Source organism: Flavobacterium luminosum, assembly GCF_023635005.1.
GTDB classification, from domain to species: Bacteria; Bacteroidota; Bacteroidia; order Flavobacteriales; family Flavobacteriaceae; genus Flavobacterium; species Flavobacterium luminosum.
In genome coordinates this window covers 1-113325 of the sequence record NZ_JAMLJM010000008.1, presented here as the reverse complement: position 1 = coordinate 113325, position 113325 = coordinate 1, and the positions used below count along the sequence as shown (strand labels likewise).

Here is a 113325-nt window from a genome sequence, read left to right as displayed (position 1 = left end):
TTCTCGAAATTTTTAAAATATCAATCTAAAGATGTTTTTAAAATTTTGGGAAATAAAGAACAAAAAATCTAATATTTATCTTACTTTTGAAAATAACTAACCGTTGCGTTAGAAACTTGAAACCGCCTATGAAACCTAATTATTGAACTATAAATTAAAATGAAAAAAATCGGCGTATTATTATTAGTTATCATTGGACTTACTTTGATTGGATGTAGTGGATCTGATACTTATCGAGGGAATTGGAAAGGGATGACACCAAATGGCGAAAAAGTAGAAATTGTATTCGAAGCGAAAAAATTGACATTGAGTGATGATTCAAAAAAAAGTGTAACTCATAATTACAGTCAGAATTCCGTGAATATTGTGAACTCGATAGAAACCTATGGAATTAAATTAGACGATGGAAGAGGTTATCAAATAAACTTTCCGATTGCAAATGATGAAAGTATAGGTCTGATCAAAGACGAAAATAATAATGTACTCTATTCGATTAGTCGAAAAGAATATATAAATCCTAAAGATATTTATAAGTTAAAATAAAAAACTAAACCTAACAAGAGTTTGTCACCATTGCGAATTTTACGCCTATTTGGAGAATTAATGGTTAAAGAAAAATTTGTCTATATTTGTCATATTCTGTGAGTAACTAACTACAAAAACTAGCCATGCCAACATCACATAGTCTTTTAATACTATAAAACTATCTTTATCTCTAACATAAAAAATGAAAAAGCTAATTACAATTTTATTATTTGGATTTTTGACAATTTCTTGCTCAAGTGATCAAGATAATCCTCTGACGAATGAACCATTGATAACAGAAATGTGTGTGTCTGTCTTTCATTCTGGTTCCCTTTTTCCAAGTCAAGCAGAATCAAAATTTAATTTTGAATATAACGAAAATAAAAAACTTACAAAAAAAATAGGCGGATTCATGACTCTTTCCGGTTCTACTGGCTTTGGCGAATCATTTACAGACAAAATATATACTTCATTAACATACAAAAATAATACTGTTACTGTTGAGGATTATTATTCTTCTACAGAGTTTACCATTTCAAAAAACACTAAATATTTCACCTTAAATTCTTTAAATCAAATTGACATCAAAGAAATTCCAACTAGCACTAATAATAATTACTTATATAGAAAACAATTCTATTTTTATACAAATGGAAAACTCACCGAAATAAAAACCACTTTTCCTAATATGCCGTATGATGCAAATGATCCAACTGATTATATTTGGACATTTTCAGAAAAATTTTATTACGATACAAATGGAAATTTATCTAAAACAGAATATTTCGAACAAGAAAACGGGATAAATAAGGGAGAGAAAATTGTCAGAACATTTGAAGATTATGATAATTCAACTAATCCTTGCAAAAGATTATTTTTAATAGATGATTTTTTCTACCGTTCACTTTCTAAAAATAATTTTAGAAAATATACAGAAGCCCATTATAACAACAACACTCTAGAATATACTAAATCATCAACTTGGGCATTCTCGTATGATACAAATGGGCAAATAATTATAAATTAAAATCACTAGTAACAAGAGTTGACTGACATTATTGCTGGTTTTACGAATATTAAAAAAGTTTTAATCGCTAAATTAAAATTAGTTTATGTTGTTGAGTATGGTGAGTAAATACCCTATTGGAAAGCTAAGCTGGAAGGACGTTACAAATAATTTTACCTAATAAATTGCATATAATGACATTCCAGAAAAATATTGAATCTGTTTTATAGCAAATGTCTGACAATAATGAATATTATAAATTGAATATCAATAATAATCAAATGAGAAAAATAATAACAATACTTTTTACTTCTTTAATTTTCACTTCATGTCTTCCTGACAAATTTAAGGAGGAAGCAGGTAAAAAGTTTGGTGATCAACACTTCAAAACCGCCATTGCGCTGATTGAATTACACAAAGTTCGCGAAGGTGTCTATCCTAGTTCTTTAAAAGAATTAAAATATACTGGTGATTGGGACAATTTTATTTATCAAGCTGTAGAATACAAAAAACTTGATGATGGTTATGAATTAAACTTAGTCAATAATCCTTTAGTAGAAAATGAAAATTTAGATTATCCTGACGATTTTTGGAAAGGTTTAGGGATAAAAAAATCAAATATTAAAAATAAGCTGTAAATAATAAACGTTTTCTGCAAGTGAGCTTAGTGTTTAATGTTATGGTGTTTTCATATTTGACTTCAATTCTTACGGAACTATTTAAATTTATCATAATCACCACAAACTAACAGAGCGTTAGAATCTATACTATTAAAAACCTATTTTAAAATGCAAAAAAAAATCTATCTGGCTTTTATTCTAATATTTCCCTTTTATTTGATGGCACAAAATATAAATACCACTGAATACAAGATTTCAATGATTGGGAATTCACAGGAAATTTATCTAATCAAAGAAAATGATAATTATAGTGGTTTCATAATTAGTTCGTTCTACAAACCATCGAAACGATTTTTGGGTTTGACTTTAAGAAAACATGAAGCTCTAAATATAAAAACGGATTTAGATTCTGATTTAGTAAAAAAAACTATGTCGGAATTAAAAAACATGGGGATTGACAATCTTCAAAATTGTGAAGAAAACATTGATTGTAATAAAATAAATTTTCTAGATCCCGATTTTCTTGTTTTTGATATTAAGAATGGAGACTCAATTTCCTCTTATAAATTCAAGGAAGTATATCCAGAAAATAATTCAAAAGATATTATTGAGAAAAATGCCATAAGAAGAACTGCTCAAATTTTGATAACTGTTATTAATGAAAATTTAGATTTAAAAACACAATTCAAATTTGCATTAAGAAAAATGAAAAAACCTTATTGCTACGATTGTGGCGGCATATCTTCTTGCTGTGTAAAATAATACTGATACTTATAATCGTCTGTTATCATTACAGGTTTTACCGCTAGTTATTGCATTTATTTTATTTTATCTGGAATTGTAAATTATATTAATATTGAAAATGCTATTACAGAAAACCTAAATAGAATTTTCTTTGTTTATAGCAAAACGAATATTCAAATTTTTGATTCTTTAAAATTTGGCGTTTTATGTTGAATAACTCCAATTGCCTTGAACGTTTTATGGGATAAGACTAAAACTGAAAAGTCTAGTCAAAAATTATTATCGATTTTAGTTTTCTTAACTGTAATTGTAATTTATATCCTAATTAAAATCTTATTATTAAAATCCGAAATTGAAATTCTAAAAGTTGATGAATTTAAAAATTCAATAAGTCTGGAATCATCAAATTTCCCTTTACACTTCTTTTTAGCACAACTACTTGGATTATTGATAATAAACCTAATGTTAAAAAGAAAATAAAACACATACTGCTAATAGTAGTTTACTACAGTGACCAGTTAAAACACATCTTGAAAAATCCTACAGTTTTCAATTCGTTTATCTATATTTGCAATCCTAATAGCAAATGTGCTTTAGGCAAGTCGATTAGACGTTTAGTAATAGACTAAGACTACTAATCTAAACACTATTATTCACATAAAAATGGTGAATTTGAAACAGAATATATGGTAAGACCAATAATGTATGAAAATAAATCGATCTAAATGCGATTTCAAAAAAGTCTAGAATAGAGATAAATTGATGTTTTTTTCTCTCGCAAAATCTGTAAGCTTATAAAAAGAATATGCAGTTTTGAGATTAGTGACTTCTAAAAAGCTCTAAAACATTTTAAAGTATTAAAACTCAATCATACAAATATTAACAAACTAAAAAAATGAAAAAAAGACTATTATTCCTTTTAACCACAATTTTAAGTTTTAATTGCTATGCACAAATCTCTTTTGAAAAGGGGTATTACATTGATAATAATGATCAAAAAAATAATTGTCTGATCAAAAATATCGATTGGAAAAATAATCCCACTGAAATTGAATATAAATTATCCGAAAACAGCGAAACTAAAAACGTATCAATAAAATCAATTAAAGAATTTGGTATTGATAATATTTCAAAATACATCAGAAGTAAAGTAAACATCGACAGGTCTAGTGAGAACATCGATAATTTAAGCAGTGATAGAAATCCTATATTTCAAGAAGAAGAACTTTTCTTAAAAGTATTAGTTGAAGGAAAAGCGAACTTATATGAATACGTTGATAGCAATTTAAGGAGATATTTTTACAGTAACGAAAACTCTAATATTGAACAATTAATCTTTAAAAGTTATATAACTCCTGAGAATAATATTAGTGAAAATAATAGATTCAGACAGCAGTTATGGAATGATTTGAAATGTCCAAATTTTAAAATGAATAAAATTGAAAATTTGGAATATAAGAAAAATGCTTTAGTACAATTTTTTACTGAATACAATAAATGTCATAATAACGAATTAGTTTATTTCGAGACAAAACAAAAAAGAGATTTATTTAATTTATCAATCAGACCTCGTATAAATAATTCTTCTTTAAGCATACAAAATACCCTTTATGACTCTAGAGACACTAATTTTGATAATAAAATAGGATTTGGATTTGGATTAGAGGCTGAATATATTTTACCTTTCAATAAAAACAAATGGGCAATTGCAATTGAGCCAACGTATCAAAGTTACAAGTCCGAGAAAAGAACTAATGTAAACTATGTATCTGGAGGAGTATTAATAGCAAATGTTGATTACACTTCTATTGAAGTTCCTTTAAGCGTAAGACATTATTTCTTTCTTAATAAAAATTCTAAAATTTTCATGAATGCTTCTTTAATTTTTGATTTTAATTCAAAATCAACTATTAAATTTACTAGAAAAGATGGTTCAACTTTAAATACATTTGAAGTCAATTCAACAAACAACCTAGCGATAGGAATTGGTTACAAACAAAATGATAGATATAGTTTAGAAGCAAGATTTCAAACCAATAGAGAAATTATGTCAGACTACAATTTTTGGAGTTCAGAATATAAAACATTCTCAATAATATTTGGATATACATTATTCTAAAAAAAATCTAGAATAAGGCCAGTAATTAATTATAAGCCTTGCAATTATTAATCATATTCATCTGAAATAAACATCTTATCAATTTAACGATATACTATCTGAAATAAACCAAAAAAGCAAATAATAACATAGTTTTGCGTCCGAATTGAAATTTTAATCATTCCAAATTTGGAATAACAAAAAAGGAGGCAAACAATATAGTAATCAAAATTGCATAAAAAATGAAAAAACTAACTCTTCTTTTCACTGCTTCAATTTTATTAAGTTGTGGTGCATCAATCAATTCCAATTTCCAAACACAGAACAAACCTCTTACAATTGAAGATAAAGTAGCTTTTCTTGATGTTCAACACAAAGTACCTGAAACAGCTATAAAACTTGGAGATGGAAAATTTGGAGACACCGGTTTTTCTACTGACTGTGATTTTAATTCCAATTTAGTCAAAGCTAGAAAATTAGCAAGGCAAAACGGAGCTAACATTGTAAAATTAATAGAGAAAAAAACACCAGATATTTGGAGTTCTTGTTATCGCTTAAAAATTGAATACTATTTTTATGAAGGCAATGTTTCTGAATTACCTCAATACCAATTACAAATAAATTAATATTAAAAACTAACATTTAAATAACTAAATTAATCCATGAGAAAATCAATTTTCATTACAGCATTTGCTTCATCAATTCTATTATCAAGTTGTGCTACTATTGTTTCTGGTTCTAAACAATCAGTAAAATTTGCAAGTAACCCGTCGTCTGCAACAATTTTTATTAATGAAGTAGAAGTTGGAAAAACGCCTTTTGAAATTAGACTGGAAAGAAAAAAAGAACATCACGTGATGATAAAGTTAGATGGTTATAAAACTTATGAAACTAATTTAACAAAGAAGTTTAATGCTTGGTACATTGGAAATATTGCCTTTGGAGGCTTAATAGGAATAATAATTGACCCAATTACAGGAGCAATGTATAAATTATCACCTTCTGAAGTAAATGCAGAAATGCAAAAAGGAGTGGCTTTTAAAAGCGATAAAAACAATGTATATATTGCTGTAGCATTGGAAATTGACCAAAATTGGGAAAAAGTTGGTCAATTGGAAAAAATGTAATCTTACATCCTAAATGTTTGGAGAAATATCGGATTTACTTTTGTTTTACAAATAAGAATTTTAAATCCGCTTTTCACCAAACCAAAGTTATTCAAACCTAATAACAACCAAAAATGAACCGAAAAAAAATAGCCTATTTTGTAATTCTGGCGAGTGTAGTACTTCTAATATTAAACATAACAGAATTAAACTTTGAAAACCCTGCTGAAAACCGTTACTCTGGCATTGTTTCTAATTTATTGTTGCTTTTCGCAATGGTTTTAACCATACGTGACCTCAATAAAAACAAACAAAATTGATTTTTTAAAATAGTAATATTGATAAATAAATTATCAATCCATTTTGAAAACTAAACATTCTAAATTTTAGCATTTTTTAGTTTCTAATGGTTTCCTTTTAACCCTAATTTCAAAAAGAAACTATCCTCTTAATTAGGAATGTCCTTCCCTACTTTTAGATATATTTGCAAAAGCAATACCAAAATTCACTACAAACACTATACATTTGTGATCTTATGGGTAATGGCAAAAAAAGAAATCCTGAAATGAAAGACGATAACGTTAGAGCGTTTTTAAAATCTTTTGACATATTAACCAATGTTGAAATTGATGATTTTATTGAACTTTTAACCTATAAAAACCTCAAAAAATCAGAATACTTTATCAAAGAAGGGGAAACTTGCAAACAAGTAGCCTTTGTTTTATCTGGCAGTTTGAGATCCTATTATATATCCGATAAAGAGGAAGAAATCACCTATTGCATTACATTTCCCAACAGTTTAATGACGGCCTATTCGTCCTTTTTAACAGCACAACCAACCCAAGAAAACATTCAAGCCATCACCAATACAGAATTGCTTATCATTCCAAAGAATACGTTTGAAGAATTAGCGCAACAAAGCCCAAATTGGATATTTTTTTTAAAAACAATAGCGGAGCAACAGTACATTGAATTAGAAAAAAGAATATTCCAACTACAAAGAAGTGATGCAACCAAACGATATGCCGAGATGTTAAAAAATCAACCGGAGTACATCCAAAAAATCCCGTTACAATATTTAGCCTCCTATTTAGGAATTACACAACGACATCTTAGCAGAATTAGAAAAGAATTTTCCTTTTAGACATTTGTCCTATTTCTAAAATTCAATAGGATTTAGTTTTGCTCATCTGAAATTTTAAAATAAAAACAATGAGCAAAACGATTTTAATCATAGGCGGAACAGGTCTAATTGGAAAAACAATTGCTGAAAAGCTTTCACAAAGAGATTCTTCTTTAAACATTTTAATTGGAACAAGGAAAAAAGAATCAAAACCAAATTACTTGTCTCTAGATGTAAATGATCCAAATACTTTTGAAATATTAAACAATCATCCTATCGATTTAATGGTTGTTTGTACAAAAGATACCAATAATACTGTTTTGGAATATGCCGTAAAAAACAACATCAATTATATCGATGTTACGAAACCAACCAATGAATTAATTAAAGCCCATCATTTCATTGAAAATAAAGTCATTGAGAGTAAAATTGTCTTTAGTTCAGGCTGGATGGGTGGTATCGTACCTTTACTCCTATTTTCGAAGAACGTCACCGCGAATGACATAAAAAATCTCACGGTATACGTTTACTATTCCACTAAAGATAAAGCAGGCGAAAGCTCTGCCGATTTTATGGCGGAAAATGTGAATACCTCTTTTTCTTTTTATCAAGATAATGTGGAAATGAGGACCAAACATTTTCTAAATACAGAAAACCATGTATTTGATTTTGACGGACAAAAAAGAAAAGTCTTTGATTTTGATGTGCCCGATTTATACATTCTTCATAAAATAGAAAAGATTCCATCAGTCAAAGTAAAATTAACCTTCGATTCTAAACTCATTACTGCTGCCCTAGCAATAATGCAAAAAATAAATTTTTTCAAACTGTTAAACTTTAAAGAACGTAAATTGATTTTTGGAGGTAGTGGCAATGGTGATATCTCATCTTTTGAAATTGTTTTCACCACTCATAAATCAACAAGAGAAAAAGTAGCGTTAAAATGTCTAAAAGGCCAGTCAGAGTTAACCGCTTTTTCGACAGTGTTACATATTGAAAAACTTCTTCAAAACCCTATTCAAAATGGTGTATATTGTAGTCATCAACTTCATAATCCCAAAGAATTTATAGCCGCATTAACTTCAAATAAAAACATAATTATAGGTTAACTCCCATGAAAAAAATAGTAATCATCAATGGGCATCCCAATAAAGAAAGCCTAAACTTTGCATTGGCTGAAGCCTATAAAAAGGGAGCCTTAGAAAGTAATGCGGCTGTAAAAGAAATTATCATTTCTGACTTACAATTCAATCCAAATCTCGAATTTGGTTACCAAAAAAGAACGGAATTAGAACCCGATCTCTTGGAAGCTTGGGAAAAGATTAAATGGGCAGACCATTTAGTGTGGGTCCATCCCGTTTGGTGGGGTGGACTTCCCGCCATTACGAAAGGTTTTATAGATCGCCTTTTTCTGCCCGGTTTTGCCTTTCAATACAGACAAAATTCAATATTTTGGGATAAAAAGATTAATAAAAAGCAAAAGTACGCAAAGCGATTAAAACCGCTACTATACAATGCTTTATAAATGTGTAGTCTTAGTTTGGAACTCGGTGTCTGATAGGTTTTGGGCTTAAATTGACAAGGTTAGGTTACTAATTCGTTACCGATTGATAAAGGCAACTATATAGCTTAACTGATTATATTTCAGTCTTTTGCACCCTTTTTTATATTCCCTTGTAACTCAATGTAATTTAATTTTAAACGTTAAACATTTGAGTTATGGAGCAGACAAAAAAATCGACGTTCAAACTGCTTTTCTATTTGAAAAAGAACGAACTGAAAAAGAACGGTAATGCCCCGGTTATGGCACGTATTACCATTGATGGAACACCGAAAACTTTCGGGACAAAGTTAGAAATTAACCCTAATAGTTGGGATTTAAAACACGGACGGGTTCAGGGCAAAAGTGCCACAGCTTTGAGCATCAACCAAAAGCTGGACAATATACGGGGACGTATCGACAAGATTTATGAAGATATGCTGAAGCACGAGGGCTTTGCAACTGCCCAAAAAGTAAAGCTCTCTTTTCTCGGTGTTGGTGTAATGGATGATGCCATATTGAAAGTTTTTAACGACCAGAATGTTGAATTTAAAAGATTGGTTGATAAAGAGGAGCGTTCACAAGGAACTTACAACAAATACATCACTGTTTACAATCATCTTACGGAATTTATAAAAGAGCGTTATCACAGGGAAGATATGGCATTTCGGGAACTGACGGCAGATTTTATCCGTGAGTTTGACTTTTACCTCCGCTACGATAAGCAATGCGCCCATAACACGGTTTGGATTTACACAATGCCTGTTATTGCTTTGGCTGAACTGGCTATCAAAAAAGGGCTGATACGTGATAATCCTTTTGAGGATTACGAAATAAGTATGGAAGAAACCGACAGAGGGTACATACTGAAAGAAGACGTTGAAAAGCTGATGATGTGTCAGGTTCCGCATAAAAGATATGAACTTGTAAAAGATATTTTTATTTTCAGTTGCTTTACAGGATTGGCTTACGCTGATATTAAGAAATTGACAAGAAGCAATATTCAATCATTCTTTGACGGTCATCAATGGATTATCAGCCGGAGAAAGAAATCTGATGTTGCTTCCAATGTTCGGTTAATGGAAATCCCTAAACGTATCATTGAGAAATATCAGGGTACAACAAGGAATGAATTTATCTTTCCGGTTCCTACCAATGCAACCTGCAATACGCACATAGGTAAATTGGTTGAAAAGGCAGAGATTATCACGGAGCAAAAAGTAACCTTTCACACCGCAAGACATACTTTTGGAACAATGTTTCTGACCGAGGGCGTACCGCTTGAAAGCCTTAGCAAAATGATGGGGCATAAAAACATTTCCACCACACAAATTTATGCTAAAATCACAAGCCAAAAAATCAGCAAGGATATGGATTTGGTTACACCGAAATTCAAAGCAATGGAAGAGGCATTTATGATGGCAATCTAATCCGCTTTTATCTAACCACAAGAAGCAGAACTTAACGGTTCTGCTTTTTTTATGCCCATACTTTTTTATTACTCCTCCTTTGTTTCAGACTATTGAAGCCTGTTCATAATTGACATAAAAATTAGGAATAGAAAATTTCCACAATCAACCGGTAAAAAGGCAGCTAAGTTATAGCGGGCAGCCATCGCACACACCCACCAATAAAAAAAACGAATGAACGGTTTCCCCCTAAAGGAACCCCCATTAAATCATTTTTTTTCTTGGTCATCGCTGTTGCCCGCTTGGATTATCTGCTTTCTTTTTTCCGGTTTTTCTTTTGGAAAATATTATGCGAAGCGGAGCAGACCACAACAGGAAGCAGGAAGCGAGAAAAGCGAACGTAACAAAATGTCAAACTTTTAAAACAGAACGATTATGAACATCATCGGACGACTAACAAGGGATGCGGAAGTAAGAACCCTTAACAACGACAAGCAAGTAGTAAACTTTTCGGTAGCGAGCAACGAAAGCTACAAGAACAAACAAGGCGAGCGTGTAGAGCAAACGACCTACTTCGATTGTGCCTACTGGCTATCTGCAAACGTGGCAAGACTGCTGACAAAAGGCACATTGGTAGAACTCACAGGGCGAGTGAATACACGAGCGTGGATAGGCAAAGACGGCGAAGCACATTCGGGGCTGAACTTTCATACCTCACAAATCAAACTGCACGGAGGTAGCAGGAGAGCCGAAACCATACAAGCTACTGCACAAGCCGAGAACAACAAGGTTACAGCACAGGGAGCAGATGACGACCTCCCATTCTAACAACGAGTATTCAATCATTTTTTAACATCAAAATTTATCAAAATGGCACATAACATTCATTTCAACGAGCAAACAGGAAAGCACAGTTTCTTTTCAGTACAGCAAAAAGCGTGGCACGGTTTGGGGCAAATCGTAGAGCAATACCCAACGAGCGAGGAAGCTATCAAATACGCAGGGTTAGATTACGATGTCGTAAAATCCCCACTGTTTACCAAAGGTTCGGGCATTATCGAAACTGCCAACGGTATAGAAATAGGTAGCACCGAATTAGAAGTACCTAACTATTTCGCTAACATACGCACCGATAACAATGCAGTATTGGGTGTAGTCGGTAAGGATTACCACATTGTACAAAATCGGGAAGCCTTTAATTTTTTTGATGCTATTGTAGGTGGTGGCGAAGGTATCCTGTACGAAACCGCAGGGGCATTGGGCAAAGGGGAACGCATCTTTATCACTGCCAAACTGCCCGATTATATCCGTGTAGGCAATGGCGATGATGTAACGGAAAAGTACATTTTTCTAACCACTTCGCACGATGGTAGCGGAAGTATTACCGCAGCATTTACGCCTATCCGTATCGTATGCCAAAACACGCTGAATGCCTCACTACGCAGTATGACCAATGTAGTCCGTATCAAACATACTTCGGGAGCAAAACAACGTATCGAGAACGCCCACAAGATTATGGGGCTTGCCAACACATTGAGCAACCAATTAGAGGGCATTTTCAATAATTGGACAAAGGTAAAAGTATCAGACCGAGAAGTAAGAAAGCTAATCCAGTTGGCACTTTGCCCGAACAAAGAAACACTTGACCTTATCAACAAAGGGGCTGACGATGAAGTTTCCACCGTGTTCAAAAACGTGGTTGATAATGCGCTTCTATATGCTATGACAGATGATGCACAACAGATGAACACGACCAAAGGGACTTTGTTCGGAGCATACAACGCTGTTACAGGCTACTTTCAGAATGTACGCAATTACAAAGATGATGAAGCCAAATTACAGAGCATTGTATTGGGTGGTACTGCCCAACTCAAATCACAGAAAGCATTTGAATTGTGTACCGCATTTGCTTTGGACGGTGCGGAAATCCTAAACCTTAATTAGATAACAACAGGCTACCGCCTTAAATGGTGGTAGCCTACTATAAAACAACAATATGAAAGCATTACATAAAATGGACAACTTAGATAAAGGCGAATTGCTTTGCAGGCTATTCCCCGAAGAAATGGCGAACATTCAGAACGCCGTAAAAAAGCAGTGCGAATACTTTCTGAAAAATGAAATTACCATTCGTGAGGGTTGGTATCAAAAGGGCTTTTTTACCGCAGAATTTTGGTACAGGCTTGTGCAGGATGCACACAGGATAATCGAGAAGAACGAGGACAAACTTCTCAAAAAACCACGCTGGTTTGCAGACCATTTTTTTGACGGATACAACGCAATATTTGCGATGCACTGCCTTATCGAATATGCACAGACAGAGGACTGTAAACCCAATCTAAAACAGGCTATACACCTAATATTCGGAAGTGAGCCTTTATTAAAAATAACCTTAAACGATAAATAATTATGCCAAATTGGTGCAACAATACGGTTGTCTTCGAGGGGAAGCCTGAAGCAATCGAACAGGTAACACAGCTATTCAAATCAATGGCTGAAAGAGAAAGGAAAGAGAATTGCGGACAACTGCCCGATTTCATAGACGACAGTAACGGCGGATATTTCTTTGAGGTTTACGAAAGCGATACGGGAATATTCAATTATCAAACAAAATGGTCGCCAAATGCGGAAGCAGTTAAGCAGATAGCCGAGCATTACAACATAGATTTCCAATTGGATTATGAGGAATTAGGTTGTTTGGTATATGGCAGGACAATGTTTTCTGACAAGCTACTCATAGATATTTATCTGGAAGACGAAGATTTTGACAGCTACGAATTAGACAAGGAAACAGACACCTACCATTTTGAGGGCAAGGAGTACGACAGCGAATGGGAAATACTCGACACTCTATTAGAACGTAAAATCGAAAATCAGTTAAACACCATTAAAATTTAGAACGATGAAACTATCCGATAAAGCGACAGCACATATTTTGGTTAAAGCCAACACCAATAGCGAATGGGATAATTGCGAGTTTGCAATTATCCATCTATCCGAAGAATGGAAACAGGAACAGGCAAAACGGCTTGCATTGGTTAAGCCGTTAGAGGGCAATCATTATTTCTGCTCAATGAACTACTATGATACGGCAGTAGATTTTTATTGCACAGGCGAAGACGATACCCCGAACATTGAAGAAATGCTAAACGATAAAGAATGGGCATTTGTGGAGCTTGACGAGGGGGAGCAGGAAATGTTTACCGCACCCGAAAACCGATTGGACTGTTACAGGCTTGTATTGCGTGCAAACGGTACAGGCTACTATACAGCATACGGCAAGCACACCAGCGAGGAATTTTGGACGGAAGAATTTTCATTAATCCAATTAACGGCTTAATCAATAAACCCCAATTTCAATTTATGACACGTTCAAATCTTCATATCAAATTGAGCAACGGCAAATCTCTTATTTGCGTTGCCGACAGCAGCAGCGCACCCGAACAGGGATATATCGTTGAAAGGCTTTTTTTGCCTTTGTTATCCCTTGACAACAGTGAGCAAGAACTCGAAATGCTTACGGAGCATTGTACAATGGATGAAAGGCGGATAAACGCAGACTACCGCTATTTAATAGACCTTACCACCAAAGAAGTAAAGTTCTTTGAAGAGCATTACAGCTACACAAAAGACACGTTCAGGAAAGGCAAGGATATAACGGAACGTTATGACGAGTATTTAAAAACCATAAGCTAAAATAGCAGCCGCCTGACCCGAAAAGTCGGGCGGCAAAAAGACAGATCCTCCCGATGGTTGGGCAGTCTTTTTGCTTTAAATTGGTGCAATCCCCTTTAGCAAAATGCGCCCTTACACAAATCCTTTCTTTTCCATTTTACCAAACAGGTTGCGACATTATTGCTTGGGATATTCATTATCCCATAATTTATTATTGGGGGATTACTTTCTTTCGTGAGTTCTGCGGAAAAGAAAGTAACAAAGAAACCTGTTATTGCGGAAACTGTTTATAGTATTCTTTTGCAATTTCGGCTACGCCAGCACTAAAATAATGTCCTCCATCATTTATAACGGTTATGGCTTTTTTAAGTTCTTCGGGGTCTGCGCCTTTCAGTATATACCCTTTTACGCCACGCTGAAGCATCTTTACTACATCCTGTACATCATCATTAATGCTAAAAGCCAGGACTTTGGTTTGCGGATATTTTTCATTCAATGCTTTAGCGGTTTCAAAACCATTCATTACCGGCATATTTATATCAACAACCATTACATCGGGAACAACTTCGATTTCCTCCATTTTTTTCATTGCCATTTTTCCATTCTCGGCTTCAAAAAGTATTTCAAAACCGAAACCCATTAGAAAATCACAAATACCCTTTCTAAGCATATCGTGGTCATCTATCATCCCTACCTTTATTATTTGTTCTTTGCTCATTTTCTTTTTGCTTAGTTTGATGAGGTTAAAAAATCCGTTGGGAGCTTTAGATAAATTCGGAGTTCGAGTAACGTAAGGTATTCCTTTATCGACCTCAATGTCCCTGACTTTAAAACGGTCAAGCCAATCTTTAAAGTGTGCTATCTCGTTAGGTTTAAAATGTACAATTTCCCCGTTTTTAAGGGATATGATAAAAACATCAATGCAGAGAGAGAACGCTGATAATTGCGTAGCAGGGTGGTCAAATTCGGGGTAAAAAATATCCTTGCCGTCCATAACTCTTAATGTTTATCAAGTTAGTGGAACCTGCAAAAAAAAGAGGCGCAGGCAACCACACTTACTGGCATTAAGGCACTGGTACGCCTGACCCCCAAATAAGCGAGCGCCCACGCCATAACGTGAGCGTTCTTACTTATTCGTTCCGGGGTTTTAAAAATTACCAGTTTCTAATGCGGAACTTAAAGCAAAAACAACTTTAAGTATTTTCTATATTTTCGACAACAAAGATACTAAACTCGTCCTTTTTTGACAGCATATAATACAAAAAAGATTACAGTCAAACAATTTTTTGTGAAATGTAATTTTGCTCCAGTATAGTCAGGATATCGCTTTCCTTATAAATAATCTTACCGCCTATTTGTATATACGGCAGTATATTATCATCACGGTACTGCTGTAAAGTGCGTTTGCTGATATGGAGCAGCTTGCACACATCTTCGCCCGAAAGGTAAATTTCTCCGTTCATTACAGGGCGGTAGTTTTTCAATATGCTTTCGATACGGGTTCTTAGCTGTGTTATCATTTCCTGATGGGCAATGATTTCTTCATTGTCATTCGTGAATAAATCCATTTTCGGCAGTATTGTACGGTTGTCCGGCTTCGAGCAAAGCCTGTACATCCGAGCGTTTATAATAATTTTTACGGTTCAGTCTGGAATAAGGCAATAACCCTTTGTCCTTATACGTCTGCAAAGTCCGCTTGGTAATGTTCATCATCAAACACACTTCCTGGTTATCGAGCCATTGCTCTTGCGCAAAAATTGGCGTGTATTTCTGCGTGGCATTTTCGGTAAGTTCCAAAAGTGCTTTCAGCTCATTCTTCATTCCGTCCAGTGCGGATTTTTGTATTGCGATTACTTCCATTGTTTGCTCAATTTTGCTATGGAAGTTGAATTTATAAAGGCTTAGTACGGCATTGGGGAAAGTTGCAGGGTTTGGCTTTGAGAGGTAGCGTTTGGCGATTTACTAAGCCGTAAATAAAAAAATCGGATAGCTTTTGGGCTATCCGATTTGCTTAAAAAATGTATGCTGTAATAACTATCTGCGTTCGGCAGGTTGTTCTATTTTTACTTCAGGTTGTTGTTTTTCTTTTTTCTCACGCCAATAAACCCACAGCGACAACAGACCGAAAATAATCAGCCCGTAAGCTATCCATTTACCGACCCTTTCCACGAAATTAATGAAAACCGAACTTTCATAAGATGAGAAGCCCTCTGCTCCCATAGGGCTGCGCCTGTAAAACTTTCTCCGGTTAATCCAGTAGCGAAGTCCCAGTCCTGCAACCAAAAATATAATACCTATTACCAATGATGCAACCATACCAAAAATACTTTATTTCCACTGTTTGAATTTACGAAAAATATCCGTGGCATTATTCAATTTCAAACTCTTTCGGATACCGAACTACACCGCTTACATTTTGCAGCGCATTTTGCGATAGTTCTATTGCCATACAGTTTTCTTCAGGAACTTCAAATGGCAGCTTTATCCCAAATTCTTTGGTCAGCTTATAGCCAAACTTAGGGTAATAGTTTTCGTGTCCTAACAGCATCACAGAGCCAAAGCCCATTTTTTTTGCTATATCGTGGGCAGCTTGTATGAGTTTGCCGCCAATACCTTTTCCCTGATAATTCGGCAACACAGCAACAGGGGCTAACGCAAGCGAGGTGTAAGTGTTTTTATCCTTGTCTTCAATATTAATTTTTGTGAGCAATATATATCCCGCAATTTGATTATCTACTTCGGCAATAAGTGATAATTCGGGGACAAACGCATCAGAATTGCGTAACCGTTCCACCAAGAACTGTTCTTTATGGTCGCTCAATTCCTCGTTTTCAAAAGCCAGGCGAATGAGTTCAAAAACTTTTTTGAAATCTTCCTTTTCTTCCTTTCTAATTTTTATTTCCATAGTCTGTAAAATCAGCAGTTTTATAAAATGCGAAAACGGCTTACCCAAAAAGGCAAGCCGCTTTCATTGTTTATGGAAATAATAACTTACTCAAATTTGGTAAACCGAAAGGATAATACCCTTTTTCATTATTGCAAGGATAAGAAATTATTTCTTTAGCAACTATCGAATTTAAAATTAAAAACGGCTTACCCATCAGATAAGCCGTTATTTATGAATTGGAATACTGCTCTTAATCGCTGCTGTTAAACTGAAAAGTTATCTGCTTTTCGTTCCCGAAGCTGTCCGAAATCCAAACATCAAAAGATTGTGATACGGCAGACGTTGACGTGTAATACAGCCTGAACTGCTCCGTTGGTAACTGGTACAGGTCGTTGGGCTGATACGGCGGCTCATTGTAGTATTGCAACGTTCCCTGACCATCAAACTGGAAGTAGCGAAGAAAATACTGCGTGTTGCTGTAATTGCCTGTACGCTGTATGGTAATGCGTATTTCTACGGTTTGTCCGTTGGCAACATCTTTAGGCACTGGCATTACATTGACCTCGAAAGGAAAATTGTTCTGTATTTCGAGTTCATCATCTTTGCTGCAAGATACCAACGTAACCGAAGCTGTGAGGATTGCCAGGAATATATATAATGGCAGTAGCCCTGTTCTGAATTTATTGAATATTGCTATCATCGTTTTTTACGTTTTAAAAGTTAAACCTTAATCCCACACCTGCCGACGGTCGGAACTGTCGTAAATCCGTACCCCAAAAGACTTTTGTACGCCCTTGCAGGACTAATACAAATCGGTCAGAAAGGTACGTTTCAAAGGTCAGTCGTCCGCCAGCTCCGTAAATGAAATTGTCCTCGTCCAATATCTTCGCTCCGTCATACAACATCGGTTCGCCACGGTTGATGCTTTCATAACCTGCTACGGCGGTTATTCCGGCATTCAGCGTGATGTTCTTCCGGGCATCGCCCAAAAGGAAGAAGCTGTAACCGCCCTCGGCTGTAAAAGTTTCCTGCGGGATGCGGAGGTCTTTATAATCGTGGTATTGGTGCGTATATTCCAACGCCCAAAGCTGGTAATTGCCGTTCTTACCGTTCACGGTCATACCGATATTGATATAATAATCGTTGCCGATTTTATCATCGGACAGCACACCAACATTTACTTCCAACCCTTTCTGTTTCGGCAGCATTCGCTGTGCCTGTGTCGTTGTGATACCCATTAAAACGAGCATCACGGTATAGATATACTTTTTCATTTTATTACTGTTGTTTTAAATGGGTTATTAAAATTTCAGGTGCATATCGTCAATCAAACGAGCCTTGATTAAATCCGAATTTTCCACCTGCAATGTTTGATGCCTGCCGCCGTTCTTCTCGAAAATCTCAATCAGAAGTATCTTATCATCGGCAATGGTAAATTGGTCTAAGAGGAATACATTTTGCTCGGTAGATTTTCCTTTTATGCCGTCCAATGGTTTGTAAGTCCTAAGCGGTGTCAAAGGAATTTCCTGCACTACGGTACGTTTGGCAACCTTTTTATCCACCACTTTGAAATTGATAAAATCAATCTCAAACGGAACATTGGTTTTGTTACGCAGTTCGGTATGGAAATAGTATTTGCCGTTGTGTATGTAAATGCCTTTGAGGATAAACTGAATGCCGAAACTCTTAGCCCCGATATGCTTTACAATGCGCTTGTCTTTCTTGTAAATGGTTTCCAGTAACAAGCCTGCCAGTGAGGGCGAATTGTTGCCCAATTCTTCAAAAAGCACATCGTTTCCGTTGGTTCTATCTACTGATTTTTGCATTGTTAGCAGGTCATAGCTTGTTGCTTCAGGGTAGGAACTGTAATACACACTGAAACTGTAAAAACGTCCATCATTGGTAATTACTGAAAAATTCGTTTCCGGTTCAAAGTTCCTTACCGATGCTTTTACTCGTAGTACGTTTTCCGCATCTTCGGCTTTACCTGCAATCAGGTATTCGCTTCCCAAATCCACGTAACGAATGGCAGTCGGGAAAATCAAGTGCGAAGTTTTATCGTAGGTTACTTCCATTTTGTATGGTTCTATCTTGCCCAATGCAAGCGGAGTTCTGATGCTGTCCTGCGCAAAAGAATTTACGGCTAAGCCGATAGTCAGAGCAAATGCCCAAAGTGTTTTAAAAAGATTTTTCATTATAAAATTATTTTAGTTTAACATTATTGTTTTGATACAAGGAAGACCTGATGCCCTGCTTTGAGCGTAACCTTTGGTGTACGTACTTTCTTTGCGAAATAGCCCGAAATTCCTTGTACAATGCCTCTGCTTAAATCGGCAGCAACCTGTTGTCCGGCATTCTGCGTAAGCATCACGCTCGTTCCTCCTGTCTGGCTCATATTGCCCGCCATTTCGGTAAGTGCGTTCATTTCGGGCGAATACGGAACGTACAAGCCTTGCTGCCCGTCCAAATCGTAAATGGTAATATCTACGGGAATGATATTACCCTCCAGTTCTACCGAAGTAACCTTTAGCTGTAAACGACCGCCCTGAAACTTGGCATTCGCCGTTACGATAGTTCCTTTGGGAATGGTACGATTAGGCGTTTTGGCAGGCTCTAATAAACGAAGCCTTACGCCCGTTTCCCCAACAACGGTTTGTGCATCGTGTACGCAGGCTTTGATGCTGTTTTTCGGCTGTACCACCTGTTCAGTAGAACCTGCGGTATAGAAGCCCCTGTTTTTGGTCTGGTTTAAATCGTTCAAAAATTCGCTGTCTGTTGGCTCACGATACAAGGCTGATACGGTGTTTTTCCTTGTGGGCGTAAATGATACAAAATGCTCTTTTTGGCTGGCAGTCGAAGCTCCCGAAGCTGTACCGTTTGTGGGTGTGGCTTCTCCATTGCTGCTATTACCTTGCGGAAGATATTTTGCAGCCATTTGATAGGATTTCTCCATCAGGGCAAGCTGGTCATCTACTGTTGTTGCTTTAGGTACATCTTTATCAGCCAGTTTTTCTTTTAGCTCATCCAATTGCCTGCGGAGTTCCATTGTTTCTGCATTGTCGTTATTATAGAATGAGCCTAACGTGCTTTGTGTATTTCGGTAGCTGTTCAAGGCAGGATTGCCATAACGTCCCGAATTTCTGCCACTGCCATAGCCGTTGCTTTCTTCCTCTTCTACAAAATCTTCTTCGCTCTTGGCGTTGGCAGATGAGCTGTCCTCATTCCAATAATCGGATAGCGTGGTAAGGGCATTGCGTTTCTCCTGGTCTTTTTGTTCCAGCATTTCCTGCTCATACGCTTTGCCTTTGCTGTCGGGCATTCCTGCCCCGGTAGCTTGTGGAACAGCATCGTTCAGCCCGATGTTTTCGACCTCTTTTTTATCCTTTGACGGTTTAAAGATGAGGTACATACAGCCTAAGAAGACAATCGCCATCAAACCGAATATCAAGGGCTTTTTAAGGCGGTCTTTGCTGTTCTTTTTATCATCCAGCAGATTGGATGCTTTACTTTGGTCGCCTTCCTCAACGAGAATGCTGACCCTTTTTTCATTTTCTTTCATAAAACTGATTTTTTAAAATTGTTGATACACTATCCTGCAACCTTGCAGGATTTTTACTTTTGAGGACAGGGTTCTCGATATGCCTGATGTTGATGGTATCATTCGGCTTGCCCGTATCGTACACTACTTTGCCAATAACCCCTGCCGTAAGCAAGAGATAACCCACAAAAAAGTACAACGTGTATTGATGCTGCTTGCGCACTGGCAAAGCCCGCCAACGCTCATCGAGCTTATCAAAAAACCTGTCCATAGTTGCTCTTAATTTTTTCATACTTTAATGATTTTCGGTTATCGCATTTTAAACCGCCTTTTCGGGGAAGACAACTGTTCTTTAGGTTTGTCAGACACTTGGGCAATGGCTTCTTTCCTTGTCGGAACCGAGCTTGTAGAGAGGTCTGTCAGTTTGGATTGTTTCAATAATTGCCCGTATTGGTCTATCCTTTCAATATTCATCTTCTGTACATCAAAAAGACCGTCTTCATACTTTACCCACATATTGCATTCAACCTTTGGCTTATCATCGCCATTCCATTGCAGGTAAGTTGTCAGCATCATAATGTTGGGCAACATCGGTTTATCCATCCCATTTTTACAAGCCTCTAAAAACCTGCTGATGCTGTCTTTGATTTTGTCGGCATAAGCTGCCTCCGTTTGGAAATAACCGTCATACCCTTTATCGGTCAGCGTTTTTGCGAATGCGTCTAAATCAAGTAACTGTTTCATATCCTTAATTTTTAGCGTTCGATAACTTCGATGTCTTTGTTTTCTACTACCGCAAACTTTTCGATGTTAAATCCCTGCGGGTTGTTATCCGAACGAACGGAGTTGACGAGATAGCAGGAAGTAATCAGGTTACGGCGTGTTACGTTGCTCGAACGGATGATGAACTGTTTGGCATAGGTGCGCACTGCATAGGGGTAATTGTCGAAATTGCACACCACACTATCTACCTCAATTCGTTGCTGAACATTACCCGAAATGATACGGCTGTAATAGCCCTTTTCAGACAGGTCTTTGTAATAGTCGAAAGCTGATTTATCGGCAAGGTTGAACGCCCTGCTCATATTGCTTTCAATAGCGTTCTTATCGGGTGCAAGCGTGAAGAACAATTCGTGAAATCTCCTGACGTGTTCCCTTGCTTCCACAGGTCGGTTAATACTGGCATCCTGCGACAAGGCAAGCATCAGTGATTTGCCATTATCCAGCACATAGATTTTTTGCCTTTGTTCATTTGCAAAGCTGTACGATTTCCACACGGCAAATCCTACTACGCCTATGCAGAGAACGGCAAACACGATGGCATATAAACGTATCTGCCGAAAGCTGTTTTCTATATTTCTTAGCGTTTTAAATTCCATTTTTAAGAATGATTATTGTTTTACATTATTTTTTAAGTAACTGACCGCCGATGTTTCCAACCGTTGAACCAGCTCCGGCTCCGGCAAGGTTTCCTGCTTTCATTGCTGTTGAGTTTACATTGCGGGTAAAGTTTCCTGCGCCTCCAGCTTGGATTACCCAGCCTGTTACTGTCGGGATAGTGAAGTACCCGATGATGCCGATAATCATAAAGATGATGTACACCGTATTGGAGGTGTCGGGTATATAGGTCGGGTCTGAAAGCATTGCTATATCCTTTTCCAGTATCAGCGATTGTATCCTTGCCAGCATCGAACTGAACAAATCGGAAACAGGCAACCACAGGTAAACGCTCACATACCTCGTGAGCCACTGCGTGAGCGTGGACTGAAAGCCGTCCCATACGGAAATTGCAAAGGCAATCGGTCCGAGTATGGAGAGGACTATCAGGAAAAATGTTCTTATGGTATCAATAACCAAAGCCGCCGCCTGAAAGAGTATCTCCAGTAGATTGCGAAACCAATCCTTTATGGCTTTTTCTATTTGATAAGCACCCCTGTCCATATACATACCCGCCATCGTGCCGATGTCGGAGGGCGACCAGCCCAATTCATCCAGCTTCTTGTCAAACTCTTCGTCCGATACCATATAGGCGGTTTCGGGATTTCTGACCATTGCTTCATATTCCAGTTGGTCTTTCTGCTGTTGCAGCTTGTTCAGGTCAAGCACCTGGTCTTCGAGTATGGAATGTGTTCCCGTTACAACGGGGCTTAGCACTGCATTGATAGTTCCCAATACAATGGTTGGGAAAAACATAATGCAAAGCCCCAAAGCAAACGGGCGTAACAATGGGAACATATCAATAGGTTCGGCACGGCTTAAAGCCTGCCAAACCTTTAATGCCACATAGAATAATGCACCCAATCCCGCAAGACCTTTAGCCACTGCCGCCATATCGCCTGCAAGCGGCATCATATCGTCATAAAGCGAACGCAGGAGTTCGTGAAGATTATCCCATTCCATTGTTACCAGTATTTTTGGTTAGCAGTTCCGTATAGGTCAAGCACCCTTTTGGCATCGTTTTTCTTTTTCGCTCTCAGGTAGCTTACAGAAATATTTTTGTTGGTGTAATAGCGTACAAGACTGTGGTAGTCTTTTACTTCTTTGTACACACGGTCGATGATGTCCATACGCTCTTTGTCGTTCAGCGAAAGGCTGGATGAGGTTACGATTTGCTTCAGTTCTTTCAGCAGTTCGGTACTTTCATTGAGCAATGCGGAGTAGCCGTTACCGATAGCGGTCAGCTCTTGCGGCGAGAAATTGGGGTCGTTCATCATCTTGCCGAAATTCTGCACGTACATTTCCGAAACATCGCCTACCAGCAAAACCGTTTGCTGCACCTTACGGGCATCTTTCACAAGGTTGTTGACGGCTTTCAGCTTGTCGTAATATTCCTTGCCCTGTTCGTACACTTTCTTCACTTCGTTGAAGTTCTTAACCACATTGCTTACGGTGGAAGAAGTCTGTACGATTTCATTCGCACTGTTGAGAATGCCCGATGCAAGGTTTGCGGGGTCGGTTACTACCCATTGGGCTTTTGCGGACGGTGCAACGGCAAGCATTAGTGCCGTACACACCATAAAAAGGATTTTTTTCATTTTCTTGAAATTTTAAATTGTTAATGACTATTGATTTGAATTGTCACGCCGTTGCATAGCGATATGCTTAATGGCGAGTTCCACGTTTCCGTCCAGTTCAGCAGCGAGCTGCATTACTTCCATTTTTTCGGTTTCTTCGGTGGTATAGGCGAGGTATTCCTCCAAACTAACTTCGGTGGCATAGACTGCCGAGTGCGTACCACCTAAACCAATCCAGACTTCTTTGTAAAGCCTTGATGGGTCGTTGTTCATATTGATAGAAAGTACCTGCCCTTTCTCCTTATCGGTAAGCCCCAGCATTGCCTGTATATCGTCAAACTTATTCATATACTTGCGCTGGTCTAAGAGGATTTTACAATCGGAGTTGTTGATGATACTTTCTTTCACAATGGGCGACTGGATAATATCATCGACCTCTTGCGTTACGACAATCGCTTCTCCGAAGAATTTGCGAACGGTCTTAAAGAGGTACTTGATGTATTCCGCCATTCCCTCTTTGGCAATCGCTTTCCAAGCCTCTTCAATCAGGATGAGCTTACGGATACCTTTCAGTCGGCGCATCTTGTTGATGAACACCTCCATAATGATAATCGTGACTATGGGAAAGAGGATTTTGTGGTCTTTGATGGCATCAATTTCAAACACGATAAAGCGTTTGGAAAGCAGGTCTAACTGCTTGTTTGAGTTCAGCAGGTAATCGTATTCGCCGCCTTTGTAATAAGGCTCTAATACGTTGAGGAAATTGGCAATGTCAAAGTCTTTTTCCCTTACCTGCTTTTGCTCCAATACCTTGCGGTAATCGCCTTTTACATACTCGTAGAAGCCGTTAAATGATGGGTACACGTTTTCCGTTTTGATACGCTCGATATAACCGCTAACGGCATTGGATAATGCCACTTCTTCCGAACGGGTCGGCGGTTCATCGTCCCTTTTCCAAAGCGTTAGTATCAAAGTTTTGATACTTTCACGCTTTTCAATATCGAACACGCCGTCATCGGTATAAAAAGGGTTAAAGGCAATGGGATTGTCTTCGGTATAGGTAAAATAAACCCCGTCTTCGCCTTTGGTTTTCCCCTTAATCAATTCGCACAAACCCTGATAGGAATTACCCGTATCTACCAACAGTACGTGTGCGCCCTGCTCGAAATACTGCCTTACCATATGGTTTGTGAAGAACGATTTACCCGAACCTGACGGACCAAGAATGAATTTGTTCCGGTTCGTGATAATGCCACGCTTCATTGGCAAATCTGATATATCCAAATGGATAGGCTTGCCTGTAAGCCTGTCCGCCATTTTTACCCCGAATGGGGACGGCGAATTGTGGTAATTGGTTTCTTCGGTAAAGAAGCATAAGGCTGGCTCTATGAACGTGTAAAAACTTTCCTCTGCCGGAAAGTCGCCGGCATTGCCCGGCATTCCAGCCCAATACAACGTGGCAACATCCGTAGTGTTGTGGCGTGGCTTACACTCCATCAGTGCTAACGCACTACCGCAATCATTCTTTAGCTGTTTGAGTTCGGCAGGGTCTTCCGACCACGCCATAATATTAAAATGCGCACGAACAGAGGAAAGCCCGAACGAATGTGCTTCGTTCAGGTACTTTTCTATCCACTCTTTGTTGATTTGGTTGGCACGGCTGTACCGAGCCAATGAGTGCATATTCCTTGCTGATTTTTCAAACTTTTGCAGGTTCGCTTCGCTGTTATCCAAAAACAAATACTGGTTGTAGATATGGTTGCAGCTCAACAACAACCCCACAGGTGCAGCGAACGACAAACGGCAGTCGCTACGGTCGGTAGATAGCTTTTCAAAACGTGTATCTGCCGATACCGTTCCGGGCAAATCGTCCGTATCGGACAGGGTGTGCAAAGACAACCTTTTGTTTCCGATACGGACTTCTTCAGCACCGAGTGCGATGTCCTGCATCGGCGTTCCTGCTTCCCTCGAAAGGGTAAAATACTGTTCCAGCAATCCTTGCTTTTCATTTGTACCGATGATGTCTTCTTCGCTCAATCGTTGCAGGCTCACAAAACCGCTATCGTTCACAATACGCTCAAACTGTGCTACGGCTTCCATAAAGCGATGTATCGCTTCCTTATCCCTGATTTCCTTTGGTATGAGTGTGCCTTTGCAAAGCGAACTGAAGTTGCTTTGCATACGCATACGCTCTTTGGTGGTTTTTGTCAGGAACAGGTAGCAATAGTGGTTCAGGAATGGTCGCTCGTTGAAATGGCGTTGATAAGATTTCGATAAAAAACTCTGATCTTCCTGTGCCAAATCGGGGGCGTAGCTTTCTTTGATGTACCAATCCTGTTTGTGAATGACCGTAAAATCGGGTAAGGTCTTAATCGCCTTGTGCCAAGCGGAGTGAATGGCTTCATATTCCGCAGAAGCTACCGTGAACAGTTCCGGTAAACGCACTTCAAAACAGGCGGTAATGTCCGCATCTTTGGAAAGTATGCAGTTGTTCTCTACTGCCAGCAATGGAAATTTGCTTTCCAAAGTGGAGGTCTTTGCTACATTTCTCATACGGCTTTTGGTTTAGAAGTGAATTTTAAATACCTGTGTACAGGCTTGCGGCAGATGATGTATCGAGGATGCCGTTTTCTTGCACCCACTTTCATCAGCCCGTGTTCGCCGTACTTTTGGTTCAGTGAAAAGGTCTGCCATACGATGAGCGAAGCACCCCCTGCTCCGATGAACAGGCAGATGTAAGAGTTTACGCCTGCCATATACAGTATCATCACGAGAATAAGCGTACCGAGCAGTCCGCCTGCGAAAATGAACAGGTATTGCGCTTTCAATCCTTTGAACTCTACTGTACGCCCAATGCCTTTGTTAATATTGTAACTATTCATAAGCAAAGGATTACAGGAAGAATGAACGCAGGATGGTAGCGGCAACAATCAGGAAGATACACGCACCAAACCAGCTTGCCGCAGTCTTGCTCGTGTCAGGGTCGCCGGAGCTGAATTTGTTATACACCTTAACGCCTCCGATGAGCCCAACCACCGCACCGATGGCGTAGATTAATTGGGTGGCGGGGTCGAAATAGCTTGTTACCATTTGAGTAGCTTCGTTGATACCTGCCGAACCGTTTCCCTGTGCGAACGCACCAATTCCTGACAGCATCGCCACGGCTGCCAGCAAAACTTTTTTTCTCTGTTTTTCCATAATTGAAACACATTTATTTGTTACATTTTATCCCGCACCTTGCGAGCTTTCGGGACAAATGTCTTGTGGAAAAAGAGGCGTTATAAGAAAGTGGCAGTCAAAGGAAGTGTTTGGCTGTGAGTGGCTTTGTTGGTGGGAATTTTCAGAACGAGAGTGGAAATTTTCAAATGCTTTTTATACAATTTACAGTTGGTTCAATGCAACTTTTAAATTACATTTGTACATTCGTAATAAAGTCAATTTTAATCCTTTTTGAGATGAAAATATCAGGCAGACATATTGGAGAAATGCTGAAGGAAGCCAGAGAACAAAGACAGCTAACTCAAGAACAATTAGCCCAAAAAGTGGGTAAGAAAAGGAGTTACATTTCTAAGGTTGAAACTGATTATGGCAATAATATCAAACTTCAAACCCTTAAAGAGATAGTAGAAAAGGGATTTGACGGTACAGTTAAAATTAATTTGGAACTCTGATTTGTATATGGATAAATTATTGAAGAACGCTTTTAAAATGCAAATTCAATCCAAAGAAGGATTTGAGTTCGAAGAATTTATTGATGAACTGTTTCTTTTGAAATATGGCGTTGATAACTATACGCCCATTAGAAGGAATAAGGATAAAGGCAATGACGGTACTATTTTACCCGAACAAAAAATATTGGCTTGTTACGCACCAAGAAAATATAGCAAAACTGATTTTGAAACGAAAGTTTTAGGGGCAACAAACAAAGAAGGAGATTTCGAAAAATACCAGAAAAACTGGAAAGACAAATTTCCAAATTGGGAAATGTACGTAAACCACGAAGTATCACCGGAACAATTTACGCTAATTCAGAGTTTGGACGGCGATACTTCGATTAAGGGTATAGACCAAATTCTTTCTATTGTTGATGAACTTGTATCAAGTAAAAAAAGAAAACTTGCAGCTTATTTGGGGATTGAGAACTTTTTTATACAGGACTATATTCAGGAAATTATTAATGACTTATTGAATGCTTCAAGCGAAGAAGATAAGGCTCTGCATTTCGACAGGAAATCATTAGTCCCTCCCCAAAAGAAAATCGAACTCAACTTTGAGCAGGAAGATTGGGATGGAATGAACTCGGAAATGGTACTGGTTATGGCAGAATTTAACACGATTACCAATATACTTTCGGGATATAACGATGATGAGATTAATACCCTGAAAAGAAGAGTTATAAATGATTACAATAAACTTTCAGGAAATTTCAAGGATAGATTATATAATCTAACCGACCAATATACAACAGCATATGGAAACATTAAAGATGATGAATATGTGAAGTGTGTAAAATCTATATTGCTTTATATGTTTGAGCAGTGTTTAATAGGCAGAAAAACAGAAAATGAACTATGATATTACCGCAGCCAGAAAGCAATCTTAAAACCAATCTTATGGTATTGGGAGCAGATATTATTAGTATTATGGGCAATTCCCCTTTTAAAAACAAATATACCATCGTGGATGATATAATGAATAAGTTTTTAAACAGGGATAAAGATAGAACACCCGACCTTTTTCTGTATGCTTTAACCTTTTTGCATACAATTGGCAGTATTGAGAAAAAAGGATATAAAATTAAATTGGTAAAGAAAGAAAGCCAAGAAGAAAATCAAACAAGTTTATTCGACAATGTTAATTAGAATATATTCAGAAACCAACCTTATAGATGCTGTTCCATTTCACAATGGAATAAACATCATATTGGGCAAATACTCTGGGGATAAAGAAGCACGAGGGATTAATGGTATTGGCAAATCTACGTTGGTCAGGCTTGTTGATTTTACCTTACTAAGCGGTAAAGCAGAAAAAAGATTTGCTCAAAAAAAGTATGACTTTTTACGTGAGGATGAACACACGATTACTTTAGAAATTGAAGTACAGGAACAAAAATATTTTCTCAAGAGGGGCTTTGCCGATACAAAAAAAATATTTTTCGGGAAGCGACCGGATGCTCTCGATGAATATGAAAAATCTGAAATGCCGAAATTGCTGGAAGGGATATTTTTTCCGACAGAGAACAACGAAGTATTCTTTGAGGGAAAAAGATATGGAACGTTGATGGAATTTTTTGTTAAGGATGACTTGCAAAGTCAGCAGAGAGTTGACCCTTTAAATTTTGTTTCTTATAACGCCAATGCAAGAGAAAAGGCGTTGTATAATTTTTATTTGCTTAATCTCCCGACTAAAACACTTTTAAAATATAACGAAGTTTCTTCTGAATATGAAAGATACAATAATACAGTAAAATCATTATCAGAAAAGGTTAAGGCAGATACAGGGAAAGATATTCAGGAGTTTAGAACCGAGCGGCTAAAAATCGAAAAAGATATTGTAGCACTTGAGAATAGCCTGAAAGAGTACAACTTTCTTGCTAATCACAAAGAGATAGAGCAAAAGCTAAATCAGGTTATATCTGAAATTAACGAGCAATCTGTCATCTATCATAATACAAACCGTAAATTAGAAAAACTCAAATCCTCTTACAATGATGTAACATCTATCGACCTGGACAAAATTCGTAAGCTCTACAATGAAACCGTATCTACATTTGGCAACTTTGTAAAAAAGAGTTTAGATGAAGTTATAGACTTTAAAAAACAACTTCTGGCGAATAGAAATAAATATTTATTGGAAGAAGAAAAGAAATTACAATCATCAATAGACCAAAGTTTAACACAGCTTGAAAAATTAGAAAAGAACAGGAGCCAATTATTTTCATTGCTAAAAGAGAGAGGTGCATTGGACAGGATTGAGAGTACCTACGAAAGATTAGTGAATGAAAAAACACTTTTAGAACGGAACACCTCAATTGTAAGGGAAATTGACGAAATAGAGGAAATATTAGGAAATTCCAATATTGTCATTGCAGAATTAAAGAGAGATATTGTTAGTGAACTAAATAAGCAACAAACCTATCTTGATGAGTTGAGATTATTATTTCAGCAAATTCTTGAAAATGCTATCTATTTGGATGAAGAATTTGATAATTCTTATTTTAATATCACATTAAACTCTACTTCGCCAAGAAATCAGTTGCCATTTAAAATAAGTCTGGAAATTCCAAAAGCAGATGCTTTGGGACAGGAACGTTTGAAAATTGTAGCGTATGATTTAATGGTATTCTTAAAAAGCAGGATTGATAAACGCAATATCCCTGATTTTCTTGTACACGATGGTGTATTTCACGCCATATCATACAAAACAATATCCAATGTCCTGAACTATATGTACCACAAATCGAACGAGCTGCATAACTTTCAATATATACTTACTTTCAATGAAGATGAAATTGATTTAAACGGCGATGAAAATAAGTTTGGAAAGTTTGATTTTGATTGGTCAAAACAAGTGATTGCTGAATATTCAGATACCGAACAGGAAACAATTTTTAAACGATTTTTTTAGATGGCGAACTATCAACTACCTCCTTTAAAAGATGAAAGGTTATTTGAGGAACTTACTTGTGATTTATTCAATTTTGTAGAGAATACTTCGTCATATGAGAATACAGACTTTCAGACGTTTGGTGTAAAAGGACAAAATCAGAAAGGAATTGATGTCTTTTCTACTAAAACCAAAACGGTTATTCAATGCAAATTGAAGAGCATTGGAAGAAAGGATGAAACTATCAGGAAAAATCTAATTCAGGATATAAACACCGATTTAGAAAAATCGAGGGACTTAGCTATTGATTTCGACAAATTTGTTTTTGTTTCTACCTTCCGTGACGATGTGCAAATACAGGAATACCTCAATCAAATCAGAAAAGAAAAGGAACTTCCATTTCATTTATATTATTGGGGATGGGACACCGTTACAAAGCATATTGAACAATCAGAGGCTTTGCTACATAAGTATTTTCCAAAGTTTGTAAAAAAATCCAAGCCTGTAAAAGCAAAAATTGAATTACCTGACGGAGCATTGGGGAAAGAGCTTTCTAAGAAGAACTATATTGATTATTTAAAAAAAAGATATGGCGATTGGAAACAAATTGAACTAAGTAAAAAGGGAGAAAAATTCAACTGGGCTGCTTTTACTATTTCATTATCTAAAAGATATAAAGCATCAGGAATTAATTATATTGATGTTCGGCATTTTGATGATTTAGCATCCTATCTAAAAAGCCGGATTGATTGCACAATTATGGGAAAAGTGAACAAGTCTAAAGGAATAAAAAACTATTCTGCGTTTGAAGAGTTCTCGGAAAACGGAATTTAAAAAGACAAAGGGAAGTCTATAAGAACTCCCCAATGTCAAAATTCCCCAAATCATTTTTCCGCAAGGTGGAAGAACCGGGTTCTGTTTCAGTTGAAAGGCTACTATCCAAAAGCTCGGCTATCTTTCGGGAAGCATCCGCCACAGAATTTTCCAATAGGCTGAATAGTTCGGTTCCCTGTAATTTCTGAACTATGGCTACCGCTGTTTCCTTTTGGGCTGTTTCCAATTTTTCTTTTTGGAGCAATACCCCCACGGAGCTTAGTTCTTCGAAGGTAACCCCTTGGGCAAAACCGTCATCGCCATTGGGTATTCCGTACCTGTTCCAGTCTTCTTCCTCATCTTCCAAATCAGGTATATTGCTGAAAACTTCGTCCAGTTCTTCCTGCGGAATTTGAATGCTGACGTTTTCGTTTTCGTCATATTCAATGTCTAAATTATCAAGGTTTATCTCCACTTCCTCTATTTGGCTTTCATTGGCAGTGTTTGGCACTGAATGGCTTAATTTCGGTTTAGGCTGCCCCATAATATCGGGAAGGTGCGGATTGATTTTTCCCTTTGTCGGCTTTTGCTCCGACCTTTTCTTAATGACAATCTTGTCCTGCAAAAGCAAGGCAATGACTATCAGCAGGCATATTACAATTACAATCTCCATAGCTCCAATTATTAAATGGGTTTATACTTATCGTTATAGCTCTTGGTAATCTGTTCGCCAAATTCCTGAAAGTGATAATCCAACAGGTTATCCAAATAAGCGTAAATACTAATCTTGTCTTCACCAATTACTTGTATAATACGTGTCAGCTTTTCGTGAAACTCTGGTCGGATATAGACCGTTTTCCCATCACGGGCATTGGTTTCCGACTTTTTGAAAAAGATACTTTCGTAATCGGCTTCGGTTGCCTTTTTGGTCCTGCTCTTCTCTTTAACCGCAGGCTTTTCCCTTGTCGGTTCTTCCCGCACACTTACTTTCTGCTCCGGTTCATCGGCGGTTTCTGGCGGAAGCTGTAAGCCCTCTTTTTTTACACCATCTACCATCAGGTTCATCATCAGCTCCTCGTTAATATCGGGCGTTACTTTTTTCTTATTGTCTTTCTCCATAGGACTATAATTGAATGATTTTTAAAAATTCGCTCATAAACTCGTCCAACTGGCAGGCTTTCATCAGCCGCTCATCGGGCGGCATCAGGGTTGAGCGAAATATGGTTTTGCTGTTTACTTCGCTTTCCTTGCGGAAGCGTGTGCTGTTTTTGATTTGGCTTTGCATCAGGCTTAACCCTAACTGTTCGATAAGCTGATTATATATACCGTATAGCGGGGTACTTTCCCTTCCATCCACTTGGTTCCAAAACAGGTTAATGGTTTTTATATCGGTTTCTCCTTTCTTCATAATCACGTCCTGCAAAAGCTGTGTGAAAATGAGCGTACTTTCCATTACCACACGGTCTGCCGTAATGGGCGTAAAAATGTGGTGCATTCCTGCCAGTGCTTTCAGGATGCCGGGTGTGTTCACCGTTCCGGGCAGGTCAAAGAATACCACATCAAGTGGCACTGAAGAGCTGCTTACAAATTCGTGGGCTTCTTCCAGTACGCTGTTTGCCTTGTGCTGTATTATTGGATAGGCTTTTTTGTTGATAGTGGTAAATTGTTTGTACGCCAGCTTTTTCAAAGCCTCGTTTTCCATTATCATTTTCAAATCACGGTCTTTCATTTTCATCAGGCTGTGCTGTGGAAAATCCGCATCGAATACGGCAACATTGTAGCCTAACCGGTAGTGCATTGTACTTGCAACAAGCGTAGTAAAGGTGCTTTTACCTACACCGCCTTTTTGGGATGAAAAGGCGATAAATACTGGTTTTTGTTTTTCGTTCATATTACAACTGTTTTTACTTATTTATATACTCAATTACTTATGTCCGTATCTCCGCAGGCTTCTACCTATATCATCCTGTACATAGGCATATAGGTATGTAATTACTTAGGCAGGTATGCGCTCCATTAGCGATGTACCTGAATACTTCTTTAGGATTGTATGCAGATATGCAGGTTTGCATCTGCATATCTGCCGATATGCGTACCTGCATTTTTACTTGCTCAACTATCTGTTCAGGTATGTCGGCAGGTATTTTTCTATCTCCGTACAATTGCACTTAGCTACTTTTTTAATCAGGTACTTATGTTGTTACCTGCATACTTATCTGCGCCCTTATCTCTGTTTCTATGTACAAAGAAATGCAGATAGATAGGTGCTTATTTCATTGTGGCAGTGTTTGGCGTTCAAAGGCAGTATTTGTCCGGGTATCGCATTGCAATACTCTTAATAAGAGGTAGTTACTTTGTAGAATGATTTTTATTAACGGATTTATGCAAGCATATTTTGACAAATCGGAAAAAATGGGGAACGGCATCGAGCCGTTTTTCCCTGTTACATTCAATCCGTCCCGCAGGGCGGATTTTTGTGTTCAACAGAACACGGCAAGTTGTGTTCTCAGCATCTCAAAAGTATTTTCCGATGCAGAACAACTTGCCCTTGCAGGGGGCTGGAAAACACCTTCCGAAGTCAGGGTTTTGTATAGGTTAAAAATGGATTTATTATGAACGAGAACAACAAAAGACAAGTGAGAAAACCCATTGGTCGTCCACTTAAAACAGACCCAGCGATATTCAGGTATTCGCTTTCTCTTAACGAAGAGGAAAACGCCAAGTTTCTTGCCCTGTTTGACCAGTCGAATATGGATGTAAAGGCACACTTTATCAAATCCCGCATCTTTGACAAGACGATAAAGACCATTCAGATTGACAAAGGAACGGTTGATTTTTATATGCGGCTGACCTCTTTTCACAGCCAGTTCCGCAACGTTGGCGTGAATTACAACCAGATTATTAAGCTGCTTTACAAGAATTTTTCACAGAAAAAAGCATCGGCTTACCTCTTTAAGCTGGAAAAACAGACGGCTGAAATGGCGATGTTATGTAGAAAAATCATTGAACTGACCGAAGAATTTGAAGCAAAATACCTCAAAAACCATTCTAAAAAGTGATAGCAAAAATCGGTAGGAGCGGAAATTTATATGGTGCATTGGCATACAATAACCTGAAAATTGAAAAAGAAAACGGACAAATTCTGTTTGCCAATAAGATGATTGAAACCGCAAGCGGTCAATATACGGTTGCGCAATTAGCCCAATCTTTCGCTCCTTATCTGATAGCCAACCGCAATACCGAGAAACATACGCTGCATATTTCGCTCAATCCCGACCCGAAAGACATCGTAAATGATGATAAATTTCGGGAAATGGCACAGCAGTATATGCGGGAAATGGGTTACGGCGAGCAGCCTTTTATTGTATTCAAGCATACTGATATTGACCGCAGCCACATTCACATCGTATCGGTATGTGTGGACGAGCAGGGCAAAAAGATTTCGGACAAATTTGAGAAAATGCGGTCGATGAATGTATGCCGGGAACTGGAAAAACAATATCATTTAATACCGGCTACGGACAAAGAACGTAACCAGACTGATAAGGTTTTCCGTCCGGTAGATTATCGGGCGGGCGATGTAAAAAGCCAAATAGCTTCGGTCGTTCGCCACCTGCCGAACTACTACCAATACCAAACTTTGGGCGAATACAATGCCCTGCTTTCCCTGTTCAATATTACCACCGAGAAAATAGAGGGCGAATTACAAGGAAAAATGCAGCAGGGCTTATTATATATTCCGTTGAATGAAAAAGGCGAAAGAGCCGGGCATCCGTTCAAGGCTTCCTTGTTTGGCAAGAGCGCAGGGCTTCCGGCTTTGGAATTGCATTTTGCGAAATGCAAAACGGCATTGAAAGACAATCCTACCAAGCAGACCCTAAAATCTGCCGTTACCATAGCCCTGAAAACCACAAGCGATGAACAGGCATTTAAAAAGCAGTTAGGAGAACAGGGCATTAACATAGTAGTGCGCCGGAATGATACAGGACGTATTTACGGTATCACTTTTATTGACCACAATTCCAAAACGGTTTGGAACGGTTCACGTTTAGCAACAGAGCTTTCTGCCAATACCTTTAATGATTACTGGAATAACAACATTAAGCCGGAGATAAAAGAGCCTGATAAGCTAATACCGAAAATAGCAAGGACAAATGATGCAGATCTTCCTGCGGAAGAACCCCACCATTTGTTTGATTTTGTTACTACCGATAAAAATGAAGACGGGTTGGTTGAAGCGTTGGGCGGTTTGCTCATTCCCGAAGCACAGGGCGAGGATTACGAGGAACAGGATTTTGCCAATAGAATGAAAAAGAAAAGGAAGCGCAAACGAGGTCAGTAACAGGTTTTTCTTTGCCTATTATGTAGAAACTTTCAGCCCCAACGCATAGCTCCAATGCAAAATCTTAGGTGCAGTAGGTGTTTTGAATTGATAAATACCGTAGATGTATAATGCGGAAAGTACAAACGCTCCCCAGCTTAGCCCGATACACCATATACTATCTCGTTCTGTCACGCTGAACATACCAGCTACTATTGATTTTATAATGAATGCAGGAACAATGCAGCATAATAAAACACAGATAGCCCACGGTAATATCCATAGCCTCTGGTTCTTTCTCCGTAATCCTATAATAGTTCCTTTCAAAAAATAAACGATGCAGAAGATGAGGTAGGCAAATAATAGGGAGAATGCCCAAATCTTAAAGTTATCAGTTTCTTTGCCCCACAATTTTTGCGACAGCAAAAACCCGGCGTAAAAGAACACGCCGAAAATAGCCGCTATTTTTAAGCCGAAAAGAAAAAACTTTATTATCCCAGACATTAATCCGGTGGCAGCTTGGCTTTCACCTCTTTTCCGAATTTCATATTCTTCTTCAGTTTCTCCGGGATAAGCATCAGGATTATTCCAATTCATAGCATTCCTCTTTTAAATCTTGCTTGTTCCAACAGACGAGAATAGCAAAATGGTTTTCACGAGTATAAATTTAAAAAAAATCATTGGATTACCTGAACGGTATTGAAGGCTTTATAGCCTCTTAATGCCAAACACTGCCATTCACTGCCACATTCTTATAGCCACACAACACAGCTTCTAAATTCACGCCCGAACATTTAAAATTTTACAAAAATGCAGGGAGAAGACGATTTAAGAGGACTTGCCAAGATAATGGCTTTTATGCGGGCAGTAAGCATCATCATAGTGCTGATGCACCTTTATTGGTTCTGCTACGGTTTCTTTATAGAGCGTGGCTGGACATTGGAGTTAATCAATAAAATATTAGGCAACTTTCAGCGAACGGCAGGGCTGTTTTCGCATACCTTATATACCAAAGTCTTCGCTTTGGTTTTGTTGGCTTTGAGCTGTTTGGGAACAAAGGGCGTTAAAGATGAGAAGATAACCTGGTCTAAAATCTATGTGGCTTTAGCAATCGGTATTATCCTGTTCTTTCTGAATTTCCCTTTACTAAAGCTACCGTTATTAATCGCTACATTTCTGTATATCTTAACCACAGGTTTAGGGTATATCGCCTTAATGGTCGCTGGCGTTTGGATGAGCCGTTTGCTTCGCAACAACCTGATGGACGATGTTTTCAACAACGAGAACGAGAGCTTTCAGCAGGAAACCAAGTTGATGGAAAACGAATACTCTGTCAATCTTCCCACGAAGTTTTATTACAAAGGAAAATGGAACAACGGCTGGATTAACATCGTCAATCCATTCAGGGCATCAATTGTGTTAGGCACTCCGGGTTCGGGTAAATCGTATGCGATTGTAAATAACTACATCAAGCAGCAGATAGAGAAAGGTTTCAGTATGTACATATACGATTTCAAGTTTGACGACCTTTCTACCATTGCCTACAATCATTTACTGAAGCACAGGGACAAGTACAAAGTACAGCCAAAATTTTACGTGATAAATTTTGACGACCCACGCAAGAGCCATCGTTGCAATCCACTCAATCCCGATTTTATGACCGACATATCCGATGCTTACGAAGCGGCTTATACCATAATGCTAAACCTCAACCGAAGCTGGATACAGAAGCAGGGCGATTTCTTCGTAGAAAGCCCAATTATCTTATTGGCTGCCATTATTTGGTATCTGAAAATCTACGAGAATGGTAAGTATTGTACGTTCCCACACGCCATTGAATTGCTGAATAAAAAGTATTCGGACGTGTTCACGATTTTAACCTCTTACCCCGATTTGGAAAATTATTTGTCGCCCTTTATGGATGCGTGGCAAGGCGGCGCACAAGACCAGTTACAGGGACAAATTGCATCGGCAAAAATTCCTTTATCAAGAATGATTTCGCCGAGCCTTTATTGGGTGATGACAGGCGATGATTTCACGCTCGACATCAACAATCCGAAAGAGCCGAAAATTTTATGTGTAGGCAATAACCCCGACCGTCAAAATATCTACTCCGCAGCATTGGGCTTATACAATTCAAGAATTGTAAAGCTCATCAACAAAAAAGGACAGCTTAAAAGTTCGGTTATCATAGACGAATTGCCCACCATTTATTTTCGGGGACTGGACAATCTTATCGCAACGGCGAGAAGTAATAAGGTAGCGGTTTGCTTGGGCTTTCAGGATTTTTCGCAATTGACGAGGGATTACGGCGATAAAGAAAGCAAGGTAATACAGAATACCGTAGGCAATATTTTTAGTGGTCAGGTGGTTGGAGAAACGGCAAAGAGCCTATCAGAACGCTTTGGTAAAGTGTTGCAGAAACGCCAAAGTATGACGATTAACCGCAACGATAAATCTACCTCTATCTCCACACAGTTAGACAGCCTTATTCCCGCTTCCAAAATCTCAACTTTAACGCAAGGGATGTTTGTCGGTTCTGTATCAGATAACTTTGATGAACGTATCGAGCAAAAGATTTTTCACGCCGAAATTGTGGTAGATAATGAAAAGGTAGCAGCAGAAAGCAAAGCCTATCAAAAGATACCGCAAATCTTATCTTTTGTAAATGAGCAGGGCGAGGATAAAATGAAGCAGGAAATTGAAAGCAATTACAAACAGATAAAATCTGATATACTGAATATTGTAGTCAGCGAAATGGAGCGTATCAAGAACGACCCGAACTTACAGCATTTGGTGCAGGAACAATAGCCGAATAGTGAAAGTTCTTTAAATGTTTTGGCAACAATCGCAAGAAATGCAAACTACTTCCCTCGTTTTGTAAAGTGTATGCAATGTAAACATTCAATCTTTGCCTTAGTAAATTATTAGAAGTGCGGGGACAGCACTATAATCACTGTCGAAAATAATATGAAAGGTAAAATTGTAATGTTAAGTGCGGCTTCTGTTCTTACACTTGGAGCGGCATTGCACGTAGGACACCAACCACCTGCTGACGGTATTTGCCCTTTGGGAAAAATCATTCACGGCAAACAATCGAGAGTTGCCGAAAGCAACAAAAAGGCGATTGAGTTTAATGCCGCAACTGAAAAACTTGTTGTTAAAAAATGATGAACGCAGTTACAGCAAAGAGTAACAATATAAGGTTGCTCTTTGCTTTTTTTAATTTAATCAGCTTACATATAAAATTATGTTTCACTTACATTTAGCAGGTCTTTTGACCTTTGAATTATTGACGTTGATTGCAGCCGTTTTTTTGAGGATTTACATAGACAGGCATTCGCTTGGAAAATGGTATCGCCATTTCAGTAAAGTCGTTCTTGTGATGCTTCACCTCATCCTTGTTGCAACCATTGTTCACGGCATTATTCATCATTTTCATTCAGGGCATCATACACCGCCACACCACAACGGAATGGAGCAGCACTCAAACCATTAGCCTGTATTTTGATTACCTTTGTAAGCGATGTTTGATATTTCAACGGAACATAAAAAGAAAATCAATGCAGTTATCAACTTCATTCAGCAAAACCCGCAAGAGGAGCTTTCGTTAGCACAACTTGCGGGCATCGCTAATTATTCGCCTTTTCATTTCCAAAAAATATTTAAGCAGGTAACTGGCGAAAGCCCGAAACAGTTTATCATAAAGGTAAGAATGATAAATGTTGCCCATTATTTGCTCACACATACGCACAAATCCATTACCGAAATTGCACTGGATAACGGTTTTGCTTCATCTTCTACATTTGCAAGGAGCTTTAGGAATTTCTTTGGTATTTCGGCAGAGGAATTGCGGAACATTCCGTCAAAAGACCACACGACTATTACAAAGTACCTGAAGCATATAAAAATCAATGGGAACTTTTTCGTAAATGATAATAACGGCAGGGAAAAGGATTTGAGCATTGAAATAAAAAAAGCCCAATCGCTTAAAGTCATTTTTGTAAATGCACCTTTAACAGACATCGGAGAAATTCATAAGAGTTTCAAAAGAGTTATTCAGTTTGCAGAGGCAAGGGATTTACTGACTGTGAACACGCAATTTGTCGGCATTGTCAATCCACACGCAGGCATATATCAGGCAGGAATAACGTTACAGGCACATCAGGAGATACCCAAAGGCATTGATATACTAAACATTGACGGCGGAAAGTTTGCCGTATGTGGCATTACAGGCGATACAAAACAAATATTCCATACTTTTCACAGCTTATACGAATGGCTGCATCAAAGCCCTTACAGGATTAAACAACCTTTTGCATTTGAGATTTTACCGCAAAGCCCGCTGACAAATCCTTACGAAAATATGGAGAGAGCAATCCATATTCCTGTTGAGCCTGTGTAAAAGGCTTTTTAAATTTAAGCATCTGCCATTGTAATATTTTATTGGGGGCTAAATTCATTTTTTTGCACCGAATTATTACCAAATGAACTTATTTGTATATCTTTGCCATAATGTTGCGTAAATATATTGCCATATTGTTTTTAATTGCTGCCCAATTAGTTATTTTGGGGCACGGCATTGTATCGCACCACCACCACGCAGATATTGCCAATGACGGGCATCAGAATGGCAACAATCATCATAACAATAGTAAAGAAACACCTTTAGAGCTTGCCTTTTCGGGTTTTATACACGCTGGCGAACACGTATCTTTTACTAATTCAAGCGAAACCAGAATTGTTATTTCAAAGGATGATGTAAAATCAATCAAGGCTTTACCGATTGATTTCATTCCGCCTGTTGAATATATAGTTGTCTATCAGAAACACACGTTTCCACCTGATGGACACTTTATTTATTTACCACCGCTCCTCGGAGCATACACCCTTCGGGGACCTCCCTCTTTCATCGTTGCTTAACTTTCATTCTCTGAAAGTTAAAATTTGAGTTACGCCCAATCCTACGGGCGAATTATTTCTTTTTTAATATCAAATTTATTTTAACGATGAAAAAATCATTCATTATAGCGGCATTTGCTGCACTTGCGTTTACAGCTTGCAATAACAGCGAAAAATCTTCTTCGGATAATTCAAATTCAGAACAGGAACTAACAGCTCCGGCAGTCAATCAGGACAGCATTGACAAGGCTCACGGTCATTCCCACGACCCTGCGGGTAATCATACACCTGCTGACAGCACAGATAAATCTGCTGCGCAGCCTAAAGTTAATCAGGACAGCATAGACAAAGCTCACGGACACAAGCATTAATCCTTTTGGGGATTACGCTTAATCCGTGTGCATAATTGATTTCACAAACTGTACATCGTGAGATGTGTGTATTCACCTATGCACATCCTCGATGCTATGCTTTCAATTAACAAAAAATCCGGAAATGAAGTATATCAAAATTTTTCTATCAATAGCCCTACTGATATTGGTTTCAGGGGCGGCGTATGCTCACGGAGTAGATGAGGATACCCAGACATTTTTAAGCGGCAATTCGGGAGTAGCTTTCGTTCCTTTTCTGTATATCGGGGCAAAGCATATGCTCACCGGGTATGACCACCTGCTCTTTCTTGTAGGCGTTATCTTTTTTCTGTATCGCCCAAAAGAAGTACTGCTTTATGTGAGTTTTTTTACCATTGGTCACAGTATTACCCTATTGCTGGGTGTATTGGCAGATATGGCAATCAATGCCTATCTGATTGATGCCATTATTGCATTGTCTATCGTGTATAAAGGCTTCGATAATTTAGGAGGCTTTCAAAGGTTTTTAGGACGTCAGCCCAATACCAAAGCGGCAGTCTTAATCTTTGGACTTTTTCACGGGTTTGGTTTAGCCAGTAAGTTACAGGAATTGAGCTTTGACCGAACCGGCTTATTGACCAACCTGCTTGGCTTCAATATCGGTGTAGAGATAGGTCAGTTCATAGCCTTAGCCCTTGTATTGTTTATCATCACTAATTGGAGAAGGTCACCGAGTTTTCTAAAATTCTCAACAGTTACAAATATGTTGCTGATGGCAGCAGGCTTTTTATTATTCGGCTATCAGTTAGTCGGTTATTTTAACTCTTAACAAATATCAAAATGGCAGAAATAGCACATCAAATCTTAGATAAGAAATCCATTGTAAAGCAGGTCATTATTGCTTTGGTTATTGGAGCGGTACTCTTGGTAAGTGCCGTACTCCCGGCTGAATACGGGATAGACCCTTTGGGTATTGGCAAGGCAACAGGCTTTAGCAAGCTGTATGTTGGTGATGCAGGTACGGAAGCGTTGGCTTCGGGACCGCACAAGATACTAAAACTGGAAAATGTTGGCTCTCCGGCAGATGTTGCCAAACCAGCGGCGGCAGATAACCCGCCACCAGCCACTCAACTGGCAGAACGTACAGACGAGGTAAGCGTGGTTATTCCGGCAGGCGAAGGATTGGAATACAAAGTAAATATGTTGAAATACGGTCAGATGAAATATGAATGGATTACCGATAAAGGTGAGCTATACTTTGACTTTCACGGCGAAGTAAAGAACAACAGCAACTACTTTGAAAGCTATACTATTGCCTATTCCAATAATATGGTCGGCTCTTTAGTCGCTCCGTTTGAAGGTCCGCAGGGCTGGTATTTCAAAAACAATTCCAATGAGAACATTACTGTTAAAATCAAAATGAAAGGACAGTATCTTCTTAAACAATAAATATTCTAATAACATTATGATATGTTAAATAACATCATTCATTTTTCAATCAAGAATAAGTTGGTAATAGGATTATTTACCCTGGCATTAATTTGCTGGGGTTCCTATTCGCTTACCAAACTTCCTATTGATGCCACACCTGACATCACGGATAATCAGGTGATGGTCATTACTGTATCGCCTACACTGGCGGCGCAGGAAGTGGAACAGCTCGTAACCTTTCCCGTGGAGCAGACAATGGTCAGCATTCCGGGTATAAAGGATATGCGTTCCTTTTCCCGTTTTGGGCTTTCTATTGTTACCATTGTATTTGAAGAAAAGGTAGACATCTATTGGGGCAGGCAACAGGTACAGGAAAGGCTGACTATTGCAGCTAAAAATATCCCCGAAGGGGTGGGTACGCCTGAAATGGCTCCTGTAACCACCGGTTTGGGCGAAATCTACCAATACGTTATCCATCCCAAAAAAGGCTATGAAGATAAGTACGATGCCACAGAGTTAAGAACCATTCAGGACTGGATTATTAAACGGCAGCTATTAGGTACGCCCGGCGTGGCGGAAGTAAGTGGCTTCGGAGGGTTTGTAAAGCAATACGAAATCGCCATTGAACCTGACAGGCTTGCCAGCCAGAACATTAATATCTCCGATATTTTCACAGCACTGGAAAAAAACAACCAAAATACGGGAGGTGCATATATTGATAAAGGTCCGAATGCTTTCTTTATCCGAAGCGAAGGCTTGGTAAAGAACATTGAGGAAATCAAAAAAATTGTTATAAAAACCGAGGGAGGCGTACCCGTTTTGTTAAGAGATGTAGCCGAAGTTCGTTTTGGCAACGGTCCAAGATACGGAGCAGCCACACGTAACGGTGAGGGCGAAACCGTTACAGGTATCGTTATGATGTTGAAAGGAGCTAACTCATCGGAGGTTATTACCAATGTAAAAGAAAAGATTGCGGAAATTCAGAAAGGTTTACCCGAAGGTGTAGAAATAGAGCCTTTCCTCGACCGTAAAAAATTGGTGGACGGAGCTATTTCAACCGTTTCAACCAACCTTATTGAAGGGGCATTAATTGTAATTTTTGTATTGATACTTTTCTTAGGAAACCTGCGAGGCGGATTGGTAGTGGCTTCTGTAATTCCACTGGCAATGTTGTTTGCAATAGCAATGATGCGGGTTTTTGGAGTTTCAGGAAACCTGATGAGCTTGGGGGCAATTGACTTCGGGATAATCGTTGACGGAACGGTCATTATAGTTGAGGCGGTGTTGCATAGGATTACAGGTAGCAAGGAACGGTACGGTGGCGTGGCTAAACTGACACAAGACCAAATGGACGAAGAAGTTTATCAGTCGTCCCGTAAGATACGTTCCGCAGCAGCATTTGGCGAGATTATTATCTTAATCGTGTACCTGCCTTTATTAGCATTGGTAGGCGTTGAGGGTAAAATGTTTGGACCAATGGCACAAACAGTTTCTTTTGCCATTTTAGGCGCATTCCTGTTATCGTTCACTTACGTTCCGATGATGTCTGCATTGGTGTTGAGTAAAAAGACAACGCACAAAGAAAACTTTTCGGACAGGATGATGAAAGCCATACAGAAAGTTTATACACCTATCATTAATGGTGCGATGAAGCGAAAACTTTTGGTAGTATCGGTTGCAGTGGTATTGTTCATCATCACACTTATCACATTCAACAGAATGGGCGGTGAATTTATCCCGCAGTTGGACGAGGGCGATTTTGCAGTGGAAACAAGGGTTCCCGTGGGAAGCTCCATCACCCAAATGATAGACGTTTCCCAAAAAGCACAAACCATTTTATTGAAGAACTATCCCGAAGTAGAACAGGTAGTAAACAAAATAGGTTCGGGTGAAATTCCGACAGACCCAATGCCTATTGAAGCGGGAGATATGGTTGTTAAGCTAAAGCCTAAAAAAGAATGGACAAGTGCAGGCGACAGAGAAGAACTGATTGAAAAAATGCAACAATCTCTATCTGTAATCCCCAATGCAACATTCAGTTTCCAGCAACCCATACAGATGCGTTTTAACGAATTGCTTACCGGTGCTAAGCAGGATGTGGTTTTAAAAATATACGGTGAAGATTTAGATGTGCTTTCTGACCTTGCTTCAGATGTAGGTCGGAAAATAAGAAATGTTGAGGGTGTAGAAGATTTGTATGTGGAAGAAATTACGGGTTTACCACAAATCAGCATACAGTTTGACCGAGATAAGATAGCCCAATACGGAATGAACGTTGAGGACGTGAACAGTGCCATCGAAACAGGCTTTGCCGGTAAAGCAGCAGGTTTGGTGTACGAGGGAGAAAGACGTTTTGATTTGGTAGTACGATTGGATAATGCTTCAAGAGCAGACATTACAGATGTTCAAAATCTATTTGTAAGTACGCCCACAGGTCAGCAAATCCCTTTAAGCGAGGTGGCGAATATTGCTTACAAACCCGGTCCGGTACAAATACAGCGAGATAATGCGAAAAGACGGATTACACTTGGTTTCAACGTAAGAAACCGAGATGTAAAAAGCATCGTAAACGATATTCAGGATATTGTGAATGCTAAGGTTAAGATGCCATCAGGCTATTATATCACCTATGGCGGGCAATTTAAAAATCTCGAAGAAGCCAACGCAAGGCTGGCAGTAGCTTTGCCTGTCGCACTATTGCTCATCCTATTGCTTTTATACTTTACATTCCGTTCGGTAAAGCAGGGCTTATTAATATTCACAGCTATTCCATTGTCTGCAATAGGCGGTGTATTTGCTCTACTTATCAGGGATATGCCTTTCAGTATTTCTGCAGGTGTAGGTTTTATTGCGTTGTTTGGGGTTGCGGTTCTGAACGGGATTGTATTGATAGCGGAATTTAACCGATTGGCAAAAGACGGTGTAGAAGATATTTACGAAAGGGTGCGTATTGGCACTCGGGTAAGGTTAAGACCTGTATTGATGACAGCCGCCGTAGCCTCTTTAGGCTTTTTACCAATGGCTTTGTCCAGCTCATCAGGTGCAGAAGTACAACGCCCGTTGGCTACGGTAGTTATTGGAGGGCTGATAACGGCAACCGCTTTAACCCTTGTAGTGCTGCCGGTACTGTATATCTACTTCACTAAATCATCTTTCAAAATGCGTAAAAACAAAGCCTTACCTACCGCCATATTGCTATTGGGATTTTTCTGTTTCCCATCTGTAATGCAGGCGCAAGTACCATCCAATTCGGGAACGAGAGTGCTGACCTTGCAGCAATCTATTGACGAGGCGTTAAAAAACAACAACAGCATCAAGATAGCGGAGTATAACATCAATGTCCAGCAGGCTTTAAAAAAAGGAAGCGTTACTATTCCTAAGACAGAAATTTCCTATACGCAGGGCGTAGTGAGTAATCCTACCATTAATGATAATTTAATCAGTGTTACACAGCGTTTTGATTTTCCAACGGTTTACGGCAACCAGTCAAAGCTGGCGCAGGAAAGAATACAAAGCAGCGAAAAATACAAAGCTGTGACCGAAAACGACCTTGTAGAAGACGTGAAGCTGGCTTACCTGCAATACCAGTACATTTTGGAAAAAAGGAAGCTGTTGTTAGAGCAGGACACCATTTTTAGTAAGCTAAGCAAAGCAAGCGACGTGAGATACCGGACAGGAGAAAGTACAAGCCTTGAAAATGCTACTTCATCTGTACAGTACCGGCAAATTCAAAATGAGCTGGAAAAGAACGAAGCCGATATAAAAATTGCCAAGCAGCTTTTACAGACATTGCTCAACACAACCGATGATATCAGTATAGCAGATACCGCATTAGTTCCAAGAGATATATTATTGCCTATGGATAACGCATCTACTGCCAATAATCCCATCATTCAATATCTGCAACAGGAAATCAATGTAAGCCAAAGAGAAATCTCTTTGGAGAGAAGCAAGATGCTACCGGATATTATTTTAGGTTATAACGGTCAAACCTACAAAGGCTTGCAAACAATAAACGGTATAGACAGAACCTATACCGGAAAAGACCGGTTTAATTTTTTCCAGATTGGTGTTGCTATTCCTCTTTTCCCCGGAGGTTATAAATCCAAAATCAATGCGGCTAAAATCAACGAGCAGATTGCACAAAAACAGGTGGAACTGACAACGATGAACCTGAACGGACAATTAAAAGAGCTGGCGCAGGAGTATGTGAAATATCAGAAGTCAATAAACTATTATCAGACACAGGCATTGCCGCAGGCAGACCTGATTATCAACAACTCGGATAAAGGTTTTAGAAGCGGTGATATTTCCTATACACAATATTTGCAAAACCTTACGCTATCCAATAACATCCATTCGGAGTATATAGACAACCTGTATAATTTCAACAGGGTCGTTATTTCCATAGAAGCAATTTCAGGTAAAAATTAATCATTCAAAAAAATTAAAATAATGAATAGGTCATTTAAAAAATATATACCGCTCCTACTGCTATCAGCAATAGTGGTAGTATCCTGTAAGGATAAAAAAGAGCAAGCTGCCGGGGAGCAGACTACCGCAGAAAGCAAGGCGGACACAGCTTCTTCGGTCAGACAAATTACGTTTACTCCTGACCAGTATAAGCTATCAGAGATACAAACAGGTGCTATCGAATTAAGAAACCTAAGTAATATCATCAAGCTGACGGGAGCTATCGAAGCTGACCCTAACAGTATAGCCACAGTGTCAGCACCATTGGGAGGTTATATAAAAACAGCAGGGCTGCTACCGGGGCAAGCTGTAAAAAAAGGACAGCAATTAGCCACCATTGAAAACCCGGAATTTATTACCATTCAGCAGGAATATCTGGAAAGTATCGGCAGGTTGGAATATTTATCGCAGGAATACAAAAGGCAGCAGGAATTGAGAAACGAGGATGTGAATGCAGCAAAGACTTTTCAACAGGTAAGTTCAGATTATAATGTAATGAAAGCCCGTATTGCCGGATTAGAACAGCAAATGGCACTCATTGGCATCAGCAGCGCAAGTTTAAAAAGCAGCAATAAAATTTCCAGAACTGCGGGCATTTATGCACCCATTTCAGGTTATATCAAAAGCAGCAATACCAACATTGGTAAATATGCTGCCCCTACCGATGTGCTGTTTGAGATAACAGGTACAGATGCCCTGCATCTTGCCTTAAATGCCTTTGAAAAAGACTTGGGAAAAATTCAGGTTGGGCAAACGGTTAAGTTTTCATTATCTAATGAGAATGATTACCGCCACACAGCAAAAGTGTACTTGGTAGGTCAGGCAGCCGATGACAAAAAAATGATACCTGTGCTTTGCCGCTTTACCAAAGATGCAAAACTTTTACCGGGAATGTATGTAAAGGCGTGGGTAGAAACAGGAACGGAACAAAAGAGTGCAGTACCGAATGATGCCATTGTTCAGTTGGACGGTTTGGATTACATCATTATTCAAACAGCGGATAGTAAAGACGGCTATACCTTCCAGTTGGTACAAGTTGCCAAAGGTATGGAACAGGAAGGCTATACGGCTATCGAATTGCCTCAAAGTGTTAATCAGCAATCATTAAAGGTAGTTACTAAAAATGCTTATACCATTCTTTCGGCAATTAAAAACGCTGAAGAGGAAGAATAAGACAATGCTATCTACTGTATGAAATCAAGAACAAATAGAAGTCGGAAAACAAGAAAGAGGAAAAAATTTGTACCTCCTCCGAAAAGAAAAGGAGGTACAAATAACAGACCCCTATCTAAAAAGATGAAGTATGGTTTGATTGCCCTTGGGGTAGTATTGTTTATAGCATTGCTCATATTATCGGTAGTTATTTCAAACTTGGGTATATCCAAAGGGCATACCCATTAATATCATAACAATATGAACTATTTACAAACCTTTTTTTCCCGGCAATTTTTTTGGGAAATCATACGCATTATTACAGTGGGTATTGCCAGCCTGTTGTTTTATTTAGAAATTATACCACTTCCCGTCTTGCTGGCAGCTACGGCTTTTGGTTTATACGCATTGCTAAAAACTGCCATTCTCGAATTAATCAGGGAACGGAAAATAGGTACGGAGTTATTTATTTCCATTGCCGTAATCGTATCGGTCGTTGGTAAAGAATATTTAGCGGGTTCTGTGGTGCTGATGATTATCCTGATTGCCGAATACATTGCCAGTGCAAGCGGTGAAAGAGCAAGAGCATCTATAAAGGAACTCATCGGTTCTGTGCCACAGACAGCCATATTGAAAAAGGACGGTAACGAGCAGCCCGTATCTATTGCATCACTGACGGTGGGTGATATTGTGGTGGTAAAGGCTGGCGAAAAAATACCCGTTGACGGTAAGATAGTGGCGGGTTCGGGGTCTGTAAACCAAGCCCCCATAACAGGAGAAAGCGTACCCGTAGAAAAAAATTCCGGTACAGAAGTATTTGCAGGTACAATACTGGAGTTAGGGGCTTTGGACGTAGAAATGACCAAAGCGGGAAAAGATACGGTGTTTTCACGCATTATCGCTTTGGTAGAAGAAGCAGAAAGCAGTAAAGCCCCTATTGAAAAATTAACGGATAAGGTAGCGGCGTGGCTGATACCCGTTGTTTTCGTTTTTGTATTGGGTGTTTACCTACTAACTAAAGATGTAAAGCTCGTGATAGCCCTGCTTATTTTCACTTCGCCTGCCGAATTAGGCTTAGCTACGCCTTTAGTAACCATTTCTGCCATAGCAAGAGCCGCAAGAGAAGGAATACTTGTAAAAGGCGGTAAGTTTTTGGAAGAATTGGCGAAGATAAAAACCATTGTTTTTGACAAAACAGGCACATTGACCATAGGTAAGCCTACCGTAAACAGAGTTGAAATACTCGATGACAGCTTTACTGAAAAAGAATTGGTGCAATTAGCGGCATCAGCGGAAAACCGTTCCAGCCACCCCCTTGCCAATGCTATACTGATGTATGCGGACAATATGGGTGCTTCGTTATCAGAGCCTACGGATTTTGAGGTATTCAAAGGGAAAGGTATCAGTGCTACCATCAACAATAAAAAAGTGCTGATAGGTAACAAAACGCTGATGGACGACCATACTATTTCCGTAACCGTCAATAGCGAAAACCTCACCGATACGGCTATCTATATGGCGGTGGATGGCAATGCGGCATCTGTGTTTTATGTGTCAGATGCGATACGTCCGGGAGCAAAGGAAATGATTGAGGAATTGAAAAGAAGCGGTGTAGAAAACATCATTATGCTCACAGGCGACAATCCACAGACGGCAGCACACGTATCAGGACAATTAGGTATTACATCATTCAGGGCAGATATGCTGCCTGAAGACAAAATCAAGGCGATACAGGAACTACAATCCAAAGGCGAAAAAGTAGCAATGGTTGGTGACGGCATTAACGATGCACCTGCTTTGGTACAGGCGAATGTAGGTATTTCTATGGGCATAGTGGGTACACAAGCTGCAATGGAAGCGGCTGATATTGTATTGGTGGAAGATAAGCTGGAAAAAATAGCCCGTTCCAAAGCCATCAGTAAAAAAGCATTCAGGACAATTAAGGAAAATATCATCGGCGGTGTGGGTGTGGTACACGTTGTAGGTATCACATTGGTGTTAACGGGAGTTTTAGGACCGGTGCAGGCAGCCATCATCCACCTGTTACCTGATACGCTGGTGTTTCTTAATTCAATCAAATTACTTAGGGTAAAAATTTAATTCTTAATTATTCACTTTTTAAAAATCAAAAAAAATGAGAAAAATCAAATCAATCGGAATGGCTTTAGTGGTTGCTATTGCAACTTTAGCAATTAGCCCTGCAATGGCTCAAAGCGGACACGGTGCAGCTCCACACGGGGGTAAAATGGTAGATATTGACAACTACCATATCGAAATGGTAAAAGCCAACAATGCGCTTACTTTTTATGTGCTGGATGCCAATGCTAAAACGTTAACCAAAACGGCTACCGGCTCGGTAGAATTTGCTTTTGAAAATGGCAGTAAATCAACAGCTAATCTTATCGCAGGTAAAAATGGAGCATTGACAGTGGCATTGCCTAAAAATGGCATCCATACGAATTGCACCGTTACGATTACCTATGAGGGCAAAAAGTTGGTTGGAAAATTTAAAAATGAGGTTTCTGCTGCTGACAAAGCACACGGACATCAACACTAATTTTTCATCTAAAATTGGCGGTGAAATAATAAGGCTTTGTGGAATAAGACTTCCGCAAGGCTTTATTTCCATAACAAATCAACATAAACTATTAATAGGCTTCATACCCGACTAAAAAACGACCAAAGAAAAATAACTAAATGTCCTTATTCGTACTGCAAAATATTATCCACTACGCTTTGCACCTTCTCTTTCCGGGATTGGTTGCCTTCGTGTTTTTCAGAAAGGAATGGAAGATGGTCTGGATAATTTTGTTAGCAACAATGCTTGTTGATATAGACCACCTGTTTGCAGAACCGATATTCGACCCGAACAGATGCAGCGTTGGCTTTCACTACCTGCATTCGTATTATGCAATAGCAGTGTATTTCTTGCTCTTGCTGTTCGGCAACAAAATAGTCAGGATTGTTGCGCTGGGCTTATTGTTACATATGGCAACCGATTTTCAGGATTGTCTTTGGTAGATACCCGTTGAGTTTACAGGAAAATCCAAAACATTTTTAACCATATCGTAGCTAAAATTGAAAGATAAAAGAAACATAAAATTTGCAGGACTTTTTCTGTTGCTGTTATACCTGTTCGGCAACAGCCCTGCACTTATGTTTCACCACCACGATGAAATTATTGCATTTGAAAAAGCAACCAAATGTGAAAAAACTGTTTACTATTCAGATGGCAGCAATAGTTTCTGCGAACATAAAGCCCACCTTAGCAAAGTATTAAAGAAGTGTTTTCTTTGTGACAATCATTGTGTATCTGTTCATCTTTTTACCGCTATACAGTTTGTTTGCATTAATGTTGAACATCGTTCGGAATATACATTATATAAGGCAAATTTTTACGAAGCCACACTTCCTGAAACCCAAAACAGAGGTCCGCCAATAATTTGATTTTTTATAGAGGTAAGCAGCCGGAGCGTCTGTTTATCCAGCTCAAATTATAAGAATTAAAAAATCAGATTTATGAATTTAAAAAGCGTATTGCTATTGGTTGCCTTTGTTTCAGCAACCTTAAACATATTTGCACAAAACAGAATTTCCGGTACAGTAAAAGACCAGGAAAATAATAAAAATTTAGCCGGGGTATCAGTCTATATTGCTGATTTAAAAGCCGGAACCACAACGGATGTAAACGGTAATTATGAAATCAAAAACCTGAAACGGGGAACATATCTTTTAGAGATAAGTTTTACAGGTTATGAACCAATAATCGAGAAAATAACGATAGCACAAGATACGGTTATGGACTTTGTATTAAGTCCTGCCATTACGGAGCTGAACGAGTTAATCATCACAGGTGTAACCCGCTCGACAGAACTAAGATTAAGCCCTGTTATTGTCAAAGCGGTTGACGGCAACACCTTAAAACAAAACAGTGCTACCAACCTGATTGACGGTTTGAGAAACATACCGGGCGTAAACCAGATAACAACGGGTACGGGAATTTCAAAACCTACCATAAGAGGATTGGGATACAACAGGGTGATTACATTGAATAACGGTATTCGTCAAGAAGGGCAGCAATGGGGAGATGAACACGGTATTGAAATAGATGAGAATGCGGTGGACAGAGTGGAAGTAGTGAAAGGTCCCGGCAGCCTGATGTACGGCTCGGACGGTATTGCCGGAGTGCTTAACTTTCTTGCTCCTAAAGCCTTGCCAATAGGTGAGATAAAAACGCAGGTTTCTACGAATTACCAAAGCAATAATAACCTGATAGGCTACTCCCTTTCCAATGCAGGCAATAAGGATGGTTTACAATGGTTGGGCAGGTTTAGTAATAAATTTGCGGGCAACTATCAAAATGCCTACGATGGGAAAGTCTTCAATTCGGGTTTTAAGGAACTTAACGGCAGCTTGTTCTTGGGAATAAACAAAAGGTGGGGACACTCGCACCTCACCGTCAGCTCTTATAACAACACGCTTAATCTTGTAGAGGGCGAAAGGGACGAGTTAGGAAGATTTATCTATGAAAATGCCAATGGCGATGAAGTAGTTGCAAGCGGAAATGATTATAAAGGGTATAAGGTCGGTTTTCCACATCAGACCATCAACCATTTGGGCGTTTCTTCCAACAATTATTTCATATTGAATAAAGGTACAATTAATGCCGATTTCGGTTTTCAGAACAATAAACGAAGAGAGTATGAAAACCCCGCCGCTCCCAATGAACCGGCATTGTTCTTTGATTTGAACACACTTAATTATAATGTGCGGTATAATTTTGAAAAATCAAGAGGCTGGGAAACTTCGGTTGGTATCGGTGGTATGTGGCAATCCAACACCAACAGAGGGGAAGAATTTTTGATACCTGCCTATAATCTGTTTGATGCCGGAGCATTTCTTTTTACACAGAAAACTTTTGGCAAACTCACTTTAGCCGGAGGACTTAGATTTGACAACAGGTCTATGAACTCAAAAGAACTCTATCTTAATGAAGACGAAGAGCCTGTGCAAAGTACAGACCCCGATGCGGAATTAAAGTTCAGTGCCTTTAATAAAAACTACAATGGCGTTTCCGGTAGCTTAGGATTGTCTTATCAAGTCGATAAAAATTCTACGTTAAAATTCAATGTATCGAGAGGTTTCAGAGCGCCGAACAGTACGGAACTGTCAGCGAACGGAAGACACGAGGGAACGTTTCGTTATCTGTTCGGAACACCTGATTTAAAATCAGAAATCAGTCACCAGATAGATGTTGCCTATTTTCTGAACTCCAAACACATTACGTTGGAGCTTACGCCATTTGTAAACTTCATTCAAAATTATATCTATCTCGAAAAACTTGTTGCGGAAGACGGAACGGAAATTATTCCCGACCCTGTTGATGGTGCGCCAGCCTTTCAATATACAGCGGGCAACGCTACCTTAGTTGGTGGCGAAATTTATTTGGACATACACCCGCAACCGATAGAATGGCTGCATTTGGAAAACTCATTTTCGTATGTACAGGCTACCCAAAGCAGCCAACCCGAAAGCTCGAAATACTTGCCGTTTATCCCAGCCCCGAGATACAGGGGCGAAATCAAAGCCGAATTAAGGAATGTAAATAGAACGTTTTCCAACGCTTACATCAAATTTGGGATTAACCACTTCTTTCAGCAGGATAAGTTTTTCAGTGCTTACGGAACAGAAACAGCAACACCCGCATACACTTTATTGAGTGCAGGTATCGGAACAAATATTAAGGCGTTCAACCGGAGCGACTTTATGTCTTTGTTCATTAGTGGAGAAAATCTTGCTGATGTGGCTTATCAAAGTCATTTAAGCAGACTGAAATATGCTCCTGAAAATCCGGCAACGGGAAGAATGGGCGTTTTCAATATGGGACGTAATATCAGTGTGAAACTGATAATGAATTTTTAAGAAACCATAACGAAGCGGATAGAAAAAAGCACCGTCTGACGGCGGTGCTTATCCGCTTAATAAGAATAATTTAAAAATGTAAAATGGAATTACAATTATTAAAAAAAGCGTTTACAGAACCATTTAAAACATTACGGAACTCGACTTTCGCAAGGCTTTATTTTGCCCAAATCGCAAGTTTGTTCGGGGATGCCTTTACGTGGTTAGGATTGGCATTGCTTACCTATGAAATCAGCCCCGATAATGCGGCAGCTATATTGGCATCGGCTCTCACTTTGCGGGTAACGGCGTATATCATTTTTTCGCCCTTTGCAGGCGTAGTGTCTGAAAAATTAAAGCGAAAAAACATATTGCTGATAACGCAACTGGCAAGAATGGCAATTGTGTGTATGCTGCCGTTTGTAAATGCCGAGTGGCAGGTGTATGGGTTGATATTTGCATTGAACGTATTCGCTGCATTCTTCACGCCAACATACAGGGCTATTATCCCACAGATAGTAGACAAAGAAATATACAGGGAAGCCAACGGCTTATCAATGGCAACTTTTCAGTTGTTAAGCGTATTTGGTCCTGCATTGGCGGGGATATTTGCGGTATGGTTAGGAGCCAAGCAGATTTTCTTTGTCAATGGAGCAACATTATTCATTGCCATACTACTGATATTGACTATACCGGTGGCAGCACTGCAAAAAGGAGTGAATACCGATAGTACACCGCCCGGCAATACGTGGAGCGAAGTAATAAAAGGTATTCGCTTATTGTTTGGAAACAAGATTTTAAGGTTCTCTTTAAGTATTGAATTTATATCTGCTATTGCCGGAGCTATGGTATTGGTAAATACCGTTGGTTTGGTAAAAACATCTTTAGCTTTAGATGATAAGCATTACGGCTGGATAATGGCAATTTTCGGAGTAGGCGCAGCTATCACGGCTTTTCTGTTAGGCAGCCTTGATAAAACCAAAACACGGAGCATATCGCTGATAAGCGGGGCTGTCCTGATAGGTTTAGCTATCAGCTTTGCCAATTTTGTTCCGTACAACGGCTTGCTGTTCTTATGGGTTTTGGCAGGTATAGGTCAAACGCTTGCCGATATGCCGTCAGAAACATTAATAGGCGAAAACATTGCATCAGAAAATCAAGGTAAGGTGTACGGTTCTCACTTTGCGTTTTCTCATTTGTGGTGGGCAATAGCATACCCGATAGCAGGTTTTTTAGGCACACGGTTTCCCGAAAAAGAGTTCTTGTATGGAGGTATGCTTACGTTGGCTTTGGCGGTAATTGCTGTTTTAACCTTTAAATCATCGAAAGGAAATCGTAAAAAGGCACTTTGACCGATTAGCTAACCCTATGTAATGACATCAACTAATTCAATGTAGGTGTCCAATAGAAATTTCAAAATAAACAGGATGGATAAATTTTATAACGAAACGTTGAATAATCTGGAAGCCGCAATCAAAGAATTAGAAACTGAAACGGATTGCTCCATACAACAGATTGAAGTGATAATAAAACTTATCATCAAATGCCTGTCTAATGTGAAAGAATATGTATTGAACAGAGGATTTAAAAATGTAGAGGAAGAAATTCGTTTTTTCAAGCATCAAAAGCCCGCTATTGTTTCAAAGCTCATCTATTATAACGCTATCTATAAAATCGAAACAAAGAAACCTTATGGCGGTAAGGCAGTGAAGAAATACTATAATGATGAATTGGAAAAACTCAAAAGATATTTTGACAATAACCTCGAATTTTATAAATATTACAGAACCAATAATACTTTTATAGATGATAAGCTATTTGTACGGGGAAAGTATGACATTAAACTAAGTCTGGACACCTATTATTTTGAAGCGGACCATAATTTTTCCACTTCCCACGATTATAAGGCTGCAAAAATCATCGCCAATGACCTGATACAAGTATATCTTGAAGACCAGCTTCACAGCCCGATACATAAAAGCAAATCAATAGAATTACCTAACTTAAATTGGCGAGGCAGTAAAACTGCATTGACAGAATTGATATATGCCCTTCACGCTCAGGGTGTATTTGACAATACGGATATTAAAGTAATCGCCAAAACATTTGAAAGCATCTTTAATGTTGATTTAGGCGACTTTTACCATACATTTATGGAGCTGAAAGCCCGAAAAATAAACCGGACGAAGTTTCTTGACAGCCTGCGTGATGCGCTGATAAAACGGATGGATGAGCTGGAAGAAGATGAATATTAGAAATTGATAAAAAAGGAACGGGGACTTGCAGATCCCCGTTTTCTTTTCATAGTACGCCTCGTGGCAAATGGATACCTTTAGTTCTGATAATGCTTTCTGACACCTTTGGAGCTTGCTGCTTTTTTTCAGTTTGTTCCGCAGGTTCTTCTACTTGTTTAACAGGTTCTATGGAAAGCTGTATTTTCCTTTCTACGGCAGCCAGTTCAGTTTTAAGTTCGCTTAAACGGGTTTCTTTAGACCACGTACCGTTAACCACTTCCTGAAGCACAGGCAAATCTTTTTGGAACTCGGCAATATTCTCCTGTTCCTTTTTAATATAGACAGGCAGCTTTTCCAAAGCCCTTAAAAAATTCAGTGATGCCGTTTCGGGGTCTTTTGCCATAACACCGTTATTGAACGTGTATTTGATATTGCCCTCGCCCTGTACAAAAAATCGGTTCACACGAATATCCACGCCCTCTTTTTGGGAAACTTCGGTTTTTACCAATAGCTGAAAACCATACAGGCTACCGATTTCTTCATAATCGCCTCCTGTACGTGCTTTGTCCGCAAGCTGGTTAAGTTTTGCACCCGTCTGTTTTACATCGGCATTCGGCGATAAACCGTCCAGCACAAGAGCATTTACAACCGTACCGTCCTGCCGTTTTTGTAACCGTTGCTCTAAGTTTCCCCAATCAAGGCTCATACGGTCAAAGCGTGATTGGGCTTTGTCAAGTTCGGCTGTATAGTCTTCCAATTTATATTTGGCACTGTATTTAGAACGACTGTAAGCCTGCTTTTCGCTTTCCAGTCCGGCAATCTGCTTTTCTATTTTGGCTTTATCCAGCAAGTCGGTATTTCCTGAGAGAATTGCTACATATTCCGAGAAGTTCATACCCGATTTTTCGTCCATACTACCCTCGTCAAGGGTACGCTTACCGAGATTATTATTCTTTAGCTGGTCGATAAAAAGCTGTTTGTTGAATAGCAGGTTGAACTTATAGCTGTCCAGTGATTTTTCTACGGCATAGATAATTACTTGTACTTTGTTGTCCGCAAAATGCTTTGCAATTTCATTGCCTTTTCGGATAGCCCGCCCGTCCCTTTGGGCAAGGTCGCTCGGTCGCCACGGTGTATCCAAATGGTGTACGGCAACGGCTCTTTTCTGTGCGTTTACGCCAGTGCCGAGCATACTTGTTGAACCGAACAGCACACGGATTTTGCCCTCGTTCATTCCTTTGATAAGTTCCTTACGCTGCTTATCATTCTTAGCTTCCTGTATAAACCGGACTTCGTGTGGAGGTATGTTGTGGTCTTCCACGAGCTTGCGTTTAATTTCAGAATATACATTCCATTCACCCGGTTTATAAGTACCTAAATCCGAGAAAATGAACTGCGTTCCTTTTTGCGCATTGTATTGGTGGTAATACTTCGCAATGTTAGCGGCACAATGAGAAGCCTTGTTGTCGGGGTGGTCTTCATAAATATCGCTTACCATTCGCATATCCAACGACATTTTACGGGCGTAGTCCGTAGCAATCAGCATTTTTGCTTTTTCTTCCCGTTGAGAAAGCGGCTCTCTTCCTAATAAAGTGGCATTGCCCGTTTTGGCAAACTGCATCAGGCTTTGGATAAATGCTTCCTGGTCGGGAGTTGGCGGTATGTTGTATAACACCTCATTCTTTTCGGGGCGGTCAATTCCAATATCTTTCGCTGTACGGTAATCCGTGATTTCGGAATAGAATTGAGCCAGTTCCGGTACTTTGATAAAATAGCGGAAACGTTCTTTCGCCACGATATTATTAGCCACCGAAAATTCATAATCGGTGGTCTTACGGGCGTAAATAGCCGCCCACGCATCAAAAGAATGAATGCCTTGCTTTGCCAATGCTCTTGGGCGTAGGTATTTAAACAGCAGATACAACTCTGTCAGTGAATTGCTGATGGTTGTACCCGAAAGAAAAGTAGCACCCATATCCGCATCAATACGGTCTTGGATAGTGCGAATGGCAAAGAGCAGGTTCAAAGCCTTTAGGCTTCCGTCCATATTTCCCAATCCGGCAACCCTTGAATGGCGTGTATTAAAAATGAGGTTTTTAAACTGGTGGCTTTCATCCACAAACAAATGGTCTATGCCCATCATTTTGAAGTCCACCACATCATCTTTACGGTTCTCAATATCGTGTTGCAGGGTTTTCAGCTTTACTTCGAGATTTTCTTTTTGCTTTATCGCTCCGGCAAGCATCCCTCTGGTAACTTCATTTCCTTGCGATTGCAGCACATCGAGGTTACGCTCCACACTGTCCAGTTCTATTTCGAGAATTTCCTTTTGCATTTCGGGCGATTGCGGTATCATAGAAAATTGGTCGTGTGTGAGTATCACGCAATCCCAATCGTTGTTTTTAATATCACCAAAAATCCGCAAGCGTTTTTTAGGCGTAAAATCGTCAATGCCCGGATAGAGTATTTTAGCGTGCGGATAGGCGGTTCTATATGCTTCGGCAATTTCGGGTACGTTCGCTTTCAGCCCGATAATCATTGGTTTGTGAGCCAGCCCCAACCGCTTCATTTCCTGTGCTGCCGTACACATTACCAGCGTTTTTCCTGCACCTACTTCGTGGTCGCAGATAGCACCGTTGTTGAGCTTAATCATCCAAACGGTGTCCTTTTGGCTATCATACAGGTCTTGGATTTTTAACCCCTTGCGGTCTAATCCCGGAAACTCCTGATGTGTTCCGTTATAATTCGGTCGGACGAAACAGTTAAAGGTATCATTGTATTGGTCGGTCAGCCTGTTTTTAAACTCATTGTTTTGGGCGTGGAGCCACTCTGTAAAGGCAGTTCGGATTTCGTCAATCTTGGTGTTTGCCATTTGAATGGCTTCCATATCCCTAACCTTTACTTCCTTATCATCTATTGTGATTTTCTTGGTAATATCAGGCGTAGTATTGACAAGGGCGTGCCTCAGCAGGTTAATCCCGTCAAACGTTCTGCTCTCTGCCTTAACAGCATATTTGTCCCATATATGCACATTCTTCTGTCCACAGGTTACAGAAAAGTCATCGGAGCTTTCGGAATAATGTACACGCACATCCGTATCGAAAAGATGCGAAGCAAAACGGGCATAAACGCCAGTCGGTATCCAGCGTTCGCCGAGGTTAAAGTCCAGCTCTTCAAATTCAATTCGTCTTGGGCGGGCTTCTTCCAAAGCAGTAAGGCTTTCTTTGGCTTGGGCATCATCGGGATTGTTTTCGAGGTAGTTTCTTACATCCGCCGCTTTTTCTACCACGTTACCTGCAATCCAGCGTTCGGCGATTTCATATTCCTGTTGCAAAGGGTTATAGAAAATCCTGCCGTGTAAGGCTTCTTTCAGCACATCGGCAGTCATATTGCTCACTTCGGACATATAGTCCAAATCCACACTTCCGTATTTGTTCAGCGATGCCGCCAACGCTTCATCGGGATTGTCGGTAGCTAATGTTGTGATGGAAAAGCTGACCGGACGGCTGAATATATCCGCTTTGTGTACCACGCCGCCCACCACACGCTCCAGATAAGGCATTTCCTTTCCGGCACTGTCCGTTTTAATGAGCTTGATATTATCGGCGCTATTCAGATTGCCATACCTTTTGATAAAGGCATCGTACAATCGGTTAAGGTTTTCCCTTTCTTCTTTGTGTTCAGTTTGGTGCTGTGCTTCTTTGGTATAAAGCTGTTGGTAAACATCACGTACCTGTATATACGCTTCGGCTCTTGCTTTTTGCGTAGGAGGTAATTGCAACGGGTGGAAGACAGCCGTACCGTCTGCGGTATCTACACTTTGCAGATAACCCACCCAGCCATTATCTACCACAAGGCAATCGTTTCGGTGGAACGATTGCAGTTCGTTACTAAACGGCGCAGGTTCGGGAATGGCGGCAAGAACGGCTACGGGAATGGCTGGCTTATCAGCTTGGCCATTCCCGTTTTGTTGCGAAAACAAATCGCCGATTACTTCCTGTTCTTTGCCATTAAATGTTTTATTGCCATTTGAAACAGGAAGCGTGTAAGGTTGCTGCATTGCAGAACTGAACAGGTCGGGCTGGCGACTGATAGGCATTCGTTTTCTCTGGCTGGTCTGTCTTTTGGCTGATGTTGCTTTTTTTGGCGGAGCAAGGACAGCCACAGTTTCACCTGTATTTTCAAATAGGTCGAAAATGCTTAGCTGTTTTAATTCCTGCGGACTTTCCTGTCTTATCACAGGTGTCGTAAAAAGCTGTTGCTGGGGCTGAATGATTTCACGCTCAACAATGGGAGGCGGAATTACCGGCGTTGGAATTTGTATAAAAGGTTCATCGTGTTGTTCGCCTTTGTATAAAGACAAATTCAGGTGGTTACCAAAATCTTCGGAAAGCATCTCTTTGAGGGCATTTGCAATGCCCTCAACGCCGTCTTTGTGTGTATAGATTAATGCAGGTTGCCCGTAAGGGTCAGTATCTACTTTCCAATGCGTATGTATAATTCTTGTACCGTCCTCAAATAAAGCATTGCTGGGTGTACCATATCCTGTTTTGTTGCTTTGGCAAAACAATTCTTCCGCTTCGGTCAAATTTGGTTTTGCTGTATTCTTTTGCAGGATTATCAGGTCAGAGCCAACCTCTGTACCTGCATAATCTGTAAACAGATTGTTGGGTAAGCGGATAGCTGAAACCAAATTGTTGTTTTCCATTAATGCCCTGCGTATCGGCTCATTATTCGGGCTGTTCAAAATCCCCTGTGAGGTAATGAAAGCCTGCAAACCACCTTCTCGGAGCATATCATTTCCTTTCAAAAAGAAATAGTTATGAATGCTTCGGGCAGCTTGCTCCTTTGCGGGGTTTCTACTTCGGGAGTATGAAAGGTCAAATACAGAGGTATCACCGAACGGGATATTGCTGGCAACAACATCGTAACTGCTTTGTTCCTTTTCGGGGATTTCCTCAAAACCGCTTATGCGGATATTATTTGCGGGATAAAGCTGCTTTAGGATTTTGCCCGTTAGCAAATCTTTTTCGTAAGCAGTAACATTGGCTTTTTGATTTTCCGAAAAGGATTGTATAAATGAGCCGATACCTGCGGAGGGTTCGAGGAATTTATCAATCTTCAAACCGCTATCACGCAATACGGAAGAAACGGCATCTATAACCTCCGGCGGTGTGTAGAATGCTGTGAGTACGGAGCTTCGCATACTGTCCACAAATCGTTTGTATTGCTTTTCGTCTGTGGCATTTTCTTTTAAAACCTGATGCAGCTCCTGCGTAATAGAGAAAAGGTCGTGTTCGGTCTTTCTCCAATTGTTGATGTCCATCTCATATTCAACGGGGTTCAGAACGAATTTAAGACCGCCAAATCCGCTGTATTGCATCATTAGCAGTCTTTCGCCTACGGTGGCTTGTCGGTTCTCCTTTTCCAGTTTAAAAGCAATTCGCAGGGCATCAATATTCTGTTGGAGATGTTGCTTTTTACTGAAGCCCATTTTCGGTTATCCATATTGCGATGGTTCCCGTTATTTCGGTGTAGAGTACATCAAACTCATAACCGTAGGCGAAATCATCGGTCAGTTTATATTTGGCAAAAACAGGCTCGCAAACACGGAACATTTTCAGGGCAAATGGTCGAAGTTCCTCGTCTGCCATTAGGGTATCGAACTCATTGCAGACCACCTGAAAAATGGTATCGAACCTTGAAAAATGTAAGCCCTCAAAGAGAATGTAATTGGCTATTTCGTTGCACTGCTCAATAGCGTTTCCCGAACTGAAAGCACCCTCGTAAGCATTGGCAGCCCACGAAGAACGCTGGTCGATAAATTTGTGGTCGCTGGCTTTTTCAGGAAAGCCTGAATTAAGATGTTCTTGTAGTCGTAATCTGTAATACGACAAGTCTTTTTGCTGTGTACTCATACTATAATTTTGTTTAGAATTTTGCTTGAAGCCTAAAATTATAGCGGTAGATAAGTGCCTTTGAAGAAGTGGCAGGGTTTGGCTTTGTGTGGCAGGATTTGTCGCAATGAGCAATAAAAAACCTCTGAAAATTCAGAGGTTCATTTTATGGATTGTTTAGAATTTGGAGCATCCTGCCGACCTCAATATCCATTCTCGAAAAGGCAAACCATTTTTTGCCCAGGTCTTTGAGAGATGCCCCGATGTGGTATAGTTCTGCATTATCAATAATCAAAAAGCGGTCGTGAGCATCGGAGAAAACCTCAATTTCAATCGGAGCATACTGGCTGTTGTACCGTTGTACATCCAGCCGTAGCTGATTGCTGATAGTTTTGGTATAGATTGTAGCGGTTACATTTTCCTTGCGCTTGCCCAGCAAAGTCAGCACTGTATCGTCCACGTAGTTATCCAGCAGGATAATGGAGCTTTTGGCACTTCGTACAATATCCGACACAAAGGCGTAAGCATCGAAAACCTGACCGTTGTAGAAGATGCCATTTTCGCTGTGGAGCTTGTCGCTTTCCAATGCCTTAAAGATTTCCTCAAATTTTTGGTCGGCTTGTAGTTGTTTCAGTTCTATATTATTCAAACGATGAAACAGCGAAGCATTGCTGATAAGCATTTTCCGCATTTCTACAAAGGCATTCATAATCTCAATGCTGACCTTTACCGCTATATCACTTCGCAACAATGCGGACATCATTGCCACTCCTTGCTCACAAAATGCAAAGGGTAGCGTACGCCTCCCGCCCCGTCCAACGTTTGAAGTGCCAAATTGGTACTTCAAAGATTTTACTTCCTGTTCGCTAAGCTGAAAGCAAAAAGTTTCGGGAAAGCGGTTTTGGTTTCTCTTTACAACCCTGTTTAGGGCTTTTGTTTCTACCTGATAGAGCATTGCTAAATCAGCATCAAGAATAACTTGCTTATCCCTAATGGTATGGATAAGCGGTGCTATTTCCTTTTGGGATATGGTAATATCGGTCATTATCTTTTTGGCTTTTTATTATCAAACTCAAAAGAGGTTTTGCAATCGGCATCCAATACGATATAAGCATCGAATTTCTTTCCTGCCTTGCTTTTCATTCCTTTGATAAGATTGGTTTTCCCTTTATTCACAAGGTTTTCAATATCGGAAATACTGATTTGCACTTCGCACACATTGCGAAACTGTATCCAGCCGCAAACTTCATCGGAGCATTTAACAATCTTATCACGGATAATAAGCTGTTGGCTTTTACATTTCGGACAAACCAATTTAGGGAGGCTGTTTTGAGCAATGGAGGTTTGCAGCAATTCATCGGTAATGGACTTTGCAAAGGTTTCCGTTTCCTTTTGAAAACTTCCGGCATTCGCTTCGTTGTTCTCAATTTTCTGCAAAGCGAGTTCCCATTCTGCGGTCATAGCCACGTCCGCAATTTTTCGGTCTTTAACCAATTCGTAAACCTGCAATCCTTTTTCGGTTGGTATTAAAGATTTTTTTTCTCGTTGGATATAGTTACGGGTAAACAGTGTTTCGATAATGGCGGCTCTTGTAGCCGGAGTACCGATACCGATGTTTTGCAGGGCTTTCCGTTCTTCTTCGTTTTCGATTTCCTTACCTGCGGTTTCCATAGCCGACAAAAGCCCAGCTTCGGTATAAAGCACAGGAGGTTTGGTTTTCTTTTCGAGAATGGCAGCTTCTTTTATTTTAAGTTCATCGCCTTTTTTCAATTCGGGCAAATCCTGTATAGGTTCTGCATCATCTTCCGAAAAATTACCCTTAATCATACGCCAGCCTGCTTCCAAAATTTTACAGCCTTTTACGGTGAAATCATAGTGCATTGCCTGTAAGGAAACATCGGTTATTTCTTTGATGCAGGCTTGCGAAATGGCTTCGAGCAGGCGAAAGGCAATCATATCATACACCGCATTTTCGTCTGCACTCAAAACGGACGGGACTTTATCTGTAATCAACAATCCGTGGTGGTCGGTAACACGCAAATCATTTACAATACGCTTATTGAAACGCCCCCATTTAATTTTGGATAAAGCAGCTTTGCAGGTTTCCCTGTTCTGCAATGCCCTCACGAGGTTGGGAATTTCAGCCCACATATCTTCGGGGATGTATTTGCTCCCGGTACGTGGATAGGTAATGAATTTCTTTTCGTACAGGCTTTGAGCAATATTCAAAGTTTTTTCAGCAGAGAGGTTCAGCTTTTTGTTGGCTTCCTTTTGCAAGCCTGTGAGGTCAAAAAGCAAAGGCGGCTGCTCCGTTATATTCTTATTTTCTACGGAAGTAACTGTTACAGTATTACCATTCCTTTCAATAGATTTTAATGTATCATCTGCCAGCTTTTTATCCTGCCATTTGGTAGCAGAAATACTTTTAAAATCAATTTGCTCTTTGGAGTGGGATAATTGTATCTGCCAATATTTCTGTACGGCGAAATTCTTGTTATCTATATACCGTTTGCAAATCAAAGCCAGTGTAGGCGTTTGCACTCTTCCGAGCGAATAAATACCGTTGCCTGCGGCAATGCTCAATGCCTGTGTAGCATTGATGCCTACGAGCCAATCGGCACGGCTTCTGCCTTGTGCCGCCTGATATAATCCGTCAAATTCCTTTCCGTCTTTTAGGTTGTCAAAGCCCTGTTTAATGGCTTTTTCGGTCAGCGAGCTTATCCAAAGCCGTTTAAAGGGCTTACAGCATTTCAGATACTCATAAATGTACCGAAAGATGAGTTCGCCCTCACGACCTGCATCGGTTGCCACGATGAGGCTTTCACTTTGGTTAAACAGTTTTTCAATCACTTTTAGCTGTTTCAATGCACCAGCATCGGCTTGATAGCCTTTGTCTTTTTTGACTTTGCGAACGGTCAGCATAAAAGGGTTTGGAAGTATCGGCAAGGATGCTTTGTCAAACCCCGAAATGCCGTAATCTTCGGGCATTCCCAATCCTATCAGATGTCCGAATGCCCACGTAACAAAATAGCCGTTACCCGTAAGGTAGCCGTCCTTTTTATCGGATGCTCCCACAAGTCCGGCTATTTCCCTTGCTACGCTTGGTTTTTCTGCAATAATTGTTTTCATTATTCACTATCTTTTTACGCCTTTGGATTTTGCAGGTGCTTTGGGTTTGTTCTGTTGTTCCTGCTGTTTTTCATTTTTGGGTGTTTGCTGCCCCGATTTCAAAGGCTCTTTGATATTCTTGGTTGCTTCGTTGGTTTTTCCCTCGGAATTAACCGCAGTCTGCGTTTTGTGGGCTTCGGTTGGTTTCGCTTGGGCTTTGAGCTTGTCGGGATTTTGGAACGAGAAATCTGTTTTGCCAGTTTCTTTGTTGAGCGTGATGTAGCCCTGATATTTTTGTCCTTTTTTATCTATCAGACCATCTATATAAACAGTTTGTCCAGCTTTGAACTTATTGTATTGTTCATCATCAAGTTCCTTACCTCTAAAAGTTCTCGGAGCTTCCTGCGGTTGGCTTTGCTGATTGTTCTGCCGGTTTTCTTGTGTTTGCTGATTATTGTTACTTCTATCAAACAGAAACTCAACATATCTTTTATCCGCATTAAACTGTACATTGGCACTAAACTCATCGCCCTTTTTAGAAATCATTCCTTCCAAATAAAGCGATTTGCCTTCCATCAAGGTTTGTTTTTGCTCATCGTTCAATTTTACACCCTTAATCTCATCGGGAATTTTGACAAATTCGGTCTTCAGGGCAATCAGCTCATTGGTTAGCCTGTCCACGCTGATAATTGACGGCATCAATTCGCCTGTCTTGGAATTGGTCAAGTCAACCACACGACCCATATTCCCCGTTTCGAGCAGGTTTTTCTTATCCTCATCGGTAAACTTGTGTCCGAAAAACTCAAAGTTCAGGTTAGGCTCTTTCCTGATACCGTGTATCGCTGCCACTACGGTTCCGTCCGGTGCAGTCTGTAAAGACAAACGGGCATCTGTGCGAACAATAGCCCCGCCGAGGTTTACGCTTACAGGTACAAGGTCATTGGTCTTGTAACCTCTTAGCAACGGGTCTAAAAGGTTCATTTTTTCAAGGCGTTCTTTGCCTATTCCGAGATTGTTCATTGTTTCCCAATCAATCTGTTCCGGCTTGTAGCGGTATTCGCTGGTATCCGGTGTTGTCTGTGTTGTTGCCATATCATTTTTATTTTCTTGTTTTTGTTCATTTTCGGGTTCGGCTTTTACCTCGTTCTTTTTCATTTCCTTTTCGCCTTCGGGTGTAGGATTATCTACCTGCTTTTGCATTTCCTTAGCCTTATCTACGGCTTCATCAGCCGATACTTTGAAGAATGAAAAATTGGTCGGATTTTTTAACTGCCTCCAAAAGTTAGAGAAGAAGTTGGAGAACAAATCGCCGTGCTTATCCACACGCATAAACTGGCTTTGGTTTTCCTTTGTGGGGTCAGTAGTCTTCAATTTGCCGTTTTCGTCTATGCCGGTAACCGCCTGTATTTTATTCTTTTGCTTATCCAATACCAGTAATATATCCGATAACTGTTCGGGAGTTTGCTGTTTGTTTTCTGTTTCTTCGCTCATAATCTGAATATTTTAAAGTTCAAATGCCGAATGTATATGAAGCGTTTGCTCACTTGCCTGATATGGCAGTCAAAGGCAGTGTTTGTCATCCATTGGCGTTCAGTTTGGGTAAAGGCGGATTAAAACTTTCCCTGATGAACTGATGCACGTCAGACAGTTTGTAATACAGTTTGCCACTTATGGTGTAATAGGGCAACTTGCCGATGGAGCGATACCGTTGCAGGGAACGGTTGCTGATTTTCAGCATTTGCAGTAAATCCTGATTGTCGAGCAATTCCTCTCCGTCAATGCTGTTGCGTTTCTTTTGTAAGCTGTCTATATTGTCGCCCAGCATATCGAGGCGTTCCATTAGGCGTTCCATCCACGCCAAAAATTCCATTCTGTCAATGTTCATAACCGCACGTTTTAAGATTTACCTGATTTCAGCTTTCTACCTTTCTTGATATAGCTTTTGCCTTTTGCCATAAGCTCCTGTACAAATTCATCATTGCTTTGTATAGCATTGGCATTGAGCATATCCTTGATTGCTCCAATCGTATAGAAGTATTGCCCGTAAAGTTTTGAATAAGCTATTTCGCCTTTGGTACGCATACGCCACAAAGTCTTTTCGCTGATGTGCAGGTATTGGCATACCTCGTGGTTGTTCAGCCACAAGTCATCGTAGCTTGTATCATTTAACCTTTTGAGATAATCGGCAATCGCATTGATACGGCTGTTGAGCTGTTGCCACGCTTCTTCTTCGATAGTGATTATTTTCATTGCATTGCTATTAATGTTCACAATGCAAAATTGCTAAGGGTGGCAAAGTTTGTCTGCCAATGTCTGCCAATTGGTTTGACGGTTTTTTGAAAATTTTTGCAATCGGGAAAAACCCTTGTTTAATAAGGGTTTCGAGGGCTTTTGAATTATTAACTACGTTATTTTGCCTTCATTTGCCAATTGGCAGATATGGGTAAAAAAAAGCAGTACACATAAATGTACTGCTTTGAACCAATGCCTTTTAATAGTCAAAGGTCTTTATCCATATATTCTTCCAATGAAACTTTAAGCTGGTCTAAAAATGCCGTTCGGGAACCTGCACGGGTTTTCATTCTGTGGAAAGCGTGATGTATATCATTTACAGGAGTTCGGAACAGGATTTGAAAAATCAAAGCCAGTTTTCTGATACCGATACTTCCGTGTGAGATAGAACTGGAAGCATACAGGGCATATATCAGTTCGATAAGTGCGTTTTGCGAATTAGTCCACGAAATATCCTTATTCACATCGTCATTTAGTAAAACGAAGTCAGGATTTTCTTCGGGATTGATTTTGTTTAGCAAATAAGTATAGAGTAGTTCATTGGCAATAATATGGGCTATTTTGTTATCGTAATAAGTGGAAAAGCTAAGGTCTATTTCAAAAACTCCGCTATTTAAACCATCGTGGTAATTAATTTTTCCGAGCATAAAATAGCTGTGGTCACGGTCTGTTCTTCCTGCACGGTAGTACCTGTAAAAATAGGTATTGCAAATACTCTCCTTATATTCTGATTTGAGAGATTTTAATTCATTCTCGTAATAACTCTGATGTATTTTCCCTGTGCTGACCGGACAGGTCGTTTCAAATCGAAATACTTTATTGTAGTAGATGAGCTTTCCTAAGATTTGGGGTTTGATGTTCTTAAAAAAGTTAATTTCCTGCTGTTCGTTCTTAAACCCACTTTGCACAATCTTGGCTTTTACTTTAAGAAGCATTTCATTCAGGAATAAGGTCATTTGATACGCCTTTTCCGCCGTTGGCATCAAATCGGAAGCGAGTTTATCTTCTTGATACCTTATTTGCGATAATATTTTACTCAACAGGATTTCCATAGCTTAGTCTTTTAAAAGTTATCACTATCTGTTTCGGAATTACATCTATTGATGATGAACCAAAATTTGGAAAATATACTGGAATAAATATCACAGGTTCCCCACAGTGGGGGAATTTTTTTTCATAATTTTTGTATGAGAGGAAAGAAAAAAAGGGTAAAGCACCTATGTACTTTACCCTTTATTTTTTTATATTTGCAGTATTGATTTACAAGGTAATCAGATGAAAGCGAGTGCAGTAAGCACCATTACTAAATCGTTACCGATTGGATTTCCCACTCTTGTAAACTACTCTTTATTAGCCACTTTGGGCTATATTAATCTTTTTGAAATAAATTATTAAAAGGTAAAACAGCTCGAATTATCACCACAATTGACCAACCAAGCTGGTACTATTGGCTAATCTATGGGAGACCGAGTGTAAATCAGCTAAAAAAATCAACATTGCAGTTTTGTGGAATCAATTCTGTTAAAGTATCCTATTTTGGAATTATCAAAGATTCGAAAGAAGAAAAAAGAAGAAAATGGATTGCTGAAGTTGAAAATCTAGGCAAACGACAAAAATAAAAGCCAAAAACCTTAAAAAACTGTTTCACATTGCGTAAATTAATTTTGTTTGATAACGGGTTTTTAAGTTTCTTAAGAAGTTAATCTTTTCCAAATAATAGTTATGTCAAGTAATATTTGTTTACATTCGTTATATATTGTGATCAAAGGTAGTAACGTGGAGTCAAAGCAAAAAACGTTGATAATAAATTAAAAACTAAATTGATGAAAAAAAGCTTTTTTATGATAAGTCTACTAGTGGCCTTCGTTTCTTTTGGACAAGAAAAATCTGTAAAAGTAGTTGGATTGACTATAACAAATCCTGAAACTACTATTCAAAGTGATTCAATAAAAATTGTCTACCAAAATGAAACGAAACAGAATAAAAAACCAGCTTATTTCATAAATGGTAAACTGGTTAACGAAAGTATTCTTAGAACATTAAATCCAAATGAAATCTCTTCCGTAGCTGTTGAAAAAGGCGAAGTTGTAATCAATAATGTGACATATTATGGAAAATTAAAGATTGAAACAAAAAACAATTATCTTCCAAAACCAATCACATTAAATGATTTAAAAGCTAAATACCTTAAGCTTAAAGAAAAGCAGACTATTTTTAAAATTGACGATGCTATAATTAATGCTGATTATAATACTTATGTTGTTGATGAAAATTATATATTAAAAATTATTATTGAAACATTTGAAAACAAAGATGAAAAATTGAAACTAAATATCGTGACTCTGCTTACTAAATCGGAGAAGAATATTAAAAATGCAAAAGAAATAATAATTCGCGGTAATGATGAATTTTCGATAATAAAGAATTAGTCCATTGATAATCATTCAAAGTATAAATTTCACCTAACATCTCGCAACTTTAGAGATGTTAGCAGTGAAATGGAGTAGGCTAAACCATCTCAACTTTTTCAAGAAATATAACTTTGTTTAACCTAGGTTTGAAATCCAAATTGTGCTACAACTCTAAACCTTCAAAACTATAATTAATTACCCTCTTTCACGAACAGATTTTCGATAGTCAATCCCCCACTTCGCCAATTCATCAATAAGAGGTGATAAGGTTTTTCCATATTCAGTTATCGAATATTTAACCGTTATAGGCTTCGTATTCATCACAGTACGAGTTACCAGATTATTCATCTCTAAATCTTGAAGCTCTTTTGAAAGCATTTTTGTCCCTATCCCTTCGATCTCACGCAACAAATCCATAAATCCCAAGGTATCCCCTTCCATCAGAGTTCCTAAAATGTGAAACTTCCATTTTCCAGACAACAAACTCATAGCGTCACTAATCCCTTGCATCTTAATCTTGCATATAGGAGTTGCATTGATGGTCGCACTTTTTTTCATAAATACTTATTAACTATCTATTTCCAAAATTACAAAGATCGTTGGTAGTTTCCAAAAGGAAAGTAATTTCCAAAAGGAAAACAATACCTTAACTACAGTTATAGTTAAGTAGTTTTGTGTGCTCTTAAAGTAGGTAATACAATGAAACTTTTAACAATACTAGTAATCATGCTGACAAACCTAAATGGTCAAGCACAAACCAATAAGAATATGGAAAACAAAAACAATCCTCTTTTATGTGACCCTACAGAAGGTATTTGTGGAATAGGCGAAAGTACTTCTTCGGCAAAAGAAGTTAAAACACAAACCACAGAAAAACCGGTAAAAGTTATCTATTTCACGGATCCTATTTGCTCTTCTTGTTGGGGAATTGAACCACAACTACGAAAACTCAAATTAGAATACGGGAATAGCATAGAAATTGAATACCGTATGGGAGGCTTATTACCGGATTGGAGTTATAATAGCGGTGGAATCAGCAAGCCTTCTGATGTAGCCCATCATTGGGATGAAGTAAGCATATACTACGACATGCCTATTGATGGTGATGTTTGGTTGGAAGATCCGCTACAATCCTCTTACCCACCCTCTATCGCATTTAAAGCGGCTCAAATGCAAAGTCAAGAAAAAGCAATAGCCTTTATGAGAGAAATCAGAGAAATGGTTTTCTTGCAAAAAAAGAATATTGCTAAATGGGAAAATCTAGCTATCGCTGCTCAAAAGGTAAACCTGAACGTGGAGCAATTAAAAACCGATTACAACGGAAAAGCTAAGGTATACTTCGAAGAAGATTTGAATTTAGCCAAACAGTTTGGCGTAAGAGGTTTCCCGACCATGTTCTTTATTAGTACTACCGGAGAAAAAGAAACAGTATATGGTTCAAAACCGTATGCGTTCTATGAAACAGCCGTTTTAAAATTGCACGAATCCGCTACAAAAAAAGAATACATTAAAAACTGGGAAGTCTTATTTTCTCAATACCCTTCCTTAACCGCCAAAGAATATTCCGAATTATCGGGAACACCAAGAGCGGAAAGCGAAAAACAATTAAACGACTTGGTAACCAAAGGAATTCTCGAAAAATTCACCACCAAGAATGGTGCTCTTTGGACCATAAAAAAATAGAAACTGCTCTCAATATTTTGGCGAATTTTAGGTACTGTAAGTCTGATGTGTTTCTAAACAACGACCCTTTACTTCCTAAAATTCGCCATTTTTTATAACCTTGCGACCGATATAGAACGACATTTTCTACTATCATTCGTTTTGGTTCACTTCACTAATTTCCTCGATGGCTCTTTACTCTCCTTTTGGAATTATTGCTACAAATTATACAATCAAGTTAGGCAGTCCATTACCTTCATACTTCCATTGTTTACAAGAACTTTAATGTTAAGAATAACCTAGAGTCCTTTTTTTTGACATTCCTTTTTACTAAATTAGTAGAAGCATTATGCTATACCATCCAAAACAAAAAGCCTAGAGAACCAAAATTATAGAAGGCTAATAGTAATCTTACCAATCAACAGAAGTCTCCTTTTCATTGAATCAATAAAAAACAATAAACATGAAACAATTACAAAACAAAGTAGCTATAATAACCGGTTCTGGTTCAGGCATCGGTAAAGCCACTGCCCTACTTTTTGCTAAAGAAGGAGCAAAAGTAACCATCAGCGACATCAATGAGGAAGCTGGAAAAAAAGTGGTGGAAGAAATTCAACAAAACGGAGGAGAAGCCATTTTTGTAAAAGCGAATACTGCCATTGCGGAAGACAGCAAACATTTGGTAGCAGAAACCATCAAAGCATTTGGTGCACTCCATATCGCCGTGAACAATGCAGGCGTGGGAAGCGCTTTCAGCAAGGTAGCAGATATAGACCTAGCCGATTGGCAAAGAGTCATCGATATTAACCTTAACGGGGTTTTCTATGGGATGAAATACCAAATCCCTGAAATGATCAAAGCGAAAGGAGGAAGCATTATTAACATTGCCTCTATTTTGGGACAAGTAGCATTTCAAGGAGCGGCTGCTTATGTGGCCTCCAAACACGCTGTCGTGGGATTGACTAAAACGGGAGCCCTAGATCATGCACTAGACAATATCAGAGTCAATGCAATTGGTCCTGGTTTCATCTATACCGGATTGGTAAACGAAACCACGATGGGTAAAGAAGCCATACTAGCATTAGAACAAAAACATGCTTTACATCGTCTCGGCAATCCTGAAGAAGTGGCAGCCATGTGCCTCTTCCTAGCCTCTGATACGGCTTCGTTCGTTACAGGCTCTTACTATCCTGTAGACGGTGGTTATTTGGCGATGTAAACTAGAAAGTACCAATGCCTTTAATCAATACTACAAACAGTAACCGCTAAATAGCAACATAATGAACAATACGTTAAAAGAGATGTGGAATAGCCGTTATGCCCAGGAAGAATTTGCCTATGGCATAGAGCCGAACCAATATCTAAAAGAACAATTAGAGAAACTTGAAGTCGGAAGTATACTCTTTCCTGCCGAAGGTGAAGGACGCAATGCTGTCTTCGCTGCTAAATTGGGTTGGAACGTATCTGCTTTCGATATCAGTGTGGAAGGAAAAAACAAAGCCTTACGCCTTGCCGAAGCAAATCAGGTAAACATCGACTATCAGGTAGGCGAATTAGAGACGCTGCACTATACCTCTGAACAATTTGATGCCATGGCACTGATCTTTGCTCACTTTCCGCCTGAAAAGAAATCACAAATCCATCAAACACTCATTTCATACTTACGCCAAGGAGGAATAGTCATTTTTGAAGCATTCAGTAAAAAACACTTGGAGTATGTTTCTAAAAATGAAAAAGTAGGTGGACCAAAAGACATCAATGCTTTATTCTCGCTAGAGGAAATACGCTCCGATTTCAAAGATTTCGAAATTATAACCCTAGAAGAAAAAGAAATCGAACTCAAAGAAGGATTATATCATAATGGAATTGGGTTCGTAATACGATTTGTTGGTCGTAAAAAGTAAAGAAAACTTTAGTGTCGTAAAACAAAAAACTCCAGCTTTCGCTGGAGTTTTTATTTATTTAATGTATTCTATTTTTTGTACTTCTTCTAAGTTAACACTATCAAAAAAGCCTTGGTCTCTCATCCATTGGTCATTGAAGACTTTACTCATATAACGAGATCCGTGATCAGGGAAAATCGCTACTACAATACTGTTTTCATCAAACTCGCCTTCTTCAGCAAATTGTTTGATCGCTTGCATTACCGCTCCCGAAGTGTAACCAACAAACAAGCCTTCCGTTTTAGCAATCTGACGCGTCATGTGCGCACTATCCTCATCGGTAACTTTAGTATATTTATCAATCACGTCAAAATCGATAGCCGTTGGAATTAAGTTCTTCCCAATACCTTCAATTCTGTATGGATAAATCTCTTCTTTGTCAAATTCTCTCGTTTCATGGTATTTTTTCAATACCGAACCATAAGCGTCAACTCCTAAAACTTTAATGTTAGGATTTTGTTCTTTTAAGAATTTTGCGGTTCCAGACAATGTTCCTCCGGTACCGGTACACGCTATGATGTGAGTTATCTGCCCATTAGTTTGATCCCAAATTTCAGGACCTGTAGTTTTGTAATGTGCTTCAATATTCAAATCATTGAAATACTGATTTATATACACAGAACCTTTGGTCTCTTCGTGCAAACGCTTCGCTACATTGTAATAAGAACGTTCATCATCGGCAGATACGTGAGCAGGACAAACATATACTTTGGCTCCCATACTCTTTAACATATCGATCTTATCCGGTGACGATTTCGAACTTACCGCCAAAATACAGTCGTAACCTTTAATAATACTTACCATAGCCAAACTAAATCCTGTATTTCCGGAAGTAGTTTCTACAATAGTATCTCCTGGTTTCAAAATACCTTGTCGTTCAGCCTCTTCTATAATATGAAGTGCAATTCTGTCTTTGGATGAATGGCCGGGATTAAATGCCTCTACTTTTGCATAAAAATTACCCGGAATCTCTTCTGTAAGCTTGCTTAGTTTGATTAGCGGTGTGTTCCCTACTAATTCTAAAACATTATTATAAGCTTTTATTTCTTTTTTCATATAGTATACTTGCGGCTACAATTCTTAAAAATTTAAAGCCTCCAAAACTTTACAAATCTATAAATTATTTTTTAATTCCTTCTAAATCCAGTAAAAAACTAAATTCTTTGGCAATCTCTTTTAGTGCTTCAAAACGTCCTGAAGCCCCGCCATGCCCAGTATCCATGTTGGTGTCTAGGAACAAAACATTTTTATCTGTTTTTACCGCTCTTAGCTTCGCTACCCATTTTGCCGGCTCCCAATATTGCACTTGTGAATCATGCAAACCTGTTGTAACTAACATATTAGGATACGCTTTGGCTTCAACATTATCGTAAGGGGAGTACGATTTCATGTAATCATAGTATTCTTTATCGTTAGGATTACCCCATTCATCATATTCGCCTGTCGTTAACGGAATAGAATCATCCAACATCGTTGTCACCACATCCACAAACGGAACGGCTGCAATCACACCATTGTATAATTCTGGAGCTAAATTAATTACAGTACCCATCAACAAACCACCCGCAGAACCTCCTTCAGCATACAAGTGTTTTGGAGAAGTGTATTTATTTTCAATTAAAAACTTAGAACAGTCAATAAAGTCTGTGAACGTATTCTTTTTGTTCAACAACTTACCATTTTCATACCAAGGACGTCCTAAATCTTCACCTCCACGGATGTGAGCGATTGCAAAAATAAATCCTCTATCTAACAAACTCAAGCGAGTTGAAGAAAAAGTACAATCCATCGAATAGCCATAAGATCCATAAGCATATTGCAATAATGGATTCTTACCATTCAATTGGATTCCTTTACGATACACCATAGAAATAGGCACTTTGGTTCCGTCCTTAGCGGTAGCCCAAACACGTTTTTCTTCGTAGTTGTCTTTGTTAAACTTACCGCCCAAAACCTCTTGTTCTTTTTTCACTTCTTTGGTTTGGTTCTTCATATCAAAATCAATGATCGAAGAAGGTGTTTTTAACGATTGGTAACCATAGCGTAAAACAGTGGTATCAAAATCGACATTAGTTGAAGTGTAAGCCGTATACGTTTCACTGTCAAAAGGAAGGTAGTACTCTCCTACACCACTCCAAGGCATGATGCGTAGTTTTGTCAAACCGTTCTCACGTTCTTCAACTACCAAATAATCTTTAAATATTTCAATGTCCTCTAACAATACATTGTCGCGGTGAGCAATAACATCTTTCCAATTTTCTTTTTCTGTAGCCGTTTCCGGTGTTTTCATCAATTTAAAATTGGTCGCTTGATCCGTATTAGTCAACACGTAGAAACTATCGCCAAAATGCGAAATATTGTATTCTAACCCACGAGTACGTTTTTGGAACACTTTAAAATCGGCATCCGGTGTATCAGCATTCAGGATTTGATATTCGGTAGTCATGGTACTTTGAGAACCAATCACTAAATATTTCTTCGATTTTTCTTTGTAAATAAAAACACTAAACGTTTCGTCTTTTTCTTCAAACACCAATACGTCATCTTTAGAGTCTGTACCTAGTTTATGTTTGAAAATTTTATTAGAACGAAGGGTTACCGGATCTTTAGTAGTATAAAAGATAGTTTGATTGTCATTAGCCCAAACCGATCCGCCTGTACAGTTTTCTATTTTATCCGAAAGAATTTCCCCTGTCTCAAGATTTTTAACCTGAATAGTATAAATTCTTCGGCTCACTTTATCAACACCAAAAGTGGCAAACTTGTTATTAGGACTCACACTCACACCGCCCAATTGAAAATACGAAAGCCCTTTGGCCATTTCATTACAATTGAACATGATTTCCTCAGGAGCCTCTAAACTTCCTTTTTTACGAGAATAAACTGGATAATCTTGTCCTTTTTCATATCGGGTAATATACCAATAACCATTGTATAAATACGGAACCGATTGGTCATCTTCTTTAATTCTCGATTTCATTTCCTCAAACAAAAGCTTCTGAAAATCCTTCGTATGGGCGGTCATTTGCTCATAGTATTTGTTTTCAGCATTCAGATAATCAATCACTTCTTTGTCTTCCCTTTGGTTTAACCAATAGTAATTATCGATACGAACATCTCCGTGTTTTTCTAATTTCTTGGGAACAATCTTAGCTACCGGAGGCTGAATATTTTTTGACATTTTCTTTTGTGCAGTTACATTGTTAATTGAAAAAGCAAAAATAAGGCTTAAAAAAGTTATTTTAATGAGGTTTTTCATTTTTCTTTTAGTTGTTTAAATGAGATGCAATTTAGTAATTTTGCGTAACTAATTTAAAATTTAAAAGAAATGTTTGGAGATATCATGGGCATGATGGGCAAATTGAAAGAAACCCAACAAAAAGTAGAAGAAACCAAAAAGCGTTTAGACTTTGTTTTAATTGACGAAAAAAGCAATGACGGATTGTTAGAAGTTACGCTAACTGCCAACCGAAAAATCAAGAATATTTCCATCGCAGACGATTTGCTTAACGATAAAGAAATGTTAGAAGATTACTTGGTTAACGTTTTAAACAAAGCCATAGAGAAAGCGACCAACGTTCACGAAACCGAATTAGCTGCAGTAGCCAAAGAAGGCATGCCAAATATTCCAGGCATGGATTTGTTTAAATAAACTCCGATTTTTCTATCGCTACGAGGATTATAAAATTGATTGGTACGCGTTAATTTTATAAAAGATGTACAACTTCTGCATAAAAGATGTACAAGAATCACCCAAAAGATGTACGACTTTATACTAAAAGTCGTACATCTTTTGTTATATTTGTCTAGACTGTATCCAATAATCCAACCGAATACTCTCTTTTTATGGCCGTACACTTTAAAATGATTCCCAAGAAAAACAATTTGGTTTCGCCACCAGAAGTCAAATACTATCCTTGTGCAGTAAGCCAAGGCGAGGTGACACTAGAAGACCTTTCACGCATCGTCGCTAGTCGTTCCTCCATGAGCAAAGCCGATTGCTATGGCGTAATCATAGCCCTGAGCGAGGCTATTGGTGAGTCGTTAACCAACGGTAATATTGTAAAAATTGAAACTCTAGGAACCTTTCAATTAAACATAGCGGGAACAGCAACCGAAAAGGAAGAAGAACTGGGAAAAGCAGCGATCAAAAGTGCTAAAATAAGTTACAAACCTTCCAAACAACTGAAAAGCAAATTAAAGAAAATAACCTACAAGAGAATACGTTAATCGCCAAAAGATGGTTGCTTCAAAAATACATCATCAATTTGTGAAAATACTTTCAAAAAAGAAACGACAACAAACCCCTTGACTGTTCTATGGCTTTAAACAAAAGTTAAAATTATAACTTACTAATTCAAAAACAGTTACACCAAAAGTAACAGCAATCATACCGCAATAAAAAAAGCTAAAAAATCGATTCCGACTTTTTAGCTTCTTTTGGCTAGTTAGAACATAGCTAGAATTGTAATCGCTGTAACGCTTCCAAAACATATTCGTGCATCACTTGACGGTAATCCAAATGGGTCACCATACGCAGTTTACCTTGTCCCATAGAACTAATGTGAATGCTCTTTTCTTTCAATTTTTGAATAACAAATTTTTCATCCAAATGCGACTGTACCGTAAAAATTAAAATATTCGTTTCTACCGGTTCTACCGAAGCTACCCATGGCAATCTTTGTAAAATAAAAGCTAATTCTTTGGCTCTACGATGATCTTCCGCCAAACGCTCTACATGATTGTCTAAAGCATAGATTCCCGCCGCTGCCAAATATCCTGCCTGACGCATACCGCCACCAAAGATTTTACGAATACGTAACGCTCTTTTAATCGTAGCCGCATCAGATACCAAAACCGAGCCCACAGGAGCGCCTAAACCTTTACTCAAACATACCGAAATCGTATCAAACAACTCACCAAATTGTTTCGGTGACTGTCCTTTGGCTACGAGTGCATTCCACAAACGAGCACCGTCCAAATGGTATTTCAGGTTATGATCCAAACAAACTTGCTTGATTTCTTTTAACGTTTCAATGTCGTAACAGGCCCCTCCTCCTTTGTTGGTCGTATTTTCAATACTTACCAAGGTAGACAATGGCGCATGAAAAAATTCGGGATCGTTAATGGCATTTTTAACCATATCCGCCGAAATCATTCCTCGATGACCATCGAGCAAACTTAGAGAACAACCACTGTTAAAAGCAGCACCTCCCGCTTCGTAAAGATAAATATGGGACCATTTATCGCAAATAATCTCATCACCTGGATTGGTATGGAGTTTTAATGCCGTTTGATTGGCCATAGTACCAGAAGGAAAAAACAAAGCCGCTTCCATTCCAAACATACGGGCTACTTTCTCCTCTAAAGCATTAACCGTCGGATCTTGTTTATACACGTCATCGCCCACTCTAGCCTGATACATAGCGTGTAACATTTCGTTGGTTGGCTTAGTGACAGTATCACTAATTAAATTTATTTCCATTTTAACAAAAGTATTAGTAAATTTGCTAAGTATTTGTCCCCAATACTTACATAAAACCCAAGCGAAATAAATTATTCATTTAATTTATACTATTCGTTGTGTATACTATTGACGGATAAATTCCTTATAAAATTCAAAAATAAAAAATTTATATGACAAATGCCGATCAAATAAAAGGTATTGTAGAACGCCTAGGTGCGTTGAGGAGGTATCTTTGACATCGATGCCAAACTAATCGAGATTGCCAACGAGGAAGAAAAGACCTTTGCACCTGATTTTTGGAACAATGCCAAAGAAGCGGAAGTAATTGTTCGTAACCTTCGTTCCAAGAAAAAATGGGTCGAAGATTATGAGAAAGCCGTGAATCTTTGTGACGAGTTACAAATTGCTTATGAATTTTGCAAAGAAGGCGATTTGAGCGAACAGGAGTTGGACGAGCTGTTTGAAAAAACGCAAACGCACATCGAAAACATTGAATTTAAAAACATGCTTTCCGACGAAGGCGATTCAATGAGTGCTGTATTGCAAATTACTGCCGGAGCAGGAGGAACCGAAAGTTGTGACTGGGCCAGCATGTTAATGCGTATGTACATGATGTGGGGCGAAAAGAACGGCTACAAAATCCGAGAGCTCAACTTCCAAGAAGGTGATGTCGCTGGAATTAAAACGGTAACGTTAGAATTTGAAGGCGACTATTCGTTTGGGTACCTCAAAGGGGAAAATGGGGTACATCGTTTAGTGCGAATCTCACCGTTCGACAGTAACGCCAAACGCCATACGTCTTTTGCCTCAGTATATGTATATCCTTTGGTAGACGACACTATAGAAATCGCCATTAGTCCGGCTGATATCGAAATTACCACTGCTCGCTCCAGCGGTGCCGGTGGACAAAATGTAAACAAAGTAGAAACTAAAGTACAATTATTGCACAAACCCACTGGAATTCAAATTCAGTGCTCCGAGACCCGTTCTCAACACGACAACCGTGAAAGAGCCTTGCAAATGCTTCGCTCACAGTTGTACGAAATAGAGTTAAAAAAACGTTTGGAACAAAGAGCTGATATTGAAGCCGGTAAAATGAAAATCGAATGGGGATCGCAAATACGTAACTACGTGATGCATCCATACAAACTAATTAAAGACGTTCGTACCCAATACGAAACTAGTGACGTAGAAGGAGTGATGAACGGAAATTTAGATGAGTTTTTAAAAGCTTATCTGATGATGATGGGGCAAAAAGAAAATTAATTTACTTAAATTGTTTTACTATGCATTTGAAAAGATATTTTGACAAAGAAATTTGGAGTGAGATTGAATTAAAATCCCCTTTCAAAGAAAAATTCAGACTGTTTGTTTCCAATCATGGCAAGATAAAAAAGCTGAATCTTCAAACCAATGAAGAAAATCTTGTCAGTCAGAATACCACCGAAGGATATCCGTCTTTCAATATTACGGTTCACACCCCTCATAGTCCAAAAAACCAGGCCTACGTTGATGAAACAAGGGCTCAAATTGAAGGTTTGAAGCAAGAAATTCGAGACCTTCGTTCGCTGTTAAAACAATGCAAAGACAATGAAGAAGAATTTTTGAGGCTCTTAAAAGAATTAGAAGCCAAAAAAGAAGAACTGGAAATTGTTTGGAGTAAATACCAACAAAAATTCAGAAAATTAGAAGCCAAAAGAAAGAAAACGTTCAGCGGGCTCACCCATCGATTTGTGGCAACAGCATTTCTTGAAAAAGAATCACCAGAACACAATTTAGTAGCACATTTAGATTTTGACAAACTCAACAACCATCATTCTAACCTAAAATGGATGACCCGTGAGGAAAATGTGGCTCACCAAAAAAATAGCCCTTTTGTGATTAAAGCCAAAGCGGTGGCAGTATATCCGGGTAGAATTACAAGAGCCAAACTAACTGTTAAGGAAGTAATGATTCTTAAAAAACGAATGAATGAAAATGTCCCTCTTAGCAAATTAGCCAAGCGTTACAATGTAACCGAAACCCAACTCCTTCGAATTAAAAGAGGAATCAATTGGGCCAATGTGCCTGCTGCATTATAACAAAAAAACACCCCAAAAACACTTTATTTTTGGGGTGTTTTTTTATGCGTTATAATAAATAGAAAATGTATCCCAATTATTCGCCTTTATAAATCCCTACGTATACCTTGCCCTCTTTATCAATAGAAGCTCTATACATTCCCGGGGTATTAAACTCGAAAGAAATATTTCCTTTCTTGTCGATAGCAATCACTCCTCCATCGCCTCCTAAATTTTGTACTTTGTTCATGACCGTTTGAGTGGCTTGTTGTAATTTCATTTTCTTATATTCCAATAAAGCAGAGATATCATGTCCCACCACCGATCGGATAAAAAACTCACCCCAACCCGTTGCTGAAACCGCACATGAATTATTATTGGCATAGGTTCCTGCTCCTATAATTGGTGCATCACCTACTCTATTCCAACGTTTATTGGTCATTCCTCCGGTAGAAGTTCCTGCGGCTAAATTTCCGTATTGATCCAAAGCCACACAGCCTACCGTTCCAAACTTACTGTCTTTTTCTTGTTCTGCTTTTTTAGCTCTTTCTAAGGCTTTAAAAGCTTTTTCAGTATAAAAATACGAAGGATCCACTAGTTCTAATCCCTGCAACTTAGCAAACTCTTCCGCTCCTTTTTGGGTTAACATCACGTGAGGCGATTGGGTCATAACCGCATTGGCTAACAAAATGGGATTTTTCACGGTAGTCACCCCAGCCACAGATCCCGCTTTTAAGGTTTTTCCATCCATTATAGCAGCATCCAACTCGTTTTTTCCTTCACTGGTAAAAACCGCACCCTTGCCAGCATTAAAAAGTGGAGAATCTTCCAAAACCATGATTGTTTTTTGGACCGCCTCTAAACTTGTTCCTCCTTGTTTGAGAATAGCATACCCCGTTTGAACCGCTTTTTTTAGTGTTTCTCTATATTCGGCTTCCAATTCCGGAGTCATATTTTGTTTCAGAATGGTACCGGCTCCCCCATGAATAGCAATAGCAAAGTGGGACTCCTTGGGCGACTCTTGAATCGTTTTACAGCCAGTGACTGCTACCAATAAAAATACTATTAAATAAAAATGTTTCATCTTCAAAAATAAAAAAACTATACGTCCACTAATTTAGTTGTATTCCTTTAAAGAATAAAATATTTTTATTACTTTAACCCAAAATCACAAACTAATCAACTATCATGAGGAAAGCATTTATTGTTTTTAGCATTACCATTTTATCACTATTGGCCATTTTAATTTTCGTGAATTGGAAGTTCAGTTTTTTATTACTGATTTTCTTTCCTTTAATTCTCATGGGACTCTACGACATGTACCAGTCCAAACAAACCATCAAACGAAATTTTCCTTTGTTGGGAAGAATGCGTTACTTGTTGGAATCTATCGGACCAGAAATGCGTCAGTATTTCATTGAAACCGATACCGAAGGTAAGCCGTTTAATCGTTTACAACGCAGTTTGGTGTACCAAAGAAGTAAGAAAGAAACTTCTACGCAGCCTTTCGGAACACAACTTAACGTTTACGAAGTTGGCTACGAATGGATCAATCATAGCGTAAAAGCCATTCCGTTTCATGAAGTGAATGAAACGCCAAAAGTGACCATTGGATCTTCCCAATGTGCGCGCCCCTATGAGGCAAGCCTATTCAATATTAGTGCGATGAGTTATGGTTCTTTGAGTAAAAATGCCATTTTAGCCTTAAATGCCGGAGCCAAACAAGGTGGTTTTTACCACAATACGGGGGAAGGCGGATTATCTCCTTATCACCTGGAGCCCGGAGGAGATGTGGTTTGGAATATTGGTACCGGCTATTTCAGCACCAGAGACGCGGAAGGTAATTTTTCCTTGGAAGAATTCAAAAAAAGAGCGACTCTTGAAAATGTAAAAATGATTGAAATTAAATTCTCCCAAGGAGCTAAACCTGGACACGGAGGGATTTTACCGAAAGAAAAAGTGACTGACGAAATTGCAGCAATTCGTTTGGTTCAAAAAGACAACGACATTGTATCACCTCCGAAACATTCGGCCTTTACCACGCCTCTAGAACTCATGGAGTTTGTAAAACTGCTTCGAAAACATTCGGGAGGAAAACCTATCGGAATTAAAATTTGTATCGGAAACAAATCGGAGTTTATTGCAATTTGTAAAGCGATGGTCACCACACAAACCTACCTTGATTTTATTACCGTGGATGGTGGCGAAGGAGGTACTGGCGCTGCACCTCCTGAATATGCCGATCATGTAGGAATGCCGTTACGAGATGCTTTAGCCTTTGTATATGACTGCTTGAATGGTTTTGGAATTAAAGACGAGATTAAAATTATTGCCAGCGGTAAAGTGGTCTCTGGTTTCGATATTATTCGTTGCTTATCTATTGGTGCCGATTTGTGCAACTCGGCCCGTGGAATGATGTTTGCCTTAGGATGTATACAAGCATTAGAATGTCACACCAACACCTGTCCTACCGGAGTAGCGACTCAAGATCCTAAACTCACGAAAGGATTGGTTCCTGAAGAAAAAAGTATTCGTGTAGCCCGATTCCAACAAGAGACCGTTAAAAGCGCGATGGAATTAATGGCTTCGGCTGGAATTCATCACCCGAATGGAGTGACACGCGATGTGATTAGTACCCGAGTAGAACGAAATAAAATAGAAACTTACGCGGAAACTTTTCCGGAACTAGAACCTGGCTGTTTGTTAAACGAAACCACCGTTCCTAACGCCTACTGCTATTTTTGGAAAAAAGCGACTTTTCAATCTTTCTAATACCAAAAAAGGAGTTCCATACAAATACCGAACTCCTTTTTTAATACTGCGTATTACAACCTTTTCCGAAGCAACACGATTACCGTTGAAAAACTAATAACGGATATAAAAATGCTCTTTAATAGGTTGAATTTCTTGAGGTGATTTCACTTTCGAATTTACTGTTTTCCAGTCGTTTGTACCGTTCAATCTTACTTTTTTTCCTTTAATCATAACATCTACAGGCATGCTAAAGTTCTTCTCGTTAGTCACCCAACGGTACGCTACCCCTTTTTTATCTTTTCGGAATTCTAATTTTGGAATTTCGGTATAACGCAAATACTGGTTAAAAATAGGGGTCAACTCCATTCCCGATTCCTTGTTAAAGAAGTCAACTACGTCTTGATGGGTTATGATTTGTTTTTTAAAGGTTTCAGAATATTTCAACAACATACTCCACCATTTAGCATCATCGGCCACAATATGACGAAGCGTATTTAGTAATAAAGCTCCTTTCGGGTACATGTCGCCACTTCCTTCTTTGTTAACTCCATAGTGTCCAATAATAGGACTATCGCCTCTTACATTTTGTTGAAGACCGTTGGCATATTGCATCGCTTTTTCATAACCAAACTGACATTCTACGAAGACAATTTCAGAATATTGTGTAAACCCTTCATGTATCCACATATCGGCTATATCCTTAGACGTAATACTATTACCAAACCATTCATGTCCTGATTCGTGAATCGTAATAAAATCGAATAGTAGTCCAACGCCGGTATGAGACAAGTCGTTACCTAAATACCCTTTCAAATAACGATTCCCGTAGGCCACTGCACTCTGGTGTTCCATCCCCAAATACGGAGTCTCCACCAATTTGTAACCATCTTCCGCGAAAGGATACGTTCCAAATTTAGACTGGAAACAATCCATCATGGGTTTCACTTCTTCAAAATGCTTACGAGCTTTTTCTTCGTTAGCGCGTAACACATAATAATCTAGATCCAAGCCTTTGTGGTTGTCATGAATGTGCACATAATCGGCTACATTAATAGTAATATCATAAGTATTGATAGGATTTTTAACTTCCCAATCCCAGCGCGTATACCCATTGTTCAGGTCTTTACTCCCTAAAAATCTTCCATTTGAAACATTCATTAACCCATTAGGGACTGCTACGCGAACGGAAGTACCAAAATCAGGTTCATCACTTTGTGTATCTTTCACTGGAAACCAAGAACTGGCACCAAAACCTTGACAAGCTACGGCTATCCAATGTTTTCCGGCAGTATCCTTACTGAATACAAAACCGCCATCCCATGGTGCTTTTTTAGCGATAACCGGTTTACCTGAATAATAAAAACGAATGCTGTGTTCCGTTCCTGGATTTAATTTTTCCGGAAAGGCGATAAAAGTGGCTAGATATTCACGTTGAAACGCTAATTTTTTGTGATTATAGACAATACTGTCTACTTGTAAGTTTTCGAACAAATCGACCTGAATTTTAGCAGTTGGAGTCACTACTTTAAATGCAATGTCGTTATACCCTACGATCGACTTTTCTTCGGGGTTAATCATGATATTCAAATCATAGCGTTGCACATCAAAGGAAGTTCGTTCTGGGCGTAATCCTCCTTGTAAGGAATCGCGACGGGTAAAAGTTTCTTTGGCCACGGTGAGCTGTGCAAAAACCAATTGAAAACTGCTTACCAAAAGCAAAGTTGATACTACTTTTTTCATAAAGGGATAATAAAAAATCTACCATATAAAGATAATGGTAGATTTTGATTTTTAATTTATTTTAAGGAAAGTTTAATGATCATTGCAATCTAAAAAACTGAAATTATATTTGTTTCTACTTAGTTCATTACACTTGAATTACTCCTAGGTTAAAAGGCTTTTCAATCGGTGCATGATTAGCGGCTTCAATACCCATGGAAATCCATGTTCTAGTCTCAAGAGGATCGATAATAGCATCAGTCCACAAACGAGAAGCAGCATAATAAGGCGAAACTTGCTGATCGTAACGGGACTTAATTTTGTTGAATAATTCTTCTTCTTTTTCGGGAGTAATTTCTTCTCCTTTGGCTTTCAAAGAAGCGGCTTCAATTTGTAATAATACTTTAGCCGCTTGTGCCCCTCCCATTACTGCCAACTCAGCACTTGGCCAAGCAAATATTAATCTAGGATCATACGCCTTACCGCACATCGCATAATTTCCGGCACCATAAGAATTTCCTACAATGATGGTAAATTTCGGCACCACCGAATTCGATACAGCATTCACCATCTTAGCACCATCTTTAATAATTCCTCCGTGCTCCGATTTACTACCTACCATAAATCCGGTGACATCGTGCATGAATACCAAAGGAATTTTCTTTTGGTTACAATTGGCTATAAAACGCGTTGCTTTATCGGCAGAATCCGAATAAATAACGCCACCAAACTGCATTTCGCTAGGTTTCGTTTTCGATCCGGTAGTTTTAACAATCTTACGCTGATTGGCAACAATTCCTACAGCCCAACCGTCTATACGGGCATAACCTGTAATAATGGTTTGTCCGTAGCCTTCTTTATATTCGTCAAACTCTGAATTATCTACCAAACGTTTGATGATGTCCATCATATCGTATTGTTCCGCACGGGATTTAGGTAAAATACCATAAATATCTTCCGGATTTAAAGCGGGTTTTTGCGGTTTCACGCGGTTATACCCTGCTTTCTCAAAATCGCCCATTTTACCAACAATACTCTTAATTCTGTCTAAAGCAGCAGCATCGTCTTTCGCTTTAAAATCGGTTACCCCCGAAATCTCACAATGAGTCGTAGCACCTCCTAAAGTTTCATTATCGATAGTTTCGCCAATAGCGGCTTTTACCAAATAACTCCCTGCTAGGAAAATACTTCCAGTTTTGTCTACAATCAAAGCTTCGTCACTCATAATAGGTAAATAAGCCCCACCGGCTACACAACTTCCCATTACAGCAGCAATTTGGGTGATTCCCATACTGCTCATCAACGCATTGTTTCTAAAAATACGTCCAAAATGTTCTTTATCTGGAAAAATTTCATCTTGTAGTGGTAAATAAACACCCGCAGAATCCACTAAATAGATAATAGGCAAACGGTTTTCCATGGCTATTTCCTGAGCGCGTAGATTCTTTTTAGCGGTAATCGGAAACCAAGCACCGGCTTTAACCGTAGCATCATTGGCTACTACGATACATTGTTTTCCTTGGATGTATCCTATTTTCACTACTACCCCACCGCTCGGACAACCGCCGTGTTCTTGGTACATTCCATCACCTACAAAAGCGCCAATTTCAATTGATTTTTCATTTTTATCCAACAAATAATCAATGCGCTCTCTGGCGGTCATCTTGCCTTCGGCATGCAATTTTTCTATTCTTTTTTCGCCTCCGCCCAATTTCACTTTGGCTAATCGTTGTCTTAATTCTGAAAGTAAAAGTTTGTTATGATCTTCGTTTTTATTGAAGTTTAATTCCATAGTGTTGTGTTAATTATTTTCGTAAATTTGAGATGCTAAAATACAAAAACCATATCAAACCGTAGGATCTTGTATTAAGAAAATGTAACGAAATTGTTAATACGAGTTTTATATTAATTTAATCATTTCTTAACACAACCAACGTACTTTCGCACCAATAAAATTAGAAATCATGAACCTTAACAGTATCTTTCAATTTTTAGTCCCAAAAGACACTAAATTTTTCCCATTATTTGAGCAAGCTAGTAGTTCATTAGTAACATTAGCTGAAGTATTGCATGAAGCGGTGAACGTTCCTAAAGAAGAAAGGGAAAGTTATTTGAAAAAAATTGAAGAATTAGAGAACAAGATAGAAGGAATTACGCATAAAACTCAATTAGAATTGAGCAAAAACTTCATAACTCCTTTCGATAGAGAAGACATCAATGCCTTGATCAAAGCGATTAACAATGTGGCTGATAACATGCACGGAGCGGCTAGCAGAATGCGTTTGTATCAAATTGAAAAAATTACTAAATCAATTAGAAAGTTAACAGAAATCAATCTTGAGGCTTGTCAATTAATCCACACTGCAGTGAAAGATTTACAAGACTTAAACAATCATGCTTCTATTAAAGCGATTTGTAAAAAAATCAACAAATTGGAAAGCAAAGGAGATGTGGTTTTTGATAGAGCGGTAGCTGATATTTTCGAAAATGAATCGGATGCTATTAAAGTAATCAAATACAAAGAAGTTTTATCTGCTTTGGAAATGGCATCAGACAGATGTAAAGACGTTTCTAACGTAATTGAACAAATTTCTGTTAAACATTCTTAATGTCGATTTTTCGATCATAAACGTATGACTTTACTTATCATCATAATCCTTTTAGCCTTATTATTTGACTATATTAATGGCTTTCACGATGCGGCCAATTCCATTGCCACCATTGTAGCAACAAAAGTTTTAACTCCTTTCCAAGCAGTGCTTTGGGCAGCGTTTTTTAACTTTTTAGCGTATTGGGTTTTTGGATTTGGGGTTGCGGATACCGTGGCTAAAACGGCCAGTACCGCCAACATCGATTTAGTAGTAATTCTAGCCGGAATCTTAGCGGCTATTGCTTGGAACTTATTTACTTGGTGGAAAGGAATACCTTCCTCTTCTTCTCATACTTTAATTGGTGGATTTGCCGGAGCAGCCTTAGCCCATGGTTTTTCTGGAAAAGTTGCTGATCCAGAACATGCCGGATTGGCTATCGTAAACTGGTTTAAAGCAGCGAAAGAAGGAGAATTATTACCTTCAGGTGTATTGGTTGTTATTGCTTTTATAGCCTTAGCACCTCTTGTAGGTATGCTAATTTCTTACTTGGTATCTTTGTGGTTCATGTATTCTGCTAAAAAAAGTATCTATCCGAAACTTTTTACTTTGAGTTTTATGGCTGCTACTGTTGGGTTTCTTTATTACGTAATGAAACCGTACCACGAAATTAAAAAACCAAGATTCGAGTCTCAATTTTGGAGTGTTATGGGAGAGCCAGAAAACATCAAATGGCTTTTGGTGGGCTTTATCATCTTCAGTTTAAGTACAATCTGTTTACTATTTAGTAGTTTCTCCGCTGGAAAAGCAGAAAAAATTCTGAAAAAAACCCAATTGTTATCCTCTGCCGCTTTCAGTTTAGGTCATGGAGGTAATGATTCTCAAAAAGTAATGGGAATTATTGCAGCAGCTGTAGCCGTTTATATCAATACAAATGGTGTGGATGTAATGGCTATGCCAGAATGGCTTCAAGTTGTTTTACCAAATCCGGACAAAGGAATTGAAGCTAAAATGCCGGAATGGATTCCTTTAACGTGTTACAGTGTGATTGCTTTAGGAACTTTGAGTGGTGGTTGGAAAATTGTAAAAACCATGGGATCTAAAATTACTAAAGTAACTGCTTTTGAAGGAGTAGTTGCAGAATCTGCTGGAGCTTTAACCTTATTTATCACAGAACACTTTAAAATCCCTGTATCTACTACACACACCATTACAGGTTCAATCATTGGTGTTGGAGTAACGAAACGTGTGTCTGCTGTACGATGGGGAGTTACTATTAATTTATTATGGGCTTGGATTTTAACCATTCCCGTATCTGCCCTTTTAGCAGCACTACTATACTATTTCTTGAAAATTTTTCTTTAAAATAGCATAAACTATAAGGAAGAGACTAAATACTTAGTCTCTTTTTTTTTAAATTTGCTTTAGAAAAATAACAAACATTTAAAACGTACTTTACGTTCTGTAAACATTCATTATATAACATGAGAAACATTTCTCCTATACTATTATTAATCGCAGTTTTAACCTCTCATAATACGCTTTTTGCACAAAAAAAAGAGCACCTGTCAGGTTTCTCGACTTTATCTGTAAGCTACCGATTTAACCCGAAATGGTATGTGTATGGGGAAACACAAGCACGATCGATTGCCGATTTTTCTAAAATCGACTACTACGAAATAAAAGCCGGAGGAGGTTATAATTTTAATAAGAAACATCAGTTATTTGCAGGTCTAGGGTCTTACAACACTTATACCGACAGCAAAAAAACTAGAGAAGAATTTCGTGTTTGGTTACAATATGCGTATTCTGAGTTTATCTCTAGAGTAAGAATTGAACAACGCTTTAGAACAGAAAAAAGGTTTTTTCATGATCCGATAACCGATAGCAACACGAATGCAGAACGCTACAGATACCGTCTCAGTTTAATTGTACCTTTAAACAATGAAACGATTCAAGCTAAAACCTTATTTGTAAACACTTATGATGAAGTGTTTTTTTCCAGTGATGCACCAACATTCAGTAGAAATCGACTTTTTGGAGGTATCGGTTATCAAGCAAGCAACTCAATGGGAGTGACTGTGGGTTACTTATGGCAAAGAGATTTGAGTGCCACCAAAAACACCAATACCCATTTTTTGTTTTGCGGAATCAATTTTACACTAGCCCACAAAGAACACAAATCCTCATCAACCATAGTAACACCAGAGGCTGACTAAAAAAACTAAAAAGAGCAATTAATCAATTGCTCTTTTTAGTTTAAGGTCTTCAATATTTCTTTTCGTTTGATTTTACCTGTTTCGGTTTCTAAAAAAGACGGAATGAAATACATTGCTTTGGGTTTCTCGTATTTGGAAAGCGAATCGAAAACAGTTGAATCCAATTCGTAAGGCGCTCCTTCTATGACTAACACTAATTTCTCGCCGAGAATTGGATCCGCTATTGCTCCCACAAAAAAGCGACCGGAAAGTTTTCCCGAAAGTTGCTCTTCTATTTGTTCTGGAAATAATTTAATCCCTCCACTATTAATCACATTATCAATTCTTCCTTCCCAGATAAATTCGGTATCCGAAAGTAAAGTAACTACATCATTTGTGACGATGAGTTCGGGATTTAATAAAGGAGCAGCAATGACCAAACAATGACGAGCATCCGTTGAAATAGTAACATTAGGTAAAAGTTTAAACGTTTTCTCCCCTACTCTTTTTGCCGCAATATGGGTAACCGTTTCAGTCATACTGTAGGTTTCATAAACCGCTGTCATGGTAGATTGAAGTTGTGCCGCTAACTCAGCATTCACTTTAGCGCCTCCAATAATTATTTTTTTGATTTGATGTAACTGCTGCATCGATTTTTCTACCTGCAAAGGAACCATCGCTACAAAATCGTAAATCGTACTATTGCCTTCCATCGGGTTTGATTGAGGTGCTACTAAATCGATTGCTAAACCTAGAATAAAAGCACGAACCAACATCATTTTTCCAGCAATATATTTCACCGGAAGACAACACAAGGCTTTATCTCCAGGAGCTAACGTAAAAAATTCACCCGTAGCCAAAGCCGAATACATCATAGCTTGTTTCTTGATAGCAATGAGTTTTGGCGTTCCTGTAGTTCCAGAAGTTTGCACATTCACAAAATCGTTTTCATCAAACCATTGCAAGATAAAATGACCGGCATCCTTTAGATACTCTTCTTCTTGATTAAGATAACCTTCAGCAATAGCACAGAGTTCTTCTTTAGAAAAATGAACTCCATTAAACTTAAACTGATCATGAACAATGGAATACGCTGGAAGACTCATATTACTCTATATAAGGATTAGCATTCACTTTAGTTACCTTTCCGGTTAATTTTTCTTTCCAATTACTCCAACCATATTTATATGAAAAAACCAGCAATAGCAATGGAAATACCACAAAAACCGGCATAAGAATTTCAAATCCGATACTCGGGTTAGAAATATCTTTTAAAACTGAGTGCGTTTGAAAAGCAGTCCAATTAGCGGTTACCATCAACGCGGTAATCAAATTATTAGCCAAATGGAAACCCAACGCCAATTCAAGTCCTTCATCCATTAAAGTAATAATCCCCAAAAAGAAACCCGTTCCTATGTAATACACTAAAATAATATTCCCCATTTTGGTCACTTCAGGATTCGCTAAATGCATTAAACCAAAAATAATGGAGGTAAACAACAATGGAAACCATCTGTTTTTAGTCAAAACACCTAAACCTTGCAACAAATGCCCGCGGAATAAATATTCTTCGAAACTAGTTTGAAAAGGAATGAGAATCACAGCGATGAGTAAAAAAACGAAGAATTTAGACGCATCAAAATTCCATACATAATTCTCTGGAGAGCTATAATAACTTAACGCAGTAACGATGATTTGGAAGCCTCCCCAAATGGAAAAGGCAAAGAAAATACGCTTCCAATCAACCTTGCTTCTAGAAGTTGTAAACCGGATTAGACTTATTTTCTGAACGTATCTCACCCAAACAAACAATAAGATTAGTCCAAATACAAAAGACAACATCGTATCAATAAAGAAACGATTAACACCATTTTTATCAATCTCGTTCTGAATAATCTGATTCACATCAAGATTTAAAAGCTTAATAGCCATAAAATTGAGCAACATCATCCCTAAAAACAAAAACGGAAATGGCAAATACAGAATAAATTTGAATTTGGAAGTATTGAATTGTTCGATATACATTTCTGTGATTTTAAATTATGAAAATAAGTAGCAAAAGACCTATTTTTGTTACAAATTACAACATTTCAAACCAATAAAAAAAAATGATTACCATATACCATAATTCCCGTTGTTCTAAATCTAGAGAAGGCATCGCTTTTCTAGAAAACGCTAAAGTTGATTTTCAAATTATTAACTATTTAGACAATGTTCCAACTAAGGAAGAATTACAAGAATTACTTCGAAAATTAAACCTTCCGGCTATAGATTTAATTCGAAAAAAAGAAGCCATTTGGATAGAACAATACAAAGGAAAAGACTTATCCGAAGACGAATTAATTGAAGCCATGATTCAGAATCCGAAACTCATCGAAAGACCTATTATCGTGAATGGATCCAAAGCGGTAATTGGCAGACCCACTGAAAAAATTAAAGAAATTCTGTAATTTTTCTCATTTAACATTACTTTGGGAAAATAAAATTTCATGACTCTTATTTTTGCTTTTGTAAAACTAAAAACATGAAATTAATAGAAAAATCTTTACTTCTAGTATTCCTGTTCTGTTTTTCCTTGTTATCGGCTCAGCCAAGACAAGAAGGAAAAAGAGTAACTATTTCAGGAAAAGTTGTTGAAAAATCAACTTCAGCTCCTTTAGATTATGCTACGGTAACAGTACTTACAGGTACAAACCAAGTTGTTTCTGGGGCTGTAACGGATGCCAAAGGGGAATTCAAAATCGACATTCGCCCGGGCAAATTCACTATTAAAGTCGAATTTATGTCTTTTAAAACCTATGAAATAAAAGACAAAAACATTTCGGCAGACACTTTTCTTGGCACTATCGCCCTAGAAGATGATGCTAAAATGATCGACGAAGTAGTGATTCGTGCTGAAAGAACTTCTGTCGACATTAAATTAGACAAAAAAGTGTACACCGTAGGAAAAGATGTACTTGTTCGTGGTGGTACCGTTAGTGATGTTTTAGACAACTTACCTTCGATTTCAGTGAGTACGGAAGGTGCTGTGGCTTTACGAGGAAATGAAAACGTACGCATCTTAATCGACGGCAAACCATCTAACGCTGCTAGTGTTAACGATGCTTTACGATTAATCTCGGCTGACGCTATCGATAAAGTAGAAGTAGTAACCAACCCTTCAGCTCGTTACGATGCGGAAGGAGGCGGAGGAATTATTAACATCCTACTGAAAAAAGGTAAAAATCAAGGGGTTAACGGAACTTTCATCGTTTCAGCGGGAACTCCAGAAAACACTAGCGGTTCGGCTAATATCAACGTAAAACAAGAAGCGTTTAACTTCTTTACCACTTTGGGTTACAACAAAAGACTGAACCCAGGTAGTACTTTGATTAATCAGGAAAATTTAAATCCTGATGGAAGCTTGAGAAATTACACCGAAGAGCGTCGTACCAGCGATCGTTATGGTAAAGGAGCTAATATCAATTTTGGTATCGAATTAATGTTAGACAAAAATACTTCGTGGACCAATGCCTTCAACTACCGTAACAATAAAGGCAACAACGATGATAATGTATTTTATTATAATTATGACAACAATCTTGATTTCATCAATACCAGACAACGCTTCAACAGAGGACTTGGCGATAATGAAAACATTGAATTTACTACCAACTTTGTAAAGAAATTCAAAAAAGACGGTCATAAATTAACCATCGACGGAGCTTTTGGTACCGAAAATGAAGACGAGAATACTGATATTCAAGGACGAATCGTAGAAACCAATGCTTACGTATCTTCTGAAAAAACAAGAAGAAACAACAGACAAAACCGTAACTTAATCCAAGCAGATTATGTAATTCCGTTAGGGAAAAACTCTCAATTTGAAGCTGGATTCAGAGGAAACTATGTAGACTTTACGTCCGACTATCAAGTACAAGAAAGAAGAAGTTTTACGGATCCATACACTGATATTGACTATTTTACCAATACTTTAAATTACAAAGAAAATGTAACGGCAGGTTATACTCAGTTTGGTTCTAAAATCAGCAAGTTCTCTTTCTTATTGGGATTACGTTATGAGTATTCGCATATAGAAGTAAACTTCTTGAAAACAGATGATTTTACGACTAAAAAGTACGATAATTTCTTCCCTAGTGCTTTCTTAACCTATGAATTCAGTGAAGACAGCAATATTTCTGTGAACTACAGTCGAAGAATTACTCGTCCGAGAGATCGTTTCATCAATCCGTTTGCATCGTACACTAGTAACGTAAACTTATTTGAAGGAAACCCTGAAATTAATCCAGCCTTTACGAATGCTTTTGACATTGGTTTCCTAAAAAAATGGGACAAACTTACTTTTAATACGTCGCTGTATTTAAATCACACTACGGATTCATTCCAGATCGTACGAAGAAAACGAGGAGATGAAATTGACGGCTTACCGGTAGTGGTAAACAAGCCTTTCAACTTAAGTACAGAAGACAAAATAGGTTTTGAATTTAATTTGAACTATAACTTCAAAAAATGGTGGAAATTAAACGGAAACTTTAATTTCTTCCACAGTACAACCGATGGAGAATTCAACTATGTGGATGTGAACAACAACCCGGTAACGATTAATTTCGATAGAAAAGCGACAAGCTGGTTTAGCCGTTTGACATCAAGAATAACTTTACCGTATAAAATTGAATGGCAAACCAACGGAATGTATTTTGCACCTCAAAAAACGGCGCAAGGAACTTCTAAAGGAATTGCTAGTGCCAATCTTGGATTTAGCAAAGATATCTTAAAGGATATGGGAACGCTTTCATTCAATGTTAACGACGTATTCAATTCTCGTAAAAGAATTCAGGACATACAATTACCTGGTTTGAATTCATATAGTGAAATGCAATTCAGAAAAAGAAGTTTTACCTTTTCGTTTACGTACCGATTCAACAAGAAGAAAACTGATAAAGACTTCAGACCACGTCAAAATGACAATAATGGCGATGGAGACATCATGGGATAACAACCCACAAAAAAACCTCGACTGTGTCGAGGTTTTTTATTTCTGAAAAGAACCAAACTATACTGTAGCTTGTTCTTCTTCTTGTTCTGCAAGTCTTTGAGCTCTCTTTTCTTTGTAAGATTCCCATAAGTAACCTCCTACCCAGTAGAATACGAAATTAATTAAGAAAATCATTAACCAGAATCCCATAGTAAGGATGGCTAAAAATAAAAGAAAACCTAAGTACTGTTGAAATTCAAACATATTTTCCGGAATTTTGAATACAATTACAAATGTATGGGTATTTATTATGTTACACAATTTTTAAGCTAAGTATTTTAAGTAATTGAAACAAAACTTTTACACCATTATTTCTTCACATGCTTAAGAATATCATTCATCATATCGATCTGAACTTTTTGCAACTCGATTAACGCTTCTTCCTGATGCATGATTAAATGGTCTATTTTTTCATGTAACATTCTGATTTCTAATTCTGATTTGATATTAATCATATAATCATTCTTAGCGCGTTCCCGGTCTTTCTCCTCCTGTCTGTTTTGGCTCATCATAATTACCGGTGCCTGTAACGCCGCAATACACGATAGAATTAAATTCAGTAAAATAAAAGGAAACGGATCAAACCCTTTGTTCAGTAAAAAAAAGACATTGGTAATAATCCAGAGGATCAAGAAAACAACAAACGAAATGATAAAGGTCCAACTACCGCCAAATTCAGCTACCTTATCGGCCACGCGTTGCCCAAAAGTGTAATCTTGTGTTTTCTCCTCCAAACCATAAAGCAAAGAGGGTTTATCGCCCAGCGCTTTGTCTACCGTTTTTTCGAGTTCATTCAATTCGGATACCTCTTTTGATAAAAATTCAGAAATATATTGCTCTCTGAAAAAATTCAGTTCCGAGAGCGACATTTTACTGTTCTCATTAAAATCCGGATGCTCTTTCTTAATAAACTCTAAAATCGATTTTCGGAGATCTTCCCCCAAAACCATTTCATGGATATCAAACTCTCTATTGGAAATATTACTAACAAAACTTTTCATCTTAATACCATTTACGCCATTTAAAATAATACACCATCATCACAAATAACAAAAACATGCCGCCCAAGACCATGAAATAACCATATTTCCAATGCAATTCAGGCATGTTGTCGAAATTCATTCCATAAACCCCCACAATAAAGGTCAAAGGCATAAAAAATACCGATACTACCGTGAGTGTTTTCATGACTTCATTCATCTTATGATTCTGCATCGAAAAAAAGATAGACGAAGCACTTTCTAAATTCCCCAAATCGTATTCAATTTGTTCTAATAACTCTAAACTTTTTTGATACAAACGCTCGTAAAAACTGTAATTCTCCTTTTCAATAACATTAAAAACATTATCCTCTTTGGTCATTTTTATCGTATGTAACGAATCCCTTAGCGGTATAATAGCCCGTTTGAGAAAATGAAAATTATCGCGATGTTTTTCGATTTGCTCTAAAATGGACAGTTGGGTGCTCTTTTTGGTTTCGTTAATCAATTCTTCTACCTTATCCTCCTCGGCTTCTATGGTAATGTAGAAATTTTCCATAACTGCATCCAACAACAAGTACAACAAATAATCGGGTCCTTTATCCCTTACAATACCGGAATGCGATCTGATACGTTCCCTCAAGTGCGCAAAGAAATCGCTTCTTTTTTCCTGAAACGAAGTCACCAATCGGTCTTTTAAAAGAAAACTTACTTGCTCTACATTGATATTGTCGGAATCTTTAGCGGGTAACAACGATTTAATATTAAAAAAAAGGACGTCGTGATATTCGTCAATCTTAGTACGTTTGGTCGTGTTAAGAATATCCCCCAACATAAAATGATCCACCTTCAAATAATTGCCAATCTCCTGAATCTCTTCTACATCATTCAATCCGTGTACGTTCAGCCAATTGGTCTTATTCATATCAAACTGATGGGCTATATGTTTGAAACGCACATCAGAACATTCCATTAAATCATGTGTGTCATAAACAAACAACTGCATATCGGTTGGAACCTCCTTGTGAATTCCAGTATATTCAAGAACAGTAGGCACTACTTTCCTGCCTTTTTTGTATTTAATTTTTCGCACTCCCAAAGAATTTAGTAGTAATATTACAAAAATAGAAGTTAAAAAAAAAGCTGCCAGAATAAATCCTAACAGCTTTCCCGAATTAAAATAACTAACTTTACTTTAAATAAAATGAAAATCAAAGTGTGTGCTAATCAACACAACAGCGTCAATTCAATAATAACATAAAAACAGTAATCCTCTCAAATTTAAGCAATTATATTCAAAATCAACAATTTAAAAAGCATTTTTTTTAATGATAATGAATTTAATTCTTGCTTTAAATACTAAAAACGCAGCATTATAGTATTTTTACATAAATTTAAATACCATGAAAATTCTCATTAAAAACATAAAAGAATTACTTCAAACAAGGACAGAACCTATAAAATGGGTAGCAGGAAAAGAAATGGGAATATTACCCAAAATAGATCAGGCCTACCTCTTAATTGAAGACGACCGTATTGCCGATTTTGGCGCTATGGAAGACTGTCCAACATTGGAAGTAGATGAGACTATTGATGCTTCTGGAAAAGTAGTGTTACCGGCGTGGTGTGATAGCCATACGCATATCGTGTATGCCGGAAACCGAATCCGTGAATTCGTAGACCGCATTAATGGCCTGAGTTATGAAGAAATTGCCAATCGAGGCGGCGGTATATTAAATTCAGCGAAAAAATTAAACGAAACCAGTGAAGAGGAAATCTACCAAGAATCGAAAGTTCGATTGGAAGAAATCATGCGCCAGGGCACCGGTGCTGTAGAAATTAAATCCGGTTACGGTTTAACTGTCGAAGGTGAAATTAAAATGCTACGAGTAATTCAACGACTAGCTAAAGAGTATCCGGCAAAAATTAAAGCGACCTTTTTGGGAGCCCACGCTTTTCCTAGTGAATTTAAAGAAAATCATACCGGTTACATCGATTTGATTGTCAATGAAATGCTACCGAAAATTGCGGCAGAACATCTTGCCGATTACATCGATGCTTTCTTAGAAACCGGGTATTTTTCTGTTGAAGAAACCGAGCGTATTATGGAAGCCGGTAAAAAATACGGGTTAGTGCCCAAAATCCATGTCAATCAGTTTACCGCCATCAACGGAATTAAAGCTTGTGTAGCCCATAATGCTTTATCGGTCGACCATTTAGAGATTGTCACCGATGAAGATATTGAAGCGCTAAAAGGAAGTAAAACCATACCGGTTGCCTTACCGAGTTGTTCTTACTTTATCAGTATTCCGTATACTCCGGCTCGAAAAATGATGAACGCTGGCTTACCTCTAGCCTTGGCTTCCGATTTTAACCCAGGGACTACTCCTTCCGGAAATATGAATTTTGTGGTAGCTACCGCTTGCATAAAAATGAAAATGACTCCAGAAGAAGCCATCAATGCGGCGACGATAAATGGTGCTTATGCCATGGGAATCAGTGATAGCCACGGAAGTATCACCAAAGGAAAAATAGCAAACCTCATCATCACCAAGCCTTTGGTCTCTTATTATCAACTCCCTTACGAATTTGGAAGTAATCTCATTGAAAGTGTCATCCTCAACGGAAAATTACTATAAACAAAAAACGAACCCAAAAGGTTCGTTCTTTGTTTTTTAAACAGCACTAATTAGCTCGCTAATTCAGTATGAATAGTAATCGATCCAGAAAGAATTTTATGAACGGGACAAGCATTGGCAATGGTCAACATTCGGTTGCGTTGCTGTTCATCCAAATCTCCTGTAATGGCGACGGTTCGTTTAAAACTGCTGGTATTGGTTTCTCTATCAATCTCTAAAGTTACCGAAACAGAGATATTTTCTACTTTCCATTCTTTACGGTCAGCATACATGCGCAACGTTATGGAAGTACAAGAAGCCAAAGAGCCTGCTAACAATTCTTTGGGAGTAAAACCCAAATCCTGTCCCCCTTCGGCTAAAGGTTCGTCAGCAATAAGGCTATTTTTGCTGGTACTAATAATGGTTTTGTAATGCTCTTGTCCTGTGGAGGCTTTTACTTCTATCATAGCTATTTTTTATTAAATGGAGGTTGTGGTAAAGGTACGTAATCGGTTTCGTTAGGAACTTTAGGAAACTTTTGGTCTATCCAATTTTGTTTGGCCGTCTCGATAACGGAGCGGTCGCTATGGACAAAATTCCAAAAGATAAAATGTTCTTCCGGAAACGGCTCGCCACCAAAAATATACACTGTGGTATTGGCCGTCATTTCAAACTGGCACAATTGACTCTCTTTGGCAATCAGAATTTGTTTGTCGCCGTAGGTATTCCCATCACTAATAATAGACCCTTCAAGAATGTACATCGCACTTTCTCCGAACAAATCCTTACCTATATGCAACACGGTATCTTTGGTACTCTTGATTTCTATGAAATATAGTGGACTATACACCGGAACCGGGGATTTTCTACCAAATGCCTCACCGGCAATGAGTTTCATAGAGACGCCTTCCTGCTCCCAAGCGGGAATATCCTTGGCTTCCACGTGAGTAAACGTAGGATCGATATCTTCGAAGGCTTTGGGTAAAGCGACCCAAATTTGCAACCCGTGAAGGCTTTTCTCCGTATTCCGTAGATATTCGGGTGTTCGTTCGGAATGCACGACTCCTTTTCCGGCAGTCATCCAATTCACAGCTCCGGGTTGAATTTCTAATTCGGTTCCAATGCTGTCGCGATGCATGATCGCTCCTTCAAACAAATACGTTAAAGTAGACAACCCAATATGCGGATGCGGCGGCACATCCAAATTCTGATAGTCTTTCATTAACGCAGGGCCCATATGATCTATAAACACAAAAGGTCCGACAGCTCTTTTTTCGCGAAAAGGCAACAAGCGTCCTACCAGAAAATTACCGATATCTGCGGCTCTTTCTTCTATAATTAATCCAACATTCGACATGTGCTCTGTTTTATCTTATTCAACTAAGTTACAAAATGGAATTGACATCCGCTAGCCTTTCGGCTTTCTAAATCAATACAAGCGATTCATTAAGCACTTGACTTATAAAGTCATCGGAACTTCCATTAATAAAATCTCCGTATTTTCAGCATTAGCAGTAATAGTAAAGGCGTCTGTATCCCAGATTCCGAAACCATCTCTAGTCTCCAACAATTGGTTTTCAACAGAAGCACTACCACTAATCACGAAAACATACACGCCGTTCCCTTTCTTTTTTAATTGATATTGAGAAGTGACTTCATTATCAAATTTCCCGATGTGAAACCAAGCGTCTTGGTGAATCCAAACTCCTTCATCATCCGTATTAGGCGATAAAATTTGTTGGAATTTATTTTTTCTCTCAGCCACATTCAAAGTAATTTGATCATAACGAGGCTGCACATTGCGTTTGTTAGGATACAACCAAATTTGTAAAAACTTAACTCTTTGGTCTTTGTTTTTATTGTATTCGCTATGAAAAATACCAGTACCGGCACTCATTACCTGCACATCGCCACTCTTAATCACCGTGGTATTTCCCATACTGTCCTTGTGTTCTAAGTCGCCCTCAAGAGGAATACTGATAATTTCCATGTTATCGTGAGGATGCGTTCCAAATCCCATTCCTGGATCTACAGTATCGTCATTCAGTACTCGCAAAACACCAAAGTGCATACGCTCCGGGTTATGATAATTGGCAAAACTAAACGTGTGATAACTCTTCAACCAACCGTGGTTGGCATGTCCCCTAGTATGGGCTTTGTGTAAAATTGTATTTTCCATAATTTTAGAATCGGTGTTTGGAATATGATTGAACCCTAGTACCTCCGGTTTTTTTATTTCATCATTGTCGTTATTTAAAATATTACCCAACGTTGCAGTAGCCGCAAACATTCCGGTACCGAATAAACCTTTTTTTAAAAATTCTTTTCTGTTCATATCGTAAGTTGTATTTATTTTTTAACTATTTTGATTTGCAATAGCATCCGGAAATACCGATAAAACTTCGTTTCTAAGCAAACCGCTCCCACCGCCATAATGGGCTATCACCGCCGTTTCCGGATACAAAAAAGGAACAATGGTTTTAATCTTTCGTTCTACCTCGTCTTCAAGACCGCTGCTCAACAACAAAACATTCACTTCATGTTGTTTCAGGTACTCGAACATCGACTCTAATTCATTACAAGAATGAGCCGTCCAGTGATCTACCGAAGTAATTACTCTGACCAGAGTTTCCAGAATGATTTCATTTGTACCTATTACCAAAAAATGTAAATTCCACATAAGCATACTGATTTACCTTTCAAAAATACTACAGAACAAGGGCTGAACTTCTTAATCCAGATTAAGAAATCACTCTGCTAACACTAGAAATGGGAATACTCGAAACCGGTAAACATTATCATAGTGTTAACATTTGCTTTTTGAAAGATTTCGAATAAAGCTTTAATTTTACCAAAAATATACGGTATAAAAACCATGAACATTCCCGTTTCTATCCTAGAATTAGCCTTAGTGACTCAAGAAAGTACAGCAGGCGATACACTGCAAAAAACCAAAACCTTAGCACAGGCTGCAGAGCGATTAGGTTATCACAGATTCTGGTTAGCAGAACATCACAATATGCCTCATGTAGCCAGTTCGGCTACGGTGGTACTGATAGGTTACATTGCCAGTCAGACCCAAACCATCCGAGTGGGTTCTGGAGGGATAATGTTACCCAACCACTCCCCTTTAATCATAGCCGAGCAATTTGGTACTCTGGCGACGCTCTACCCGCAACGAATCGATTTAGGATTGGGACGTGCTCCCGGTACCGATACGGTAACGGCTCAAGCGATTCGCAAGGATTTTTTTGAACAAGCACAGCAATTTCCGGCCAATGTAAGTGCAGTGCAACAGTATTTTTCAACCGACAATACCGGTTCACCAGTACGAGCTTTCCCTGCGGAAGGAACCCAAGTGCCTATTTGGATTCTAGGTTCTAGTATGGAAAGTGCGGCATTAGCGGCAGCCTATGGCTTACCGTATGCTTTTGCGGGACATTTTGCCCCAAAACAAATGTTTCAGGCTTTTGAATTTTACCAAAACCATTTTGAACCTTCTGAATTTTTGGAACAACCCAAAACGATGGCTTGTGTGAATGTGATTGCTGCACCTACTAAAGAAGAAGCTCAATTGCTAGCCACTACTTTATATCAGATGTTTTGGAATTTAGTTCGGAACCAACGTCAGCCGCTACAACCACCGATGGCTAATTTCGATGCGCTAATGAATGATGTAGAACGTTACCATGTGAATCAAATGACGGCTTGTTCGTTTATTGGAGACAAAGAAACGCTAGTGAAGGAAATAAAAAGTTTCATCGAATATACCAATATCAATGAATTAATGATTACCAGTCCGGTGTATGATCCTGAGAAAAAGATACAAAGTCTGGAAATCACTAAAGAAGTGATGGATGAAATCAATGCTTCCTAACACTTCCTTTCAAAATTGTATTACGTAACCTGATATCCCTACTATGTTTACCCCTAAATCTCTTTGGTCTACCACCCGTTTCGTGCTTAAAATCGCCACTCCCTTGTCATTGGTGAATAGCATGATTCATAATTTCAATGCGACTCCTTTTTTTTCCGAATGGATGAAAGCCTTCGCATTTAACTTTATGATTACTTTACCCCAAGCCGTTCTCTATGTTTCCTTAGTGAAATGGTGGGCACAACGAAAAGAATCGAAGAAAGCATAAACAAAAAAGGATTCCTCTACACTTAGTGTTTGGAATCCTCATCGTTAATTTCTGTCTCACGGCCTTTAGAGTAATTATCCATAAAATGTTGCTCTAATTCCGCTTTATCTTTCTCGTTGCGTAAATAAATCCAACGAAGTAAAATACCTCCGGCTACCAACAAAAGCGCTATGATAATTGTGTTTGACATTTTTTATTTAAAGTTACTAAAACTTTGCATGCAGCAGGTTAACATAGTGTTATGTTTCCTTGTTGAAAAAGTAGTCTTTTATTGCACTCAATAGTAATTTACTTGAGGTATCAGAACCATCAAAAATAATATTTAGAGGTCTTCAATTCAAATATTCTATGGCTAGGGAGTACTATTTTTTGGCATTCGAAACTGAATTACCAAAGAAGAAAAAATAGTGAGGATCCCTATACTTAGAATAGCATAGGCTACCACATTACTACTTTCGTCGTACAAATAAAATAATTTATACCCTAAAATATATTAAATTCTACCCTTTTTTTATTTATTTGTGGTGCCCAAAAACGATTAACTAGTTTTATGTTTTTACTATTATCACTAACACTATTAGTATCCGTTCTCTTTATCCTGATCGTCTTCTCTGTCAATTACTATAAAAAAATACAAGAACTCTATTGGTTTGCCGTTTTCTTAAGTACAACAGTGGGCTGCTACACCTTTCATTTAATAGTGCTTCATGCGCATCCTAACAATAGTTGGTTAGTGTACTTGTGCGAAATACTCCCTTTATTGTGCATCATGCCGTTGTTTTATTTTTTCAATACCTTGTTGCAATTGCACTTTTTACCAAAATTCAAGTTGTATTTAATTTTTATTCCTTTCCTAGCGGGAATGATTTTAAAACTACCCTTTTTATAAGCGTCACTCGAATTATACCATAGAAGCTTTGGGGAATCTTGCCGGATTTAAAAACAAAACCACCTTTTACACCGCTTTCAAAACCCACATGGGAATGACACCGTTAAAATACCGTACAATCGCAGAAGAAAATGAATCGTGTTTGTGAATTATTACATATTCGCGGCAAAACCACTATTTTCTCCGAATCGTCCCTACTCAAATTACTCATGCTGTTTCAGTAATTCCAATAGCAATTCTTTTTCTGCTATAAAAGGAATCCCATACGTTCTTTGGGCATGTTCCGATTGAATAGTTCGGATGACTTCGGTTTCTGCATGAGCGCGACTTTTCAGTAAAGGATCGGTAATGTCAGGAACCATCGAAAGACTCTGATTGATAAGCCAAGCATACGGTTGAATACCGGCCCGCTTCAAATCGTTTTGCAAAGAAGCCGCCTCCCGCATTGGAGTGGTTTCCGGCAATGAAACCAATATGATTTTAGACAGTTCAGGATCTTGCAAGAACATATACGGCGTTTTTACCCTATCGGCATTCAACATGTTTCTCATGATATCCCGATGATAACTCCCCGCGGTGTCGAGTAATAATAAGGTGTGTCCCGTAGGTGCAGTGTCCATCACTACAAACTTTTTTCTAGCCTTACTAATGGCTTTAGAGAACGCGTGAAAGACTGCTACCTCTTCGGTACAAGGAGATTTTAAATCCTCTAACATGAGTTTTTTACCTTCCTCATCCAAGTCTTTTCCTTTTTGATTTACTATTTTTTCGGTATATCGTTGGGTTTCAATTTTAGGATCTATGCGTTCCACTGTTAACGTTGGTGGAAGTGCTCCCAATTGATCTATAAAATCCTGAACATGTGCTGCCGGATCGGTAGTCGTTAAGAGCACTTCAAAGCCTTTCTTCGCAAGCAAAACAGCTATGGCAGAAGCAGCCAAGGTTTTCCCCACTCCTCCTTTACCCATGGTCATAATTAAACCGTGTTGCTGATGGGCACTTAGCGATTCGGTTAACTGAACAATATTTTCCAACTGCAAAGGTGAAGCTTCTCTTTGGGCAATCGCTACGGTTTCTGCAATACTTTTTTGAAGGGTTTCATCAAAAAGAGAGCGCAATTTTTCAATCCCTAAAACATTATAGGGCAATAACGGAAATTCTTTGCTTTCCAATAGTTTTAAGTTCGCAGGAAGCGCTTCCAATTGCTCACGAGACAGTTTTTCAATCTTTTGAGCCAACACATCTTCTGAACTAAGCGCTTTAAAAACACCATTAATATACAAATACTGATGTGTCATGCCTAACGCCCGAATCTCATCACTAGTACGTGACGCTTCTTTCAAAGAGGCTTTATCGGCTCTGGAAACAATATAAAAAGTCGTACACGAAGGATCACGCAATCGCTCCACTACCGTATGGTATCTTTCCTTACTACTCTTTAACGCAGAGGTGGGTCCTAGGCAAGAAGCCCCTTCTGGATTTTCTTCGGTAAAACTCGACCATGCCGCTGGTAATTCTAACAAACGCAACGTATGTCCCGTAGGAGCTGTATCAAAAATAATCACGTCAAAAGCTCCTTCCTCGGCTTCCCCTGATACAAAACGGGAAAATTCATCAAAAGAAGCAATTTCTGTAGTACAGGCTCCGGAAAGATCTTCCCGTATTTTTTTTAACTCTTCTGCCGTAGCAATGCCTTCTAAAGGGGCAATGACCCTATTGCGATAGTCTTCCGCGGCATATTCGGGGTTGATATTAATAGCATACAACTGTTGTATTCCTGCCACAGCCGTAATTCGTTCGGTGACATCGCTCTCTAATACATCTTTTAAATTAGACGCTGGATCGGTACTCACCAATAATACTTTTTGACCCGCATCGGCCATAGCAACAGCGGTAGCACAGGCTAACGACGTTTTTCCTACGCCTCCTTTACCGGTAAAGAATAAATATTGTGTCATAAAATGTTGTTTATTTGACTTGGTCGCTAATATTAAATTTCAGACCGTATATCGCGCTATGTCTCTCATTCCTTAGTGTAAAATTCAAAACGCATTCTAACAAATATACAGAAAATAATCTTGGGTTATTTGGTCTTCGGGGCATTCTATCAAAAATCCCTCATATCTGTAGCTGTAAAACTCAAAGTCGGAATCGCTATTGCAATTGCATACAATAAAAAACGATGCAAACTAGCCTACCTCATCAGAAATTAATACCTTTAGAGTAGCCAATATGGTACTTTTAATGCATAAAATCCTTAACCGACACCCACACTATGGACCCTATTGAAATAAAAAGAATCACCGTAAACGAAAGAGAGCAGTTACAACAAATTGGGCGACAAACGTTTCAGGAAACCTTTTCGGACACCAACACCGAAGAGAATATGAAAACCTATTTGGAACAAGGTTTCTCCGATGAAAAATTAACAGCGGAGTTGACCAACAAAGACTCTGAATTTTATTTTGCCACCCACAACGACAAAGTCATTGGTTATCTGAAACTCAATTTCGAAGCGGCACAAACCGAATTAAAAGATCCCCAAGCAGTTGAAATTGAACGCATCTATGTCCTCAATGAGTACCACGGTAAAAATATAGGACAACGACTGTATGAAACCGCAATCGAAAGAGCAAAACAAAAAAAGGCCGACTATGTTTGGTTGGGCGTTTGGGAAAAGAATTATAGAGCCGTTCGCTTTTATGAGAAAAATGGTTTTGTGGTTTTCGGTCAACATATTTTTAAATTGGGTGAGGAAGAACAGACGGATTTCATGATGAAGTTGGTTTTGAACGATGCTTAATACTTAAATTAAAAGAAATACAGCCTAAAGCAAAAAAAAAGGACAGTGGTTGACGGTCCTTTTCCTATTAAGATTTACTGACTATGGCTTCCAACTTCTCCTCCAAAATAGGGGAATCAGGCAATTTAAGTTTAAAAACATCCGTCAAAATGGCTTTTAGTTCCGCTACCGAGGTCACGTGCTTCACCTCAGCCTTCCCCTCCAAGGAATAGGTCGAAAATTTATTGTCTGCCAAAGCATACCTTCCTTCATGCCCTGCTAGAGCCACCGTGAGAATATTGGTAAAAATATGTTTCGGGTGGGTAGAGGTGTACCAATTGGCTACTTCGAAATCAACAAAATGAGCCTCCTGCGCCGTAAACTTGTACATCGGTCGCCACTCCTCATGCAATAACGTTTGCATTATGTAATACGAATCCTTTTGGATAATACGAATGGTCTCGTGGGGTATTTGATGGACTTCCCCCAAGACAAACGGAACCGGTTGGGTTAAGGTTTGTGCCCCAAAGCCAACATCCACCAAATACTCCTGCCCCTCTAGGGTTACCTTTAAAAACAAATGCGTCTGCGCAGTCATCGTCTCCTCTGGCATATTCCAAACCACCCTACCCGCCAAAGGCACTACCTGAAAACCTATCTGCTGCAACACATGATACAACAAACTATTTTGCTCAAAACAATAACCCCCTCTCCCCTCGTGTACTATTTTTTGTTCCACCGAAGCGAGGTCTATCGCCACCGGCACTTTTAAAATAGGGTTTAAATTCTCAAAAGGTATTGTGGTCGCATGAAGAAAATTCAATTGTTGTAAGGTTTCTAAAGCGACTTTAGGTGTCGCCGTAAAACCAATTCTATTATAATAAGCAGCTATATCTATTGGACTTTGCATAGTATTTAGAATCCTTTATTTTAATTACAAACGTTTGTTTTGATGTCTTATTACGCTATTTATTTTTGTCCTGCTGAACTCGTTTGCTTCACCCGTTCGCTAGGCTCGAGTCAGCATCTCAATCTGACTTATCTTTTAGATGCCGAACTAAATTCGGCATGACAAATGATACGATGACAAATTAATTATTAAGCCCTCCACTCTTTAAACTGCCCTTCTGCCTGTTCCATAATTTCTTGAAGAATAGCGTTTAGTTCTAATATACTTACTTTTCCTCGCAATTCTTTTTTAACGGCTAAACGAATAGCAGCTTTGGCGTCTTCTTTATTCGTCCAGTCGATTTGTAGGTTGCTTTTTACCGCTTTTACTACGCTGTGGACTACGTCTTGAATGGGTCCTGCTTCGTTGATGATGTTTTTTTTGGCTGCTAGAATATCATAGAATGCCAACTCTTCATCCGACAAGCCTAATTCCGATTTACGTTTGTCTTCGTCTTGCATTTCTTTGGCACGTTCTACTAATTCGGCTATTGTGGTGTAGGAATCAATAGCGTTGGCGTGATAACGGTCAATTACTTTTTCTAATTCTTCTTTTAGCGAAGTATATTTCTTGATATTTTGAGGCAAACGCATTCTGATTTCGTCTTTCAAAATATTTTTTAAGAGTTCTATCTTAATGGCGATACTGTCTTTGTCTTTTTTAACGCCCAATAAAAACTGCTCGTCTAAAATAGAAATATCGGCTTTTTCAATACCTGCCATTGCAAATACATCGATAATATCATCCGATTCAATACTTCTACTAATGAGTTCTTTAATTTCGTTTTGAGTGGCTCTGCCGTTTCCCTTTGGTGTTTTGGCGTTTCGTATGGCTTTGGATACGTGTTGCGAAAACAAAATATCAATAGCATATTCCTGAATTTCAGGTTGCGATTTTACAATGGATAACAAACCTGTTAATTTCTTTTCTTCCATCATAAATTGGTCGGCTACCTCATCGTATTTCAATAACGCATTTAAGGCTTGTTTGACCAACAGCATTTTATCACTTTCACGCAAGGCTTTCCACTGACTGTAATCTATGGTTTCAGGCAGCATATTTTTACAAGCTTCTACTTGATTTAAAAACATATTCAAGGCTTGTTCCATATCAATGGTTGGCTCTCCTTTTCCTCCACCACCTGTATATTTATCGGTTGCTTTTCGTAACTGGTCGCCAATGCCAATGTAATCTACAATAACCCCCGAAGGCTTATCTTTAAACACACGATTGGTTCTGGTAATGGCTTGCATTAAGTTATGCCCTTTCATGATCTTATCGACATACATAGTATGCACACAAGGCGCATCAAAACCTGTTAACCACATATCACGAACAATTACAATTTGCAACGGGTCTTTCGGATTTCTGAAACGTTTCTTTAAAGCTTCGGTAGCTTCTTGCGTTCTGATGTGTGGATTCCATTCTACTGGGTCTTTAGAAATATTTCCTGTCATCACAACAGCAATTTCAGGACAACCTTCTAATTGTGATAAAGCATCGTACATTTTTACACTGTTTCGGCGACTCATACAAACAATCATCGCTTTCCCTGGTAAGGTTTCCGTACGATTGGTAAAATGACTCAATATATCTTTAGCAATCTTTTCAACACGTTCTTGCGAACCTGCCGCATCTTCTAAAGCCGCCCATTTCAAATTAGAACTGTCTTCTTGTTCCCAAGTTAAGGTATCAACATCCGAATCTAAATTTTCATTAGCTAAATGCAGTTTGGCTAAACGAGGTTCGTAATAAATTGGAACTGTTGCTTTGTCATCTACCGCTTGTTTGATGTCATATACGTGAATGGTTTCCCCAAACACTTCTTGTGTATCGGCATCTTTGCTATCTACTGGCGTTCCTGTAAAGCCTATAAACGAAGCATTCGGTAACGCTTTACGTAAATTAGAGGCAAAACCATCTAACAAACCGTATTGCGTTCTGTGGGCTTCATCGGCCATCACAATAATATTTTCGCGTTCCGATAAAACAGGATGTTCTAATTCGCCTAACGAATCTTCATTTCCTGATTTCAAACGGAACTTTTCTATGGTTGTAAAAATAACCCCACCACTTCCTGCCGAAAGCAGTCGTCTTAAATCATCGGTGGAATCGGCATGTTGTACATCGCCTACTAAGTCTTTGGCCAACACAAAGTTTTCATACAACTGAAAATCCAAATCGCTTCTATCCACTTGAACCACAATAGTTGGGTTTTTCAATTCGGGTAGGCTACGTAAGATTCCTGCATAAATAGCCATGGAAATACTTTTACCGCTTCCTTGCGTATGCCAAATCACCCCGATGCGTCCATCTCCATAAGGGCGTATTGCTTTTTTAGCTGCATCCACGGCAAAGTTAACGCCAAAGAATTGATGGTATTTCGCGCCTTTCTTAATCAAAGTGCCGTTATGGTCTTCAAAAAAGACAAAGTTTTTAATGTAATTCAGTAAACGTTCTTTAGGAAACAAACCAAATAACAACGTATGCATTTGAAAATCGTCTTCTACGATGGTAGTGCCATTGATACTTTTCCAAGCGGCATACCATTCGTTAGAAGCATTATACATACCGTGTTGGGCTACGTTACCATCGCTTACGATTGTGGCTACGTTGTATTCAAACAACAACGGAATATCTTTGGTGTAATGTTGGATCTGATTAAACGCTTCCTGCAAATTGGTGTTTTCATCAAACCAATTTTTCAATTCAAAAACGACTAAAGGCAAACCGTTAATGTACACAATCACATCAGGGCGGCGTTTGTTTTTGCCTTTAATACTGAGTTGATTCACTACCCAAAACGTATTCTTCTCTGGGTTTTGAAAATCGATAGGATACACATGCACCGCTTTTTCATTACCGTTGGCGTCTTGGTATTCGTAATCTAAGCCTTTGGTTAACTTCAAATGAAAATCACGGTTGCGATACAACAAATCAGCGCCTTTGTTATTGACAAACTCAGCCACAATTAACGGATACAACTCCGCAGGCAAATGCGGATGTTGCTCTTGTATAAACGCTAACAAAGTAGCTTTATCTACGACTTCATTTTCAGGAAACGTAAAAGTGGTACCGTGAATATGTTCATATCCCATATCGGTTAACCAGTCAATCGTAGCTTGTTCTATTTTGGCTTCTGTTGTCATAACTTAAAAATAATGCCCTAAAATAGTGTTTTTTTGATATAAATACTATATTTACTACAAAATAGGCCTATTTAAAATGATTATTATCCCTAAAATTCAAACACAATATCTTATAAAAGAAGAAGAAACTGACGGACATTCGCCATTGCGTTTCGTGTGTTCGAATGATGCTATTTATTTTTGTAAGTATATAACAAGCATTAATCATGTTGAAGTAAATTGTTTGGCTTATGAAATTGTAGCTCATTATTTACTTAAAAAATTAAACATTCCAACACCTGACATTGCTTTGGTAGAAGTTGCCGAGGGTACACTCATAAAAGAAAAAATTAAGCGTAACAAAAGATTAAAAGTTAACGATATATGTTTTGGATCTAAAAATTTAGCTACTGCTTCCGAAGTAAATGATTTACAAAAATGCAACAGTAGAAAAGAATTTAATTCTATTTTAAATCCAGAAGATATTATAAGAATTGCCATGTTTGACTTGTGGATTAATAACGTTGATAGAGGTAAGTTTTTTAATCCTGGGTTTAACTACAATTTACTCTTAAACAAGGTTGAAACCAAACAACAAATTGTGGCATTTGACCATGCTTTTATATTTGGAGGAATAAATCAAATAGGAATTTTTAATCCTAAAATGCCCTTTGACACTACCAACAAATTACACGAAACGGATTATTACAAAAGTGTCATTCGTTATTTTGATTATACAAAATTTGTAGAAATTGTTGATAATTTTGTACTTTTGTTGAAAACTAATCATCAAGATTGCATAAACCAAGTAATCTCGCAGTTAGAAGATATTTGGAAATTAACCCCAAGTTTAGCTCAAAAAATTCAGGATTACCTGAGTGATGAAGTGCTAATTGATAAGGTTAAATCCACAATAATAAGTAGTAAAACACCCATATAATGAAAACTTTTTTTAGTCTTGTAAGCATTCAAACCAACTCTTTTTCATTGGAAAAAGTAGTGGTTGGTGTATTGGCTATAACTGAAAAAAAGGTGTTTTTCGAATATTCAAAAGCAAAGATTCAACTTTTAGACAAACTTGCTCCTCATCATAACGGAATTAGTCAGTTTGCTTTAAAAACATTGCAGCAAATAAAAAGTAAAGTTGTTGAAACGAACAACTTAAAAGAACAGCAAAAACTCTTAGCTGCTTATGATGTTTTTACAGCGGATTACATCAACTATTTGAGCAAGTACAGCAACAATGTTTTATCATTTGCTAAACCTGAAGCTTTACCTGTTACTTTTACTCAAAAAGAGTTTAGTCAATATTATTTCAACTTTGTAGGTGAGTCTTTGTCAATTGATATAAAAAAACAAAATATCTCGTTTGCTAAAAAAATCAAACCTTATTTCGAAAAAGAAGGATTAGACGAAAAAGCAAACTTAAAATATCATTTTAATCCTCATACTTTTCAAGGAATTTTAAAAGCTACCGATGTAAGTTTGATTACTAAAAACGGTGCAATTAATGCTATACAGGTAGTTGATTTTAGTTTAGGCGAGCAAACTATTGTAAATCATTTGTATGAAACTAAAATCATACACGAAGCTTTACATAAATTTGTTACAAATGTAAATGGAGAAGTAAATAAAATTAAAATCGCCTTTGAAGAACCTGAAAAGAATACCAAACAACACGAATTGTTTGATTTGAGTTACAAAAATTACAAAGATACTTTTGAATTCATCACACCCGATGCGTTAGAAAAAGAAACAGAAAAAATTGCTAATTCTAACAACATCAAATTCTCAGAGTACTTACAAACATTAGAAATTTAAAAAGGGCTACAAGCCCTTTTATCATTTTAACAAACCTGCTGACGCAAGGAAGCATCCCACACTTTTTACTTTATCCTTTTTACTTTTAACTTTCCCTAAACTCTTTCAACCGCACCTCACCACTAATTAATTTAGGCAACAAGGTATCTCGTAATTGGGTTAGGGTTTGGTTTTCTGTTAGATTTTGAATAATAATTTCATGAGAACTAACAAACTCTTCAATAATATCGTTTAAGATAGATTTATCTATTGGTAATGCAATTTTAATGCTTTCAATATCAGATGTGCTAATATTTGGCTGAGCACTACCATAAGCCAAACCTTGCATTACTTTATAAAAATCGGAGGTCTGCAACAATTTACCAATAAGTATTGAAGCATTCTTTAAATCTTTATCTACTAATTTACCTACACGCTGATTCAACCATAATTCTTGACCATAATCAGGAACGGCTCCAACTTTTCCAACTTCTGCACCTGTCATTGCAATTAAGAAATCTCCTTTTGCTATTCTAAATTTGGGATTTATAGTTTTTGAAATTTCTTCTGAAATACACGTACAATTATTGATGTCTACAATATTATTGTTTATGTTTTTTATTTTTATAACTTTTACTCCAGTCTCTTGAAACCAAGCAGATTTAAAAGCATAACCTCCTAAAACAGAAACAATACAACCTAAACTTTTCACCTCCCAACCCTTAGGAATCCTACCCAACTCACTTTCCACAAACTCGCCGTCTTGAAACGGACCAAAATCTACAAACCAGTGTTTGTATAACGCCATAGCCATTTCTTCTAGGGTTTTGTTGATGGCTAGGTTGTTTTCGATTTTGTCGGCGATGGCGGAAAGTATGGCGGCGATGGATTTTTGTTCTTGTAAATCAGGGATTGTGACATCTAATTTATGAACATCATTTCTGTTTAAAGTTGGTACACTAGTACCTGAATTATATTCGTCAAAATTTAATGTCTTCAGAAAATAATAAATAAACTTTTCATCATTACCATGAAAATCTTTAACCCATAAAGAAGTATTTAGAGGCCAAAAATCTCCTTTGACAAAATGAACCTGTCCTAATGTTCCTGAACGACCAGTTGTAACACCTGGTCCTTTAACTTTAAATTCATTATGCCAAGTACTAAAGCCTGAGGCAGCAATAACGGGATATTTGCCATCAGTTCGTTTAGTATTAGGCAAATCAAATCCTCTTTGTAAAGTAGCAACTTTTTCAAGTTTATATGTTGTCCAGTTGTTTGGCATTTATTTATTTGGTTTTTGTTTTGTCATCCTATGTTTGTAAAAGGAAGTTCTTTGAAAATTTTATAAATTTATTTCAACAGAAGAAAGAGAAAGATAAAAGCTAAATTTTGTCATTGGTCAATTAAGACTGTTCAGCATGCTAGTTCC

Annotated in this window: 108 protein-coding genes and 3 pseudogenes; 61 read left to right on the top strand and 50 right to left on the bottom strand. The window is 38.4% G+C overall.

Annotated elements, in window-relative coordinates:
• The first annotated feature begins 159 nt into the window (after positions 1-159).
• The 17 genes and pseudogenes from NAT50_RS10515 to NAT50_RS10435 all read left to right on the top strand — a co-directional run bounded on the left by NAT50_RS10515 (position 160) and on the right by NAT50_RS10435 (position 13867).
• The gene (locus NAT50_RS10515; protein WP_250593184.1) at positions 160-543 is read left to right on the top strand and encodes a hypothetical protein; all 384 of its coding nucleotides are present in this window, start codon (positions 160-162) and stop codon (positions 541-543) included.
• 184 nt (positions 544-727) lie between these two features.
• Positions 728-1552, top strand: coding sequence for a hypothetical protein (locus NAT50_RS10510; protein WP_250593183.1), 825 nt, complete (start codon positions 728-730; stop codon positions 1550-1552).
• Positions 1553-1812: 260 nt separating this feature from the next.
• A complete protein-coding gene (locus tag NAT50_RS10505) occupies positions 1813-2169 on the top strand; it encodes a hypothetical protein (RefSeq protein ID WP_250593182.1) in 357 nt (118 codons plus the stop codon).
• A gap of 150 nt (positions 2170-2319) precedes the next feature.
• Complete coding sequence (locus NAT50_RS10500; protein ID WP_250593181.1) at positions 2320-2913, top strand: hypothetical protein; 594 nt, start codon at positions 2320-2322, stop codon at positions 2911-2913.
• A gap of 877 nt (positions 2914-3790) precedes the next feature.
• Positions 3791-5014: a PorT family protein gene (locus NAT50_RS10495; protein ID WP_250593180.1), complete on the top strand. Its 1224-nt coding sequence runs from the start codon at positions 3791-3793 to the stop codon at positions 5012-5014.
• Positions 5015-5235: 221 nt separating this feature from the next.
• Complete coding sequence (locus NAT50_RS10490; protein ID WP_250593179.1) at positions 5236-5619, top strand: hypothetical protein; 384 nt, start codon at positions 5236-5238, stop codon at positions 5617-5619.
• Between the two features lie 36 nt (positions 5620-5655).
• Complete coding sequence (locus NAT50_RS10485) at positions 5656-6120, top strand: PEGA domain-containing protein (RefSeq protein ID WP_250593178.1); 465 nt, start codon at positions 5656-5658, stop codon at positions 6118-6120.
• A 544-nt stretch (positions 6121-6664) separates the two neighbouring features.
• On the top strand, positions 6665-7243 hold the full coding sequence (locus tag NAT50_RS10480; protein ID WP_250593177.1) for a Crp/Fnr family transcriptional regulator: 579 nt from the start codon (positions 6665-6667) through the stop codon (positions 7241-7243).
• Positions 7244-7311: 68 nt separating this feature from the next.
• Positions 7312-8331 (top strand): Rossmann-fold NAD(P)-binding domain-containing protein, encoded by a 1020-nt coding sequence (locus NAT50_RS10475; RefSeq protein WP_250593176.1) that lies wholly within the window; start codon positions 7312-7314, stop codon positions 8329-8331.
• A 5-nt stretch (positions 8332-8336) separates the two neighbouring features.
• Positions 8337-8699: pseudogene (locus NAT50_RS10470) on the top strand (NAD(P)H-dependent oxidoreductase); the annotation flags it as partial.
• Positions 8700-8941: 242 nt separating this feature from the next.
• Entirely contained in the window at positions 8942-10192 is a 1251-nt protein-coding gene (locus NAT50_RS10465; protein WP_002995959.1) for a site-specific integrase, read from the top strand.
• A 414-nt stretch (positions 10193-10606) separates the two neighbouring features.
• The gene (locus NAT50_RS10460) at positions 10607-10999 is read left to right on the top strand and encodes a single-stranded DNA-binding protein (protein WP_002995963.1); all 393 of its coding nucleotides are present in this window, start codon (positions 10607-10609) and stop codon (positions 10997-10999) included.
• A gap of 42 nt (positions 11000-11041) precedes the next feature.
• Positions 11042-12115, top strand: a complete 1074-nt coding sequence (locus tag NAT50_RS10455) for a DUF932 domain-containing protein (protein ID WP_002995967.1) — start codon at positions 11042-11044, stop codon at positions 12113-12115.
• Between the two features lie 52 nt (positions 12116-12167).
• Positions 12168-12578, top strand: a complete 411-nt coding sequence (locus tag NAT50_RS10450) for a hypothetical protein (protein WP_002995970.1) — start codon at positions 12168-12170, stop codon at positions 12576-12578.
• Between the two features lie 2 nt (positions 12579-12580).
• On the top strand, positions 12581-13069 hold the full coding sequence (locus tag NAT50_RS10445) for a DUF1281 family ferredoxin-like fold protein (RefSeq protein WP_002995973.1): 489 nt from the start codon (positions 12581-12583) through the stop codon (positions 13067-13069).
• 4 nt (positions 13070-13073) lie between these two features.
• The gene (locus NAT50_RS10440) at positions 13074-13511 is read left to right on the top strand and encodes a hypothetical protein (protein WP_002995976.1); all 438 of its coding nucleotides are present in this window, start codon (positions 13074-13076) and stop codon (positions 13509-13511) included.
• Positions 13512-13534: 23 nt separating this feature from the next.
• A complete protein-coding gene (locus tag NAT50_RS10435) occupies positions 13535-13867 on the top strand; it encodes a hypothetical protein (RefSeq protein WP_002995980.1) in 333 nt (110 codons plus the stop codon).
• A gap of 250 nt (positions 13868-14117) precedes the next feature.
• Here NAT50_RS10435 and NAT50_RS10430 read toward each other — a convergent pair whose 3' ends face one another.
• The 17 genes from NAT50_RS10430 to NAT50_RS10350 all read right to left on the bottom strand — a co-directional run bounded on the left by NAT50_RS10430 (position 14118) and on the right by NAT50_RS10350 (position 26483).
• A complete protein-coding gene (locus NAT50_RS10430) occupies positions 14118-14840 on the bottom strand; it encodes a response regulator (protein ID WP_002995984.1) in 723 nt (240 codons plus the stop codon).
• Positions 14841-15120: 280 nt separating this feature from the next.
• Positions 15121-15366 (bottom strand): helix-turn-helix domain-containing protein, encoded by a 246-nt coding sequence (locus tag NAT50_RS10425; protein ID WP_430827366.1) that lies wholly within the window; start codon positions 15364-15366, stop codon positions 15121-15123.
• Between the two features lie 28 nt (positions 15367-15394).
• Complete coding sequence (locus tag NAT50_RS10420) at positions 15395-15706, bottom strand: helix-turn-helix domain-containing protein (protein ID WP_002995989.1); 312 nt, start codon at positions 15704-15706, stop codon at positions 15395-15397.
• A gap of 174 nt (positions 15707-15880) precedes the next feature.
• Complete coding sequence (locus tag NAT50_RS10415) at positions 15881-16162, bottom strand: molybdenum ABC transporter permease (RefSeq protein WP_250593175.1); 282 nt, start codon at positions 16160-16162, stop codon at positions 15881-15883.
• A 52-nt stretch (positions 16163-16214) separates the two neighbouring features.
• Complete coding sequence (locus tag NAT50_RS10410) at positions 16215-16751, bottom strand: GNAT family N-acetyltransferase (RefSeq protein ID WP_002995995.1); 537 nt, start codon at positions 16749-16751, stop codon at positions 16215-16217.
• A gap of 232 nt (positions 16752-16983) precedes the next feature.
• Entirely contained in the window at positions 16984-17433 is a 450-nt protein-coding gene (locus NAT50_RS10405) for a DUF3872 domain-containing protein (protein WP_002995997.1), read from the bottom strand.
• Positions 17434-17446: 13 nt separating this feature from the next.
• Complete coding sequence (locus NAT50_RS10400) at positions 17447-18007, bottom strand: conjugal transfer protein TraO (RefSeq protein WP_002995999.1); 561 nt, start codon at positions 18005-18007, stop codon at positions 17447-17449.
• Positions 18008-18034: 27 nt separating this feature from the next.
• Positions 18035-18928, bottom strand: a complete 894-nt coding sequence (gene traN, locus NAT50_RS10395) for a conjugative transposon protein TraN (protein WP_002996001.1) — start codon at positions 18926-18928, stop codon at positions 18035-18037.
• A 23-nt stretch (positions 18929-18951) separates the two neighbouring features.
• Positions 18952-20292, bottom strand: a complete 1341-nt coding sequence (gene traM / locus NAT50_RS10390; RefSeq protein WP_002996003.1) for a conjugative transposon protein TraM — start codon at positions 20290-20292, stop codon at positions 18952-18954.
• On the bottom strand, positions 20279-20563 hold the full coding sequence (locus tag NAT50_RS10385; protein ID WP_002996005.1) for a hypothetical protein: 285 nt from the start codon (positions 20561-20563) through the stop codon (positions 20279-20281). The genes traM and NAT50_RS10385 overlap by 14 nt, the downstream gene beginning before the upstream one ends.
• Before the next feature lie 17 nt (positions 20564-20580).
• The gene (locus NAT50_RS10380; protein ID WP_002996007.1) at positions 20581-21015 is read right to left on the bottom strand and encodes a hypothetical protein; all 435 of its coding nucleotides are present in this window, start codon (positions 21013-21015) and stop codon (positions 20581-20583) included.
• Positions 21016-21026: 11 nt separating this feature from the next.
• Positions 21027-21650: a conjugative transposon protein TraK gene (traK, locus tag NAT50_RS10375; protein WP_002996009.1), complete on the bottom strand. Its 624-nt coding sequence runs from the start codon at positions 21648-21650 to the stop codon at positions 21027-21029.
• A 25-nt stretch (positions 21651-21675) separates the two neighbouring features.
• Positions 21676-22671, bottom strand: a complete 996-nt coding sequence (traJ, locus tag NAT50_RS10370) for a conjugative transposon protein TraJ (protein ID WP_002996010.1) — start codon at positions 22669-22671, stop codon at positions 21676-21678.
• 2 nt (positions 22672-22673) lie between these two features.
• Positions 22674-23306 carry a DUF4141 domain-containing protein gene (locus NAT50_RS10365; protein WP_002996013.1) on the bottom strand — a complete coding sequence of 211 codons (633 nt, stop codon included), beginning with the start codon at positions 23304-23306 and terminating at the stop codon, positions 22674-22676.
• 27 nt (positions 23307-23333) lie between these two features.
• Positions 23334-25838: a TraG family conjugative transposon ATPase gene (locus NAT50_RS10360; RefSeq protein ID WP_024567749.1), complete on the bottom strand. Its 2505-nt coding sequence runs from the start codon at positions 25836-25838 to the stop codon at positions 23334-23336.
• Positions 25835-26167 carry a DUF4133 domain-containing protein gene (locus NAT50_RS10355; protein ID WP_002996016.1) on the bottom strand — a complete coding sequence of 111 codons (333 nt, stop codon included), beginning with the start codon at positions 26165-26167 and terminating at the stop codon, positions 25835-25837. Before NAT50_RS10355 ends, NAT50_RS10360 begins: the two co-directional genes overlap by 4 nt.
• A 10-nt stretch (positions 26168-26177) precedes the next feature.
• On the bottom strand, positions 26178-26483 hold the full coding sequence (locus NAT50_RS10350) for a DUF4134 domain-containing protein (protein ID WP_002979435.1): 306 nt from the start codon (positions 26481-26483) through the stop codon (positions 26178-26180).
• Positions 26484-26740: 257 nt separating this feature from the next.
• On the opposite strand from NAT50_RS10350, the gene NAT50_RS10345 reads away from it, so the two are divergent.
• The 5 genes from NAT50_RS10345 to NAT50_RS10325 are packed head-to-tail and all read left to right on the top strand — an operon-like array spanning position 26741 to position 30725.
• Entirely contained in the window at positions 26741-26956 is a 216-nt protein-coding gene (locus NAT50_RS10345; RefSeq protein WP_109570615.1) for a helix-turn-helix domain-containing protein, read from the top strand.
• A 37-nt stretch (positions 26957-26993) separates the two neighbouring features.
• The gene (locus NAT50_RS10340) at positions 26994-27860 is read left to right on the top strand and encodes a hypothetical protein (RefSeq protein WP_198001572.1); all 867 of its coding nucleotides are present in this window, start codon (positions 26994-26996) and stop codon (positions 27858-27860) included.
• Positions 27857-28147, top strand: coding sequence for a hypothetical protein (locus NAT50_RS10335; RefSeq protein WP_002996022.1), 291 nt, complete (start codon positions 27857-27859; stop codon positions 28145-28147). Before NAT50_RS10340 ends, NAT50_RS10335 begins: the two co-directional genes overlap by 4 nt.
• Positions 28137-29912: a DUF2326 domain-containing protein gene (locus NAT50_RS10330; RefSeq protein WP_002996024.1), complete on the top strand. Its 1776-nt coding sequence runs from the start codon at positions 28137-28139 to the stop codon at positions 29910-29912. Before NAT50_RS10335 ends, NAT50_RS10330 begins: the two co-directional genes overlap by 11 nt.
• Positions 29913-30725, top strand: a complete 813-nt coding sequence (locus NAT50_RS10325) for a hypothetical protein (RefSeq protein WP_002996025.1) — start codon at positions 29913-29915, stop codon at positions 30723-30725. It abuts the gene before it with no gap.
• A gap of 16 nt (positions 30726-30741) precedes the next feature.
• On the opposite strand, the gene NAT50_RS10320 is transcribed toward NAT50_RS10325, so the two are convergent.
• The 3 genes from NAT50_RS10320 to NAT50_RS10310 are packed head-to-tail and all read right to left on the bottom strand — an operon-like array spanning position 30742 to position 32595.
• Positions 30742-31377: a hypothetical protein gene (locus NAT50_RS10320; RefSeq protein WP_002996027.1), complete on the bottom strand. Its 636-nt coding sequence runs from the start codon at positions 31375-31377 to the stop codon at positions 30742-30744.
• Between the two features lie 11 nt (positions 31378-31388).
• Positions 31389-31823 carry a DUF3408 domain-containing protein gene (locus NAT50_RS10315; RefSeq protein ID WP_002996029.1) on the bottom strand — a complete coding sequence of 145 codons (435 nt, stop codon included), beginning with the start codon at positions 31821-31823 and terminating at the stop codon, positions 31389-31391.
• Positions 31824-31827: 4 nt separating this feature from the next.
• Entirely contained in the window at positions 31828-32595 is a 768-nt protein-coding gene (locus NAT50_RS10310) for a ParA family protein (protein WP_024567747.1), read from the bottom strand.
• 721 nt (positions 32596-33316) lie between these two features.
• On the opposite strand from NAT50_RS10310, the gene mobA reads away from it, so the two are divergent.
• Together mobA and mobB are read left to right on the top strand one after the other, a co-directional pair.
• Positions 33317-33763 (top strand): conjugal transfer protein MobA, encoded by a 447-nt coding sequence (mobA, locus tag NAT50_RS10305; protein ID WP_002996037.1) that lies wholly within the window; start codon positions 33317-33319, stop codon positions 33761-33763.
• A complete protein-coding gene (gene mobB / locus NAT50_RS10300; RefSeq protein ID WP_024567746.1) occupies positions 33760-35046 on the top strand; it encodes a conjugal transfer protein MobB in 1287 nt (428 codons plus the stop codon). The genes mobA and mobB overlap by 4 nt, the downstream gene beginning before the upstream one ends.
• Before the next feature lie 18 nt (positions 35047-35064).
• Here the strand turns inward: mobB and NAT50_RS10295 are convergent, their stop codons facing one another.
• Positions 35065-35622 (bottom strand): hypothetical protein, encoded by a 558-nt coding sequence (locus NAT50_RS10295; RefSeq protein ID WP_024567745.1) that lies wholly within the window; start codon positions 35620-35622, stop codon positions 35065-35067.
• Positions 35623-35835: 213 nt separating this feature from the next.
• On the opposite strand from NAT50_RS10295, the gene mobC reads away from it, so the two are divergent.
• From mobC to NAT50_RS10220, 15 genes are all read left to right on the top strand, one after another.
• A complete protein-coding gene (gene mobC, locus NAT50_RS10290; RefSeq protein WP_024567744.1) occupies positions 35836-37836 on the top strand; it encodes a conjugal transfer protein MobC in 2001 nt (666 codons plus the stop codon).
• A 159-nt stretch (positions 37837-37995) separates the two neighbouring features.
• Complete coding sequence (locus NAT50_RS10285; protein ID WP_024567743.1) at positions 37996-38196, top strand: hypothetical protein; 201 nt, start codon at positions 37996-37998, stop codon at positions 38194-38196.
• Positions 38197-38551: 355 nt separating this feature from the next.
• The gene (locus NAT50_RS10280; protein WP_024567742.1) at positions 38552-39430 is read left to right on the top strand and encodes a helix-turn-helix domain-containing protein; all 879 of its coding nucleotides are present in this window, start codon (positions 38552-38554) and stop codon (positions 39428-39430) included.
• Positions 39431-39522: 92 nt separating this feature from the next.
• Complete coding sequence (locus NAT50_RS10275; RefSeq protein ID WP_228375991.1) at positions 39523-39948, top strand: hypothetical protein; 426 nt, start codon at positions 39523-39525, stop codon at positions 39946-39948.
• An 86-nt stretch (positions 39949-40034) separates the two neighbouring features.
• Entirely contained in the window at positions 40035-40298 is a 264-nt protein-coding gene (locus NAT50_RS10270; protein ID WP_024567740.1) for a hypothetical protein, read from the top strand.
• Between the two features lie 124 nt (positions 40299-40422).
• Positions 40423-41106 (top strand): HupE/UreJ family protein, encoded by a 684-nt coding sequence (locus NAT50_RS10265; protein ID WP_024567739.1) that lies wholly within the window; start codon positions 40423-40425, stop codon positions 41104-41106.
• 11 nt (positions 41107-41117) lie between these two features.
• A complete protein-coding gene (locus NAT50_RS10260; protein ID WP_024567738.1) occupies positions 41118-41726 on the top strand; it encodes a hypothetical protein in 609 nt (202 codons plus the stop codon).
• 21 nt (positions 41727-41747) lie between these two features.
• On the top strand, positions 41748-46142 hold the full coding sequence (locus NAT50_RS10255; protein ID WP_024567737.1) for a CusA/CzcA family heavy metal efflux RND transporter: 4395 nt from the start codon (positions 41748-41750) through the stop codon (positions 46140-46142).
• Between the two features lie 21 nt (positions 46143-46163).
• Positions 46164-47354 (top strand): efflux RND transporter periplasmic adaptor subunit, encoded by a 1191-nt coding sequence (locus NAT50_RS10250; RefSeq protein ID WP_024567736.1) that lies wholly within the window; start codon positions 46164-46166, stop codon positions 47352-47354.
• Between the two features lie 240 nt (positions 47355-47594).
• On the top strand, positions 47595-49433 hold the full coding sequence (locus NAT50_RS10245) for a heavy metal translocating P-type ATPase (protein ID WP_024567735.1): 1839 nt from the start codon (positions 47595-47597) through the stop codon (positions 49431-49433).
• 34 nt (positions 49434-49467) lie between these two features.
• Entirely contained in the window at positions 49468-49890 is a 423-nt protein-coding gene (locus tag NAT50_RS10240; RefSeq protein ID WP_024567734.1) for a hypothetical protein, read from the top strand.
• 140 nt (positions 49891-50030) lie between these two features.
• Positions 50031-50354, top strand: a complete 324-nt coding sequence (locus NAT50_RS10235; RefSeq protein WP_024567733.1) for a DUF6122 family protein — start codon at positions 50031-50033, stop codon at positions 50352-50354.
• Positions 50355-50870: 516 nt separating this feature from the next.
• Positions 50871-53255, top strand: a complete 2385-nt coding sequence (locus NAT50_RS10230; protein ID WP_250593174.1) for a TonB-dependent receptor — start codon at positions 50871-50873, stop codon at positions 53253-53255.
• Positions 53256-53338: 83 nt separating this feature from the next.
• Positions 53339-54586, top strand: a complete 1248-nt coding sequence (locus NAT50_RS10225; protein WP_024567730.1) for an MFS transporter — start codon at positions 53339-53341, stop codon at positions 54584-54586.
• Between the two features lie 75 nt (positions 54587-54661).
• Positions 54662-55489 (top strand): RteC domain-containing protein, encoded by an 828-nt coding sequence (locus NAT50_RS10220; RefSeq protein ID WP_024567729.1) that lies wholly within the window; start codon positions 54662-54664, stop codon positions 55487-55489.
• A gap of 46 nt (positions 55490-55535) precedes the next feature.
• Here NAT50_RS10220 and NAT50_RS10215 read toward each other — a convergent pair whose 3' ends face one another.
• The 8 genes from NAT50_RS10215 to NAT50_RS10180 all read right to left on the bottom strand — a co-directional run bounded on the left by NAT50_RS10215 (position 55536) and on the right by NAT50_RS10180 (position 67817).
• On the bottom strand, positions 55536-60962 hold the full coding sequence (locus tag NAT50_RS10215; protein ID WP_024567728.1) for an N-6 DNA methylase: 5427 nt from the start codon (positions 60960-60962) through the stop codon (positions 55536-55538).
• On the bottom strand, positions 60949-61386 hold the full coding sequence (locus NAT50_RS10210) for a DUF1896 domain-containing protein (protein ID WP_024567727.1): 438 nt from the start codon (positions 61384-61386) through the stop codon (positions 60949-60951). Before NAT50_RS10210 ends, NAT50_RS10215 begins: the two co-directional genes overlap by 14 nt.
• 145 nt (positions 61387-61531) lie before the next feature.
• Positions 61532-62410, bottom strand: coding sequence for an ORF6N domain-containing protein (locus tag NAT50_RS10205; protein ID WP_002996058.1), 879 nt, complete (start codon positions 62408-62410; stop codon positions 61532-61534).
• The gene (locus NAT50_RS10200) at positions 62410-64494 is read right to left on the bottom strand and encodes a type IA DNA topoisomerase (protein WP_002996062.1); all 2085 of its coding nucleotides are present in this window, start codon (positions 64492-64494) and stop codon (positions 62410-62412) included. Before NAT50_RS10200 ends, NAT50_RS10205 begins: the two co-directional genes overlap by 1 nt.
• A 6-nt stretch (positions 64495-64500) precedes the next feature.
• Positions 64501-65964: a DUF3945 domain-containing protein gene (locus NAT50_RS10195; RefSeq protein WP_002996066.1), complete on the bottom strand. Its 1464-nt coding sequence runs from the start codon at positions 65962-65964 to the stop codon at positions 64501-64503.
• Between the two features lie 85 nt (positions 65965-66049).
• Positions 66050-66358 carry a helix-turn-helix domain-containing protein gene (locus NAT50_RS10190; protein WP_002996071.1) on the bottom strand — a complete coding sequence of 103 codons (309 nt, stop codon included), beginning with the start codon at positions 66356-66358 and terminating at the stop codon, positions 66050-66052.
• An 11-nt stretch (positions 66359-66369) separates the two neighbouring features.
• Positions 66370-66723: a helix-turn-helix domain-containing protein gene (locus NAT50_RS10185; RefSeq protein ID WP_002996076.1), complete on the bottom strand. Its 354-nt coding sequence runs from the start codon at positions 66721-66723 to the stop codon at positions 66370-66372.
• Positions 66724-66971: 248 nt separating this feature from the next.
• Positions 66972-67817, bottom strand: a complete 846-nt coding sequence (locus tag NAT50_RS10180; RefSeq protein ID WP_002996078.1) for an RteC domain-containing protein — start codon at positions 67815-67817, stop codon at positions 66972-66974.
• 330 nt (positions 67818-68147) lie between these two features.
• On the opposite strand from NAT50_RS10180, the pseudogene NAT50_RS10175 reads away from it, so the two are divergent.
• Positions 68148-68384 (top strand): annotated as a pseudogene (locus tag NAT50_RS10175) (NAD(P)H-dependent oxidoreductase); the annotation flags it as partial.
• 222 nt (positions 68385-68606) lie between these two features.
• Entirely contained in the window at positions 68607-69194 is a 588-nt protein-coding gene (locus tag NAT50_RS10170) for a hypothetical protein (protein ID WP_250593173.1), read from the top strand.
• A gap of 177 nt (positions 69195-69371) precedes the next feature.
• Here the strand turns inward: NAT50_RS10170 and NAT50_RS10165 are convergent, their stop codons facing one another.
• The gene (locus NAT50_RS10165) at positions 69372-69686 is read right to left on the bottom strand and encodes a winged helix-turn-helix transcriptional regulator (RefSeq protein ID WP_250593172.1); all 315 of its coding nucleotides are present in this window, start codon (positions 69684-69686) and stop codon (positions 69372-69374) included.
• Positions 69687-69944: 258 nt separating this feature from the next.
• On the opposite strand from NAT50_RS10165, the gene NAT50_RS10160 reads away from it, so the two are divergent.
• The 3 genes from NAT50_RS10160 to NAT50_RS10150 all read left to right on the top strand — a co-directional run bounded on the left by NAT50_RS10160 (position 69945) and on the right by NAT50_RS10150 (position 72742).
• A complete protein-coding gene (locus tag NAT50_RS10160) occupies positions 69945-70859 on the top strand; it encodes a ClpXP adapter SpxH family protein (RefSeq protein WP_250593186.1) in 915 nt (304 codons plus the stop codon).
• Positions 70860-71301: 442 nt separating this feature from the next.
• Positions 71302-72057, top strand: a complete 756-nt coding sequence (locus NAT50_RS10155) for an SDR family NAD(P)-dependent oxidoreductase (protein ID WP_250593171.1) — start codon at positions 71302-71304, stop codon at positions 72055-72057.
• 61 nt (positions 72058-72118) lie between these two features.
• Positions 72119-72742, top strand: coding sequence for a class I SAM-dependent methyltransferase (locus NAT50_RS10150; protein WP_250593170.1), 624 nt, complete (start codon positions 72119-72121; stop codon positions 72740-72742).
• A gap of 54 nt (positions 72743-72796) precedes the next feature.
• Here the strand turns inward: NAT50_RS10150 and NAT50_RS10145 are convergent, their stop codons facing one another.
• Positions 72797-73837 carry a PLP-dependent cysteine synthase family protein gene (locus NAT50_RS10145; RefSeq protein WP_250593169.1) on the bottom strand — a complete coding sequence of 347 codons (1041 nt, stop codon included), beginning with the start codon at positions 73835-73837 and terminating at the stop codon, positions 72797-72799.
• A 64-nt stretch (positions 73838-73901) separates the two neighbouring features.
• Positions 73902-76040, bottom strand: a complete 2139-nt coding sequence (locus tag NAT50_RS10140; RefSeq protein ID WP_250593168.1) for a S9 family peptidase — start codon at positions 76038-76040, stop codon at positions 73902-73904.
• Between the two features lie 69 nt (positions 76041-76109).
• Here NAT50_RS10140 and NAT50_RS10135 point away from each other — a divergent pair, with 69 nt between their 5' ends.
• Both NAT50_RS10135 and NAT50_RS10130 read left to right on the top strand, forming a co-directional pair.
• Entirely contained in the window at positions 76110-76433 is a 324-nt protein-coding gene (locus NAT50_RS10135) for a YbaB/EbfC family nucleoid-associated protein (RefSeq protein WP_250593167.1), read from the top strand.
• Between the two features lie 194 nt (positions 76434-76627).
• Positions 76628-77011, top strand: coding sequence for an HU family DNA-binding protein (locus tag NAT50_RS10130; RefSeq protein WP_250593166.1), 384 nt, complete (start codon positions 76628-76630; stop codon positions 77009-77011).
• A gap of 229 nt (positions 77012-77240) precedes the next feature.
• Here the strand turns inward: NAT50_RS10130 and NAT50_RS10125 are convergent, their stop codons facing one another.
• Complete coding sequence (locus tag NAT50_RS10125; RefSeq protein WP_250593165.1) at positions 77241-78266, bottom strand: threonine aldolase family protein; 1026 nt, start codon at positions 78264-78266, stop codon at positions 77241-77243.
• A 152-nt stretch (positions 78267-78418) separates the two neighbouring features.
• On the opposite strand from NAT50_RS10125, the gene prfB reads away from it, so the two are divergent.
• Together prfB and NAT50_RS10115 are read left to right on the top strand one after the other, a co-directional pair.
• Positions 78419-79514 (top strand): peptide chain release factor 2 gene (gene prfB, locus NAT50_RS10120; protein WP_250593164.1). Its coding sequence is split into 2 segments (ribosomal slippage): positions 78419-78481 and positions 78483-79514, totalling 1095 coding nucleotides; the frame shifts between segments, so codons are not numbered across the junction.
• Positions 79515-79534: 20 nt separating this feature from the next.
• Positions 79535-80329, top strand: coding sequence for an HNH endonuclease (locus NAT50_RS10115; protein ID WP_250593163.1), 795 nt, complete (start codon positions 79535-79537; stop codon positions 80327-80329).
• A 76-nt stretch (positions 80330-80405) separates the two neighbouring features.
• On the opposite strand, the gene NAT50_RS10110 is transcribed toward NAT50_RS10115, so the two are convergent.
• Positions 80406-81392, bottom strand: a complete 987-nt coding sequence (locus NAT50_RS10110) for an isoaspartyl peptidase/L-asparaginase family protein (RefSeq protein ID WP_250593162.1) — start codon at positions 81390-81392, stop codon at positions 80406-80408.
• Between the two features lie 104 nt (positions 81393-81496).
• Between NAT50_RS10110 and NAT50_RS10105 the strand changes: the two genes are divergently transcribed.
• On the top strand, positions 81497-83080 hold the full coding sequence (locus NAT50_RS10105) for an FMN-binding glutamate synthase family protein (RefSeq protein WP_250593161.1): 1584 nt from the start codon (positions 81497-81499) through the stop codon (positions 83078-83080).
• Positions 83081-83173: 93 nt separating this feature from the next.
• Here NAT50_RS10105 and NAT50_RS10100 read toward each other — a convergent pair whose 3' ends face one another.
• Entirely contained in the window at positions 83174-84802 is a 1629-nt protein-coding gene (locus NAT50_RS10100; protein ID WP_250593160.1) for a M1 family metallopeptidase, read from the bottom strand.
• A 127-nt stretch (positions 84803-84929) separates the two neighbouring features.
• Entirely contained in the window at positions 84930-86573 is a 1644-nt protein-coding gene (locus tag NAT50_RS10095; RefSeq protein ID WP_250593159.1) for an acyl-CoA carboxylase subunit beta, read from the bottom strand.
• 172 nt (positions 86574-86745) lie between these two features.
• On the opposite strand from NAT50_RS10095, the gene NAT50_RS10090 reads away from it, so the two are divergent.
• The 3 genes from NAT50_RS10090 (at position 86746) to NAT50_RS10080 (ending at position 89588) form a co-directional block, all read left to right on the top strand.
• A complete protein-coding gene (locus NAT50_RS10090; protein WP_250593158.1) occupies positions 86746-87390 on the top strand; it encodes a DUF47 domain-containing protein in 645 nt (214 codons plus the stop codon).
• A 24-nt stretch (positions 87391-87414) separates the two neighbouring features.
• Positions 87415-88734 (top strand): inorganic phosphate transporter, encoded by a 1320-nt coding sequence (locus NAT50_RS10085; protein WP_250593157.1) that lies wholly within the window; start codon positions 87415-87417, stop codon positions 88732-88734.
• 119 nt (positions 88735-88853) lie between these two features.
• Positions 88854-89588, top strand: a complete 735-nt coding sequence (locus NAT50_RS10080; RefSeq protein ID WP_250593156.1) for a DUF2490 domain-containing protein — start codon at positions 88854-88856, stop codon at positions 89586-89588.
• A 35-nt stretch (positions 89589-89623) separates the two neighbouring features.
• On the opposite strand, the gene NAT50_RS10075 is transcribed toward NAT50_RS10080, so the two are convergent.
• Positions 89624-90673 carry an AMP-binding protein gene (locus NAT50_RS10075; protein WP_250593155.1) on the bottom strand — a complete coding sequence of 350 codons (1050 nt, stop codon included), beginning with the start codon at positions 90671-90673 and terminating at the stop codon, positions 89624-89626.
• Position 90674: 1 nt separating this feature from the next.
• Positions 90675-91592 carry a CPBP family intramembrane glutamic endopeptidase gene (locus NAT50_RS10070; RefSeq protein WP_250593154.1) on the bottom strand — a complete coding sequence of 306 codons (918 nt, stop codon included), beginning with the start codon at positions 91590-91592 and terminating at the stop codon, positions 90675-90677.
• A gap of 83 nt (positions 91593-91675) precedes the next feature.
• Here NAT50_RS10070 and arsC point away from each other — a divergent pair, with 83 nt between their 5' ends.
• Together arsC and NAT50_RS10060 are read left to right on the top strand one after the other, a co-directional pair.
• The gene (gene arsC / locus NAT50_RS10065; RefSeq protein WP_250593153.1) at positions 91676-92017 is read left to right on the top strand and encodes an arsenate reductase (glutaredoxin); all 342 of its coding nucleotides are present in this window, start codon (positions 91676-91678) and stop codon (positions 92015-92017) included.
• A gap of 74 nt (positions 92018-92091) precedes the next feature.
• Positions 92092-94563 (top strand): TonB-dependent receptor domain-containing protein, encoded by a 2472-nt coding sequence (locus tag NAT50_RS10060; protein WP_250593152.1) that lies wholly within the window; start codon positions 92092-92094, stop codon positions 94561-94563.
• Between the two features lie 57 nt (positions 94564-94620).
• Here NAT50_RS10060 and NAT50_RS10055 read toward each other — a convergent pair whose 3' ends face one another.
• The 3 genes from NAT50_RS10055 to corA all read right to left on the bottom strand — a co-directional run bounded on the left by NAT50_RS10055 (position 94621) and on the right by corA (position 96675).
• The gene (locus tag NAT50_RS10055; RefSeq protein ID WP_250593151.1) at positions 94621-94806 is read right to left on the bottom strand and encodes a hypothetical protein; all 186 of its coding nucleotides are present in this window, start codon (positions 94804-94806) and stop codon (positions 94621-94623) included.
• A gap of 104 nt (positions 94807-94910) precedes the next feature.
• Positions 94911-95603, bottom strand: coding sequence for a DUF1003 domain-containing protein (locus tag NAT50_RS10050; RefSeq protein ID WP_250593150.1), 693 nt, complete (start codon positions 95601-95603; stop codon positions 94911-94913).
• 1 nt (position 95604) lies between these two features.
• The gene (gene corA, locus NAT50_RS10045) at positions 95605-96675 is read right to left on the bottom strand and encodes a magnesium/cobalt transporter CorA (protein ID WP_250593149.1); all 1071 of its coding nucleotides are present in this window, start codon (positions 96673-96675) and stop codon (positions 95605-95607) included.
• Between the two features lie 310 nt (positions 96676-96985).
• Between corA and hutI the strand changes: the two genes are divergently transcribed.
• Complete coding sequence (gene hutI, locus NAT50_RS10040; protein WP_250593148.1) at positions 96986-98221, top strand: imidazolonepropionase; 1236 nt, start codon at positions 96986-96988, stop codon at positions 98219-98221.
• A gap of 50 nt (positions 98222-98271) precedes the next feature.
• On the opposite strand, the gene NAT50_RS10035 is transcribed toward hutI, so the two are convergent.
• The 4 genes from NAT50_RS10035 to NAT50_RS10020 form a co-directional block, all read right to left on the bottom strand.
• Positions 98272-98667: an OsmC family protein gene (locus NAT50_RS10035; protein ID WP_250593147.1), complete on the bottom strand. Its 396-nt coding sequence runs from the start codon at positions 98665-98667 to the stop codon at positions 98272-98274.
• Between the two features lie 2 nt (positions 98668-98669).
• The gene (locus NAT50_RS10030) at positions 98670-99557 is read right to left on the bottom strand and encodes a pirin family protein (protein WP_250593146.1); all 888 of its coding nucleotides are present in this window, start codon (positions 99555-99557) and stop codon (positions 98670-98672) included.
• Positions 99558-99659: 102 nt separating this feature from the next.
• Complete coding sequence (locus NAT50_RS10025) at positions 99660-100379, bottom strand: pirin family protein (protein WP_250593185.1); 720 nt, start codon at positions 100377-100379, stop codon at positions 99660-99662.
• Between the two features lie 177 nt (positions 100380-100556).
• On the bottom strand, positions 100557-100880 hold the full coding sequence (locus NAT50_RS10020) for a hypothetical protein (protein ID WP_250593145.1): 324 nt from the start codon (positions 100878-100880) through the stop codon (positions 100557-100559).
• A gap of 195 nt (positions 100881-101075) precedes the next feature.
• Between NAT50_RS10020 and NAT50_RS10015 the strand changes: the two genes are divergently transcribed.
• Together NAT50_RS10015 and NAT50_RS10010 are read left to right on the top strand one after the other, a co-directional pair.
• Positions 101076-102077 carry an LLM class flavin-dependent oxidoreductase gene (locus NAT50_RS10015; protein WP_250593144.1) on the top strand — a complete coding sequence of 334 codons (1002 nt, stop codon included), beginning with the start codon at positions 101076-101078 and terminating at the stop codon, positions 102075-102077.
• 43 nt (positions 102078-102120) lie between these two features.
• Positions 102121-102345 (top strand): hypothetical protein, encoded by a 225-nt coding sequence (locus NAT50_RS10010; protein ID WP_250593143.1) that lies wholly within the window; start codon positions 102121-102123, stop codon positions 102343-102345.
• Between the two features lie 22 nt (positions 102346-102367).
• Here NAT50_RS10010 and NAT50_RS10005 read toward each other — a convergent pair whose 3' ends face one another.
• Entirely contained in the window at positions 102368-102535 is a 168-nt protein-coding gene (locus tag NAT50_RS10005) for a hypothetical protein (RefSeq protein ID WP_250593142.1), read from the bottom strand.
• Between the two features lie 715 nt (positions 102536-103250).
• Between NAT50_RS10005 and NAT50_RS12400 the strand changes: the two are divergent.
• Positions 103251-103382: pseudogene (locus NAT50_RS12400) on the top strand (AraC family transcriptional regulator); the annotation flags it as partial.
• 55 nt (positions 103383-103437) lie between these two features.
• Here the strand turns inward: NAT50_RS12400 and arsA are convergent.
• Positions 103438-105192, bottom strand: a complete 1755-nt coding sequence (arsA, locus tag NAT50_RS10000; RefSeq protein ID WP_250593141.1) for an arsenical pump-driving ATPase — start codon at positions 105190-105192, stop codon at positions 103438-103440.
• A 317-nt stretch (positions 105193-105509) separates the two neighbouring features.
• Between arsA and NAT50_RS09995 the strand changes: the two genes are divergently transcribed.
• Entirely contained in the window at positions 105510-106037 is a 528-nt protein-coding gene (locus tag NAT50_RS09995; RefSeq protein WP_250593140.1) for a GNAT family N-acetyltransferase, read from the top strand.
• 67 nt (positions 106038-106104) lie between these two features.
• Here NAT50_RS09995 and NAT50_RS09990 read toward each other — a convergent pair whose 3' ends face one another.
• A complete protein-coding gene (locus NAT50_RS09990; RefSeq protein WP_250593139.1) occupies positions 106105-106926 on the bottom strand; it encodes an arylamine N-acetyltransferase family protein in 822 nt (273 codons plus the stop codon).
• A gap of 188 nt (positions 106927-107114) precedes the next feature.
• Positions 107115-110114 carry a type I restriction endonuclease subunit R gene (locus NAT50_RS09985; protein ID WP_250593138.1) on the bottom strand — a complete coding sequence of 1000 codons (3000 nt, stop codon included), beginning with the start codon at positions 110112-110114 and terminating at the stop codon, positions 107115-107117.
• A gap of 76 nt (positions 110115-110190) precedes the next feature.
• On the opposite strand from NAT50_RS09985, the gene NAT50_RS09980 reads away from it, so the two are divergent.
• Both NAT50_RS09980 and NAT50_RS09975 read left to right on the top strand, forming a co-directional pair.
• Entirely contained in the window at positions 110191-111033 is an 843-nt protein-coding gene (locus NAT50_RS09980) for a HipA family kinase (protein ID WP_250593137.1), read from the top strand.
• Positions 111033-111914: a hypothetical protein gene (locus NAT50_RS09975; RefSeq protein WP_250593136.1), complete on the top strand. Its 882-nt coding sequence runs from the start codon at positions 111033-111035 to the stop codon at positions 111912-111914. Before NAT50_RS09980 ends, NAT50_RS09975 begins: the two co-directional genes overlap by 1 nt.
• Positions 111915-111999: 85 nt before the next feature.
• On the opposite strand, the gene NAT50_RS09970 is transcribed toward NAT50_RS09975, so the two are convergent.
• Positions 112000-113178, bottom strand: a complete 1179-nt coding sequence (locus NAT50_RS09970) for a restriction endonuclease subunit S (protein ID WP_250593135.1) — start codon at positions 113176-113178, stop codon at positions 112000-112002.
• Positions 113179-113325: the final 147 nt, after the last annotated feature.

Excerpts from the sequence above, each read along its gene's own strand:
- NAT50_RS10515 (WP_250593184.1), top strand. The coding sequence starts at position 160 with ATGAAAAAAATCGGCGTATTATTATTAGTTATCATTGGACTTACTTTG.
- NAT50_RS10510 (WP_250593183.1), top strand. The coding sequence starts at position 728 with ATGAAAAAGCTAATTACAATTTTATTATTTGGATTTTTGACAATTTCT.
- NAT50_RS10505 (WP_250593182.1), top strand. The coding sequence starts at position 1,813 with ATGAGAAAAATAATAACAATACTTTTTACTTCTTTAATTTTCACTTCA.
- NAT50_RS10500 (WP_250593181.1), top strand. The coding sequence starts at position 2,320 with ATGCAAAAAAAAATCTATCTGGCTTTTATTCTAATATTTCCCTTTTAT.
- NAT50_RS10495 (WP_250593180.1), top strand. The coding sequence starts at position 3,791 with ATGAAAAAAAGACTATTATTCCTTTTAACCACAATTTTAAGTTTTAAT.
- NAT50_RS10490 (WP_250593179.1), top strand. The coding sequence starts at position 5,236 with ATGAAAAAACTAACTCTTCTTTTCACTGCTTCAATTTTATTAAGTTGT.
- NAT50_RS10485 (WP_250593178.1), top strand. The coding sequence starts at position 5,656 with ATGAGAAAATCAATTTTCATTACAGCATTTGCTTCATCAATTCTATTA.
- NAT50_RS10480 (WP_250593177.1), top strand. The coding sequence starts at position 6,665 with ATGAAAGACGATAACGTTAGAGCGTTTTTAAAATCTTTTGACATATTA.
- NAT50_RS10475 (WP_250593176.1), top strand. The coding sequence starts at position 7,312 with ATGAGCAAAACGATTTTAATCATAGGCGGAACAGGTCTAATTGGAAAA.
- NAT50_RS10465 (WP_002995959.1), top strand. The coding sequence starts at position 8,942 with ATGGAGCAGACAAAAAAATCGACGTTCAAACTGCTTTTCTATTTGAAA.
- NAT50_RS10460 (WP_002995963.1), top strand. The coding sequence starts at position 10,607 with ATGAACATCATCGGACGACTAACAAGGGATGCGGAAGTAAGAACCCTT.
- NAT50_RS10455 (WP_002995967.1), top strand. The coding sequence starts at position 11,042 with ATGGCACATAACATTCATTTCAACGAGCAAACAGGAAAGCACAGTTTC.
- NAT50_RS10450 (WP_002995970.1), top strand. The coding sequence starts at position 12,168 with ATGAAAGCATTACATAAAATGGACAACTTAGATAAAGGCGAATTGCTT.
- NAT50_RS10445 (WP_002995973.1), top strand. The coding sequence starts at position 12,581 with ATGCCAAATTGGTGCAACAATACGGTTGTCTTCGAGGGGAAGCCTGAA.
- NAT50_RS10440 (WP_002995976.1), top strand. The coding sequence starts at position 13,074 with ATGAAACTATCCGATAAAGCGACAGCACATATTTTGGTTAAAGCCAAC.
- NAT50_RS10435 (WP_002995980.1), top strand. The coding sequence starts at position 13,535 with ATGACACGTTCAAATCTTCATATCAAATTGAGCAACGGCAAATCTCTT.
- NAT50_RS10430 (WP_002995984.1), bottom strand. The coding sequence starts at position 14,840 with ATGGACGGCAAGGATATTTTTTACCCCGAATTTGACCACCCTGCTACG.
- NAT50_RS10425 (WP_430827366.1), bottom strand. The coding sequence starts at position 15,366 with ATGATAACACAGCTAAGAACCCGTATCGAAAGCATATTGAAAAACTAC.
- NAT50_RS10420 (WP_002995989.1), bottom strand. The coding sequence starts at position 15,706 with ATGGAAGTAATCGCAATACAAAAATCCGCACTGGACGGAATGAAGAAT.
- NAT50_RS10415 (WP_250593175.1), bottom strand. The coding sequence starts at position 16,162 with ATGGTTGCATCATTGGTAATAGGTATTATATTTTTGGTTGCAGGACTG.
- NAT50_RS10410 (WP_002995995.1), bottom strand. The coding sequence starts at position 16,751 with ATGGAAATAAAAATTAGAAAGGAAGAAAAGGAAGATTTCAAAAAAGTT.
- NAT50_RS10405 (WP_002995997.1), bottom strand. The coding sequence starts at position 17,433 with ATGATAGCAATATTCAATAAATTCAGAACAGGGCTACTGCCATTATAT.
- NAT50_RS10400 (WP_002995999.1), bottom strand. The coding sequence starts at position 18,007 with ATGAAAAAGTATATCTATACCGTGATGCTCGTTTTAATGGGTATCACA.
- traN (WP_002996001.1), bottom strand. The coding sequence starts at position 18,928 with ATGAAAAATCTTTTTAAAACACTTTGGGCATTTGCTCTGACTATCGGC.
- traM (WP_002996003.1), bottom strand. The coding sequence starts at position 20,292 with ATGAAAGAAAATGAAAAAAGGGTCAGCATTCTCGTTGAGGAAGGCGAC.
- NAT50_RS10385 (WP_002996005.1), bottom strand. The coding sequence starts at position 20,563 with ATGAAAAAATTAAGAGCAACTATGGACAGGTTTTTTGATAAGCTCGAT.
- NAT50_RS10380 (WP_002996007.1), bottom strand. The coding sequence starts at position 21,015 with ATGAAACAGTTACTTGATTTAGACGCATTCGCAAAAACGCTGACCGAT.
- traK (WP_002996009.1), bottom strand. The coding sequence starts at position 21,650 with ATGGAATTTAAAACGCTAAGAAATATAGAAAACAGCTTTCGGCAGATA.
- traJ (WP_002996010.1), bottom strand. The coding sequence starts at position 22,671 with ATGGAATGGGATAATCTTCACGAACTCCTGCGTTCGCTTTATGACGAT.
- NAT50_RS10365 (WP_002996013.1), bottom strand. The coding sequence starts at position 23,306 with ATGAAAAAAATCCTTTTTATGGTGTGTACGGCACTAATGCTTGCCGTT.
- NAT50_RS10360 (WP_024567749.1), bottom strand. The coding sequence starts at position 25,838 with ATGAGAAATGTAGCAAAGACCTCCACTTTGGAAAGCAAATTTCCATTG.
- NAT50_RS10355 (WP_002996016.1), bottom strand. The coding sequence starts at position 26,167 with ATGAATAGTTACAATATTAACAAAGGCATTGGGCGTACAGTAGAGTTC.
- NAT50_RS10350 (WP_002979435.1), bottom strand. The coding sequence starts at position 26,483 with ATGGAAAAACAGAGAAAAAAAGTTTTGCTGGCAGCCGTGGCGATGCTG.
- NAT50_RS10345 (WP_109570615.1), top strand. The coding sequence starts at position 26,741 with ATGAAAATATCAGGCAGACATATTGGAGAAATGCTGAAGGAAGCCAGA.
- NAT50_RS10340 (WP_198001572.1), top strand. The coding sequence starts at position 26,994 with ATGCAAATTCAATCCAAAGAAGGATTTGAGTTCGAAGAATTTATTGAT.
- NAT50_RS10335 (WP_002996022.1), top strand. The coding sequence starts at position 27,857 with ATGATATTACCGCAGCCAGAAAGCAATCTTAAAACCAATCTTATGGTA.
- NAT50_RS10330 (WP_002996024.1), top strand. The coding sequence starts at position 28,137 with ATGTTAATTAGAATATATTCAGAAACCAACCTTATAGATGCTGTTCCA.
- NAT50_RS10325 (WP_002996025.1), top strand. The coding sequence starts at position 29,913 with ATGGCGAACTATCAACTACCTCCTTTAAAAGATGAAAGGTTATTTGAG.
- NAT50_RS10320 (WP_002996027.1), bottom strand. The coding sequence starts at position 31,377 with ATGGAGATTGTAATTGTAATATGCCTGCTGATAGTCATTGCCTTGCTT.
- NAT50_RS10315 (WP_002996029.1), bottom strand. The coding sequence starts at position 31,823 with ATGGAGAAAGACAATAAGAAAAAAGTAACGCCCGATATTAACGAGGAG.
- NAT50_RS10310 (WP_024567747.1), bottom strand. The coding sequence starts at position 32,595 with ATGAACGAAAAACAAAAACCAGTATTTATCGCCTTTTCATCCCAAAAA.
- mobA (WP_002996037.1), top strand. The coding sequence starts at position 33,317 with ATGAACGAGAACAACAAAAGACAAGTGAGAAAACCCATTGGTCGTCCA.
- NAT50_RS10295 (WP_024567745.1), bottom strand. The coding sequence starts at position 35,622 with ATGAATTGGAATAATCCTGATGCTTATCCCGGAGAAACTGAAGAAGAA.
- mobC (WP_024567744.1), top strand. The coding sequence starts at position 35,836 with ATGCAGGGAGAAGACGATTTAAGAGGACTTGCCAAGATAATGGCTTTT.
- NAT50_RS10285 (WP_024567743.1), top strand. The coding sequence starts at position 37,996 with ATGAAAGGTAAAATTGTAATGTTAAGTGCGGCTTCTGTTCTTACACTT.
- NAT50_RS10280 (WP_024567742.1), top strand. The coding sequence starts at position 38,552 with ATGTTTGATATTTCAACGGAACATAAAAAGAAAATCAATGCAGTTATC.
- NAT50_RS10270 (WP_024567740.1), top strand. The coding sequence starts at position 40,035 with ATGAAAAAATCATTCATTATAGCGGCATTTGCTGCACTTGCGTTTACA.
- NAT50_RS10265 (WP_024567739.1), top strand. The coding sequence starts at position 40,423 with ATGAAGTATATCAAAATTTTTCTATCAATAGCCCTACTGATATTGGTT.
- NAT50_RS10260 (WP_024567738.1), top strand. The coding sequence starts at position 41,118 with ATGGCAGAAATAGCACATCAAATCTTAGATAAGAAATCCATTGTAAAG.
- NAT50_RS10255 (WP_024567737.1), top strand. The coding sequence starts at position 41,748 with ATGTTAAATAACATCATTCATTTTTCAATCAAGAATAAGTTGGTAATA.
- NAT50_RS10250 (WP_024567736.1), top strand. The coding sequence starts at position 46,164 with ATGAATAGGTCATTTAAAAAATATATACCGCTCCTACTGCTATCAGCA.
- NAT50_RS10245 (WP_024567735.1), top strand. The coding sequence starts at position 47,595 with ATGAACTATTTACAAACCTTTTTTTCCCGGCAATTTTTTTGGGAAATC.
- NAT50_RS10240 (WP_024567734.1), top strand. The coding sequence starts at position 49,468 with ATGAGAAAAATCAAATCAATCGGAATGGCTTTAGTGGTTGCTATTGCA.
- NAT50_RS10235 (WP_024567733.1), top strand. The coding sequence starts at position 50,031 with ATGTCCTTATTCGTACTGCAAAATATTATCCACTACGCTTTGCACCTT.
- NAT50_RS10225 (WP_024567730.1), top strand. The coding sequence starts at position 53,339 with ATGGAATTACAATTATTAAAAAAAGCGTTTACAGAACCATTTAAAACA.
- NAT50_RS10220 (WP_024567729.1), top strand. The coding sequence starts at position 54,662 with ATGGATAAATTTTATAACGAAACGTTGAATAATCTGGAAGCCGCAATC.
- NAT50_RS10215 (WP_024567728.1), bottom strand. The coding sequence starts at position 60,962 with ATGGGCTTCAGTAAAAAGCAACATCTCCAACAGAATATTGATGCCCTG.
- NAT50_RS10210 (WP_024567727.1), bottom strand. The coding sequence starts at position 61,386 with ATGAGTACACAGCAAAAAGACTTGTCGTATTACAGATTACGACTACAA.
- NAT50_RS10205 (WP_002996058.1), bottom strand. The coding sequence starts at position 62,410 with ATGACCGATATTACCATATCCCAAAAGGAAATAGCACCGCTTATCCAT.
- NAT50_RS10200 (WP_002996062.1), bottom strand. The coding sequence starts at position 64,494 with ATGAAAACAATTATTGCAGAAAAACCAAGCGTAGCAAGGGAAATAGCC.
- NAT50_RS10195 (WP_002996066.1), bottom strand. The coding sequence starts at position 65,964 with ATGAGCGAAGAAACAGAAAACAAACAGCAAACTCCCGAACAGTTATCG.
- NAT50_RS10190 (WP_002996071.1), bottom strand. The coding sequence starts at position 66,358 with ATGAACATTGACAGAATGGAATTTTTGGCGTGGATGGAACGCCTAATG.
- NAT50_RS10185 (WP_002996076.1), bottom strand. The coding sequence starts at position 66,723 with ATGAAAATAATCACTATCGAAGAAGAAGCGTGGCAACAGCTCAACAGC.
- NAT50_RS10180 (WP_002996078.1), bottom strand. The coding sequence starts at position 67,817 with ATGGAAATCCTGTTGAGTAAAATATTATCGCAAATAAGGTATCAAGAA.
- NAT50_RS10170 (WP_250593173.1), top strand. The coding sequence starts at position 68,607 with ATGATAAGTCTACTAGTGGCCTTCGTTTCTTTTGGACAAGAAAAATCT.
- NAT50_RS10165 (WP_250593172.1), bottom strand. The coding sequence starts at position 69,686 with ATGCAAGGGATTAGTGACGCTATGAGTTTGTTGTCTGGAAAATGGAAG.
- NAT50_RS10160 (WP_250593186.1), top strand. The coding sequence starts at position 69,945 with ATGGAAAACAAAAACAATCCTCTTTTATGTGACCCTACAGAAGGTATT.
- NAT50_RS10155 (WP_250593171.1), top strand. The coding sequence starts at position 71,302 with ATGAAACAATTACAAAACAAAGTAGCTATAATAACCGGTTCTGGTTCA.
- NAT50_RS10150 (WP_250593170.1), top strand. The coding sequence starts at position 72,119 with ATGAACAATACGTTAAAAGAGATGTGGAATAGCCGTTATGCCCAGGAA.
- NAT50_RS10145 (WP_250593169.1), bottom strand. The coding sequence starts at position 73,837 with ATGAAAAAAGAAATAAAAGCTTATAATAATGTTTTAGAATTAGTAGGG.
- NAT50_RS10140 (WP_250593168.1), bottom strand. The coding sequence starts at position 76,040 with ATGAAAAACCTCATTAAAATAACTTTTTTAAGCCTTATTTTTGCTTTT.
- NAT50_RS10135 (WP_250593167.1), top strand. The coding sequence starts at position 76,110 with ATGTTTGGAGATATCATGGGCATGATGGGCAAATTGAAAGAAACCCAA.
- NAT50_RS10130 (WP_250593166.1), top strand. The coding sequence starts at position 76,628 with ATGGCCGTACACTTTAAAATGATTCCCAAGAAAAACAATTTGGTTTCG.
- NAT50_RS10125 (WP_250593165.1), bottom strand. The coding sequence starts at position 78,266 with ATGGAAATAAATTTAATTAGTGATACTGTCACTAAGCCAACCAACGAA.
- NAT50_RS10115 (WP_250593163.1), top strand. The coding sequence starts at position 79,535 with ATGCATTTGAAAAGATATTTTGACAAAGAAATTTGGAGTGAGATTGAA.
- NAT50_RS10110 (WP_250593162.1), bottom strand. The coding sequence starts at position 81,392 with ATGAAACATTTTTATTTAATAGTATTTTTATTGGTAGCAGTCACTGGC.
- NAT50_RS10105 (WP_250593161.1), top strand. The coding sequence starts at position 81,497 with ATGAGGAAAGCATTTATTGTTTTTAGCATTACCATTTTATCACTATTG.
- NAT50_RS10100 (WP_250593160.1), bottom strand. The coding sequence starts at position 84,802 with ATGAAAAAAGTAGTATCAACTTTGCTTTTGGTAAGCAGTTTTCAATTG.
- NAT50_RS10095 (WP_250593159.1), bottom strand. The coding sequence starts at position 86,573 with ATGGAATTAAACTTCAATAAAAACGAAGATCATAACAAACTTTTACTT.
- NAT50_RS10090 (WP_250593158.1), top strand. The coding sequence starts at position 86,746 with ATGAACCTTAACAGTATCTTTCAATTTTTAGTCCCAAAAGACACTAAA.
- NAT50_RS10085 (WP_250593157.1), top strand. The coding sequence starts at position 87,415 with ATGACTTTACTTATCATCATAATCCTTTTAGCCTTATTATTTGACTAT.
- NAT50_RS10080 (WP_250593156.1), top strand. The coding sequence starts at position 88,854 with ATGAGAAACATTTCTCCTATACTATTATTAATCGCAGTTTTAACCTCT.
- NAT50_RS10075 (WP_250593155.1), bottom strand. The coding sequence starts at position 90,673 with ATGAGTCTTCCAGCGTATTCCATTGTTCATGATCAGTTTAAGTTTAAT.
- NAT50_RS10070 (WP_250593154.1), bottom strand. The coding sequence starts at position 91,592 with ATGTATATCGAACAATTCAATACTTCCAAATTCAAATTTATTCTGTAT.
- arsC (WP_250593153.1), top strand. The coding sequence starts at position 91,676 with ATGATTACCATATACCATAATTCCCGTTGTTCTAAATCTAGAGAAGGC.
- NAT50_RS10060 (WP_250593152.1), top strand. The coding sequence starts at position 92,092 with ATGAAATTAATAGAAAAATCTTTACTTCTAGTATTCCTGTTCTGTTTT.
- NAT50_RS10055 (WP_250593151.1), bottom strand. The coding sequence starts at position 94,806 with ATGTTTGAATTTCAACAGTACTTAGGTTTTCTTTTATTTTTAGCCATC.
- NAT50_RS10050 (WP_250593150.1), bottom strand. The coding sequence starts at position 95,603 with ATGAAAAGTTTTGTTAGTAATATTTCCAATAGAGAGTTTGATATCCAT.
- hutI (WP_250593148.1), top strand. The coding sequence starts at position 96,986 with ATGAAAATTCTCATTAAAAACATAAAAGAATTACTTCAAACAAGGACA.
- NAT50_RS10035 (WP_250593147.1), bottom strand. The coding sequence starts at position 98,667 with ATGATAGAAGTAAAAGCCTCCACAGGACAAGAGCATTACAAAACCATT.
- NAT50_RS10030 (WP_250593146.1), bottom strand. The coding sequence starts at position 99,557 with ATGTCGAATGTTGGATTAATTATAGAAGAAAGAGCCGCAGATATCGGT.
- NAT50_RS10025 (WP_250593185.1), bottom strand. The coding sequence starts at position 100,379 with ATGGAAAATACAATTTTACACAAAGCCCATACTAGGGGACATGCCAAC.
- NAT50_RS10020 (WP_250593145.1), bottom strand. The coding sequence starts at position 100,880 with ATGTGGAATTTACATTTTTTGGTAATAGGTACAAATGAAATCATTCTG.
- NAT50_RS10015 (WP_250593144.1), top strand. The coding sequence starts at position 101,076 with ATGAACATTCCCGTTTCTATCCTAGAATTAGCCTTAGTGACTCAAGAA.
- NAT50_RS10010 (WP_250593143.1), top strand. The coding sequence starts at position 102,121 with ATGTTTACCCCTAAATCTCTTTGGTCTACCACCCGTTTCGTGCTTAAA.
- NAT50_RS10005 (WP_250593142.1), bottom strand. The coding sequence starts at position 102,535 with ATGTCAAACACAATTATCATAGCGCTTTTGTTGGTAGCCGGAGGTATT.
- arsA (WP_250593141.1), bottom strand. The coding sequence starts at position 105,192 with ATGACACAATATTTATTCTTTACCGGTAAAGGAGGCGTAGGAAAAACG.
- NAT50_RS09995 (WP_250593140.1), top strand. The coding sequence starts at position 105,510 with ATGGACCCTATTGAAATAAAAAGAATCACCGTAAACGAAAGAGAGCAG.
- NAT50_RS09990 (WP_250593139.1), bottom strand. The coding sequence starts at position 106,926 with ATGCAAAGTCCAATAGATATAGCTGCTTATTATAATAGAATTGGTTTT.
- NAT50_RS09985 (WP_250593138.1), bottom strand. The coding sequence starts at position 110,114 with ATGACAACAGAAGCCAAAATAGAACAAGCTACGATTGACTGGTTAACC.
- NAT50_RS09980 (WP_250593137.1), top strand. The coding sequence starts at position 110,191 with ATGATTATTATCCCTAAAATTCAAACACAATATCTTATAAAAGAAGAA.
- NAT50_RS09975 (WP_250593136.1), top strand. The coding sequence starts at position 111,033 with ATGAAAACTTTTTTTAGTCTTGTAAGCATTCAAACCAACTCTTTTTCA.
- NAT50_RS09970 (WP_250593135.1), bottom strand. The coding sequence starts at position 113,178 with ATGCCAAACAACTGGACAACATATAAACTTGAAAAAGTTGCTACTTTA.